This is a genomic window from Agrobacterium sp. NPDC090283, assembly GCF_044769685.1.
Classification (GTDB): domain Bacteria; phylum Pseudomonadota; class Alphaproteobacteria; order Rhizobiales; family Rhizobiaceae; genus Agrobacterium.
The window spans coordinates 1-115,343 of sequence record NZ_JBIVYG010000002.1 but is presented as its reverse complement, the minus strand read 5'-3'; the positions used below and the strand labels follow the sequence as shown (position 1 = coordinate 115,343).

Here is a 115,343-nt window from a genome sequence, read left to right as displayed (position 1 = left end):
CGCCGATATCGATGCCGCGTGTCGGTTCGTCGAGGATCAGCAGCCGGGGGTGGGTGGCGAGCCAGCGCGCCAGAATGGCCTTCTGCTGGTTGCCGCCGGACAGGAATTTGATCGGCCGGTTGGGGTCGGCCGGGCGGATATCCAGCGACTTGATGAAGCTTTCGGCCAGTTCCGCTTTCTGCCGGCGCGACAGTGGCCGCGCCCAACCCTGCCGTGCCTGAAGCGCCAGCGCGATATTGTCGGTGACGGAAAAGTCGCCGATGATGCCATCGGTCTTGCGCTCTTCCGGACAGAAGCCGAAACCGGCGGTGATGGCGGCTTCCGGCGAAGCAATCGCCACCGTCTGGCCGTCGATGACAGCCTTTCCGGTATCCGGCCGGTCGATGCCGAACAGCAGGAAGGCTGTTTCCGTCCGGCCAGAACCGAGCAGCCCGGCGACACCGACGATTTCGCCGGGGCGGATGCCGAGATCGAAGGGGGCGATGCTGCCGCGTTTGCCGTAACCTTCGAAACGGATCGGCGGCTCGCCCTCGGCAACCGTATCTTCGGTTGCCTGATGTTCATGGGTGATGTGCTGAAGCTCGCGGCCGAGCATCATCGAGATCAGTTCGGAACGGGGCAGGCTGCCGATATCGCGGGTGCCGACGAGGCGGCCGTTGCGCAGCACCGTCACCCGGTCGGCTATGTCATAGACCTGATTGAGGAAGTGGGTGATGATGACGATGCCGATGCCGCGTGCGCGCAGGTTTCTCAAGACGCCGAACAGCATCTCGACTTCATGGGCATCAAGGCTGGCGGTCGGTTCGTCCAGCACCAGCACCTTGCCGGAAAGATCGACTGCGCGGGCAATGGCGATGATCTGGCGAATGGCCACGGAATAGCTGGAAAGCAGCGCGTTGACGTCGATGGAAAGCCCGTATTGGGCAAGCAGCGCCTGCGAATTCTTCTGCATCGTGCTGCGGTCGATCAGCCCGAAGCGGCGCGGCTGGCGGCCGAGAAACAGGTTTTCGGCTACCGTCAGGTTTTCGAGAAGGTTCACCTCCTGATAGACAGTGCCGATGCCCAGCGCCTGCGCCTCGCCGACATTGGTGGGCGAAATCTCGCTGCCTTCCAGAAAGATCGAACCGCTGTCGCGGTGATAAACGCCGGTCAAGATCTTGATCAGCGTGGATTTGCCCGCGCCGTTTTCGCCCAGCAGCGCGTGGATTTCACCGCGCCGCAGCGAAAAATCGACGCCATCGAGCGCCGTAATCCCGAGAAAGGATTTGCCGATGGCGCGTGCTTCCAGAAGTGGTGCCGTTTCGGACATTGAGCAGATTCCGCATTGCAATGGGTCTTGATAAAGTGATTGCTTATGGGGCAAGTCGGTGCCGCAGATTTCTTCTCCCCGCCGGGGAGAAGGTGGCCCGAAGGGTCGGATGAGGGGGCTCGCCCTCGGTTTATCTTGACCCTTGCCCCCTCATCCCGCTGCCGCGACCTTCTCCCCGGCGGGGAGAAGAAGCAGGCCGCACCCGCTCGCTCCATAAAATCACTCAGTATCGGGCTTTCGCCTCTCGTTTAACGACCGAAAGAAACGGCGCAAACCAATGCGCCGTTCCTCCGAAGAAATGGCTCAGTACCCCAGGCCTTTCTTCGCCTCGTAGACCTTCATCGGGTCGTCGGATGCCGTGTAAAGCTTGGATTCAGTCTGAATCCACTTCGGCGGCGCCTTCTTGTCCTTCAGATAGGCTTCAAGCGCATCGAAGGCAGGGCCGGCCATGTCCGGCGTCAGTTCGACGGTGGCATTGGCTTCACCGGCCGCCATGGCCTTGAAGATGTCAGGCACGGCATCGATGGAAACGACCTTGATATCGGTTCCGGGCTTCAGGCCGGCTTCCTTGATCGCCTGGATCGCGCCGACGGCCATGTCGTCATTATGGGCATAGACCGCACAGATGTCCTTGCCGCCGCCCTCGGCCTTGATGAAGCTTTCCATCACTTCCTTGCCCTTGGTGCGGGTGAAGTCACCCGTCTGCGAGCGCGCGATCTTGATGTTCTTGTGCGAGGCAATCGCCTCTTCGAAGCCCTTCTTGCGGTTGATGGCGGGCGAAGAACCGGTCGTGCCCTGCAATTCCACCACCTTGCAGTCCTTGGAGCCGACATCCTTGACCAGCCAGTCGCCGGCCACCTTGCCTTCATGAACCTGATCGGAGGTCACGGCGGTCAGGTAAAGATCGTCCGGTGCCTCGATCTGGCGGTCGAGCAGGATGACAGGGATTTTTTCTTCCTTGGCTTCCTTCAGCACTGCGTCCCAGCCGGTGGCGACAACAGGCGCGATCAGGATCGCATCGACACCCTGCGCGATGAAGCCGCGAACGGCCTTGATCTGGTTTTCCTGTTTCTGCTGCGCGTCGGCGAATTTCAGCGTGACGCCGCGCTTTTCGGCCTGCTGTTTGGTGACGGTGGTTTCAGCCGCGCGCCATCCGGATTCCGAACCGATCTGCGAGAAGCCGACGGTAAGCGATTGTGCGGAAACACTGGATGCAAGGCATGCGGAAACGGCGACAGTGAATGCCGCAAGAGCTTTTCTCATCTTATCCTCCCAGAGATGATGTCAGCGTGACGGCGACACTATGAGCATATAGTAATACTCTTGAAAAGTGGTTTTTTAGCCTTTTCGCAATTTGGCTTTCGCGAGTGACGGCGAAATTTCGTCATAAAATACAATAAATCAATGTGTTAAGCTGAAATCAATCTCACTCTCTCCCTGTTTAGGCACATCGAAAATGACCTATGGCGCGGCTTGACAGACAATGATGGCATCAAATAGTAATACAAATAAAGCGATCAAACTGAGGCGGAGTGCTGGGCCATCGGGCCAGCCGCATTCCGGCAAGGCAGGGAGGAAGAGGCCGTTGCGCGACACCGGTATCGTCGTAAATGCCGAAAAATATTCGGCTAAAGCCGAAGAACAGCGCCAAATCACTCGTCTGGGGCTGCTCTGTCGGTTATGCGTGATCTCCGAAAGCTGATTCCATTTTCCTTGCGCACAACATAAGCTTGTCGCATTTCGTAATATTTTACCGTTGGCCACTTCCGGCTGGAGACCCGCATCATGACTACATCCGACAATCTGCCCGCAACCCAAGGCAAGGGAGGCAAGCTTCGCTCGCGCGCGTGGTTCGACAATCCCGCCAATGCGGATATGACGGCACTTTATCTCGAGCGTTACATGAACTTCGGCCTGAGCCAGGCCGAGCTTCAGTCCGACCGCCCGATCATTGGCATTGCGCAGACCGGCTCGGACCTTTCGCCCTGCAACCGCCACCATCTGGAACTGGCGAACCGCCTGCGTGAAGGTATCCGTGAAGCGGGCGGCATCGCCATCGAATTCCCGGTCCATCCGATCCAGGAAACCGGTAAGCGCCCGACCGCCGGTCTCGACCGTAACCTTGCTTACCTCGGCCTCGTGGAAGTGCTTTATGGCTATCCGCTCGACGGCGTCGTTCTCACCATCGGCTGTGACAAGACCACGCCTGCCTGTCTTATGGCGGCGGCCACCGTCAACATTCCGGCCATCGCCCTTTCCGTCGGCCCCATGCTGAACGGCTGGTTCCGTGGTGAACGCACCGGTTCCGGCACCATCGTCTGGAAGGCGCGCGAACTGCTGGCCAAGGGCGAGATCGATTACCAGGGCTTCGTCAAGCTTGTCGCCTCGTCTGCCCCGTCCACCGGCTATTGCAATACCATGGGCACGGCAACGACCATGAACTCGCTGGCCGAAGCGCTCGGCATGCAGCTTCCCGGCTCCGCCGCCATCCCGGCCCCTTACCGTGACCGTCAGGAAGTCTCCTATCTCACCGGCCTGCGCATCGTCGAAATGGTCAAGGAAGACCTGAAACCATCAGATATCATGACCAAGGATGCCTTCATCAACGCCATCCGCGTCAATTCCGCCATCGGTGGCTCCACCAATGCGCCGATCCATCTGAACGGCCTTGCCCGCCATGTTGGCGTCGAGCTGACCGTGGATGACTGGCAGACCTATGGCGAAGACGTGCCGCTGCTCGTCAACCTGCAGCCGGCCGGCGAATATCTCGGCGAGGATTATTATCATGCCGGCGGCGTTCCCGCCGTCGTCAACCAGCTGATGACCCAGGGACTGATCATGGAAGACGCCATGACCGTCAACGGCAAGACCATCGGCGACAACTGCCGTGGCGCGATTATCGAGGACGAAAAGGTCATCCGTCCCTATGAGCAGCCGCTCAAGGAACGCGCCGGCTTCCGCGTGCTGCGCGGCAATCTGTTCTCCTCCGCCATCATGAAGACCAGCGTGATCTCGGAAGAATTCCGCAACCGTTACCTCTCCAACCCGAACGATCCGGAAGCCTTCGAAGGCCGCGCCGTGGTGTTCGACGGTCCGGAGGACTACCATCACCGCATCGACGATCCGTCACTGAAGATTGACGCCAACACCATCCTCTTCATGCGCGGTGCCGGTCCGATCGGTTATCCGGGTGCGGCGGAAGTGGTGAACATGCGCGCACCGGATTATCTCTTGAAGGAAGGTGTCAATTCGCTCCCCTGCATCGGTGACGGCCGCCAGTCGGGCACGTCGGGCAGCCCGTCCATCCTCAATGCCTCGCCGGAAGCGGCGGCCGGCGGCGGCCTCGCCATCCTGCAGACGGGTGACCGCGTCCGTATCGATGTGGGCCGTGGCAAGGCGGATATCCTGATATCAGGTGAAGAACTGGCCAAGCGTTACGAGGCGCTGTCGGCTGAGGGCGGCTACAAGTTCCCGGACCACCAGACGCCATGGCAGGAAATCCAGCGCGGTATCGTCAGCCAGATGGAAACCGGCGCGGTTCTGGAGCCGGCCGTGAAATATCAGCGCATCGCCCAGACCAAGGGCCTGCCGCGCGACAACCACTGAGGCAAGGCGGTTTTTGCCGACCGCTTTTTAATCAGCCCCGGGCTAAAACCCGGGGCTGAAAATTTTTTGGATATTCGATGAAGCGCCGGTCTTCAAAACCGCCGGAATGCTCCTGATGTGTGAGGCATACAGCGCCTCGTCGCCCGCCTGCCTACTCCTTCGAGGGGGAGAGCGGCTTTCCCAGATAAGGCAGGAAGAACATGTACAGCCCGCTGCCGATAAGCAAAGTCAGCGGCAGCAGCGGAGCATAAACGATCACCGGTGGCGTCGGACCGAATGCCATCGAAGCGAAGTTCGCCAGAATGGTGACTGTCAGCAGAATGCCCAACCACCGATGGCTCTGCCTTATCCATTTTTGCAAGATCAAAGTCGCCCCCGAGAAAAAGCATCCATGATGGAATGTGACACATGGGTGCCTCAACGGGCCTGAACGAGTTTCCAGCCATTACCGGAAGGGTCGCGGAAACTCGCATCCACCGAGCCGTAGCGGGAAATCGGTTCCTGGGTGAATTCGACGCCGCGTTTGTGCATGGCGTCAAAGGCTTTCTGGCAATCCTCGACCACCAGAACCAGCGGCGGCATGGCGCCCTTGGCCACGGCTTCATTCAGATCCTGTGCCGTTGCCTCGTCAACGGTCGGCGCCTGCGGCCGGAACAGGCCCAGCTGGAAATCCGGCTGGTCCGGGTGCTGAACGGTCAACCAGCGATAATCGCCGTTGCGCGCATCCGTATGCAGACGAAATCCGAGTTTTTCGACATAAAATTGCAGCGCTTCATCCTGGTCATGAACATAAAGCCCGACAAGTTGAATACCGTTTTTCATGAGCTATCTCCCTTTCACTCACCGTGCCTATCGCTTTCCGTTCGCCGGCGCTTCTCCGAAACTGCGATTGTGAGATGGGGACGATGCGCGGCGCTGACGAAACAATGGGGAACCTGCTCAAGGTCGGCAGGTAAAAGCCGCGTCCTGCGCCGCAATTCACTCGGGTTTTCCCCGGTCACATCCCGGAAAACACGGCCGAAGGTGCCGATGCTGTTCCAGCCGGTTTGCAGCGCGATCTCGATGACCGGAAGGTCCGTGTCACGCAACAGCGCCACGGCGCGCTCCACCCGGCGGGTCAGCAGATAGCGGTGAGGGGGTATGCCGAAAGCATCGCGAAACGATCTCGCGAAGTGCGCCTGCGAGGCGCCGCTGACGCTTGCAAGGCGTGAAACAGGCCACGCCTCATGGGGCGCCGCGTCCATATGATCCTTGGCCCGCAGAAGGCGGCGCAGCAGTTTCAAGTCTCTGTTTGCAGAGTTCTTTTCATTTCCGGACCGGCGCATGCGGCAATCATTGAATGAACCGGCGGTCCTTGGCAAGGCTCATGCGTGTAAGCCGCTATGAGTGGCTCAGATCACCGGGTAAAGCGACCAGAAGAACAGTTCATATTCCTGATCGCGGTCGTCACCCTGCGATTCGTCATCGGGTCTGCGCGGTGTTTTGTCCTGAAACTCGGTCTCCACCCGCTCATTGACGACGGGCATCCTTCGGCCGATGCCAAAGAGGTCAAAGGAGAGCATGTTGAACCCTGCTACCATGGCCATTTCCCTTCTTCACGCGAGTTAACGGTGCGTTAAGTTTCGCGCGTTGCCATGATTTCGTCAAGATTGGCCGAGGAATTTGTCTACCATTTTTAACAACAATGTCGTGACTGACATTTTACCGCCACCGGATTTCGCGCAATGAATGTTTATCTGTGCCGTCAAGCGTCATTCGCAGGGGCGTCAGAATAGGTTTTTTCGGTCGCTTCCAGCGCGGAATCGGTGTCCGTGGCATGGCCGAGGCTTTTCAAGGCGCTGGAGAAGGCCACGATATTGGCCTTCACCGCCTCTGGATGCGCCCTCCGACCGGTGTGATTGAGCCTTATCAGCCGTTCCGCACCGGGGCCGACACCGGCGGAAATATCCGCGCCATGCTTTTGGGACGCAGCCGCGAGAAACGCCTTGGCTTCCACGGTATCCGGCAAGATCGCCGTGGAAACGAGGGCGGAGGCGTGCGCCTCCTCCACCCAGGTTGGAATACCGAGTGCCCTTATGCCGTTCCGGGTGGCGGCCGCCGCTCTTTCGTGGCGTTCATTGGCGGATGCCAGACCTTCCGCCTCTATCCGGTCAAGGGCTGCTTCCAGCGCGTAGAATTCCAGCGGAGCCGGCGTTCCGGGCAGCGCGCCGCGGCCGGCATCGAGCCAGAGTTTCTTCTGGTCCAGAAGCGAGAGCATGGAATTGTCAGGTGCACCCGCATGCGAAAGAAGCGCCCACGCTTTTTCGCTGACGGAAATGGCGGAAACCCCGGCCGGGCCGGCCAGCGCTTTTTGCGGGCCGATGACGGCGATATCGATTCCCAGCCGGTCGACTTCGAAGGCATGTCCGCCGATGGACGCGACGGCATCGACGAGGGTCACGACGCCCCTTTTTGAAGCGAGCGCGGCTATGGCGGGCAGGGGGTTGAGAATACCGCTTGCCGATTCCGCATGGACGATGGCGAGAAGATCGAAATCCTGCCCCTCGTCCAGCGCCCGCTCCACCGCCTCCAGCGTGACCGGTCTTGCCGGGCTGGCGGCCAGGTTGCGCACCGTGGCGCCACCTCTCGCAAGCCAGCCGCCAAACCAGGCGCCATAGGGGCTGGTGACGATGTTGAGCGCCCTCAGACCCGGTCGGGCAAGGCTGGTTGCCGCCGCTTCGAGCGCCAGCACGGCTTCCGCCTGTATGAGCAGGACGTCGTTTTTGGTGCCCATCAAGGCCGCCAGCCGGTCAGCCAGAGTGGCGTAACGCTCCGCGGGAAAAGCGGGTGGGTCGAGCAGCAATGCGTAATCCGGAACGGGCATGTCTTTGTCCTTACGTGGTAATGGTCAGGCGCGGTGCGGCGTCGATCAGCGTTCTGGCGGTCGAGGATTGCGGCGCCGAGACGATATTTCCCGTCCTGCCGATTTCAACGATCCGCCCCGCTTCCATGATGGCGACGCGGTGGCAGAGGGCGCGGATGACCGCGAGATCATGGGAGACGAAAATACAGGAAACCGCCGTTTCCCGCTGTATTTCCACCAGCAGTTCGAGGATTTGCCGGCGAACCGAAACATCGAGCGCGGAGACGGCTTCGTCCAGAATGAGAAGTGACGGTTTGAGCGCAATGGCCCGCGCGATCGCGACACGCTGCCTTTGGCCACCGGAAAGCTCGAGGACCGAGCGGCCGGCATAGCTGGCGGGCAGGCCCACGCGGTCGAGAAGGCGGCCTATTTCCGCCGCGCGCTCGCGTCTTTTGACGATGTGATGGATGCGCAAGGGCTCGCCGATGGCATCCTCGACGCTGGCGCGCGGATTGAATGCGCCATGCGTATCCTGAAACACCATCTGCATATGCCGGCGGGCGGCGCGAAGCCTGCCGCCGTCAAGCGCCAGCCAATCATGGCTTTTGAAATGGATCGTGCCTTCGTCGGCTGGGATCAGTCGCATCAGAATGCGCGCGAGCGTCGATTTTCCGCAGCCGGAGGGGCCGGCAAGCCCCAGCGTCTCGCCGGGCTGAAGCGAAAAGGAGATGTCGGAAAGCGCCGCCACGGTACGTGCACCGGTGCGATAGGTTTTAGACAGGCCGTCGATGCTCAGAAGGGCTTCGTTCATGATGCGGCCTCACCGATGAGCGGCGGGGTGGAGAGATCGAGATAATCGGCAAGCAACGCCCGCGTATAGTCATGGGCAGGGGTGGAAAGCACCCGCCGGGTCGGCCCCTGTTCCACCAGCCGCCCGGCGCGCAGAACCGCGATCTCGTCGGCAAGGCTGGAGGCAAGGCCGATATCATGGGTGATGAAGACCAGCGTTTTGTTTTCCTGGCGCACCAGATCGTCCAGCAGCGTGGCGATGGCGGCCTGACTGACGGTATCGAGTGCGCTGGTGGCCTCGTCGGCAATCAGAATCGCAGGGCGGGCGGCGATGGCGGCTGCAATCGTCACGCGCTGCCTCTGGCCGCCGGAAAGCTGATGCGGATAGGCACTGAGCAGATGGGAAGGATGCGGCAGCCGCACCCGGTCCAGAAGGTCGCGGGCAAGATTGCGCGCCTGCCGCCATGACTGGCCAAGATGCCGCACGGCGCCTTCCGCCACCTGTTCGCCGATGGTGAGAACCGGGTTGAGTGTCGCACCGGTATCCTGAAAGATCGTGCCGATATCGCGCCCGGGCTGCGGCCTGCCGTGAAACAGGCCGCTATCGCGGCTCCAGGAAATATCGCCGGAAATTCGCGCATTTTCGGGCAGAAGTCCGGCAATGGCTTTGCCGAGCGTGGATTTTCCCGAACCGCTTTCGCCGATGATCGCCAGCCTCTGCCCTTGCCGGATCGTCAGCGAAACATTCTGCAATGCCGGAGCATCGCCGGCCGCATAAGAAACGCTGAGATCGTCGATCCGGCACAGCGCATTCCCGCTCATGGCACTTGCCTCCTCGTCGCCATCGCCCTGTTGATGCCTTCGCCGAGAAGATAAACGCCGAGAACCGTGACCAGAAGGCCGATGCCGGGGATGACGGACAAAAACGCGGCCGAGCGCAGGACGTTGCGTCCTTCGGCGATCATCGAGCCCCAGGTGACGATATTTGGATCGCCGAGCCCGAGGAAGGACAGGGCCGCCTCGGTGAGGATGGCGGCGGCGACGATGATGGCGGCGAGCGCCAGAACCGGCGGCAGGGCATTGGGCAATATTTGCCGGAAAGCGATCTCCAGCGGATGCATGCCGATGGCGCGGGCGGATTGCACATAGTCGCGCTCGCGTATGCTCAACACCTGCGCCCGCATCAGCCGCGCCGGATCCGCCCATGCGCCAAGTGCAATGGCGACAATGACTATCGGCATGGAGGGGCCGATGGTGCTGACGAAGGCGAGCGCGAGCAGGAAATTCGGCACGATCTGGAAGGCGTCGGTGACGCGCATCAACGCTTCATCCACCAGACCGCCGGCAAAACCGGCGATCGTGCCGATAACGGTGCCGATAACAAGTGCTGCGGCGGCGGCACCCATGCCGACGAGCAGGGAGGCCTGCGCGCCGTGGGCAAGCTCGGCCAGCACATTGCGGCCCAGCCGGTCGGTGCCGAGCGGCAGGGCCGCATCCGTAAAGGGTGCGATCAGCGGTTCGCCGACGATGGCCAGCGGATCGCCCGGAAAGAGGAGGGGTGCGGCGAGCGCTGTCATGGCAAGCAGTACCAGAATGATGGCGCCCGTGGCGCCTTCGAAACTGCGCAGCAGCCGGAGAGCGAAACTCATGCCTGTCGCTCCCCGCTGCCGATGCGCGGATCGAGAACGGCATAGAGAAGATCGACGGTGAGATTGATGAGGATGACGAAAACGGCGCTTGTCAGAATAATGCCCATCAAAAGCGGCGTGTCGCGGCCGCTGACCGCCTCCTGCGCCAGCCGGCCGAAACCGGGAATGGCGAAGACGCTTTCGATCACCACGCTGCCGCCGAGCATGGTCGCGGCCTGCAGGCCAAGCACGGTGACGAGCGGAAGAGCGGCATTGCGCGCGACATGGCGCAGCACGATCCGTCTCCTGGAAAGCCCCTTGGATCGAGCAAAAAGCACGAAATCCAGCGGCCAGACCGCAGCCATGGCGGTGCGCATGACGCGCAGGAACAGCGCCAGATAAATGAGACCGAGACTGGCGACCGGCAACACGAGATGGCGGGCAATATCGAGCGCCCTTGCAAATCCCTGCTTGCCGGAGGCGATGGTTTCGATGCCTGACGTGGGCAGCCATTTGAGTTGAACGGCGAAAACGATGGCCAGCACGAGGCCGAGCCAGAAGCCGGGCGTGGCGTAAAGCGCCAGCGAAAGCGTTGAAAGCACGCGATCCGTCAACCCGCCGGCGCGCGCGCCGGCCACGATGCCAAGCCCGGTGCCGAGGATGAAGGCGAGTGCGGTGGCGCTGCCCATCAGGAGAAGCGTGTTCGGCAGCCGCTCGAGGATCAGCCCCAGCACCGGCCGGTCGAAGGCAAGCGACCAGCCGAGATCGAGCCGCAGCACCGAGCTGGCATAGAGCCAGAAACGGGCCAGCATCGAACCGTTCAGGCCATATTGCTCACGCAATACATCCCTGAGCCCGGCATCGCCGCCGCCGATGGAGACGAGATAGGCGTCCACCGCGTCTCCGGATGCATTTTCAAGCAGCACGAAGGTGAAGATGAGAACAATCAGCAGCACCGGAATGGCGCTGACTGCCCTTCGCTTCAGCAATGTCGCTGCACGTTTCACGGCGCGTCCTCAGCTGTCGACCGCCGTATCCGCCCAGTTGGAAACGGCCCAGCGGGGGTTGCTGGCGACATGTTTGACCGTATCGCGCGCCACCGTGATGAAGCCCCATTCGGCGACGTTTATCAGCGGCAGATCGGTGGCGACCTGCTTCTGGAAGTCCTTGTAAAGCGCCGTGCGCGCGGTGGTATCGACCGTTACCGCCGCCTTGTCGATCAATTCGTCCAGCGTCTTGTTCTCGTAACCGCCCTGGTTGGAAAAGCCGACGCCCGCCGGAATGCCGGAGCGCACGAGAATGGTGGTGGAGATCGCCGGGTCGCCGCGGAAGACCGGCGGGGCGATGGCGAGATCGAAGGCGTGATCGGTGTAGACGGCTTTCTGGTGAGCGGCTGAATCATTGTTGACCAGTTCGGCATCGATGCCGATTTCCTGTAGCGCCTGACGAAGATAGGAGCCGAACTGCCTGGTTTCATTGAAGTAAGGCGCCGGCAGTAGTTTCAGCGAGAAACGTGTTCCGTTCGGGCCGCGCGCATAACCCGCTTCGTCCAGCAGGGCATTGGCCTTGGCCACATCGAAATCGTAGGTCTCGACATCGTCGGTATAAAATTCAGGGGCGTTCTTCGGCACCGGCCCGGTGGATGCCGTGGCATAACCGAGGAAGACCTTGTCGACGACGAATTTTTTGTCGATGGCGTGAGCGATGGCCTTTCTGACCTTGAGATCGGCCAGTTCCTTGCGGCGGTGGTTGATTTCGACCACCAGCTGATAGGTCAGCGCCTCGTAACCATCGGCGATGACCTTGATGCCCGCTATTTTCGAGATGCGGTCGAGATCGGCCAGGGGCACTGCGGAAAAGGCGGCAAGCTGGATTTCCTCGGCTTCGAGCGCGGAAGCCGCGCCCGCCCGGTCCGGCAGGACACGGTAGATGATCTCTTCGAGCTGCGGTTCACCCTTGCCCCAATAATTGGGATTGCGGGTCAGGCGGTAATATTCGCCGGGCTTGTATTCCGCAAAAACGAAAGGCCCGGTGCCGACCGGTTTGGTATTGGCCGGATTGGTGGCGATATCGGTGCCCTCATAAAGATGTTTCGGCACGACGCTGGTAACGACCGGCAGCGCATTGCGGATGAGCTGGAACGGTGTGGGTTTGGAGAAGCGGAAGATCGCCGTGTGGTCGTCTGGCGTGTCCACCTTCTCGAGATTGGCGAAGACCAGCCGGCCGAGATTCTGCAACGGTTTCCAGACAGAGAGCGCCGAAAAGGCCACGTCCGCCGAGGTGAACGGCTTGCCGTCATGCCAGGTTACGCCCTCGCGCAGCTTGAAGGTGGCGCTGAGGCCGTCATCCGATCCCTGCCATTCGGTCGCAAGCCGCGGCGTGAGCCCGTCCTTGCCATCAAAGGAGGCTTCGGCCAGCGGCTCGATGATCTTGCTGGCAATATAAAACACGCCGTTTGAGGCGACGATCGCCGGATTGAGGTTCTTCGGTTCCGAATCGGCCGCGACGATCAATCTTCCCCCGGGCGCTGCCTGCTGCGCGGCGGCGATGCCCGCCAACCCCGTGGTTGCGGCAAGAAGGAGCGAGGTCTTGAGAAGCGAGCGGCGGGACAGGTGGGCAGGCAACATGGTTCACTCCGGAAATGAGGGCTGGGCGGGCCTTTCCGCTTGGTCCGCGGCGGCCGATCTTAAGACTGCAACCTCGGCAGTGTCCACGTTAATTCGCGGGCTTTACAGCAATGATTTTACGTTGCGCGGGTCTTTGCTGAAACAATATGCTTTCCGGCGGTAATGCGCTTTTCTCCTGTTGTGTTCGTGCCGGCGGCGATGTTCCGGAAATTTGATTTAACGCAATAAAATTAGGTGGTTGGAGTGCTGCGACCTTGGCCGTGTCTGCGCTGTTGCGCCTGTGGGCGAAGTGAAAATCTGCCGCGGCGACCCCGTTTGGAAAGGGGTAATTAACCTTTATTTTTTATTTCAAGGAGACCGAAATATGTACGTTTATGATGAGTGTGCACGCTGCCATGAGCTTCTCCCGATCCAGATTCCAGAATTCGTCCAATAGCGTAGGGGAGGGGAGCGAGAAGGCTCGTCATGCCGGCGGCCAGGGGGGTGCCGGTCAGCAGACGGCGGCGATGAAGGCTGGGGCACCCCGGCCGAATGCCGATGTCAGCGCAGCGGACGCCATTGAAGGCCGCGCCGAGATGCCCGGCTGGCAGAATGCTTTTGTGCTCGGCCCGAATGTGCGCTTCACCCGCACGCCGGAAAGCGCCTTTACCCGGCGCATGCCGGTCGAGACCCCCAATATTCCCGAAGAGGACGTGCCGGCCGCCGCTGCGCCTGAAACGGTGGAGCAGGAAGCGGTGGCAGAGCCACAGGCTGTGCAGCAGGAGGTTGTCGCTGTCTCCCAACCGGTCGTGAAGCAGGCGGAGGAGCGCATGCCGCCGCCGCGCATGCCGTTCCTGCCGCAGCCGCCGGATGCCCGGGGCGCAAGGGCGCTGACCTATAAGTTGAGGCTGGAGCTTGCCCGCAAACAGGCGGAAGAGGCGGCTGCCGCCGCGCAGATGCCCGTTCAGGCGGATATTTCCGCAGCCGTTGAAGCGCCTGCGCGGCAGATATTCTCGCCGGTTCAGCCACAATCCAACGAGCCCGTTATGGCTGCAGTTCAGGACACCGCGCCGCAGGCCGTCATTCCGGCTTTCGCCGCCCATCTGCCGGATGAGCTTTTCTGGGAAGTGATGACGCTCGATCTGCCGGGCGGTGCCGGTGAGGGCGTTTCCGCGTCCACGCGCTCCGTTCTTGCAAATTCGGTCGTCACGGCGCCCGCGATCGCCGCGCCGGTCGCCGTCGTGTCGTCGGCTGCTGCTGCGATCGTGCTTTCGTCCGAGCCTCCGGTCGTCAGCGTGCCCGGTGGTTCCGCAATCCGGCTTTATCGTGAGATCGGCGTGCGCCAGTCCGTCGTTCCTGCCGCCATTTCGGTTGCCGAACAGGAAATCGCGCCGCCGCCCGTTGCGGAAGCGCCGATGGTTGTCGAGACACCGAGACCCGTGGAGCAGGTTCAGCCGGTGGAGAGAGTTGCGGCCGAGCCGCGCTTCACGCCGCGCGCGCCCATCCAGGCCTCGCAGCCGATGTTCCGTGAAGCTCCGGTCTTTGCCGAAGGCGAATATGAATACCCCTCCATCGATCTTCTGCAGGAGGCCCGTGTCCAGCAGACCACGACCATGACCCCGGAAGCGCTGGAACAGAGCGCCGGGCTTCTCGAAAGCGTGCTGGAAGACTTCGGCATCAAGGGGGAGATCATCGATGTCCGCCCCGGCCCGGTCGTCACGCTTTACGAGTTCGAACCCGCCCCCGGCGTCAAGTCCTCGCGCGTCATTGGTCTCTCGGACGATATCGCCCGCTCCATGTCGGCGCTCTCGGCGCGTGTCGCCGTCGTGCCCGGCCGCAATGTCATCGGCATCGAATTGCCGAACCCGGTGCGCGAGACGGTTTACCTTCGCGAACTGATCGAAGCGACGGATTATGCCGAGACCCGCCAGAAGCTTGCGCTCTGCCTCGGCAAGACCATCGGCGGCGAACCGGTCATCGCCGAACTCGCGAAGATGCCGCACCTTCTGGTCGCCGGCACCACCGGTTCGGGCAAATCGGTCGCCATCAATACCATGATCCTGTCGCTGCTCTATCGTTTGAAGCCGGAAGAGTGCCGCCTGATCATGGTCGATCCCAAGATGCTCGAACTTTCCGTTTATGACGGCATTCCGCATCTTTTGACGCCTGTGGTCACCGATCCGAAAAAGGCGGTCATGGCGCTGAAATGGGCCGTGCGCGAGATGGAAGACCGTTATCGCAAGATGTCGCGCCTCGGCGTGCGCAACATCGACGGTTATAATGCAAGGGCCGCTGCCGCCCGCGCCAAGGGCGAGACCGTGTTCTGCAACGTGCAGACCGGCTTTGACCGCGCCACCGGCGAAGCGGTCTACGAGCAGGAGGAAATGGACCTCACGGCCATGCCCTACATCGTCGTCATCGTCGACGAGATGGCGGACCTGATGATGGTCGCAGGCAAGGAAATCGAAGGCGCGATCCAGCGTCTGGCGCAGATGGCGCGTGCCGCCGGCATCCATCTCATCATGGCGACCCAGCGCCCGTCGGTCGATGTCATCACCGGCACGATCAAGGCCAATTTCCCGACCCGTATCTCGTTCCAGGTAACGTCGAAGATCGACAGCCGCACCATCCTTGGCGAACAGGGCGCGGAGCACCTGCTCGGCCAGGGCGATATGCTGCACATGATGGGTGGCGGCCGCATCGCCCGCGTCCACGGTCCCTTCGTTTCGGACGAGGAAGTGGAGAAGGTGGTGGCGCATCTGAAGACGCAGGGACGCCCGGAATATCTCGGCACGGTTACGGAAGACGCCGAGGAGACCGAGGAGGAGGTGGAAGAGGAAGCCGCTGTTTTCGACAAGACCGCCATGGGTGAGGACGATAGCGACGATCTCTATGAAAAGGCCGTCAAGGTGGTGATGCGCGACAAGAAGTGCTCCACATCCTATATCCAGCGCCGCCTGTCCGTCGGTTATAACCGTGCCGCTTCACTCGTCGAACGTATGGAGCAGGAAGGCATTGTCGGGCCTGCCAACCATGTCGGCAAACGGGCGATCATCGCCGGCGAACGCTCTTCTTACGATACCATGGGGGCGGAAGACTGATTGAGCCTTTGGGGGCGTGCGATATTCGATTGCAAAAACGCGTCCCGCGAATAGCTTGTGCGGCATGGATTCTGGAATTGGGAGGATTCCCTCATGGCGCACAGCAATGAAAAAGCCAACGTTCTGGCGAAGCTGGATGAGCTGGAGCGGTTTTGCCGCGCCGTTTTCCTGGCCGCCGGCACCGATGATGAAACCGCCGACGCGGCGACTCGCGCCATGATGCATGGCACGAGGCTCGGTGTGGACAGCCACGGCGTGCGCCTGCTTGCCCATTATATTACCGCACTCGAAGGTGGGCGTCTCAATGGGCGCCCGCAGATCAGCCGCGTTTCCGGCTTCGGCGCGGTGGAGACGATCGACGCCGATCACGCCCATGGCGCCCGCGCCACCTATGCGGCGATGGACAGTGCCATGGCGCTTGCCGAAAAATTCGGCATCGGCGCGGTGGCGATCCGGAATTCCTCGCATTTCGGCCCGGCCGGTGCTTATGCGCTGGAAGCGGCGCGGCAGGGTTATATCGGCCTCACCTTCTGCAATTCCGACAGTTTCGTGCGCCTGCATGATGGCGCAATGCGCTTCCATGGCACCAACCCCATTGCCGTTGGTGTGCCGGCAGCGGATGACATGCCCTGGCTGCTGGACATGGCCACCAGCGCGGTGCCCTATAACCGCGTTCTGCTTTACCGCAGCCTCGGGCAGCAATTGCCGCAAGGTGTCGCCTCGGATGGTGAAGGGATCGATACGCGCGATCCCCATGCCGTCGAAATGCTTGCCCCGGTTGGCGGCGAGTTCGGATTCAAGGGGGCGGCACTTGCGGGAATGGTGGAGATTTTCAGCGCCGTTCTCACGGGCATGAAGCTCAGCTTCGATATCGCTCCCATGGGCGGGCCGGATTTTTCCACGCCGCGCGGGCTCGGGGCCTTTGTTCTGGCGCTGAAGCCGGAAGCCTTCCTGGAGCGCGAGGCGTTCGACGAGGGCATGAAACGTTATCTCGAGGTCCTGCGTGGATCGCCCGCGCGGGAAGACTGCAAGGTCATGGCGCCGGGTGACCGGGAGTGGGCGGTGGCGGCAAGGCGGGAGAGGGAAGGGGCTCCTGTCGATCCCGTCACGCGAGAGGCTTTTTCGGAGCTTGCTGCAAAATTTTCGGTCAATCCGCCTGCCTATCATTAAAGCGGCCTGTGGCTGACGGCGACTTTGCGCCGTCATGCAGGATCAGGCGGGGCGCAGCAGCATGTTCGGGCGCGGATAGGGCGCTGCCGCCGCTCCCAGCCTTTCGGCCCCGACGGGGCGGCCGATAAAATAACCCTGCGCGTAGTCGATCTCCATCTGCCGCACGAGTCTGAGCTGTTCCTCGGTCTCCACGCCTTCGATCAGGATCTTGTGGCCGCGATTGCGGATGAGGCGGATCATGTCCTGCAGCATCGCCCGGCCACGCGGGGTCTTGCTGTCATGCAGGAAGGAGCGGTCGATCTTGACGGTATCGAAATCCGTCATGCGCAGCCACGAAAGGCCCGCAAAACCCGTTCCGAAATCATCCAGCCAGATATTGATGCCGAGCGTCTTCAGGTCGTTCAGGCAACGCAGCACGTCGGAGTGCATTTCCATGTCGACGCCTTCGGTGATTTCGAAAGCGAGCCTGTTGCCGGCAATGCCCGCCTCCACGAGAATGGCGGCCACCGAGGTGGCGAAACCCGGATTTTTCAATTGCATTGGCGACACATTGACACTGACGACCGCCACCTTGTCATCGGCCAGTATCTGTTTGCAGACGGTCTTGATTGTCCAGAGGCCCAGTTCCATGATGGTGCCGGTGCGCTCGGCGATCGGAATGAAGATGCCGGGTGCAACAGGGCTGCCGTCCAGCAGGCGAAGCCGCATAAGCGCTTCAACCCCTGCGGTCTCATTGGCCGAAACATTGAGGATCGGCTGGTAGACGAGCGAAACGAGATCTTCCGCTACGGCGATTTTCAGCAGGGCGGCAATGTTTTCCGTCTCGTCGCTGGTCTGCGGATCATCGGGATCGAAGAGTTTCATGCAGTTGCGGCCGTTGCCCTTGGCGATATAGAGGGCGCGGTCGGCTTCATTGATGATCTTTTCCAGCTTGCCGTCCGGATTGGTGCGGGTAAAGGACGCACCGATGCTGACGGTGACGATGAAGGTGCCGTCCCGGCGCTGGTCATGTGCGAGCGACAGGTTTTCAACGGTGTGGCGGATCGTCTCGGCAAGTTCTCCCACCTGCTGCTTGGACCTGAACGGCGCCAGCACGATGAATTCTTCACCGCCATAACGGCCGATTGAGGCGCCTTGGTCAGTGATTGCATCCTGCAGGGCGCTGCCCACCGTCACCAGGCATTTGTCGCCTTCCTGGTGGCCGTAGCGGTCGTTGTATTTCTTGAAGAAGTCGACGTCGATCAGGAAAACGGCAAAGCCTTCTTCCTTCCTGATCCAATTGTCCCACAACAGGCGCAGATGATGATCGATGGCGCGGCGGTTCTGCAGGCCCGTCAGGGAGTCGGTGTTGGAAAGCCGCAGCAGCGCCTGGCCCCGTTCGTCTGCCGCCTTCTGCTGGGCCTTCGCTTCCAGCCCGTTGACGAAGACGTGGTAGCGCTCCCGGTTCAGGTTCCAGTTCACATAGGAAGTGAAGACGAAGCAGGAAATGTAGAAGGTGCCGAAGGCGAACTTGTAGAACGTATCTTCGGGAAACTGCGTTGCCGCCAGAAAATAGGTAACGAGAATAATGCCCGAAGACACCAGCGACAGATGGAAGCGGAAGGTGAAAAACAGATTGGCGCCCATCATGAAGATCGCCCCGAAAACCATGTAATAGGACATGTTTTCGGTATTGTCGGTCAACAGCGACGGCAACAGCCAGCCGATATAGCCCATGACGAGAGCAGTCGCACAGGTAAGATCGAGCGCCGCGGTGCTGGCGCCCTTGCGCAGCTGGACTTCCAGCGTCAGCAGCGATGAAAGGACGACCACGAAGCGCGCGACAATGGTGTAAAAAGCGACGTCGGGTATCAGAATGATGTCGGTTACGGCAAACAGCAGATAGATGAAAACAGCAGTCCACAGGCCCCGCCGGATTGAACCACGGCGGCTGCGCTCACCTTCCTGCTGGTAAAGGGCAAGAAGTTCATCAGAAAACCGGGAGTCCGGCCGCCGATAGTCTTGCTGTCCACTCACCTCTCCCAATGTGTGCTTCATGCACTTTCCCATAGTGTTGCGTATACTTTATTAAGTAACTGCTTATTCCACTTTTCCGTGTGCCGTCGCACCCAGTGCGGGTTCCCGTCGATCTCTGCCGATGCATGCGGAGAACATGGAAAGGAAGAACGCATCATACGTTCGCAACATTAAGTTTCACTAAATCGCGTATCTGCTTTCTCCCGTACTCACGAGTGTGACCAAAAAAATACGCTAATCTACTAATGTATCCCTACACCGCTCAAAAATCGAAAGCGAGTGGCCTTCCGGCTCCCAGAAACGTATAGTTAACAATGCGTTAATACTGGAGGCTGAAGTGGTGCGGGTAAAGAAGAAAAATCTTGACGGGGCAAGTCTGATTACCCCGGATACTGTCGCAAAAGAGATTTTTGCACGCAGAACGGAAACATTCGATGAGCAGTTCGCAGTTGCGAAAGCAGAGGTGGCGCTCATTCTCGAATTGGCACAACAGCAATTCGACAATCGTGTTTCAGCACGTGAGATAATACATAGAACGGCAGGTGCGCTTCATGCTCTGCGTGAAAAGCTCCACTCCAGCGTGTGGGCTGAACTGATTCCGCTGGTGCAGAATCACCCTGTTTCGGTCCATTTTCTGGAGGACCCGTTCACACGCTGGTCTTTCGAAAAGCCGCGGGGTTATTCGGGCGATGCGCAGCTGCTCGATTTCATTTATGGCCACGACAGTGTTGCCGAACTGGTGAACGGCGCCACGCCGCTCGGTGCGGCGCTTTATGATTATACCAAGGACGCCAGTTCCTCGGTCGCCGTGCGTGAGCGGCGCGATTTGCTGACGCGCTTCGTCGACGAGGCCGCGGCCCGGCATGGCGATGAGGCGGAAATCCTCACCATCGCTTCCGGCCATCTGCGCGAGGCCGATGCCTCCGTGGCGTTGAAACAGGGCAAAATCAAGCGCTGGGTGGCACTCGATCAGGATCCGCTCAGTGTCGGCTCCGTCGCCCGTGATTTCAATGGCAGCTGCATCGAGGCGATCGACGGTTCCGTGCGCGATATCGTCCTGCGCACGCAGGAACTCGGCACTTTCGATCTGATCTATGCGGCCGGTCTCTATGATTATCTGAACGACCGCGTGGCGATCAAACTCACGCGGCGCTGCATGGAGATGCTGAAACCCGGCGGCATGTTCCTTTTCGCCAATTTCTCGGAAGACATCGTCGTTGACGGTTACATGGAAACCTTCATGAACTGGGCGCTGCTGTTGCGCTCCAAGGCGGATATGTGGCGGATCGTCAATGCCAGCGCCGACCCCTCAAGCATCGAGGCGGAGGTGTTTTTCGGTGAGAACCACAATATCGTCTACGCCACGATGCGTAAGAAGGCGTGACGTCCTCGGGTCAGTCTCTGCTTGCCAATAACCATTTGATTAAACGTCGGCGCGGGCCTAAGAATCCGCGCCGAATGCGTTGCAGAATGGAATGGCTGAAATGAAGAGATATTATTCGGATATGGGCGGTCTGCCGGGACAGACGGAACTTCTGTCGAGCAAGGCGGTGTTCAAGACCGCCTACGCGGTCATCCCCAAAACCGTCATGTCCGATATCGTGACGAGCGTGCTGCCGCACTGGACCGGCACCCGGGCCTGGATCATCGCCCGGCCGATGACGGGTTTTTCCGAAACGTTCGCGCAATATATCGTTGAAGTGCAGCCCGGCGGCGGCAGCGAGCGGCCGGAACCGGATGTACGCGCCGAGGCGGCGATCTTCGTCGTTGACGGCGAAATGACCGTGGAATTCGAGGGCGCGCACCATGCCTTGCGAGAGGGCTCCTTTGCCTTCCTGCCGGCCGGCTCCCGCTGGCAGCTTCGCAACTCGGGCAAGGTGCCCGTCAAGTTTCACTGGGTCCGCAAGGCGTTTCAGGCGGTCGACGGGCTGGAGCCGCCACCGGCGATCTTCTCCCATGAGGATGAGCATGATTTGTCGGCCATGCCGGATACGGAAGGCAAATGGGCAACGACGCGCTTCATCGATCCGGACGATGTGCGTTACGACATGCATCTCAACATCGTCACCTTTGAGCCGGGCGCGACCATTCCCTTCATGGAAACCCATGTGATGGAACACGGCCTTTATGTGCTGGAAGGCAAGGCGGTCTACCGGCTGAACGAGGACTGGGTGGAAGTGCAGGCGGGCGACTTCATGTGGCTACGCGCCTATTGCCCGCAGGCCTGTTATGCGGGCGGGCCGGGTCGCTTCCGTTACCTGCTCTATAAGGATGTGAACCGGCACGTGAAGCTCTGGTAACGGGCACCATATCCCGCAAAATCCACGAATTATCGCGCAATCCGGCGGTTTGCGCGATAAATGCTTGCTTTAAATCAAATATCTCTAATAAATCCGGTTATGTGGGCGGCCGTCGCTGTTCCGCACCGTTTCGGCGTTCGCCTGCTATCCTGAGAAGACTTCCCGTATGAATGAGACAATCGATACCAATGTCTTCAATCTTGCGCCGGTGGCGATGTGGATCGAGGATTTCAGCGAGGTGAAAAGCCAGTTCGATATCTGGCGGGCTGAGGGCGTCGAGGATATCAGGACGTTTCTTCTGGGCGATTTATCAAGGGCCGCGGCCTGTTCACAGAAGATCCGCGTGATCGAGGTCAACGCCAGGACGCTGGAGCTGTTCGAGGCCCGCGACCAGGCGCATCTCGTTGATAATCTGCACCGGATTTTTCGGGACGACATGCTGGAAAGCCATGTGAACGAGCTTTCCGAACTCTGGGCGGGCAAGACGGAATTCACCGGCAACGCGGTCAATTATTCCATCGGCGGCAAGCGGCTGGATATTCAGCTGCGCGGCGCGGTCATCCCCGGCCACGAAAAAACGCTCGGACGGTTGCTTTTGACCACCGAGGATGTGACGGAACGGGAGGAGGCCCGCCGCAAGGAGCTTCTCAACCGCCGTTACGCCGAAGGCATGTTCAAACATTCGCCTGTTTCCCTGTGGGTGGAGGATTTCAGCCGGGTGCGGCGGCTGATCGAGGAGGTCAGGGATCGCGGCATCGTCGATTTTCGCGTGTTCATGGATGTACATCCGGAATTCGTGCGGCAATGCATGAGCGAAATCCGCGTCATCGACGTCAACCGCGCGACGCTCGACCTCTTCTGCGCTCCAGATAAACAGGTTCTGTTGCAGCGGCTCGGCGATATTTTCCGCGGCGAGATGGAAAAGCCGTTCCGGGAACAGCTGATGGAACTCTGGAACGGCAATCTCACCCACCATCGCGAGGTGGTGAATTATGCGCTTGACGGTTCGGAACGGCATGTGCTCCTGCATTTTTCCGTTTTCCCCGGACACGAGCACGACTGGTCGCTGGTGCAGGTGGCGTTGACGGACATCACCGCGCGCAAGAAGGCGGAAGCCTATCTCGAATATCTCGGCAAGCACGATGTGCTGACCAAGCTGCATAACCGCGCTTTCTATTCGGACGAGCTGAACCGGCTGGAGCGCAGCGCGCTGAGGCCGGTGTCCGCCATCGTCATCGATCTCAACGGCCTGAAGGATGCCAATGACAAGCTCGGCCACGATGCCGGCGACGCCCTGCTGCGGCGGGTGGGCGAGGTGCTGAACGGCGTGGTGACCGCGCCGAACCACGCCGCGCGCATCGGCGGTGACGAATTCGCCATCCTTCTTCCCGGCGCCGACAAACAGGTGGCCGCCGCCATGGTTGAAACCGTTTATGAACTGCTGAAGATCAACAACCAGTTCTATTCCAGCGCGCCGCTCAGCCTGTCGCTGGGCGTGGCGACCAGTGAGGCCGGCGAGACCATGGAATCGCTGGTGCGCCGGGCCGACATGAACATGTACGAGCAGAAGAACGCCTATTATGCGGCCCTGCGCAACCGCTCCGCCGACAATAGCGATACGACGAAGAACAGCGCGCAGCCGGAAACCACCTCGTTGAAGCGCCTCTTCTGAGCGCGCAGGCGAGGGCGGTCAGGATGGAATGCTGGCGCCCGTCGCCCTGAGAATGAGCGCAATGCTGCTTCGTGCGATACGCTCCAGCTCCGGCCGCGCCGTGCCGGCCCGCGCGCGTTGCGCAAGACTGTGCTGCAGGGCTGCGAGCATGTCGGCGACCGCATCGATATCGGTTTCGGGCGGCAGCTGGCCATCATCGCGCGCCATCGCGATGCGCTCGCGGAACCGTGCATCGGTGCGACCGAGGGCGGCGGACAGTTCCGCCCCCATCAGCGGGTCGGCCGTCGCTTCGCCGGTGATGACGCTCAGCACCGGACAGCCGAGCGGGTAATCAGCCCCTTCGGAATAGATCCCGACAATCGCCATGAAATACCCATCGAGCGCCGCTGCGAGCGAGGGAGTGGCGAAGAGCGCATGGTTGCGGCGTGCGTTACTCCCGGCAATATAATGCTCGATAGCCCTCAGATAGATGGCGCGCTTGTTGCCAAAGGCGGCGTAAAGGCTCGGCCGCGCCATTTTGGTCGCCTCCGAGAGATGGTCGAGCGAGGTTGCGGTATAACCGTGACGACGGAATTCGAGGAGGGCTGCGGCGAGCGCGGCGTCGGTGTCATATTGCCGGGGACGCCCCCGGGCGGACTTCTCTTTCATTTTTGTACCGTTTCGCAATAAATTCGTTGCGCCGTATTTTTGTGCGGTCTAGTATAAAAATAAGCGGCATGGAAAACAATCCCTTCGGGGGAGAGCATCGACGCGTATGCGTGGCGTGCTCTTCCGGCTGCGCGGGCGGGGAATGCCTGCCTTTCCTTCTCGATTAAAAGGACAATCGATGACTGACAAAATCCGTATCGGCATTAACGGGTTCGGCCGCATCGGCCGGACGGTTTTAAGGGCGGCGATGGCGCGGGGCGATGTCGAGATCGTGGCGATCAACGATCTGCTGCCGATCGATCATCTGGCTTATCTGCTTAAATATGACAGCGTGCATGGCGGCTTCCCGGGCACCGTGGGGACAGCGGACAACGCGCTTGTCATCGACGGCGGGGCTGTGAGAGCCTTCAGCGAACGGGAACCGGGCGCAATCGGCTGGGCCGGGGTGGGCGTTGATGTCGTCATCGAATCGACCGGCTTTTTCCTGACGAAGAAGGCGGCGGAAGGACATCTTGTCGCCGGTGCCGGCAAGGTTCTGATCTCGGCGCCGCCGGATGACGATACGCCGGTCTTTGTCATGGGTGTCAATGCGAAGGGCTATGCCGGACAAACCATCGTCTCGAACGCTTCGTGCACGACCAATTGCGTCGCGCCGCTCGCCAAGGTGCTGAACGACGCCTTCGGTATCGAGGAAGCGCTGATGCTGACAGTTCATGCAACGACCTCAAGCCAGAACACGGTGGATGGCGTTGCCCGCAAGGACTGGCGTTTTGGTCGCGGCATTCTGGAAAACATCATTCCCGCGACAACCGGTGCGGCACGCATGGTGGGCCGGGTCGTGCCGGAATTGAACGGGCGGATCAACGGTCTGGCGGTGCGCGTCCCGGTCTCTGACGTCTCGATGATCGACCTGACATGCCGGCTGCGGGAAAAGGTTTCCTATCAGGATATCTGCGCGATAATCCGCATGCAGGCGGCGGGCGAGATGGGCGGCATTCTTGCCTATTGCGACGATCCCGTCGTCTCCACCGACATGCGCGGCAATCCGCATTCCTCTATCTTCGACGCGTTGGCCGGAATGCAGACGGAGGGTGGCCTTACCAAGCTGGTCGCCTGGTACGACAATGAATGGGGTTATGCCTGCCGCTGCCTCGATATGGCGGCGCATATTTTTCGCGCCGGATAGGCTGCGATATTTATACCGCGCGGGATGGCATCGCTTGTCGCGCGGCCGTTCCTCGTCCATAGCGGCATACCCGGGACAGGCCCGGGACACGCCCGGGGAGAGCGCGGGAACTATCATTAGTCCAGCCCCACCCTCCGGCTGTTGCGATATGTCCGTTCCCGGGACGTGTCCGTTTGCCTCCGCTTTTCATCTTTCCTCTTGAACATACTCCGTTTCCGCACGGCCCCGCGTCTTCACAAGCGCGTGAGGGTGCTTTTGCACTGCAACAATCCTATTGCCGAAATTTTACATACGTCTTAGTATGTATGTAAATGTGACCTATTTTGTGGATTCGGAGCGCAGTATGGCGAAGAGATTTGGGCAGATCGTAGCGGTGTTGTTGACAGGCATCGTTCTGGTCGGATGTAGCGACGAGCAGGCCGCAGCGCCCGGCGCCCCGCCGCCCGGTGCGGTCAAGGTCGTGGCCGTGAAGCCGGAAGAACTGCCCATCACCAATGAATTGCCGGGACGTATCGCGCCGACGCGGCTTGCCGAAGTGCGCCCGCGCGTCTCGGGCATCATCGTCGAGCGGGTGTTCGAGCAGGGCTCGCTGGTGAAGGAGGGCGATGTGCTCTACCGGATCGATCCCGCGCCGTTCCAGGTGCGCGTCGACAGCGCCGAAGGCACCTTGCGCCGGGCGCAGGCCGCCCAACTGCAGGCGCGGCAGACCGCCGACCGTCAGCAGCAGCTGCGCCGCTCCAATGTCGGCTCGCAGCAGGAATTCGACAATGCCGTCGCCCTGCTGGCGCAGGCCGATGCCGAAGTGGCGGTGGCCGAAGCCGGCGTTGCGGAAGCAAAGCTCAACCTGCAATATGCCGATGTGAAGGCGCCGATCAGCGGCGTCATCGGCCGGGCACGCATCACCGAAGGCGCGCTGGTCAGCGCCACCGGTTCGGAAAGCCTGGCGACGATCCAGCAGCTTGATCCGATCTATGCCGACTTCACCCAGCCCGCCGCCGATCTCATTCGCCTGCGCAAGGCGCTGCAGGACGGCCAGCTGATGACCGGCCAGAATGAGGCCGAAGTCAATCTGCTGTTTGATGACGGCAGCCGTTATCCGGTTTCCGGCCGCCTGCTGTTCTCCGAAGCGGCGGTGGATGAAACCACCGGCCAGGTGACGCTACGCGGCGAATTCCCCAACCCGAACGGTGATCTGCTACCGGGCATGTATGTCCGTGTCCAGATCCAGCAGGGCATTGAGAAGGCGGCCTTTGCCGTGCCGCAGCAGGCGGTGCAGCGCGATGCGGGCGGGCAGGCGAGCGTTCTTGTCGTCAATGCCGAAGACACCGTCGAACAGCGGCGCGTCAGCGTCGGTCGTTCCATCGGTGACCGCTGGGTGATTTCGGAAGGCCTTGACGATGGCGACCGCGTCGTTGCCGAAGGTTTCCAGAAGACCGCGCCGGGCGCCAAGGTGAAGCCTGAGCCGTGGTCGCAGGAGCCCGATGTCACTGCCGCCGCCGGCAGCGAGGGCGCAGCCCCGGCCGCGAAGCAATAAGGACCGATTTCCATGGCACGTTTTTTCATCGATCGGCCCATTTTTGCCTGGGTCGTCGCCATCTTCATCATGCTGGCGGGTTTGCTCGCCATTCCCATGCTGCCGATTGCGCAATATCCGAATGTGGCCCCGCCGCAGATTTCGATCGGCACCAACTATCCGGGTGCTGCGCCCGAGGACATTTACCAGAGCGTGACGCGTCCCATCGAGGAGGAGCTGAACGGCGTTCCGGGTCTTCTCTATTTCGAATCGACCTCCGAATCCTCAGGCAGCATTTCCATCAACGTCACCTTCGCGCCGGGCACCAATATCGGTGAAGCACAGGTGGAGGTGCAGAACCGCATCGCCCGCGTGCAGCCGCGCCTGCCGCAGGCGGTCACCCAGCAGGGCCTGCGCGTTGAGCAGGCGGGCACCTCGTTCCTGATGATGGTGGCGCTCACCTCCGTCGACGGCAATACGGACGCCATCGGTCTCGGCGACTATCTCAGCCGCAACGTGGTCGGCGAATTGCGCCGTGTGCCGGGCGTCGGCAGCGCGCAGCTGTTTGCCACCCAGCGCTCCATGCGCATCTGGATGGACCCGGACAAGATGCTCGGCCTCAGCCTGACCTCGTCCGACGTGATTGGTGCCATTCAGGCGCAGAACTCGCAGGTTGCGGCGGGCCGCATCGGTGCGTCGCCCAACCCCATCGGCCAGCAGATTTCGGCCACCGTCAACGTGCAGGGTCAGCTGACGACACCGGAAGAATTCGGCTCCATAGTGCTGCGTGCCAATCCGGATGGTTCCTCCGTGCGGCTGCGCGATGTGGCGCGGGTGGAAGTGGGCGGCGAAAGCTACGCCTTTTCCAGCCGCCTGAACGGCAAACCCAGTGCGGCCATCGGCGTGCAGCTGTCGCCCACCGGCAATGCGCTGCAGACCTCCGAGGGCGTGCGCGCCACCATGGAGGAGCTGTCGCGGTATTTCCCGGCGGGTCTGGAATATGAGATTCCCTACGACACCAGCCCCTTCGTGAAAATCTCGATCCAGAAGGTGATCAACACGCTGGTGGAGGCGATCATCCTCGTCTTCGTGGTGATGTTCGTCTTCCTCCAGAACATCCGCTACACCATCATCCCGACACTGGTGGTGCCCGTGGCGCTGCTCGGCACCTGCGCCATCATGTATGTCTCGGGTTTCTCCATCAACGTGCTCACCATGTTCGCCATGGTTCTCGCCATCGGCATTCTCGTCGATGACGCGATCGTCGTGGTGGAAAATGTCGAGCGCATCATGGCGGAAGAGCATCTGTCGCCGAAGGAGGCCACCCGCAAGGCGATGGGCCAGATTTCCGGCGCCATCATCGGCATCACGCTGGTTCTGACGGCGGTGTTCGTGCCCATGGCCTTCTTCCCCGGTGCCGTCGGCATCATCTACCAGCAGTTCAGCCTGACCATGGTGGTCTCCATCCTGTTCTCAGGCTTCCTCGCGCTGTCGCTCACGCCGGCGCTCTGCGCGACGTTCCTGAAGCCGATCAAGGCCGGCCACCATGAGAAGAAGGGTTTCTTCGGCTGGTTCAACCGCGGCTTCGACAAGGCATCGCATAAATACTCGTCTTCGGTCGGCAGCATCATCAAGCGCTCCGGCCGTTTCATGATCATCTATGCGGCGCTGCTTGCCGGTCTCGGCTGGGCCTATATGCAATTACCGAGCTCCTTCCTGCCCAATGAGGACCAGGGTTACCTGATCGTCGACATCCAGGCGCCGGCGGAAGCCAGCAGCGAACGCACGCTGCAATCCATCCAGCAGATCGAAAAGATCTTCCTGGCGGAACCGGCGGTCGATCGTGTGATCGCGGTCTCGGGCTTCTCCTTCTCCGGTTCCGGCCAGAATGCCGGTCTCGCCTTCGCGACGCTGAAGGACTGGAGCGAGCGCGGGCCGGAGGATTCAGCCGACGCCATTGCTCAGCGCATCAACGGCAAGCTGTGGGGCCTGCCGGGTTCCATGTCCTTCACGCTGTCGCCGCCGCCCATTCAGGGTCTCGGCAATTCCAGCGGCTTCACCTTCCGCCTGCAGGACCGCGCGGGTGCGGGACAGGCGGCGCTGAGCGCCGCCGGAGCACAGCTGATGGCGGCGGCGCAACAAAGCCCGGTTCTCGCCGGCCTGCGTGTCGAAGGCATGCCGGATTCGCCACAGGTCAATCTCATCATCGACCGTGAAAAGGCCAATACCTTCGGTGTCACCTTCAGCGACATCAACGCCACCATCTCGGCCAATATGGGGTCGTCCTACGTCAACGACTTCCCCAATGCCGGCCGCATGCAGCGTGTGACCGCGCAGGCGGAACAGGGCCAGCGCATGAAGACCGAGGACCTTTTGAACCTCAACGTCCGCAATGCCAATGGCGGCATGGTGCCGGTGAGCTCATTCGCTTCGGTGGAATGGGTGCGCGGTCCCTCGCAGGTGGTCGGTTATAACGGCTATCCGGCGATCCGTATCGGCGGCCAGTCCGCACCGGGTTACTCCTCCGGTGATGCGATTGCCGAAATGGAGCGTCTGGCGCGCGAATTGCCTGGCGGTTTCGGTTTCGAATGGACCGGCCAGTCGCTGCAGGAAATCCAGTCCGGCTCGCAGGCGCCGGCCCTTATCGGCCTCAGCGTACTGTTCGTCTTCCTGCTATTGGCAGCGCTTTACGAAAGCTGGTCCATTCCGCTCTCCGTCATGCTGGTGGTGCCGCTCGGCGTCATCGGCTCGGTGGCGGCGGTGATGCTGCGCGGCATGCCGAACGACGTCTACTTCCTGGTCGGCCTCGTCGCCATCATCGGCTTGTCCGCGAAGAATGCGATCCTGATCATCGAATTCGCCAAGGATTTGCGGGCGGAAGGAAAATCCACCTATGATGCGACGGTGGAGGCGGCGCATCTGCGTTTCCGGCCGATCCTGATGACCTCGCTCGCCTTCTCGCTCGGCGTGCTGCCGATGGCGATCGCCTCGGGTGCCAGCGCGGCGAGCCAGAACGCCATCGGCACCGGCGTTCTCGGCGGCATGATCTCGGCGACGATCCTCGCGATCTTCTTCGTTCCCGTCTTCTTCGTCTTTGTCATGAAGATTTTCGGGGATCGGAAGAAGGAGAATGAGATTGCTGCTGACGCCGTATCGCCGGCGGAATAAAACGGGTGTGAAGGCCGGGCTAAAAGTCACGGGAATGCGTTCATCTGACTGAAAGCCCGGCACTGCAGAAAAGGCACGGTGCGAAAGCGCCGTGCCGCGATTGGAAGGAGACATCAGCATGCGCCGTACCAAGGCCGAGGCAGAAGAGACCCGTCAGGCGATCCTTGCCGCCGCCGAGCGGGTGTTCTTCAAAAAGGGCGTGGCCAACAGCTCTCTGGATGAGGTGGCGGCGGCGGCCGGCGTCACACGCGGGGCGATATACTGGCATTTTTCCAGCAAGTCCGATCTTTTCATCGGTCTTTATGAATCGGTGGCGCTGCCGGAATCGGATCTGCTGGATTTTGGCGATCCTGATCTCAAGGGGGCGGCACTGCTGGCCAAGATCGAGGAGGCGACGTGCCGGTGGCTTGCGCTTCTGGCGGAAGACGAACAACGCCAGCGCATCATGACCATCAGCCTGCGTACCAATTACTCCGATGAGTTCGCCCCTGTCCTGCATGCGCAGGAAGAGCTTGACCGTTACCACAAGGAACGGCTGGAGGCGGCTTTCGAGCGTGCGCAGGCCGAAGGTCTCTTCAACGACAACTGGACAGCGGAATCGGCGCTCGGCGCGCTCTACTGGCTGATCAAAGGCATCGTCTACGACTGGCTGCTGTTCGGCAAGCGTTTCGACCTGGTGAAGGAAGGCGCCGAGGCCATGCATCGCCTCATGAAGGGCTTCCAGCATCCACCGGCGCCATGACGAAGGACCGCCGAGCCGGTCAAATTTCAGTGTATGCTAAAAGACCAGCGAAAACTGCTTTACGTACCTCAAAACGGACGTTAGCTTCCTCTCGAGCTTTGGGAGGAGTTCGCCGATGGTCATTTCAGGTAAAATCAAGGGGCAAGCGCCGTCCGTTCTCGCGGGATACCGGTGACGGCCCATGGCTCTTGCTGACGAATCTCCAGACCATGCCCTGATCCGGACGGTCGGGCTGTCGAAGTCTTTCGGGCCGGTACAGGTTCTCAAGGATATTGAGATCGCGGTGCGCGCCGGCGAGGTTCACGCCATCATAGGCGAGAACGGGGCCGGCAAGTCGACGCTGATGAAGCTGTTGGCGGGCAATGAAAAACCGTCGGGCGGCGAAATCCGCATCGATGGCGAAGCCGTTGCGCTCAGCGGCCCGGTGGATGCCGAACATCGCGGCATCGTTCTCGTGCATCAGGAAATATTGCTGGCCCCGGATCTGACGGTGGCGCAGAACATTTATCTCGGCCGTGAAGTGCGCAGGGGCGCAATTGTGGACGACCGTGCCATGCGTGCCGGCGCCCGCAAGGCGATTGCCGATCTCGGCGGGACGATCGATCCGGACGCCATTGTCGGCAGCCTGTCGATTGCCCAGCGACAGCTGGTGCAGATCGCCCGCGTTCTGCTCGTGCCACATCGTGTGGTCATTTTCGATGAACCGACGGCGAGCCTGACGCCCATCGAAACGGACGCGCTGCTGAACGTCATTCGCGATATCAGGGCCAAGGGCGTGGCCGTTCTTTACATTTCGCACCGTCTGCCTGAAGTGAAGGAGATTGCCGACCGCGTGACGGTTCTGCGTGACGGCAGGCTGGTTGCCTCCCATCCGGCTTCGGCACTGGAGCCTGCCGATATGGCACGGCTGATGGTCGGGCGCGATGTGGCCAAGCTGTATCCGGACCGAGCAGCCGGCGGAGAGCACGAGCCGGTGCTGCAGGTGGAGCATTTTACCGTTCCGGCTTATGCCGAGGATGCCGGCTTCAGCCTGCGCAGGGGCGAAATCCTCGGTTTCGCCGGTCTGGTCGGCGCGGGCAGAACGGAACTCATGGAAGGCATACTCGGCCTGCGTGCCGGGCGGGGAACGGTGCGGCATCACGGCAGGCCGGTGCATTTCGCAAAGGCGGAAGACAGCCTGAAGGCCGGCATCGTCTATCTGAGCGAGGACCGCAAGGGCAAGGGTTTGCTGCTCGCCAAGGATTTGCGTGTCAATCTCACGCTCGCCTCGCTCAAAAAATTCAGCCGGCTGTTCCAGATCGATACCCGCCGCGAGACGGCGGCGCTCGACGATGCGGTGCGCGACTTCGATATCCGCACCGGCCGCAAGGACCTGCTGGCGGGCCAGCTTTCCGGTGGCAACCAGCAGAAGCTGCTGCTCGCCAAGATGATGCTGCTCGATCCGTCCATCGTCATCATCGACGAGCCGACGCGCGGCATCGACATCGGCACCAAGGAACAGATCTACCGCTTTATCGCCAGGCTCGCGGATGAGGGACGTTCGATCATCGTGGTTTCCTCGGAAATGCCCGAACTGATCGGCATCTGCGACCGCATTCTGGTGATGCGTTCGGGCAGGATCGTCGCTGAGGTGGCGGGCGAGCGCATGACCGAAAACGACATTGTGGCGCTGGCGACGGGTGTGCACACGCAGGAGCCCGCCTGAGCACCCGTGTCCCGGGGAACATGGCCTGACAAAAGAAACCGAGGGGAAACATGACTGAGGCCGCATTTGATAACGGCAAAACGCCAAAGACCTCGAAGGACTGGGATCTGCGCGCCGTCGCGCCTTTCGTGGCGCTGGCCCTGCTGCTGGTTCTCGGCACCATCGCCAATCCCAACTTCATCGGCATCGACAATCTGTTGAATGTCATCACCCGCAGCGCCTTCATCGCCATCATCGCGCTCGGCGCCACCTATGTCATCACGTCAGGCGGGCTCGATCTGTCCGTAGGCGCCATGGTGGCCTTTGTCGCCAGCCTGATGATCCTGTTCATGAACAGCGGCGTCATCGCCAGTCCGCTTCTGATGCTGCTTGCCGCCATGGCGCTGGCGCTCGCCATCGGTGCGGCCTGCGGGCTGACGAACGGTCTCATCACCACCATCGGCCGCATCGAGCCCTTTATCGCCACGCTCGGCACCATGGGTATCTATCGCGGTTTGACCACATGGCTGTCGCAGGGCGGCGCAATCACGCTGCGCAACCCGGACATCCAGACGCTTTATCGCCCGGTCTATTTCGGCAATGTCTTCGGCGTGCCGGTGCCGGTTATCGTGATTTTCGTGACGGCCGGCATCGCCGCCTTCGTGCTCTATCGCACCCGTTATGGCCGGCATCTGACCGCCGTCGGCTCCAGTGAGGATGTCGCACGATATTCCGGTATCTCGGTCGCCCGGGTGCGCACCATCGCTTATGTCGTGCAGGGGCTCTGTGTTGCCGTTGCGGTGCTGCTTTACGTGCCGCGTCTTGCCTCCACCTCGGCCACGACAGGCATGTTGTGGGAGCTGCAGGCCATCACGGCCGTCGTCGTCGGCGGCACGGCGCTGCGGGGCGGGGTAGGGCGCATCTGGGGCACGATCTGCGGCGCCTTCATTCTGGAGATCGTCGGCAACATCATGATCCTGTCGAATTTCGTCAGCGAATATCTGATCGGCGCCATTCAAGGGGCCATCATCATCATCGCCATGCTGGTGCAGCGCTCTTTGAGCCGCCGGTAAGCAGTCACGCCGCGTTATGTGGGGCAGGCGCGGTCGGAGGAGGAACGCCCCTTTCCTGGGAGGAAAGAGACTATGCGTAGAAAATTCATCGGCGTGGCCTTTGCCGCGCTCGCTGCGGTGCTTGCTGGTTCAGTGCATGCGCAGGACAAGAAGGTCACCATCGGCGTATCCATTCCGGCGGCCGACCATGGTTGGACGGCGGGCGTCGTCTACCATGCCGAGCGCGTGGCGAAGCTTCTGATGCAGGAGCATCCGGGGCTCAACGTCATCGTCAAGACATCGCCGGATGCCGCCAATCAGGCCAACGCGCTGCAGGATCTTGCCGTGCAGGGGCTCGATGCGCTCGTCGTGCTGCCGTCCGATCCCGACCCGCTGGTCAACGCCATCAAGGAGATCAAGGACAAGGGCACCTTCGTCGCGCTGGTCGACCGCGCGCCGAGCGTCAACGACAATTCGATCCGCGATCTCTATGTCGCCGGCAACAACCCGGCGCTCGGACAGGTAGCGGGCGAATACATCAAGAAGACGACGCCTGACGCCGAAGTCGTGGTCATTCGCGGCCTGCCGATCCCCATCGACCAGCAGCGTCAGGATGGTTTCGACAAGGGCATCGCCGGTTCCAGCGTCAAGGTTCTCGACCGTCAATACGGCAACTGGAACCGCGACGACGCCTTCCGCGTGATGCAGGACTATCTGACCAAGTACAAGAAGATCGACGTGGTCTGGTGTCAGGATGACGATATGGCGATCGGCGTGCTGGAAGCCATTCAGCAGGCGAAGCGGACCGATATCCAGTATATCGTCGCGGGCGCGGGCTCCAAGGACATGATCAAGAAGGTCATGGATGGCGACAAGCTGGTGCCGGTCGACGTGCTCTATCCGCCGGCAATGGTGGCGACCGCCATGCAGCTGACGGCCGGGCATTTCTACGATCAGGTGCCGGTTGCCGGCGAGTATATTCTCGACGCGACCCTGATCACCAAGGACAATGCCGAGCAGTTCTACTTCCCGGATTCGCCGTTCTGATAGAGGGTTCCGGCCATGCGACGCTCGCTGGAAGGCGGGCGTTGATTTAGGGATAAACTTCTCTCGCAACACGGGAAGAGGGGCGCGGCAAACATTTCGTCGCACGCGGTGTCATCCTCGGGCTTGACCCGAGGATCCATTGCCCGCTGAGACGTGGATCCTCGGGTCAAGCCCGAGGATGACGGAGGTGAGGGCGGTGTGACAACTTAACCGTCCGTAGCATCACCCGTTCTTCCTGAACCACGCCGAAAGATAATCCACGAAGCTGCGCACCTTGGCGGGCAGGTAACGGCGATGCGGATAGACCGCATAAATACCCCTGTCCTTGGAAATATAATCATCGAACAGCGTCACCAGTTCGCCGGACTGGATATAGGGTCGGGCGATGAAGTCAGGTACCATGGCGATGCCGAGGCCGGCGCGGGCGGCGCGCAGCGTGGCCTGCGGGCTGTTGACCTCGATCGGCCCGCTGATGGTCACCGAATTCGAGCCGCCATCCGGCTCCAGATAGCGCACCGTATTGTGGAAACGCGTATTGGTGTCGATGATGAAAGGAACGCGGGAGAAATCCTGCGGCCCTTCGAGCGGCCCGTGCTGCGCCACGAAATCCGCCGTTGCCACCGCATAGACCCGGAAATCGGAAAGCTTGCGGGCAATAAGGCCTGAATCTTCCAGCCGGGTGATTCGAACCGCGAGATCGAAACCTTCCTCGATCAGGTCAACGAATCGGTCTTCCGCGACGATTTCCAGCGACAGTTCCGGATTTTCCTTGGCGAAATCGATGAGGCTCTGGCCGACCTCGGCATCAATGAAGGTGCGGGGAACGGAAATCCTGAGCTTTCCTTTCAGATCGGCGTTCTTTTCGCGTACCAGATCGGCGAGGTTGTCGATCTCCTTCAAAATGTCGGAGGCGGTGCGGTAGTAGGTGTGCCCGGCCTCCGTCAGCGAAAACTGCCGGGTGGTGCGGTTGAGGAGCAGCGCGCCGAGATCGTCCTCCAGTTCCCGGACATATTTGGACAGAAGCGCCTTGGAACGCCCCGTCTTGCGCGCGGCGGCGGAAAAACCCTCCGCTTCGACAACATCGATAAAGGCGCGGATGCGGGTCAGCGTGTCCATGAAAATCCTCCGGTTCGTTCCATATAATTGAACGCTGAAGAAAGACTGTTCAACCCCAAAATAGCTGCCGAAAAAATCCGCTATTTGGTGAAAAAATTCTCTTGATTATGACTGCGAATATTCTTATTTCACGGGCTGCCCAAAGTCGCACGTGCCCATGTGTGTCCGCCGAGTCCTCGATGTGGTGAGGATTTAGGTAAGGTACCTGGAACTAACCCCTCCAGTCGCTATTCCGGCCAACCGGGAAATGCGAGGACATATGAAAGCAACGACGGTGCGGGCCTTTCTGGTTCTCTGCCGGCTCTCCATCAGCCGGGGTACTGAAGAGGCACACCATCATTGCCTGAAGTGCGGTCGGGTCAATCCCTCCAATCGATGGCAGACAAAGCCGAATGATGCTCTGGCAGGGCGTCGTTCACATTCGCGCCTTGAGCGTATGCTATCGATTCTGCGCCTCCACCGGCTGATTCGAATGCATATCTCGAGCGTCCTTTGTCCTCCGGATTTTTCCGGAGCCGGTTTTATAGGGAATATATCGATGACGACTGCACGCATTCTCGACTTCATCAAGACCCGACGTCCCGAAGGCCCTTGCCTCGTGGTTGATCTCGACGTCGTGCGCGACAATTTCAACGCGTTCCGGCATTCCCTGCCGAACAGCGCGATCTACTACGCCGTGAAGGCAAACCCGGCTCCCGAAATCCTGAAGCTGCTCGCTTCGCTCGGCTCCAACTTCGATTGCGCCTCCGTGGCTGAAATCCAGATGGCGCTCGACGCAGGTGCAACGGCTGACCGTATCTCCTTCGGCAACACCATCAAGAAGGAACGCGATGTTGCACGCGCTTATGCGCTTGGCATCGATCTCTTCGCCGTGGACAGCCATGAGGAAGTCGAGAAGGTTGCCCGTGCGGCTCCCGGCGCGCGCGTCTTCTGCCGCGTGCTGACGGATGGCGAAGGTGCGGAATGGCCGCTGTCGCGCAAGTTCGGCTGCGTGCCGCAGATGGCCGTCGATGTTCTGGTCTATGCACATCAGCTTGGCCTTGAGTCCTATGGCGTGTCCTTCCATGTCGGTTCGCAGATGATGAACCTCGACGCATGGGATGCGGCGCTGGCTGACGCCAAGCGCGTCTTCGCATCGCTTGCCAAGCAGGGCATCCACCTGCAGATGGTCAATATGGGCGGCGGTTTCCCGACCAAGTATCTGCGTGACGTTCCGGCTGCCGAAGAATACGGCCAGGCGATCGACACGGCGCTGCGCAAGCACTTCGGCAACCAGATCCCGAAGACGATCATCGAGCCGGGCCGCGGCATGGTCGGCAATGCCGGCGTCATCAAGGCGGAAGTCGTTCTTGTCTCGCGCAAGTCCGACAATGACAACCACCGCTGGGTGTTCCTCGACATCGGCAAGTTCGGCGGTCTCGCCGAAACGATGGACGAGGCGATCCGTTACCCGATCCGCACCGAGCGCGATCAGGACGAGATGGAGCCCTGCGTTCTGGCCGGTCCGACCTGCGACAGCGCCGACGTGCTGTATGAAAAGAACATGTATCCGCTGCCGGTCTCTCTGACCATCGGCGACGAAGTTCTGATCGAAGGCACGGGCGCCTATACGACGACCTATTCGGCGGTTGCTTTCAATGGCTTCGAGCCGCTGAAGGCTTACGTCATCTAAGCATCGGGCCGAAAAGCGTAACGCGGTTTTCGGAAAACCCGATGCGCAGGTCAAAAAATCCGAACGCCGTCCGCTGAACAGGGCGGCGTCTCGACCAAGCTTCCGTTCCGGCCCTGCCGATTGTGCTGTTGCGCAAATCCCTGCTTGCTGCACCTCTTCCAGCCGAGGAAAGCGTGTCGGCGGGCCGGAACGGTTCACCAATTTTCATCAAGGGCCGCGTGTGGGCGGTTGTGTGACGGAGGGCCGAGAGATGGCCGCTCTTCTGAATTCGGTACGGGCATTTTTCACGCCGCAGACATTTCATGTCGATCAGGAAAATCCGGGCGATGTCGTCGCCCGTGAGAACTTGCTTGACCGCGCCATGGGTGCTGGCCGCCGGCGCAAGTCTTCCGAAAAGCTGCGCGCCGGCCGTGTTCCGGCCGAAGGGCTGGCGCTGGTCGCCCGGGACGAGGACGGTCATGTCATCGGCACCGTGCGCCTGTGGAATGTCGAGGCCGGTATCTCGCGCGAAGGCCGTGCCGTCGAAGCGTTGCTGCTCGGCCCGCTGGCCGTCGATGCCGCCCATGAGGGCAAGGGCATCGGCTCGGCGCTGATACGCGCCGCCATTGCCGAAGCCACCAGACGTGGCCACGGCGCCATTCTTCTGGTCGGAGACGCCTCCTATTACGAGCGTTTCGGCTTCTTTGCCAACAAGGCCCAGCATCTCATCATGCCCGGCCCGTTCGAGCGCGGCCGTTTTCTGGCGCTGGAACTGAAAGCCGGCTGGCTGGAAGGCGCTGCCGGCCTGCTGGTCGCAAGCGGCCGCAGGCTCTCTGCCTGAGGTAGGTGTCCGTCGATGTCAGCACCGGCTGAACCTCGGCCGGCTGGCATACCTAGCTGCTCACTGCGCGCCATTCTTGGGTTTGTCCCAAGGATCTGGCCAGATTTCAAAAGCTGAGACGCAGCAGATGCTCGGGACAGGCCCGAGCATAACGGAAGAGGACGACTAGGGCTTTGTCAGCAGTCCGAATCTCAGCCCCAAGCTGGGGCTCAAGTTCCTATCATGCCGTTTGCGTCACGAACTTTCCTGCCAACTATTCCCCGGAGGCCTCTTGCGCGCAGAAATTTACGGGTATATACCCGAGACAAATGCCAAACGATCGTTGCCATTGCATCCTGTTGCGCAAAGCATCCCGCAAGGTTTCGTCCTATTATGACGAGGCCCTGGCGCCGCTTGGCGTGAACATCGGTCAGTTCAGCCTGTTGCGGAATATCAATCGCACTGCGCCGGTCTCGCTCACCGATCTCGCCGCGCGGGTGGAGCTGGATCGCTCCACCGTCGGCCGCAACGCCAAGGTGCTGGCGCGCATGGGTCTGGTGGCGATCGGCCACGGCGAGGATCAGCGGGAAGCCATGCTGACCGTGACGAAGGAAGGCCACGCGATCCTGAAGGCGGGCGCGCCGCTCTGGGATGGGGTACAGGATGAAATCGAGGCCCGGCTCGGGCCCGAAAAAACGGCACAATTGCAGGACCTGCTCGCAGCCCTGTAATTTTGGAACCATAAGCGGGTATCTGCCCGCAATATAGGGTATATACCCGTAAAATATCGGCCGCGGCCGCTGGAAAGGGAATTTGAACATGCTCTCCACACGCCTCGCCAGCTGGATGGCCGGTAGAAATCTGCATTATGGCTGGCTCGTTGCCGCAACCACCTTCCTGACCATGCTCGCCACCGCCGGTGCGATGGGATCTGCGGGGGTGATGATCCAGCCGCTGCATCAGGAATTCGGCTGGAACATCGCCGATATTTCCTCCGCAATGGCCGTCAGGCTGGTGCTCTTTGGCCTGCTTGGACCTTTCGCCGCCGCTTTCATGAATCATTTCGGCGTCCGGCAGGTGGTGTCCACCGCGCTTGCCCTGATCATGGGCGGCATCGTCGCCTCCTTCTTCATGACCGAGGTATGGCAATTGCTGCTGCTCTGGGGTGTGGTGATCGGCGTCGGCACCGGCATGACCGCGCTGGTATTGGGCGCCACCGTGGCGACACGCTGGTTTTCCAAGCGTCGCGGACTGGTGATCGGCCTCATGACCGCGAGCAATGCCACCGGCCAGCTGGTTTTCCTGCCGCTGCTGGCGGCGCTGACGGAAGCCTATGGCTGGCGCACTGCCTTGGCCCTCTCGGTTGCGGTGATTGCTGCCGCCATGATCCTTGTCCTGTTGCTGATGCGTGACCATCCTGCCGATGTCGGCCTGCCGGCCTATGGCGAGACCGTGGTGGCAAAGCCGCCCAGGCAGGATCACAATCTTCTCGCCACGCTCGCATCGCCGCTGGTGACCCTGAAGAGCGTATCGGGCAACCCGGTCTTCTGGGTGCTTTTCGGCACATTTTTCGTCTGCGGGCTTTCGACCAATGGCCTCATCCAGACACACTGGATTTCAATCTGCGGCGATTTCGGCATGGCTGCGGTGACAGCGGCGGGCACGCTCGCGGTCATCGGCATTTTCGATTTCTTCGGTACGATCTTTGCCGGCTGGCTTTCCGACCGTTTCGACAATCGCTTCCTGCTGTTCTGGTTCTACGGTCTGCGCGGCCTGTCCTTGCTCTATCTCTCATTCTCGGGGTTCAGCTTCGTGGAGCTTTCGGTCTTCGCCGTCTTCTACGGGCTGGACTGGGTGGCGACCGTGCCGCCGACGGTGAAGCTTGCCGCCGAGAATTTCGGCCGGGAAAAGGCCGGACTCGTTTTCGGCTGGGTGTTTGCCGGCCATCAGCTGGGGGCTGCCACGGCCGCCTTTGGCGCCGGGTTCTTCAAGAGTGACTTCGACACCTATATGCCCGCGCTCCAGATTGCCGGTTTGATGTGCATGATCGCGGCCGTTTCGGTCCTGCTTCTCCGTAAGCCCGGTTCCGCAACTCTGACGCCCCAGACCGCGTGATAGGGTGATGCACCGGAAGGAGGCCTGCAGATGCAGGCCTTTTTCGTGTTTTTCCGGCACCTGCCGGCCGCCGTGTGCCTCGCCCCTCGATCGCTGACCGGCATTTGTTGCGTAATTGTCACATTGCCTGCCGGTTAATTGCTTCGATAGGCGATAGACGTCCCGGTTTGATCCATCTCAATCGGCCCGCCTCTGCCTTCGTCATAGTCGCTTCCAAGCGGTTGCGGCAGGCGAAGATTCGCAAGGCCCGCCGTCATCAGCCGGTTCCGGGGACTTGCCCGGCTGCGGTGCGCTATAGGAGAGATGGAATGACGAACAGAAACAAAAAAACCGCCTTGCTTGCCAGTGTCGCGGTTGGTGTTGCGGCTATGCTGGTATCCGCCAATGCCATGGCCGCCGATCTGGCCCAGGCAGCGCCGGCGCCGACCGCCGAAGAGGCGATTGCGGCGGCAAGCCCATGGATGCTGCGCGTGCGCGGCCTCGGCGTCATCACCCATGACAGCGGCAGCGTCGACGGTGTTCCGGGTGCGGGCCTCTCCTATTCGGATACGGTGATCCCGGAACTCGACATCACCTATTTCTTCACCGAAAACTTCGCCGCAGAGCTTATCCTCGGCACCACCTATGCCAAGATCAATGGTGAGGGTGTGCTGGCCGGCACGCCGGTCGGCAAGACGTGGCTGCTGCCGCCGACGCTGACGCTGCAATATCACTTCACCGATTTCGGCGCTTTCAAGCCCTATATCGGTGCGGGTGTGAACTATTCGCTGTTCTACAACCAGTCGGAACAGCCCGGCTTCAGCAATCTCGATGTCAAGAACAAGGTCGGTGCAGCCGTGCAGGTCGGTTTCGATTATATGCTGGACGAGCATTGGGGCGTGAACTTCGACGTCAAGAAGATCTTCCTGAAGACCGACTGGACGGCGGAACTCGGCGGCACGCCGATCAGCGGCAAGGCCAAGCTCGATCCGTGGCTGATCGGCGCGGGTATCACCTATCGCTTCTGACCGAGGCGTGATGCTGCGCCGCCTTTGACGGGCGGCGCTTTCTGGGCTATAGGGACGGCCACGGGCAGAGAGCCCCGGCCGTCCGCAGGCATTTATGCCCCTGGTGAAGCTCTTTTCAAAATAACGGTCATCCCCATGTTTTGCATGTCGTCGATGGCAACGCGGACACCCTTCGGAAAATTCGGCATGTCAATGTTGGAGAACCGTTATGAACGTGTCCAAACCGCTTCCCGCGCTTGAGGGGCTGAAAGAACAGGCAAAACGCCTGCGCGCCGCCCTTGAGGAACAGGGGCAGGCAATCACCCACTCAAAGGCGCTGGAACTCATCGCCGCGCAATATGGCTTTCGCGACTGGAATACCCTCCACGCAGCGGCCGGCAACCGGCCCGCCTTCAACCCCTATCTTCTGGGTTCAAGGGTCGAAGGTTTTTATCTCGGCCAGCCTTTCGTGGCCTCCGTGCTCGGCGTTCAGTCGCTGGGTGGCGATCCTGAGCGTTACCGGCTGACCCTGCATCTCGATGATCCCGTCGACGTCGTGACTTTCGAAAGCTTTTCCGCTTTCCGCCAGCGCGTCCACTGCAACATCGATGCATCCGGCCGCACCGTGGAGAAAACCTCCAACGGCCGGCCGCAGGTGGAGCTGGTGTGGTGAAATAGCTTTCAGAAATGAACGGACACCCGCCGGAAGGCGGGTGCCGATCACGGTCTGCGACGTCTCAGATCCGCTTGCCCGCCGAATCGAACAGGTGGAAATCCTTTGCCTGCGCAGCGATCTTCAGTGTCTCGCCGATTCGCAATTGCGAGCGGCCGTGAACGCGGAAGACGATGGTGGTGCCGTCGGCGAAGGAGCCGTGCACGTAACTTTCCGCGCCCACCAGTTCCACGGCGTCGACCTGCACGGTGCCGGTGAAGGCGGCATCCGCCGGGGCTTCGTCGGCGAGCGTGATGTCTTCCGGACGGATGCCGAGTGTGGCGACGCCCTGCGGCGGTGCCGCGGTTCCCTGTACCGACCAGCCGGAAGAGCCGTTTGCGGATGTCGCGCCATGGCTCAGCAGGTTCATGGAAGGCGAGCCGATGAAGGTGGCGACGAAGGTGGTGGCCGGCTTTTCGTAAAGCTCGATCGGCGTGCCCATCTGCTCGATGCGGCCGGAATTCAGCACCACCAGCCGGTCCGCCAGCGTCATGGCCTCCATCTGGTCATGGGTGACATAAACGCTTGTCGTGGCGAGCGAGCGTTGCAGGCGGCGGATTTCCACCCGCATCTGCACGCGCAGCTTGGCATCGAGGTTGGAGAGCGGCTCGTCGAACAGGAAGGCCGCCGGCTTGCGCACGATGGCGCGGCCCATGGCCACACGCTGGCGCTGGCCGCCGGAAAGCTGGCGCGGCTTGCGCTCCAGGAACTGTTCGATTTCCAGCGCCTTGGCCGCCTCGGTGATGCGCCGTTCGATCTCGTCCTTCGGCGTGTTGCGGTTCTTCAGGCCATAGGCAAGGTTTTGCCGCACCGTCATATGCGGATAAAGCGCGTAGTTCTGGAACACCATGGCGATGTCACGGTCGGAGGGTTCGAGATCGTTGACGACGCGGTCGCCGATGACGATCTGGCCACCCGAAATGCTTTCCAGCCCGGCGATCATGCGCAGCAGGGTGGATTTTCCGCAGCCCGAGGGACCGACGAGCACGATCATTTCGCCGTCGGCGATCTCCATCGATACGCCCTTGATGGCCTCGACATTGCCGCCATAGATCTTGCGGACGTCTTTCAGCGCAATTTTTGCCATTACTTTTCGGTCTCCACCAAACCTTTGACGAACCAGCGCTGCATCAGCACCACAACGATAACGGGGGGGATGATGGCGAGGATCGCCGTCACCATCACATAATTCCAGGGCGTCGAAGCGTCGGTGAAATCCACCATGCGCTTGAGGCCGATGATGATCGTGTTCATTTTGGCATCGTTGGTGACGAGCAGCGGCCAGAGATATTGGGTCCAGCCATAGATGAACAGGATCACGAAAAGGGCGGCGATATTTGTTCTCGACAACGGCAGCAGAATATCCCGCATGAAGCGGAACGGCCCGGCATTGTCGATGCGCGCCGCTTCGACCAACTCGCCGGGAATGGTCAGGAAGAACTGCCGGAACAGGAAGGTCGCGGTCGCAGACGCCATCAGCGGCAGCGTCAGCCCCGCATAGGTGTCAATCAACCCAAGATCGACGATGACCTTGTAGGTGGGCAGGATACGCACCTCCACCGGCAGCATGAGCGTGATGAAGATCATCCAGAAAAAGCCCATGCGGAAGGGAAAGCGGAAGAAGACGATGGCGAAGGCCGACAGGAACGAGATGACGATCTTGCCGATGGCGATGGCGAGCGCCACGACGAAGCTGTTGAACAGCAGCCGCTCGAGGCTGACGCCGACCACTCTTTCGACGCCGCCGACCATGGCCTCGGTGTAATTGGCGCTCAGATGGTCGCCAGGCAAAAGCGACATGGGCGGGCGGATGATATCCGTCGACGTCATGGAGGAGGCGACGAAGGTGTAATAGATCGGGAAGGCCACGATGATGATGCCGAGAACCAGCATCAGATGGGCGATCACGCGGGCGACCGGGCGATTTTCAATCATCAGGAAATCCTCAGCCGTAATGCACGCGCTTCTCGATGAAGCGGAACTGGAAGGCGGTGAGCGCGATGACGATCACCATCAGGATCACGGATTGCGCGGCGGAAGAGCCGAGATTGAGGTTCACGAAGCCATCATTATAGACCTTGTAGACCAATGTTTCGGTCGCCTTGGCGGGGCCACCGCCGGTGACGGCATGGATGATGCCGAATGTATCGAAGAAGGCGTAAACCGTGTTGACGACCAGAAGGAAGAAGGTGGTGGGCGCCAGCAGCGGGAAAACGATGGTCCAGAAGCGCCGCGAACCGCGTGCGCCATCAATGGACGCCGCTTCCAGCAATGATTTCGGAATTGCCTGCAAGCCTGCGACAAAGAACAGGAAATTATAGCTGATCTGCTTCCACGCAGCAGCCGCGACGACGAGCAGCATGGCCTGATCGCCGTTGAGCAGCGGGTCCCACATGATGCCGTTGCGGCGCAGGATGTAGGAAAAGGTGCCCATGGCCGGGTTGAACATGAAGAGCCACAACATGCCGGCCACCGCAGGGGCGACGGCATAGGGCATGATCATCATGGTGCGGTAAAAACCCTTGCCGCGCACCACGCGGTCGGCCGCTGTCGCCAGAAGCAGCGCCAGCCCCATGGAGACGAGCGCGGTTAGCATGCTGAAGATGACGGTGACCTGCAGCGAGTTAAGATAGCTCTCGTCCGACAGCACGGCGGAAAAATTGGCCAGTCCGACAAAATTGCTGCTCAGCCCGAAGGCGTCTTCGCGCATGGTCGACTGATAGAGCGCCTGGCTCGCCGGCCAGAAGAAAAAGATCACCGTGAGGATGATCTGCGGGGCGACCAGCAGATAGGGCAGGATCTTGTTGGGGAATACGACGCTTTGCACGGCGATCTCCTGATGACATGGAAATGCCGCCCGCACCTGACAAGGATGCGGGCGGGGGCAGGGGATCGCTTAGTTGCCGGCAGCCTGTTTGATGGCCGCATCGCCGCGTTCCACGATCTTGTCGAGGGCGGCTTTCGCGTCCTGCTTGCCGGCCAGCATCGCCTCGAACTCCTCATTCATGATGTCGCGCACCTGCGGCAGGTTCACGAGACGCACGCCCTTGGAGTTTTCTGTCGGCGGCTTGCCCATCATCTGCAGCAGCGGCGTTTCGCGGGCGGGGTTCTTGTCGTAGAAGCCGGATTTCTTGGTTTCCTCATAGGCCGCGATCGTTACCGGCATGTAGCCGGAGACCTGATGCAGGCGAGACTGGATCTTGGTCTGCGAGAGGAAATGGAAGAATTCGGCAACCCCCTTATATTCGGCGTCGCTCTTGCCGCCGAAGACCCAGAGGCTGGCGCCGCCCGGAATGGTGTTCTGCGGACCGTGGCCCTCATAATAGGGCAATTGGCCGATGCCGTAATTCATGCCGGTCTTGACGATATCGCCGAGACCACCGGAGGATTCGGTCAGGATGCCGCATTCGCCGGACATGAACAGCTGCTTGGCTTCGGAGGTGCGTCCGCCATAACGGAAGGTGCCGTCCTTGGCGAGATCGGCGATCGCCTGGAAATGCTCGACGAACAGCGGCGCATTGACCGCAAGTTTCACATCCGTGCCGCCGAGGCCGTTTTCATTGCTGCCATAGGACACGTTGTTCCAGGCGGCGAAGTTCTCGGTCTGGATCCAGGTGAGCCAGGTGGAGGTGAAGCCGCATTGGGCGGCACCGCTGGTCTTGATCTTTTTCGCGGCTTCGAAAACTTCCGGCCAGGTCTTCGGCGGGTTGTCGGCGTCGAGGCCCGCCTTCTTGAATACGTCCTTGTTGTAATAGAGGATCGGCGAGGACGAGTTGTAAGGGAAAGACAGCATGGTGCCGTCGGGCTTGGAATAATAGGCCACGATGCCGGCCAGATATTCGTCCTTGTTGAAAGTATAGCCGCCTTCCTTCAGCACGTCCGCCACCGGCTTGATGGCGCCGGCAGCACCCATCATCACGCCCGAACCGGCATCGAAGACCTGGATGATCGCCGGCGGCTGCTTGGCGCGGAACGCCGCAATGCCGGCATTCAGGGTTTCCGGATAGGTGCCCTTGAAGACGGGCGTGATCTTGTATTCTTTCTGGCTGTCGTTGAATTCTTTGGCAAGCGTATCCACGACCTCGTTATTGGCGCCGGTCATGGCGTGCCACCACTGAATGTCCGTTACTGCATATGCATTCGATGTGACAAAAAACGAAAGCGCGGATGCCGCGGCGAGGCGGTAGCTGAGTTTTTTCAAGGTCATTCCTCCCGTTATGAAAACAGTAAAAGATACAGCCCCTTATTGCAGCCTATCCTCCTCGATCCGGCTGCGGGCGATCTTTTCTGTATTAGCGATCCGATTAAAAGCGAACTCTAACGAAAATGCAAGAGAACGTGGAACGATTAAAACGAAAGTGAAGGAAACGGATTTATTATTCCATTTCCTTCGTTCCATGGTTTTTTCATGCGCCCTGCCGTTGGTCGTATGCGGTTTGAGAATTCGCTCCTGCTGGAAATCCAATAATTGCCATTGATATGTTATTACATTACATATTATGGTGCGGTGATTTTATGGGTGGCGAAGGTGCGGATGTGTTCGGAATGAAGCGGAAGAAAGCGGTTGAGCGCGGGGAGGATTCGGCCGTCTCGCCACCTGTCCGCACGGTGCCGGTCACCCTGCTGACCGGTTTTCTGGGGGCGGGCAAGACGACATTGCTGAACGCGCTTCTGACTGAGCCGGCCATGCGCGACGCCGCGGTCATCGTCAATGAATTCGGCACGGTGCCCATCGATCACGGTCTGGTGCGGACGGGTTCCGAGCGATATTTCAGAACGACGACGGGCTGCATCTGCTGTACCGCCACCAGCGATATCCGCACCTCGCTTTACGAGCTGCATCAGGCCTTTCTGGAGGGGATGATGCCGGAAGTATCGCGGGTCGTCATCGAAACCACCGGCCTTGCCGATCCGGCGCCGATCATCAACAGCCTGATCGCCGGCGGCACGCCGGCACTTGGCCTGCGCGATCACATCGTCGCCCGGCATTTCCATCTTGCAGGCGTGGTCACGGCTTTCGACGTCACCTCCGGCCCGGCGATGCTCGACAGCTTCATCGAAGGTTGGAAACAACTTGCCTTTGCCGACCATATCGTTCTGACGAAAACCGATCTTGCCGATGCCGCAGCCGTGGACCGCGAAAGCCTCGCCGGTCTCAATCCTGCGGCATCGTTTCATGACCGCAATGCCGCCGACTTCGACCTGATGGCGTTGTTTGCAGTGTCGGATTATTCGCTGCGCGGCAAGCCTGAGGATGCGCCGGGATGGCTTGCGGCCGACAGGCTGAGCCTTCATGCCGCCCACCGGCACGATATCAACCGCCATGGCGTCGGGGTCGAGGCTTTCGATCTCACCTTTGACGGCGCTTTTGATCCGCAGGCGATCGTCACTTTTCTGGAGCTCGTCACCAGCAATGTGCATTCCGGCCTGCTGCGGCTCAAGGCAATTTTCGGCGCGACTGACGATCCGGAGCGGCCGGTTGTCGCCCATGCGGTGCACCACCGGCTTTATCCATTGACCCGTCTGGAGCGCTGGCCGGATGGAAATCGTACAACGCGCATCGTGCTGATCGGCATGGACATGCCGCAGCAGCCGATCCGTTCTCTCTTCGATACGCTGGCCTCGCAGGCGGGGCGAAAGGGCAGGGCATGAACAATCCGCTTGCGCGCAGCGGCTCCGCAATCGTCTCGCAGGCCCGTCTTCTGAAGCAATGGTCCCGCGATCTGCTGCATCTCCACCCCGAAGACATTGTCACCGTCAGCGAGCTTTCCTGCGCCCTGCCGGATTGCCCCCCGCGCGAAACGGTGATCGTCATCCTGTCCGCTTCCGGCACAAGCCGGCAATTCTCCATCCACAAGGCGCTTCTCGCGGTGGATCATGACGATATCGTGCGCGCCATCGCCGCGAATTCGGCTTGAGAACCCGTTTCAGGGCCTAGGATGCGCTTGACCGCCGCCGCCTTCATCCGCCACTTCAGGGGCAGCGACGGGATTCGCGGATGATGAAGGGCGGGCAATGGCCGATCTGGCGGTATATGCGGGTTTGTTCCTGACGGCGTTTATCGCGGCGACCATTCTGCCCATGCAGTCGGAAGCCGCACTGGCCGGCCTCATCCTTCTGAAATCCCAGCCTGTCTGGCTGCTGGTCGTCGTGGCCAGCGCCGGCAATGTCGCGGGCTCCTTCGTTAACTGGCTGCTTGGGCGCGGCATCGAGCGCTTTCGGCACGAACGCTGGTTTCCGGTCGGGGAGGCGGCGCTGGAGCGCGCCCAGAACTGGTACCGTCGTTATGGCAAATGGTCGCTGCTGCTCAGCTGGGCGCCGCTGATCGGTGATCCGCTGACGGTTGCCGCCGGCATCATGAAGGAACCGCTGCCGGTCTTCCTGCTGCTGGTCACCATCGCCAAGGTCGGGCGTTATCTCGTTCTGGCGCTGGTGACGCTGAATTTTCTATGAAGCCTCTCCTTCGTCATGCCGGACTAGATCCGGCATCCAGCCACGGCGCGTCTGCGCCCTGAAAAGAGTCCCTCGCAATCAAGGACTTGATCGCGCTGGACCCCGGACCTAGTCCGGGGTGACGGTTTACGGATGCTCCGCATCGGTAGCTATCGATCAAGCCGCCTGCCGGTCCCAGCTTGCGAAAGGATCGGGCAGGTGCCGCCATGCATCCGGTGTGAATGCCTCGGTATCGATCAGGCAGGCATCGAGCTGCGCGCGGATGCGCGCCTCGTTCATCGGGTCGGAGCCGATGAAGACGATTTCCTGTCGCCGGTCGCCAAAGACCGGATCGAGATAGGGCTTCATCATGTCGAGGAACTGCTTTTCGCGCGGCCATTGCTCCTTCGGCACGGCGGACCACCACAGGCCCATCCTGCCGGTGCGGACCAATGCACCTGCCTGGCTGATCTCGCCGACATAACGCGGGCGCGTCGCCAGCCAGAAGAAACCCTTGGCACGCACCACGCCGGGCCAGGCGCGATCGATGAAGCGCTGGAACAGCACGGGGTCAAACGGCTTTTGGGCGCGATAGACGAAGGAGCGGATGCCATATTCCTCGGTTTCGGGAATGTGATCCTTGAAGCCGTGCAATTCCTTGAACCACAGAGGGTGTTCTTCGGCCTTTGCGAAATCGAAACGGCCGGTGCCGAGAACCTCCTTCAGCGCCACCTTGCCGAAATCGGCCTCGATGAGTTTCGCATCCGGGTTCAGCCCGACGATGATCTTGCGGGCGGCGTCCCGCTCCTCCGGCGTCGCAGTGCCGATCTTGTTGAGAACGACGACATCGGCGAATTCGATCTGCTCCACCAGAAGATCGACGATAGTGCGGTTGTCACCGTCGCCCGCCGTCTCACCCCGGTCGGCCAGAAAATCGGACGAGCCGTAATCATTGAGAAGATTGGCGGCATCCACCACCGTCACCATGGTGTCGAGACGCGCGACATCGGAAAGGCTGCGGCCGTTTTCATCGCGAAAATCGAAGGTTGCGGCGACCGGAAGCGGCTCGGCGATGCCGGTGGATTCGATCAGCAGGTAATCGAAACGGCCCTGTTCGGCCAGCGCCCGCACCTCGGTCAAGAGGTCGTCGCGCAGCGTGCAACAGATGCAGCCATTGGTCATTTCCACCAATTGTTCTTCCGTGCGGGAGAGGTTGGCGCCGCCATCGCGCACCAGCGCGGCATCGATATTGATCTCGCTCATGTCATTGACGATCAACGCCACGCGCAGACCATCGCGATTGGCGAGAATATGTTTGAGAAGCGTCGTCTTGCCGGCGCCGAGAAAGCCGGAAAGCACGGTGACGGGGAGTTTTTTCGACATATGGACCTCGTTCTTTGGCAACGCTCGCGTGGACCTCATGGCGGCCACGCCTGATGATCTGAAAACGACGGGTTCGATGCTGCCCGTCTTCGTTATGTAACGTAATAACATTACATATTGGTCGCGTGTCAACGGGCGACAGAAAAAAAGCGTCCCGCAACGCGGGCTGGGCGGCGGCTGTTCGAAGAGAGCCGCCATCTTTCCAATAGTTAATGTTATTTCATTACATATTCGTTTGACGAATGTAATAACATTACATATCAAGGGCCATCGAATGACATCCTGCCCCGGAGGGATCGATGAGCGATCCGTGCCTCGCTTTCAAAAATCTCACACTTGGATATTCCGGCCGCGCGGCCGTGCATCATCTCAATGGCGATATCGCCAAAGGCTCGCTCACTGCGGTGGTCGGCGCCAATGGCTCGGGAAAATCGACGCTGATGAAGGGCATTGCCGGCATTTTAAAGCCACTCGGCGGGGAGTGCCGCGTAAGCCCCGGTCTGTCCGTCGCTTATCTGCCTCAACAATCGGAACTCGACCGCTCCTTTCCGGCGCAGGTGCGGGATCTGGTGGCGCTCGGTCTCTGGCCGAAACGCGGCCTGCTCGGCCGCCACCGTCCCGCAGACCGGGCGGCGATGGGCCGCGTGATGGAGGCGGTCGGGCTCTCCGGTTTTGAAAGGCGCAATATCGATTCGCTCTCCGGCGGCCAGATGCAGCGCGCCCTGTTTGCCCGCGCCATGTTGCAGGATGCGCAGCTGATCCTGCTCGACGAACCCTTCAACGCCGTCGACGAACGAACCGTTGCCGACCTTATGGCCCTGATCAAATCATGGGTGGCGGAGGGACGCACGGTTCTGGCAGTCCTTCATGACTTCCAGCTCGTACGGCAGCATTTTCCCGAGACGCTGTTCCTTGCCCGAAAGCTTGTCGGGCTGGGTCCTACGGCCGATGTCCTGAAGGCGGAAAACATTCGCCAGGCGCGGCATTTTCACGAGGCGTGGGAGGAAAATGCGCCCTGGTGCGAACCGGCCGAAGCGCCTTCGCCCCAAACCGTCGGGGCAAGTCCGCAGGCGGCCACCGCCCATTCCCATTCCCATTCCCATGACCACTCCCACGCGAATTCGAATGCCCATGGCTGATATCTTCATCCAACCCTTCGTCCAGTATGTCTTCATGCAGCGGGCGCTTGCCGGTGCGCTGATCCTTGCCATCAGCTGCGGTCCGGTCGGCGTGTTTCTGATGTTGCGCCGCATGAGCCTGACGGGTGACGCCATGGCTCATGCCATTTTGCCGGGAGCGGCGGTCGGGTTTCTATTCTATGGGCTGGAAATCCTGCCCATGACCATCGGCGGGCTGGCCGTCGGCCTTCTGGTCGCGCTCGGGGCGGGTGCCGTGTCGCGCTTCACCATCCAGAAGGAAGACGCCTCACTTGCCGCCCTTTATCTGATTTCACTGGCGCTCGGCGTGTTGCTCGTCTCGTGGCGCGGCTCCAGCGTCGATCTGATGCATGTGCTGTTCGGCACGGTGCTGGCGTTGAACAATGAGGCGCTCGGCCTGATCGGCGGCATCTGCATCGTGACGCTTCTGGTGATGATCACCTTCTGGCGGGCGCTGCTGGCGGAATGCCTCGATCCCCTGTTCCTGCGCTCGGTCAGCAACTGGGGCAGCCCGGTGCATTTCCTCTTCCTTGCCATCGTCGTGCTCAATCTGGTCGGCGGTTTTCAGGCGCTCGGAACGCTGCTCTCCGTCGGGCTGATGATGTTGCCCGCCGCCGCCAGCCGTTTCTGGTCCAACCGCGTGGCGCCCATGTGCTTCATCTCCATCGGCATCGGCATGGTTTCCTGCTTTGCCGGTCTGCTCTTGTCCTATCACGCGTCGCTGCCATCAGGCCCGGCGATCATCCTGTCCGCAGGCGTCATCTATGCGCTTTCCATCCTCGTCGGCACGCGCGGCGTGCTGCGTGATCTTCTCGGTTCCGGCCGTCACAGAACGGCCTGAAAACAGCGTTCGAAAAAGGAGAACCTTCATGTTCCAAACCCTCCGCCTAGCCACTGGCGTCAGCCTTCTTTCCCTCTCTCCGGTCCTGATGGCGCAGGCGTCCGCCGCCGAACTCAAAGTTGTCGCCAGCTTCTCGATCATCGCCGATTTCGCCAAAAATGTCGGTGGCGACCGGGTCGATATCACCACGCTGGTGGGGCCGGATGGCGACGCCCATGTCTATGAGCCGCGCCCGGCCGATGCCGTCGCCGTCAGCAAGGCGGATGTGGTGCTGGTCAACGGCCTGGAATTCGAAGGCTTCCTGAAGCGTCTGATCGACACCAGCGGCACCAAGGCGCCGGTGGTGGAACTGACCAAGGGTGTGGAGCCGCTCAGGCTTTCCGACGAGCCGGCAGGTCACGCCCATCCGGAAGCCGAGGAAGAGGAAGGTCACGACCACAAGGCGGAGGAAGCCGGCCACAAACACGAGACGGCCGAGGCCCATGACCACGATCACGGCCATGAGGGGCATCACCATCACGGTGAGTTCGACCCGCATGCCTGGCAGTCGATCAAGAACGCCGAAATCTACGTCAAGAATATTGCCGGCGCCTTTTGCGAGGTCGACAAGGCCGGTTGCGCCACCTACACCGCCAATTCGGATGCCTATATCGCCAAGCTTGCCGCTCTGAACGAAAAGGTGAAGACCGAGATTGCCGCGATCCCCCCGGAAAAGCGCGTCATCATTACTTCGCATGATGCCTTCGGTTATTTCGAGCATGCCTATGGCCTGAACTTCCTCGCGCCGGAGGGCGTATCGACGGAATCCGAAGCCTCGGCCGCCGATGTCGCCAAGCTGGTGGATCAGGTGAAGCACGACAAGGCCTCGGCCATCTTCGTCGAAAACATCACCGACAAGCGGCTGATCGACCAGATCGCCAGCGAAACCGGCCTGAAGGTTGGCGGCACGCTTTATTCCGACGCGCTTTCGACAGCCGACGGCCCGGCTGCGACCTATATCGACATGGTCAACCACAACATGCAGACGATTACGGCTGCCGTTCTCGGCCAGTAAAACGGGCAGTTTCGCATGAGTTGGGAGAGGGTGGCTTGCGCTGCCCTCTCTGCTTTCGTGGTGGCACCCCTGCCGCTTGGCGAGGAACGCGAGGCGGCATCGGAACGCAAGAATCCCTTTGCAATGGCTGTTCCTTTAGTGGCTTCCATTTCGGTGCTACACACCCTCTCATGTCCGATGCGCTTCACATCTTCACCGACGGCTCCTTCGACGATGCCTCCCGATCCGGAGGATGGGCGTTCGTCGTTCATGAAGGCGGCCGCCAAATCCATTCCGCCTCGGGCAAGGCGGTTGGCACATCGAACAATAGTTTCGAGGTCCTCGCTGTCCTCAACGCAATGTCCTGGATCGCCGCCGAGGCGCCAACGCGCGCAGTCACGCTCTGGACGGATGCCGTTCATGTCATTGAAGGTTGCCACCGATATCGGGCGATCTGGCGCAACAATGGCTGGAAGCGGATCACGCCGAACCAGCGCACCCGCCGAAGACCGATCCCCGACAGGGAAATCTGGCAGCAGCTCGACACGCTGCTGGAGCGGCATCCCCACGTGGCCGTGGAATGGTGCAAAGGGCATTCCGGCACTGCCGGCAACGTGCATGCCGATGCATTGGCGCGCGGTGTCGCTCGCGCGACGGCGACTTAACCGGCGGCCGTCAGTCGCCTGATTCGGCGCCTTGAGTTCTTCCTTCCAGCTTTCCCAGGTCTCGACCTTTTCCATATCGAGCGGTTGCGCCGGTACCTTTTTACCGCACCCTCAATCCGCGGAATCAAACACGACCCCCAAATCGCCTTGGGTATTCCGATGCCATTTCGGAGGCACAACAGGATATCGGGGGAAAGTGGCACAACAGGGCATTGATCCGGCACACTGACAATGTCCCCTTTGATTGTGTAAACCATTGAAGTTACTCACATTAGTTTCGTCTATTGCACCAAAAACATGAAGTTCGAGCGTCTATCAATGTCCCGCTTTCCTAGGCTATGGGACGACAAGGCAAAGAAAAACCCGCCGGTGAGGGCGGGTTTCAGGCTCAAAATTTTGAAGTTCGATCAGGCGTCTATGTCGTGCCGGTAGTAAAAAAGAGGGCGCCCGTTCACTCCAAGGATCGCCGGCGAAATCCCTTTTTTGGCGAGCTTTCTAGCCAAATCCGACGGCCGTATCTCTTCCAATTTCGCCAAGGCCGCGAGAGACAGATGACGGTGATCCAGGTCGTCAACCACCTCGAGGGTTGTCACTATAGCGGTTCCGAAACGGTAGTTGATCCATTCTCCTTTGATGATCTGGTTTCGGATCAGGTGCGCTGCGTCGTCACTGCTGATGCCGAGCCGAAGCGCAATCTCGTAAGGATGAACCCATCCCGGATATGCCGACTTGGTCTTTGTTCGAACTTCGGCAGGTGATACCAGGATTCCCTCGAACATGTATTCCGGGTGGTACAAGATCTGCTTTAGATCGCCGCTTCCTAGTAGTTCCAGAACTTCATCAACCGAGCAGAGCGACCGCTGTGCTGCCTCCCTCGGCCGGCAGAAATCGGTGGCCACAGCGTTGCCGGCATTGGTCGTCATCCGCGCCAGCAGATTTTCCGCGTCCGCGATGGAGTAAAGCCGGAATACTCCAGCTTCATCGGGATGAGGTCGCAGTGCGATCGAACCTTCCTTGGCGAAGATGCAAGTGTTGCGGAATCGGTCGAGTCTCATTCTTCGCGTAAGAGTCATTCGGTCCACCAGTTCTTGCCTTCGGAACACGGGCGTTGCCAATTCGGCGTCAACAATGATCTGGCTGAAACTGTCCCGTTCGAAGCCACTCTGAGGCGGGATGAACCCCTCGCGCGTTAGCATCGAGACAACGCGGTTAGGTGAAATTCTTAGCTCTCGGCTGAGCGACAGTGCGCTGTGCCAGCGACGTGTTCTGAGCTGACCCAGGAAATTGTCAGTGGGACCGAGTGGCAAATTATCGACGGCGACTTCCTTGACGATATCGATAAGTGACCTGTGGTCGTCGTCCATATGCAGTGCGAGGTGGCGATAGAGACTGCCAAAGACATGCTGTGCTCCCTGCGCGCGGCGCGGTTTCCAGTATGTTTTCGTCAGTCCGGTCAGGTGAAAGCGGAGACCTCCGGCAGTTTCACCAATCAGATTGAAACCTCGTTCGCACGCAGAAGCAAGCTCTCCGCGGGACTTCGGCAAATGAGCCGCCGGCCCGCCAGCATCGAGGATGCCTAATCGGGCGCAAAGATCCCTCGCAACGTAATAGGGCAACCCATGGAGGTCGGGAACGGGCTTTGCTTTTTTGTCGAGCCTGGCCGCGAAATAGATCTCGGACTGCGAGGGGTGAACGTGCTCCGCTCGCGCAGCCTCGACTTCCACTACAGACATCTTTTCGGAGACGGCAAGCACGAACTCATGTCGCAAAGAGTCAGGCCCTTTGGCACGCACTAGCCGAATGCCGTGGATGTGACAGATGTCGACGTCCTCCACAGTCCAGGAGCACCGTTGGAAAGGTCGTGTGATCGGACGTCCGGACCTCTGTTCAAAATCCTCCAACACACAAAGGGCACAGTATCGTGGAGCCGATCGGGAAATTTGTCGTCGAGCGACAATTGAACCTCCGACGTCTACGTGACGTTTGCCATGCGGACGATAGGTGGCGGCGGCCAGCAGCTCGGCCGAAATGCCGGAATGCACACTGATAGTATCCATCGCCTCCGTGGCGTGGTCGTAATTCATGTAGGGAACTCCAAGATGCCTGCGAAGGGCTCTGGCATTACCAGAGCCGTTTACGGCCGCGAGGCGGGCGATAACACTGTAGATGGTTTCCGCGGGATCGACGCTGACCGCCTTCAAAGTCATTGGCGACCTCGCTTACGGTTGCGGTCGGCCGCCTCGATGCGGGCGTCGACAAGTTCCTGGCGCGACACGAGTTCGGCAAGCGGCACGACCGGCGTGAGGCCTTGCCAATCCGCAGCTTGAAAGATGTTGTGCCGTGGCTGGCAGCCGGTGAGGAACTGGTAGCAGCCAACAAAGTCCTCCAGGCCTACTACGTCGCGGTCGGCCTCGATCGCGAAGTCGCATGCCATCCTGACCACGTCGATGATCGTACCAAAACCGCCTTCGGAAGCGTGGATGAGCCGATGCACAAAGTCTTCCTTCAGCGCCTTGCGTTCCTTGCCAGTCTTGGTGTCCCCCACGTCGACCAAAAGCTCGACGTCGACCTTCAACTTGGCATGACCCACGATGATGCCCTCTGCGACTTTGCGGATGCGTTCCATGTCGGCGGGAAACGTGACCGGCTCCAGTTCCACGACAAGGCTGCGGTTACGAAGCTGAGGTTCGTGCTGGATGAACTTGGCCAGCGCAGGAACGCCGGCCAGGACGAGATGCAGAGGCCAGTCGTCGATCTGGAGCAAGCTTTTGATAATGTCCGCAAGGTTTCGGATCGTTTCCTTGTCGGTCTCCTTCAGAGCGTGCTGCGCCTCGTCGATGAAGAGGATCAGGACCGACCGTTCCTTCAGAACGCGTTTGGCGAGTTCGAAGAGTTCGTACTCCGGCATTCGGTCGCTATGGATGAGCGGGTAGCCAGCCGCTTCGATGATCTTCCTCGCGAAGAGACGCACCTTCAAAGGCTTCGGCATGTCGAAGTGTACGAGAGGGAAAATCCACTCGCCGTCTTCGTTCTGGTACGGCTGAAGTTCGGGGCGGGCAAGCAGGGTGTTTTGAAGAGCGGTCGACTTACCGGAACCGCTCTCTCCGATCACGAAGAGTGCTCGTCGGCGGCCGGAGGTGCCCTCCGCCGAGGCCGCCGCATTCTCGACGATCTTCGACACGGCGCGCTCGATGCGCGTGTGCCGGTCGGATTTGATGTAGGCGGAATAGAGGCCGCCACGCTTCTTAGCGCGTTTGGCGGCCTCCGGTCTCAGCCTCGCAAGCAGACGCGAGGCGGCCTTGTTGAAGAAAGTCTTGGCGTTGAACTGTGTCATGACTGTGCCTTCCTTAGAGCTGAATGTCGTCGGCGGAATTGATGGAGGTCGAGGTCGGCGGGGCCGCGATAGGGGCGGGCATCGCAAAGCTTGTGGCACCCGTTTCTTCGTCGATCTGGATAAGTTCGTCGTTGACGCCTTCGATGCCGTGGGCGAGCGGATCTTCGGCGACCAGCAACGGCACGAGCGTAGGATCGCGCTCCTCCATGTCGTCGATCAGCGTTACGGCGTCGAAGTAGCGCGTCTGGAGGTCGAGCATCTTTTCAGCGGACATCGAGACCGTTGCCAGGTTTGCTCGTGCGCGGGCCGCGTCGCCGGAAAGACGGAGGCGGTTCACGGCATCCAGCATCGTCGAAAGATGACGCTTGCGGTTCTGGGCGTTTTCCAGCGCGACCTCGCGCATCGCACCCGTCCATTCCCAGATCGAGAGATCGGCCGGGATCGCCGCGGTCGCATCTACGCTCAGCCAGCCGATGCCGTTCCAGACGCTGATGGTCTTCAGGTCGTATGGATCGACGCGGATGTCGACGGTTGACTTCGTCTTCATGCGCATCTCCTGAAGCTCGCGCGACTGGTAGTAGATGCCGAAGATTTCGACGCCGTGGTCCGTGATGATACGGGTCACCTTCGCGCCGAAGATGTGACGGCGGATGCGCGCTGGCGGGGGAGGCATGACGCCGTAGAGGCGGCTAAGGCGCATCCACGCGTTATGCGGGGTCTCCCCGCACAGGCCCTCGTGCGGAACGTGATGATAGATGTCGATGACGGCCTGCCCGAGAAGGCGGTTCAGCTCATCCATGGAAAGGGTGACGCGCTTCGACGGGTCGAGATCGCCCTTCTCAAAGATGTCTCCGAAGGTCTGCCCTTCGAACCAGTAGAGGAACTGCTTCGAAAACGTCTTCAACACCGACTCGATGGTACCGCGCATTTGCGGACGGCCCGCCTGCGGGAACATATGCGTCATCCCCATGGAGCGGGTGACTGCACGGACGCGATGGTTGTTGAACGATCCGCCGTTGTCAGTCACCAGAAGCTCGGGGGTGAGGTGGTAGGGCCACAGGGAAGTCGAACCCGAAAGACGAGCAAGATGAGCTTTGTTGGTCACGATCATCTCGATCGCGTCGATCGCATTCTGGGCGTCGGCCGCTCCCTGCACGAAGCGAAGCGCCAGGATGCAGCGGGTCGCGACGTCGATCGCGACAATGACGCGCAAGCGGATCGACTTCAGCTTCTTGCGCTGATCGTCGGAGAGCTTGTCATACATGCCAATCCACAAGATCCACGTCAGAAGGTCGACAGTCCACTCGTCCATCTCGACGCGCTGACCCGGACGCTGGACATCAACGCCGCCGGAGCTGATGAAGAACTTGCGCTTGGCAGCCTCCTCGCCCTCGCGACGCTCGCAGACCCAGAAGCCGTCGAGGTCCTTGATGAGCTTCTCGAACACCTTGCGACTCGGCATCTTGTGCGGAAGCAGGTTGTTGCACGAGCCGGTCTTGTTCAACTCGACAATCTTCGCCTCCAGCTCGCGATAGAGTACTGCCATCGACGGCTTGCGGGGATCGGCATACATCGCCGCGGCTTCCATCCAAACCAGAAGGTCCGCGGCAGCATGCACGCTCGGACGGCCCTTGGAGCCGCTGCAGCGTTTGACGAGAGCCATCACGTCGTAGCCGCCTTCGATAAAGCGATGAAGGATGCGGCGGAACTGACGATTGCCCGGCATCTTGACAAAGACGATGGTGCCAGCGCGCTTCTTGCCATTGACTTCGGCCTCGATCAGCGGAAGGAGGCGGTCAAGAGACGCATCCGTAAGCGACACGCGGAGAAGCGTGCGATCACGGCGGGCCTCCTCCTTCATGCGAAGGAAGATTTCGCAGGCGGCGCCATATGCGGTGACACGCGCCGTCTCGTCGTCGGGAAGATCGATGACGCGTGTCTCCTCGAAACGCACACGAGACTTGGCGCGACCTTCGACGAAGTATTCCTGGTCGAAGTCGAGGCGACCGGTGTTGAGCAGGTCGAACACCTGGACGTGCGAGAAGAACTCGCGACGCTCAGGATACTTGAGCGGCTTGAAGACGTGACCGATGTCGGACGTCTCGAGCGCACGGTATTCTGTCTTGTCGATGACGATGAGGGCGGTCGGCGCGAACACATAGGTGGGAACGCTACCGGGGAACTTGCGGGGGAAAAACGTCATGTCTGATCTCCTTTCGATCAGTTGGCGTGCGTGGCAGAGGCGAGGAACTTGACCGCCATCGTGCGGGCACGCTGGTAGTCGCGCAGAGCGCGGCGAAAACCGTGAGGACCGGGAAGGTCCTGGTCGATCGTCGAGATGCCGGCCGTCGCGAGCATCTTCTTGACCTGCTTCAGGAAGTCTTCGAGGAGCTCGTTGCAGCGGAAGCCCTTGGGACGCGCTAGATCGTCCATCACCGCCCGCTCGACCGAGAGGTAGACGCGGCAGGTCTGTGCGAGAATCTTGATGCCGCGGTCGAAGGACACCTTGGTGATCGCGTTCGCCTGGACGCCGCGCATTTGTTCGATCATGACGTTGACTGTGGCTTTGTGAACGGTATCGGCGGGGGCTGGCCTGTACGTGGGCATGGACATATTCTCCTGTCCTTTGGGGACGCCTCGGCGGCGGGACTCCGCGTATGCGACGTTCGATTTGGTCATGACAGCGCCATTTCCGGCGGTGGGCGGGAATGCGATTGCGGTCATCGGGAGCTCCTCTCAGTTGCTCGTTGCGCGATGAAGGAAGGAAAGATCGTCGATGCGACCGGTCGCGTCGGGGACCAGCAGGCCCTCGTCGAGAAGGTTCCAGATCGCGACGCGGCGTCCGGCCGGGCTGCTCGCGTCCTGCAAAAGGTCGTTGAAGCGTACGGAGCCTTGGACGTCCGAGATAAAATCGAGCGCTTCCAGGTACTGGAACTGGTTGCGCATGCGGCGGGCATGCAGTTTCCAGCCCGCGTTGTACGCGGCGTCGTGATTGGCGTAGACTTCGGTCACCAGCGCCACCCGGTCTGCGAAGCCGCCGACGCCCTGGTCCTGGACGTTCTTCAGCACCTCCAGGATGCCCGAGCTACGCACCTTGCGCGCAGGCTTGACGGCGACGGCCACGCGCGTTCCGTCGACGAGGCGAATCCAGAAGTCGAACGTCGTACTATGTACCTCGCCGGACTTGTCGACATACTCGACGACGGGCCACTGATCGCGAATCTCCGTGATGTCCGGTCGGGTCATCGCGATCATGATAAAGCGGCCTTCGATCGTGCTTTCCATCACGAGTTGACGATTGAAATCCGCGTAGTGAAGAGCGCCGCGGAAGCTTGCGATACTCTTGAAGTCGACGTCACGCGTGCCGGTCGACATGCCCGGCTCGATCCAGACCTCGCCGGTGGAAGAGCCATTCTTCGGCATCTGAATGACGCCAAAGTGGTTGCTGTCGGGTACGAGGTACGTGGTTTCCTCGGGAATGGTGTTGTCGATCGTGACACCGGCACGAGTGTAGAGCACGCGCTTTAGCGCGGCCTTAGCCTTACGCATCAGGTTCTCCGTCAGAGAAAGAGGGGAATTCAGAATGGTCGTCGAGAGCAGACCGTTTTTGATCGGAGGGCACGACGAAGGGCATGCGTGTTCGTTCTGCGACACGGCAGTTCTCCTTGAAGGATTGGGTTCGGAAACAGTTAGAGGGGAAGCGGACTACCGGGCGGTGGCGCGGGAGACCGTGCCGACTATTCGCCCGGCTTTTGCAGCCCGTTCATGAGCGATAATCGCATTGGCAAATTTCGGATTGCGAGAATCCGCGACGAGAGGCGCGCCACCTTCAAGCTGAGCAACGGTGTCCAGTTCCGTGATGTCGAACGTCTTCATCTGCGTACTCCTTACAAACCGCGATGAGCGTCCTGCTCTGCGTCGGGGGATTGGTAGCAGTGCGTTTGGTTATTCGTCTACAGGGGAAAAGCCAGCAAAATCAGGCTGTTCCGACCTGTGGCACTAGGTGACGCCACAGTTTCACCGATCTCGCGAATCCATGCTTGTTTCTGGTTTTGTTCTTTTTCGCGTAGATATTGGAGATCAATGTTTCCGCTTCCGCGAGCTTTTGGTTCAGGGTCTCTCGACCCGACCGCGCGATCAGTTGGCTTGTGAGCCTATGGCCCGAAACGGGCGATGTATTCGCGCTATCTTCATCGGAAGCATCCGTGTGTTCAAGAACTCGCGCATATAAGGACGCCGAGAGCCTCGGGCGTCAATGTCCGTATTTTAGTAAAATTTTAACTATGGTTAACGCTGCGGTGCGGTGGGTTGGGAACCTGGTTGTCGACGGTAAGCAAGGTCGGCGCCGGGGCATGGCGGTGAATGAGCCTCCGCCCGACGCTTTTGTCATTGGTCACATGCAGGAGTCGCGACCAGGATTCTGGAGTGACGAAACCAGACGAGGGCCCTGCTATGTATGCAGAGAATAGATTCCAAGAGATTGAGGATGCACTCCGGCCACTGCTGAAAGTGTTGCGATTGAAGCCGGTGCGAGATGAATACGGGTCGTTCTACCGATTGTCGTTCCATCGTCCTGGTGAGGGGGACTGGCGATCACCCGTGATGCTCATGTTCCCCAACGAGTACGAAACGAAGAAGGCGGAAGCCGAGTGGGAAGACGCCTACGGCGCGATCCAGGACTTTCATATTATCGAGATCGGAACCAACGGCTGGCATGCCTACAGGTCTCATGGGATAGGCAGCGGACCGATCCCTGGCGGCAAAGAAGCGGTCTTGAATTGCATTGCGACGGACCTTCGCGAATATGACCTCCGCCCGTTTGCCGAAAATTTGCCGTTCGTGGTCGATAATTCGTACCTGATCCAAGGTTGGGAGGAACTCAACCGGACCTTCCACGCTCACGATATCGAAGAGGTTATCTGCAGTCGCGATCAGACAGGCGAATCCTTGAGCTTCGAGTTCGGGGATCACCAGTTCGTGCTTACCTATCCGTGGGTTGAGCAGAAGGTGGTGCTTTCGATCGACGGAGAGTTCGCAGGCGACGTACTAAAGTATGAACGACTGGGCGTCGATCTGTTATTGATCTCCAAGTTTTTGGAAATCGAGCGTGCCGCGCTGATCGCCTCTCTGGGGCTTTAATCATCGTCATCGTCTTTGGAACCATATGGGTTGGGGAGGTTGAAATCCCTCGCCCAATTCTCTCTCATCGAAATCGCAGGGTGCGTGGTAGCACGGCGTAGCCTGCGTGGTTTTATTGGGACTAACCGAGGTCGGTCTCCAAAGTATGCGTTTCCGAGTTTATAACCGGCTGGTATCTGGGGAAGCAGTGGTTCATTCAGGGCCGCCGCAAAGTCAACCTGCTGGCCGCTCAACGCTGAGTGGATTGCTAGTCCGAGTATTTTGGCGACCACAGGCGGCATGGACGCGGTACCGTTAAGCTCCTGATCCACTGGCGCGCCTTGAAGTATCCAGCCGCGGGGATGTCCCTGAATCTTTTGAATCATCTTGATGGTCAGAGGAAAGAGCTCGCCCGCTTTGGTTCGAGGGTCGCTTTCGAAGCCCAGCCCCAATTTAGCCCATTCCTCGCTGTTCCTTTCGTCCTTCTTGCCCTTGAAGAATGGTGGCGCGGCCTGTCCGGCGCAAAGTGTCTGCCACTCGGAATAGCGTTCGTCACCAACCGCCGGACCGAAAATGCGGGCGGCCTCGTGTGCGACGAGATCGCCGATCATTTCAGGGAGAAAGCGACGCCGTCCGTCGGCGAGCGCTGGAAGGATGGGCTTCTGGAAACCTTTGCGCACCCCGATTATGACGCCGATCGGACGGGACTGGGCGATCCCGAAGTGAGCGGTATCCAAGCTGTGCCACTTCACGTCGAATCCTTCATCCGAAAAATCGCGCTCGATACTACCGCGGCAGAGCATGGATGTTTCCTCAAACATCGAAGGATGCACCTCGAAGAAAAAGGCCTTAGGGTGTACTGCGGCAATGGCGGCGAGAGCGCGCCGATAGATCGAGAAGTGGTAACCTTTAGGTTCCGAAAATGTCCGTAACGGTGGGCCGCACGTAACCAAATCGACGTCCTGGTTGGCTAATTGCTTTAGTTGCCATGCAGCGGGCTCCGACTGGATCCGCCACGAAGGTCTATTGATGCTCACGGTCTCGAATGCCCTTAGCCAGCTTTCGTACAAGGCCAGGGCTCTATACCCCGCGCTGTGCAATCCGAGTGCCGCGCTGCCAATCCCTGCGCCAAAATCGATGAAGGTCGAACTAGAGTCAGCAGCAAAGACAGGCGTCCTGTCGGTCGCTAGCGGAACAGCGACGGGGCGGACGCCTGCAAGAAATTCGATAGCGGGACGAACGTTTCGGAGGCGATTGCCGGACCGCTCAACATCCTCACGATACAACGATTCAGTCTCCAGTTTCTGCAGCGCGTACCAGGAAAACGCCAATGAGGCCTCGACGTCGTCGCGAAGAGACACGTCGATCAAGCTATCCAAGCCAGGATGCTGGTCTCCGAAGAGAATCTGGAAAAGGATTCGAAGTACCTTTGCGCTGGATTGGACGGAGCTCAAGAGGTGAGATTTCGCACCTGTTTCTTCACACTCGATAGACGGAAGAGATGCTTCGACTTGGTCGAGAGCGATCAGGAGCCTCGACGCTTCTTCCTCCAGCGCGGCTTTCAGGCTCGGGCCGGCCTTTTCTGCGGCTGTTTCAAGAGCTTCTGTACGTCGAACAGCACTGGCTTCCTCGGCAGGAAGTTGTGAAAACACGGCTTCCCGATCGAGTTTTTGGGCAAGGTCGGCGTCAACGAGGCATCCCGATTGCAGGCGTAAGAGGAAGTCAGTCCTGGTCGAGGCATCACTGTCGATCAAGCGATCAATGACATCGGGCTGCAGCCCAGCTTTCACGATCAACTCAGCTCTGTCGCTCAACGACGCCTTCAAAGCGACAGCGGTAGCAGCTTCGCGAGGGGACATGCCAATCTCTGATTTTAACCATTCCTTGGTTCGTTCATCGGTCCAGTGCTGATCTGCCTTAACGAGATCAGCAAGCTCACCCATCTTGACCAAACACTCAGTGATCTTTGAACGTCCCGTGAGCAGCGAGTTTTTGAAGGACGCCAATCGCTTTAGCCTGGCCGCCGCTTCTTTGCTCTCGATGCTGTCTTTAGTTTTCTGATTGAGTGCTGCCGTCATTTCCGTCTCCGTGTTGATGACGTCTTACGACATGCGAATTGCCCTTCCGCAAAAGGAAAAGTTCAAGTTGTAGGTTTCGGTTTGACACGGTGGAAAGTGATGTGACCATCTCAAGGATTCGAATGCATGGTTGCATTTGCCCAACGCGTTGGAGCCGCGGTGGCCGGAATGAACGAATTGCGTGGGCGCCGTTTCTTAAGGTGTGCGACGGAGCTGCTGGGAAGATGACGAGAAAACGAGAAGCGTCGCCGGCTTGAGAGATCGATCCGGCCTATGTAGGATCCACCACCAAGCAGAAATTCGCTGCGACCATCCGTCGACACGGGGAGGGGCAAAAATCTGCTTGCGGGAAGGGAACCTACTCGATATAAGTTAGTTGTACTTCGAGCGCTTGGGCTGAAATGCCGCAGCGCAGCTAGCGACTGGTCGGCTGACGTGATTAACACGGATAGCGCTAGCCCGCTGGAGAAATCCAGTCACACGGTTACGCCGGTGGACCGAAAGGTTTGGTTGGTCGAGTAATACAATAGAGCGGCTTCGGCCGCTCTATTGCTTTCCAAACACAGCTTCTTCCACGATCCGGCCAAACGGTGCCAGCCGTCGGAACCGGACCTGCACGTCCTTGACATAGGCGCTTTCGATGTAAAGGTCCATTGCGAGCGGATCGGTGTTGGGATTCTCTCCCAAGAACTGGACGCGAAAGAACACATAATACCGCTTTCCGCGGGGGATGGCTGGTTTCATCTGTAGGCAGAATGTCGCCCAATTGTTTTCCATCGTCATACTGATGGTCTGTCCAGGTTTCAAAAACAGATCACGTAGTATGGCTGGAACCTGGAAGGAACGCACGTGGCGGTCGGTGCAGAATACACGCGGCTTCTGTTTCCCCGGCACCGTGTAGCACCCGTCCACAACAGGTAGTCTCTCGTCTGTGTAACAATGATCAGCGAACCGCACCGCCATACGGAAGGTGACCTGGCGTCCATCCGACAGCTTCCAGTCGAAAAATTCAACAAACTCCTTCAGGTGCGCCAAGGAGTATTCGGTACCCATATGGATGATCTTGTCAGGGTGTCGCACGCAAATCTCGATCGATGACGACTGAAAGGTTGAATTCGTAGCTGTAGAACTCAATCCTGAATAATCGTTAAAGAATAGATGAGATGGAGGACGCAAGTACTTACGAGGCCCTGTTAACCAGGATGCATGCCAGTGATCGACTCTCTCCTTCCGATCTGCTACGTCTGCCCCATGTTCAGATTGATACGAATAGAGCTGCGGCAACCCAACGCCTGATCGGCGAACGCTCTCGTATTGTCCTCAATGAAGGCTCTGAACATGGAAGATCCCAATAATATCAACGTGCCTGCCGTGTCTGGAATTTCCTTTCCGATGACCTGGAGGTCCTCCGGAGGGTAGAAATATTGGGGCAACCACCACTTCCTCCTTTCGCCACACCTTCACGCTTAAAAGCTACGCTTCCAGACTATCTGTTCATGGAACGAGAGTCTGGTGGTAGATTCTACATAATTGCGCAAATATCCTGCCCCCTGTCGCGCCGAGGGTCGTTATAGCGCTCTATGCGATAAGTTAAGTCGAGAGAACGGCGCCGGGCTATCGTCATTGGCATTCGACGTCATTCCCCATCCTACCGGGGGATCGATTACCCAATGGTCGATCGAAGGATCGAATAAACCCGGTATTGAGAAGTGTCGATCGATATGTACGAAATCTCTGACATTGAGCGAAGCGATCGGTATCTGGTGTGCGATCGCCATTGCCGCGATCATGACATCGCCGCCAAGCCTGATCTTGTCGTTCTTCAACTCGTCGCCCCAGCGATTAGTCCGTGGCTGCGTCTCGAACAAGTTCCTCAGATGCGAGCAGGCAGCCATCTGGCCAAGGAGCCGTGCGCCGGCGACGTTCATGTCCAGCACCATCAGCCTTTGGTCCAAAAACTTCTCGAACCACTCAAGAACGTCCGCGGCCTTTGAAGGGTTTGTCCTCTCGACGTAACGAATCCCGTACTCCGTCTCATACAGGACGATCCAGGGGATCACGATCGATTCAGCCTCAAGCGAAGCAAACCAGTTCAAGAGCCATTTCGGCGGCTCCTTAAGGTGCGCAATGCTTATAATGTTGGTGTCGAGTATGATGGCGTTCATGGAAGTAGCCGCGTCTCACTAGTCGGACCGATTTGGTCCTAGGCTAAGGCGTCGGCATTTGCTAAGTGTTTAAGCCGCGAATCCTTGGAGAGGCTCGATGGAATCTCGAAAAACGTGGACCGTCAAAGACGCGCAAGGGAATTTTGTACGACTTCTCGATGCCGCTCGCGATTCTGGACCTCAAGAGATTCAAGATGATACGGGTGTCTACGAGCTCCGTGTGAAGTTTGATCGCACAAAAGCTGACGCTGTCGATTTCCTCGCGAGACGTTCTTAGGGCGTCAAATTTTGGCGTCCTTCGGTAGATATTCGTTAAGCATGAAACTGGTTTCATTGACCTCCCATTCGGCCAATCGTTCCCTGTTGCACTCGGTGTTCAGCAATCAGCGCAGTGTTTCATCACCGCAGTAGGAGTGCGCTCGTGCCGTTCGTTGCGTTATCGTGATTGCGGCTTCAAGCCAGGTTGGATAGCTCTTTGGTGTGTTGGGGCTAATGCCTTCTCATTATGTCCCCGTGTCTTCATGGCCACAGGCAGCGCCAGATCGACGTGCTGGTGCCATGGAATTCTACGCCGACAAACGGCTAAAGTCTGCAGTTGGCGCTTTGGAGCACGACTGTCGCCGGTCTTTGCGGACTTCTTTCATCACGTTCAATAAACCTGATATGCTCGCCTCAGAAACGAGGACGCGAAACAGCATGAGGCTTTCCCATATCAATTTGGTCGCCAGAAATGTTGAAACCCTCGCCGCATTCTATGTGAACGTTATGGAGTGCGTGGTCCTTCGTGCACCGAAGACGTTGTCCCATCACGCCATCAGCGCCCCGATACGCGGAGTGATCGACCAATCCTTATCAGCGCATCGATACGGCATGGTCCCGTTGGCGCGGCACGGCGCTACCCTTGCGTCTGAAAAGCTTGATAAGCGGTTTCTCGAACAGGAAATGCGCGAAGACCGACACGGCCAGTGCAACGACGATGATGACCGCTCCTGCGAGAATACCGGGCGCCAATATCTTATGAATGATTGAGATCACCAGGCCATGCAGAAGATAGAGGGCGTAGGATGAGTCCCCGATAATCTCGATTGGTTTCAGCAGACGTCTCGGCCATAATCCGGCATTTTCGAGCCACACGCATCCGGCCACAAGGAAAAAGGCAGGTACGCCCCATGTTATCAGGCGCAGCATTCCAGATTGCTCGCTTATCATGGCCGCGGCAACAAAACCCGTCAGTGATATGACAAGCGCGGCGATACCCGCTTGTCCACCCTGGAACATAAAGCGCGACAGCAGAAGCCCGCCAAGGAACTCCAGCAAGAGCGGCGAGGTCCAGGTTTGTATGAACGGGGATTGTGTGGGTAAAACCTGTCCCGCCAGGGCCATGACGGACAGGATGCCGACCGTTACGGCCAGCGGCGCGCGCCAGGCAAGTCCAAGCGCGAAGACAATATAGAAGAACATTTCCATATTAAGGGTCCAGCCCACAACCAAAAGGGGAGCTACTTCGCCGTTGTCGCCTGCATAGGGAATAAAAAGTAACGATTTCCATAAATGCTCGAGGGTAAAGGTAAAGGTGGAAAAAACGCCCGCCATCGCACCGGCGCACATCACCAAGGTCACGGCCCAGTATAAGGGCACAATACGGACCAGCCTGTGATATAAAAACGCCCCCGGTCCCGCCGCCGTCGCGAAAGAACCCATGATGAGGCCGGAGATGACAAAAAAGACATCCACACCCGCCGCGCCAATCGTAAATGGGTCACCGACTATATGAAACAGCAGGACCGAAAACGCCGCGAGCGCCCTCAGAAACTGGATGGAATAAACCTTTTGCATTGCCGCTCCTGAAGTACTCAACCGTTCACGTCCTTCGCCTCAAATGCTGACAGAGGCAGCGAGTCGCGCCAACTCGAAAAAGCTGCCGAACTCTCCTGATTACGATGCTTGCAAGAATTGATGAGGTATACGTTCAAAAAATACCTAAAATCTGAAGAGCCAGATCACCAGAATTATTCCTGCCAGAAGCAGCCATCTCATGTGTAATTTAGTAAATGCCCTGGTTACGGACGTTTATATGCCGCAACGTAGTCGATTTTGACAGTGTTGGGATAATCTGCCGGGTCTGGCGTCCCTGGCCAAACGCCTCCCACTGACTGGTTCAGGATGAAGTAGAACGGAACATCGAATGGTTCTGCTCCGGCGTAAAGTCCTGAGCTATTGGGAAGGGGAAATGTGATCTTCTTGACAAAGTTGTCATCGATGAAGAACGAGATTCCTGTCATATCCCATTCGGCGGCGTATACCGTCCAACGGTCGACGCTGGGGATAACGTTTGCCGAACCGGAGTCCTGTGTATGCCCACCAGTCGATGTACCCCAGTGCAAAGTACTGTGCACTGTTTTGTCTTCAGTGGTATTGGTCGTCGAGTTGAGTTGCCCCACGTATTCAAGAATGTCGATTTCGCCGCCGCAGGGCCAGTACATGCCGCAAGTTCCCCAGTTCTTTTGCAACTGCGGCATCATCCAGAATGCTGGCCAGGATCCCCTTGCGACTGGCATTCTGATCCGTGCCTCCAGACGGCCAAAAGCCTGCGAAAAGCGATCTTTCGAGATGACAAGTCCGCTGAGCCACGATTTGGTGACCCCCAGGCAGCTCACGGACTGCTGTTTTGCGGTCAATTGCAGCGAGCCGTTTTGGATCGCTACTTGCGAGGCATCATAGCACTCCGTTCCCCAGGTCTCGCCAAAACCCTCCGTGCTTGACCCGTATGTCGGGCCGGTGGTGATTGCCACCCACTTTGCGGGATCAAGTGTACCATTCGAGAATTCATCCGAAAAAGTCAGAGCCCAACCATCTCGGACTGGAACAGGTACATTGTCTGGCTGCGTTGGGGGAGAAGCGGCGACGCCTGGATTCAGCATGACATCATCGACCAGCACCGAGACCGCACCGCCATCCTGTCTTTCGGCCGTAATGCCGATCAATGTTGTATTCGGCATGGGAACGTCAATAACGACGCGCGTCCAGGCCGTTGATGAAACGGCAATCGGGCCGGTGTTGGTATCCCATAGTGTTTCGTCGGTTACCTGATCGACCAGTTTCGTGTGAACAAGAGCGCTTCCCGTCTCCGCTCGGACATAATAAGCAACTCGGGTTAATGGCTGAGGGCATTCGCCGGGGCTTATATCTCGCTTGGCGGTGCCATATGGAGAACCGCTCAGCTTGAGCGACCAGTCATCTGTCCGTCCGGGGGAGGTTGTGGCCACCGCATTGCCGCTCCACCAAACCACAAACCCGCCCGTGTCTTGCGTGAAAGACTGGTTTGCGCAGGCATCGTTCGCAACGACGACATCATCAATATAAACTGTTGTGTCGGTTGCCGGCGAAACCGGCTCGGCGGTAATGCCAATGAGCGTCTCATTGGTGATCATGACGGGAATCGAAATCCTTGTCCAAGTCGTCCCCACAACGGTCGGTCCGGCGTTGACCGAATCGTACAGGACGGCGTCGGTCAACTGATCAACGAGCTTTGTATAAATACGAGCGCCACCCGTTTGGGTGCGCACCCAATAATTCACATAAGCTATGCCGAGCGGGCATTCGGTGGGGAATATGTACCTGGTTGCCGTGCCGGGACTGCCCTGCAAACGCAGGGATCGCGAATCCGTACGGCCGACGGACGTATCCACGACCGGAGTCGACCCGCTCCACCATGGTCCCCAGCCTCCGAGCCCAGCCGTAAATGACTGGTTCTCTCCGCAGTCTACACTTACAGCGTGAGCTGGAGAGCCAGCAGCATACAAAATCATGGCAAGTAGCCAGGTCAGTAAAGAACCCCTCACGACACCCCCAAAAAAAGACAGCTTATAGTTGAATGCCAATAAACCTGAACTGGCATCTTCTCGTCAAGTGCGGAGTTGGGGATTCGTCGAAAAGGCACTACTTTATCGAGATGGCGAAAGAATCTAACCCGAACCAGAATCTGCACACTGTTTGATTGCAGAAAAGCATTTGTTTCTCCGCTTAAGCCTCTTTCCTTCATAACGGAATTGCTATTCATCCGTGCATTCGGAATAACTAAAAAATAGGGTTTTCTCGGGATATTGATGTCACCGGAATGAAGCATCGGGTACACATGGGAAAAATGGCAGAGAAGATCCCCTTATGGATGCAGCGCACGAAGAACAGACGCATGGAAATTGGCGGAATACACTGTTTTATGTGACGTTCCTTTATTTTACGGTCGGTTTCTCGCCCTATATTTCGCTCTCGTCGACCTATCAGGGCTCCGCCATGGCGGAGGGGTCCAACCTGCTGAACCAGCTCACCGCGATCATCCTGCTTTTCAGTTTCATGGTGTTCATGGTGAAGGAACGGTCTTTCTCCATCGTCTTCACGCCGCGTCTGCTGATGGCGGCGATTTTCGGCTGGTATATCTTCACCTCTGTCGTGGGGGAGGCGCCGATGTTTTCGCTGCGGCGGCTCGTCATGTGCGCCATCATCTGCGTGCTTGCCGGTTGCTTTTTGCAATTGCCGCGCACGGAACGGCATTTCGCCACGCTGCTTGCCAGCTGCGCGATGATTATCCTTTTCCTGTGCTATTTCGGCGTCATCGTCCTGCCGTCACGGTCGATCCACCAGGCGAGCGATGCGCTTGAGCCCCTTCTTGCGGGTAACTGGCGCGGGGTCTTCCAGCACAAGAACGAGGCTGCCTCGGTCATGGCAGTGTTGATCATCGTTGCGATTTATCTCTGCAAGCGCTGGTCCTTCATCGGCGGCCTGCTGGTGCTGCTGCTATCAATGTTCTTTCTGATAAAATCAGGCGGCAAGACCGTACTCGGGCTGGTGCCGATCATCATCGCAACGGGCTGGTTCATCGTCGGCTGGCCCGGCTGGCGCTATATGGTGGTGACCGTGCTTCTGCTGGTCTTCACTGTTGTGACTGTTGGCACCACAGTGGAGCCTGTGTTTTCACAGATGCTGACGAGAATAGGTATCGACGCCAGCTTTACCGGCAGAACCGATATTTGGACCGTGGCCATCGACTATATTCGCCAAAGCCCAATCCTCGGATATGGTTACCAGGCCTTTTGGCGCAGCGACACCCTGATGTCCAGCTTCACCGAGAACAATAGTTGGGCGACGACCGCGCCGGCTTCCCATAGTGGCTATTTCGACCTGTTGCTTGCGGGGGGCGTACCGGGACTGGTTCTGGTGTTGGTATGGATTTATCTCTTGCCGCTGCATTATCTCGGCAGAATGAACGAGGCCACGCGCAACAGTCCATTGACGCGGCTTTACGTCGGCGTGTGGCTTTACGTGCTGCTCTACGGTTTTCTGGAAACGCTGTTCTTCCTCAGCGCGGGCTTCGTCTGGTTTTTCCTCCTCGTGGCCGTAATGGGCCTGCATTTGCAAGCGAATGCCAGCCTTGTCGAGGATGAGATGGAACCGGATCTGCCCGAACCGGCGATGAAGACAGGGCTACTATCCCGCACTCGCGAGAAAGAAGTTCGCGATTGTTGATTCCCACTGAGAGTTGATGGAGTTGATCGGACGGACATATTGTCACATTGCCAAGTTCTTTGTTGACGGAGATGATGGCGGCGTTTCAGGAGGGCCGGGACGATGCGGAGAGGGCGAGGTCCCTCCTTTTGACCTCAGGTTCCAGCATACGGAGCCACATTCTCACACTGTTCAGCCCGACATCGGGGCTGGCTGACACGTGACCGGGCGATACCCTTGCAGACCAGCCGGCAGCCCTATCGGTTGTCATCCATTATTTCTGCTGCTTTGCAACATCATATGCAGGGTATCCATCCGAGCAGGACCGCGGGATTTTGGGCGCCGCGCGTGGTAACGTCGGTTCATGGAGATCGATGAGGACAAGATCGACGATGCCGTTTTGACGCTGTTATGGCTGACGCTGCATAACGAGCGTTATGCCTGGAAGGGGTTCGACTGGGCAACGACGGATCGGCGACCCAGTCAACAAGTTGAAGTCATTGATCCTGACCGATGAAGGTTTGGAGCGTTCGGAAGCATTGTTCCGGGAGCTGTTTACGCGGGCGCCGCAATAGCCGTCCCTTTGTGTGTCTTCCATCGCCAAGGCAGCAGTTCGTGCAGGCGAGAGGCGGGAAGATCGACGATGCGGGCGGACACATCGGCGAGCCACGCGTTTGGGTCGACGTCGTTGAGACGACAGATCGTGATGACGGAGAGCATTATTGCGGCTCGATTGGCCCCACGCTGGGAACCGGCGAAGGTCCAGTTTCGACGCCCGAGGGCAATTCCTCTCAGCGTGCGCTCGGCCGCATTGTTCGTCAGACAAATCCGTCCATCTTCGAGGAAACGGGTAAAACCATCCCAGCGCTTCAGCATGTGATCGATTGGCTCGATCACCTCGGACGATTTGCTGAGCGTGGGCCGCGCGTTCACGGAAAGGCATTTCGGCGCGAACTTCTCCTTCATCATCCCGGAAGGCTTCGACGTCGCCGGAGGCGACTACGGCAAGCTGCAGTTCCTCGGCGACCGCGATACTCTACCTGAACTACGCGCGCTCCGACGTTTTGGTAAGCCTGACGACATATAGCATCGCGTTGGAGGGCGCGAACCGCACGGAAATCTTCGACTGTGGGAGCGGCGAGATCGACTGGGGCATTGACTGGAACGGCACGACGTTAAAGCCTGGCCGCTGGCGTGGTCGAAGCTGGCCGCGAAGGCAGACCTTTCAAAGTCGAATGGATCGCGTCTCAGGTCGTGGCGGGTCCCGAGCGGAACGCGATGAAGAGGGAAGGGGCCGTCCTCCCTATCCCGGCTGAACTCTGTCCGGCACTTCTCAGCGGTCTACCGCGTCACGGAGTTCTAGGCGAAGAGGCTCATCCCCACGGCGACGAAGACCGCGAGGAACAGGGGGACAAGCTGCGAGCCGACCAGCGCCTCATGGCCGAAGTGAAGATGAGGCTAAAATACCTCAAGCACGAGTCGCAACGTCGCGCTGCTTCAGACGCCCGCGTCGTGGAACTACCGTCCAGCGACGCGGCGAAGACTTCAGCGGTAGAACAGATATTTGATCAGCGCGGCGATCACGAGGACGACCACGACGAGTCCGAGTAGACCCGCGAGACCCATGCCCCACATCATGCCGCCGCCCATCATATCGTTCATCATCGCATCCTCCTTTCATTCAGCAGCCTCGAGACTGAGCTCGTCGTCCTTGGCGAACAACTCTCCGTGGACGCCGCCGGAAGCCGCCATCCCTTGGCCAGTCCATAGACCGCCGGGATGACGATCAAGGTCAACAGCGTCGACGACACCATGCCGCCGATCATCGGCACGGCGATGCGCTGCATGATCTCCGAACCGGTTCCCGTCCGCCAGAGGATCGGCACGAGGCCCGCCATGATGGCGACGACCGTCATCAACTTCGGACGGACGCGCTCGACTGCGCCGACCATGATGGCCCGGTTGAGATCCAGCTTTGAGAAGGAGCGGCCTTCCTTCTCGCAGGCTTCGCGCTGCTCCTTCATGGCGTGGTCGAGGTAGATCAGCATGATCACGCCGGTCTCCGCCGCGACGCCCGCAAGGGCGATGAAGCCGACGGCGACCGCGACGGAGGCGTTGAACCCCATCCACCACATCAGCTAGATGCCGCCGACGAGTGCGAACGGCAGCGACAGCATGACGATCATCGTTTCGGTCAGTCGCTTGAAGTTCAGATAGAGCAGCAGGAAGATCAGCGCCAGCGTCAATGGGACGACGATGGCGAGCCGCGCCTTCGCTCGTTGGAGATATTCGAACTGGCCGCTCCAGGCGACGGAATATCCGGCCGGCATCGTCACGCTCTTCGCCACGGCCTGCTGGGCCTCGGTGACATAGCCGCCGAGATCGCGGTTGGCGATGTCAACGAAGATGTAGACGGCGAGCTGGCCGTTTTCGGTGCGGATCGTCGTCGCGCCGCGAGCCAGTTTGATGTCCGCCACTTCACCGAGCGGGACGGTACCGCCACCAGGCAGCGAGACCTGCACGTCCCTGGCGATGGACTGCGGATCGCTTCGAGACGATCGAGGATATCTTATCGCTACGCCATAGCGTTCTCGGCCTTCCACCGTCTGGGTGACAACCTCCGAACCGAGCGCCATGCCGACGACGTCCTGCACATCGTTGACGGTCAGGCCGTAACGGCCAAGCGCGGTGCGGTCGGGAACGATGTCCAGGTAATAACCGCCGATCACCCGCTCGGCATAGGCGCTCGAGGTTCCGGGAACCGTCTTCAACACGGTCTCGATCTGCCGGGCGATCTTTTCCATCTCCCCGAGATCGGTGCCGTAGACCTTGACGCCGATGGGCGTCCTGATCCCGGTCGACAGCATGTCGATGCGGGCGCGGATGGGCATCGTCCAGGCGTTCGAGACGCCTGGAAACTGCAACGCGGCGTCCATCTCCTGTTTCAGGCTGTCAGTGGTCACGCCCGGCCGCCACTCGGACTTCGGCTTCAGCGTGATGATCGTCTCGAACATTTCGGTCGGCGCCGGGTCGGTGGCCGTCAGCGCACGGCCCGCCTTGCCGAAGACGCTCTCGACTTCGGGGAACGACTTGATGATGCGGTCCTGCGTTTGCATCAGTTCGGCCGCCTTGGTGACGGAAATTCCAGGCAAGGTCGTCGGCATGTACATCAGGGTGCCCTCGTCGAGGCTGGGCATGAACTCGCTGCCGATATGCTGAGCTGGCCATGCGGTCACCGCCAGGATCGCGACAGCCGCCAGGATCGTCAGGGTCTTGATCTTGAGCACGCCCGAGATCACCGGCCGGTAGATCCAGATCAGGAGCCGGTTCAGCGGGTTCCTGTGTTCAGGAACGATGCGACCCCGGACGAAAAGGATCATCAACGCCGGAACAAGCGTCACCGACAGGAAGGCGGCCGCCGCCATCGAGAAGGTCTTTGTAAAGGCGAGGGGCCGAACAGCCGGCCTTCCTGGGATTCCAGCGTGAAGATCGGCAGAAACGACACCGTGATGATCAGCAGGCTGAAGAACAGCGCGGGACCGACCTCGCTCGCCGCCTCGACGAGGATGTCGGTGCGCGGCTTGTCCGGCGGCGCCCGTTCGAGATGCTTGTGGGCGTTCTCGATCATGACGATCGCCGCGTCGATCATCGCGCCGATGGCAATCGCGATCCCGCCGAGACTCATGATGTTCGCGCCGATGCCGAGAAGCTTCATGGCGATGAAGGCGATCAGAATGCCGATGGGCAGCATGACGATGGCGACAAGTGCGCTGCGGACATGCAGCAAGAAGGCGATGGTCACCAGCGCCACGACGATCGATTCCTCGATCAGCGTTCCCTTCAGGGTCTCGATCGCCGACTCGATCAGCGTCGAGCGGTCGTAGACCGGCATGATCTCGGTGCCGGCCGGAAGGCTGCTTTTTACGGCGTCGAGGCTCTTCCTCGCATTTTCGATCACCGTGAGCGCATTCGATCCAAACCGCTGCAGCACGATGCCGCCCGCTACTTCGCCTTCGCCGTTCAATTCGGTGATACCGCGGCGTTCGTCCGGCACTAGCTCGACCTTGGCCACGTCGCCGAGACGGAGCGGCGTGCCGTTCTGGGTCTTCAGGACAATGTTCTCAATGTCGGGAATGCCTTTGAGATAACCCCGGCCGCGCACCATGAACTCGAATTCGGACAATTCGACGGTGCGGCCGCCGACGTCCGTGTTGCTGGCGCGAACGGCGTTGGAGATATCGCTGAGCGACACGCCCTGCGCCTTGAGACGCGAAGGATCTACGACGATGGAATACTGCTTCACGAAGCCGCCGACGCTTGCGACCTCCGACACGCCTTCGGACTTGGAGACGGCAAAGCGGATCACCCAGTCCTGCAGCGACCGCAGCTCGGCGAGCGTCAGGTTCTTGGCGACGACCGCGTATTGATAAACCCAGCCGACGCCCGTCGCGTCGGGACCGAGCGTGGGCGTCACGCCTTGCGGAAGACGACTTGTCGCGGCGTTGAGATATTCCAGCACGCGGCTGCGTGCCCAGTACGGATCAGTGCCGTCTTCAAAAATCACGTAGACGAAGGAGACGCCGAAGAACGAAAAGCCGCGCACGACTTTGGACTTCGGCACCGTCAGCATCGACGTCGTCAGCGGGTAGGTGACCTGATCCTCGACCACCTGCGGGGCCTGGCCGGGGTATTCCGTGTAGACGATGACCTGGATGTCGGAGAGGTCTGGAATGGCGTCGAGCGGCAGGGAGCGCAGTGCATAGACAGTGCATAGACGCCGCCAGCCACGGCAAGTGCTGCGCCGACCAGGATCAGCACAAGATTGTGGGCGGACCAAGAGATGACGCGTGAGATCATGGCTTTGCCTCCTCGATCGCCATGGCGCTGAGCGCCGAGTTCAGATTGCTTTCGGCATCGAGCAGGAAGTTGGCGGACACCACGACCTTGTCGCCGGCGACGACGCCCTGTCGGATTTCCGTGCTGTCGTTACCACGGACGCCGAACTTTACGTCCTTCGGCTCGAAACGTCCGTCGCCCTTGTCGATGAACACCACCTGACGGTCGCCCGTGTCGATGACGGCGCTGTTGGGAACGGCGATTACGGGCTTCGCTGCGCCCGCCTCGATCCCGACGTCGGCATACATGTTGAAAAGCAGGACACCGTCCGGATTGGGAAGTTCGATGCGGACCTTGGTCGTGCGCGTCTGCATGTCTACCTCCGGGTAGATAAGATCGACGACGCCCTTGAACGTCCTTCCGGGAAGGCTCCGGACGGTGATGTCGGCTTGCGCGCCAATCCGGATGGAGGCCAGATCGTATTCCGGAACGTCGGCGATCACCCAAACGTCGGAGATGTCGGCGATGCGGAACAGCACGTCTCCCGGCTTCGCCATCATGCCCGTGGTCGCCATGCGCTCGAGAACGATGCCGTCCCGTGGGGCGCTGTAGGCCATGCTCGCCGGCACCTGGTGGGTCTTGGCAATGCCTTCGATAACCTCCTGTGGGACACCGAGGTTCTTCAGCCGCAACGCTGAGCCGGCATCGTCGTCTTCGCGTCCGCCAGTCCTGCCGGCGGCGTATTCCGAAGCGGCAGTGGCGATGTCTTTGGAATAGAAACGGAAGAGCTTCTCTCCCTTGCCGATGTGGTCGCCCGTCGTCACGTCGGCGACGTCGTCGACGAACGAGTCCGTCCGCATCGAGATGATGCTGACGAGGCGCTCGTCGAGCGTCACCGTGCCCGGCACGCGCATCTTGCGGCTGATGCTGGCCATCTCGGCGGTGGCCGTCTTCACGCCCGTGCGCTGCAGCTTGCCGAGCGGGACCTTCACCGTGGAGACGTCGGACTGCTCGCCTTCGTAGACGGGAATGTAGTCCATGCCCATCGAGTCCTTCTTCGGCACCTTGGACGTGTCGGGCAGGCCCATCGGGTTTCTGTAGTAGAGGACCTTGCGCTCTGTCGGCTTCGCGCCGGTTTCGGCTGCCTCCACCGTTTTGTTCGACGTGGCGGCGGCGTCGCTGAAGCTGACGTCCTCGCTTTCCCTCACGGCAACGAAAGGTCGGCCATCATCGGTATTCCTCGGCGATGCGGAGAACTGGGGCAGTCCGTCGGGATTGCGGTAGTAGATGACGGCGCCGGTCGGCGCGGTCATCGGAACCTCGGGCGTGGCAAGAGCCTGTTCGACGCCGCGAAGGCCGAGCCGTCTGCCAAGATCGTTTATGCCAGCCCAATAGCCTCCCCCGCCGAGCAATACGGCGAGGGAGAGCGTGGCTGCCACACGTGATGGCGTGTTCAAGGAGTTGCCTTCAGGACAAGTTCGCCCTGCACGGTGTCCGGTTCGCCCTGGACCTTGGCGGCAAGCTTGAAGCGCCAGCCGCCCGCCATGGTGAAGTCGGCCTTGAAGGCGTAGACGCCCGGTTCGACTGACGTCGCCGCTTCGACAGGGGTCGTCATCATCTCCATGCCCTCCGGAGCCATGTCCATGCGGGTGGTGAAGATGACAGCGTCTGGGACGGGCTTGCCGGTCCGCTTGTCGACCAAGCGGACGGAGACCAGCGATCCCTGTCCCTGCTTGACGTCGGTCGAAACCGGCTGGAACTCGTAGTCCTGCGCGGCTGCGAAGGAGACGGTGGCGGAGCCGACGACCAGCGCGCCGGCGAGGAGCATCGCTCCTGCTGAAAAGGAAGTCTTGTTCATGATTCCGATCTCATCGGGACGGATCTCCTGGATCGCGTCCTCAGGGGCAAAAATTGATTGCCATCGGATCCGTGCGGACGCTCAGCGTCCGGCGTGAATCGCAGGCGTGTTTCAAAATTGGCTTGAGATCAGGCTTTCGGAGGTCGAGCCGGAGGCTTGACGAGGGCGGACGTCGGTTGCGACGCGGGCATCAGATCGTAGTCGTGGGACTGCCAAGAGACGGCGAGGGACCAGCCATGGAAGTGGGGAGTATGCGCGAAGATCGATGTCGTGCAGACCAGGGCCAGCGGGCAACCCTTGGCGCAGTCCGGCCTGACGGGCTGCTTGTCGGGGCAGCATGGCATGTTTTCAGCCATTTGCATGCCGGGCATATTCTCCATCATCGCCGGACCCGAAGATGCCCTAGCGCTGCTTGCCAGCCCAATACTCATCGGACCGATAAGGACCGCGAGCATGGCGAAGAGCAAAAACAGACGATGTACGGCCTGCAGGAGATTCATAGGCCTGATACTGGCATGGTGCTTCTGGGATTGGAAGCCGGGTTCACGGAGATGTGTTGAGGTCGTGACGCGATTGCCGACGTAGTTCTCAACAACCAAGACGACGTTCGCACTTGCCGTTCGCTTCCCCCGGCGAGAGCGAGTTCTGAAGGGTTTTGCCCATCGCCTCTGCGTCATGGCGGTGCGGATTCTCATCTCAGTCAGAAGAATCCTTGCGAAGCGAGCCTAGACCGGTCGAACGTTTTCCGCCTTCGACTTCCCGGTCTTGCGGTCTTGACCGACTTCGTAGGAAACGTTCTGGCCTTCGTGTAGCAGCGTGGAACCCTGCACGGCGCTCACGTGGACGAACACATCCTGTCCGCCGTTCTCCGGCGTGATGAATCCGAAACCCTTGTCTTGATTGAAAAACTTTACGGTGCCGTTCGCCACTGCATTCCCCCGGTTCGTACATTGATGAGGCGCATTCATAGCGGCCTGGCAGAAGTTCCAAAATGCCGGCTCGTTTCGTGGGACGTCATCGCCTGTGATGACAGCTTGTAAAGACAGTCCCAGAAACACAAAAGCTCCCGAAGGGAGCTAGGTGTGCTTTGATCGCTTTAGATTCCCAAGGGTCCTCAACAAGAGAGTAGGTCGAACCTATGTGCTTGCGGCGAGTCTTGCCAACCCATAATGCAGGTCTTCTTGAGACACTCTTCGAGGAAATTGGTAGGCTATCACAACGTCGCCGCCCATTCAGCCACATGATCTGCAGCGGTCGAGATATGCTCCGCGGCTGTGCGTCCCGACACGGCTTTTCGCGGCCGGAAATCATGGTCTCCGTCGTCCAGCCAGAGAATTTCGATCTTGTCGGATAGCTTGTAGCTGGGAACTTCCTCCCGCGATCCGAAGAGGTCCCGAGTTCCCTGACAGATTAAGGTAGGCGTCTTCATGTCCTCTTCCGCGATCATGCTAGCCACACGGCCGCCCATGGATTTGCCTCCTATGACAACTCTCCCCATCGGGCCGAGCTCGTCGATCACGGCTTCAAATTCTTGCTTGAGGACCTCTGCGCGGGGCGGTGGCGCACGCTTTTCCGAAGACCGTCGAGCCGCCATGTAATCGAACTCGAACCGGACGATTCGCAAGCCTTTGTCGGACAGCGCTGCGGACATGGTTGTCATCCACGTCGTGTCCATCGCACCACCCGCTCCATGGGCGAGAACGACGGTGACGTTGGCATCTTCGGGGCCGGTGACGAGGAAGTCATGAGGCATTCGAGGTTCTCCTGGTTCATGGCATTGTTGTCCGGCTATTGACGCAATGGTCCGGGAAGGCATCAAGGAACGGTGCAAGGTTGGGATCTTCGGAAACGAGATCGCGCATCCGCAGGAGATGATCGGCCTGCGCCCTATAACTCTCCCGGCCATAGGGATTGACGCTGTCGGCACGGACGTTGAAAAGGTCTGTACCCGCAATCGGCTCGACGGCCCGCGGGATCATCAAGGTCAGGAATCCGTGCTTGACACTGGCCTCGTGGCCTTAGGCGGCCTCTCGCAGGATAGCTAGCTGAACACTGTTTTCCAGCCACCCTTTGGGCTCGGTCTGGGCATGTTTCACCAGCCCGAGCTGGACACCGATTTGCTCTCGAACGACACCGAGCTGACCAGTGACCCCCCTGGCTTCTCGATATGCTTTTGTCGCCGCTGTTCGTTCCAAGAACGCTGCGGCATGGAGGCGGACAATACGGGTGATCTCATCATCGGCAGGTGCCGCCGGAGACAGGATCTCCACTGCAGCGGCGGGCGTCTGCTGCTTGACTAGAATGGATGCTAAAGTCGAGCGGATCATCCGGCGTTCCTTATCGAAAGGGACGGCTTTCAAAGCGGCTTCGCTTCTCGCTTTTGCCTCCTCCGATGCTCCGGAACGAAGCTCTATCAGAGCTCGGAGGTTTTCAGCTCGCCAGCCGGCCTGGGTTTCCGGCGAGATGTGCTCGATCGCCTTGAGGGCATCCTCGAAACGGTTTCCAATCGCATACAGCGAGGCTCTGGATATAGCCGCGTGAACATTGTGTGGCGCCGCTTTGACGACAGCATCGTAGGCCTGCAGTGCTTGGTCGTCATATCCAAGCGCTTTAAGGGAATGAGCCTGTTCGAGGGCGGCAGCGATATTTTTGGGCGCCAAAGCGACGATCGCGTTGATTGCCTCCAGAGCGGCCGCTCTCTGGCCCGAACGCCTTAGGTTCACGGCATGAGCGATCGACAATCTTGTGTCGTCGGGGAATCGCTGCATTCCGGCTCTCAATGCGTGCCCGGCTTCGATCGGCTTGTTCGCGTCGCGAAGGGCCTCCGCCAAGCCAAGGTGGGCCAGAGGGAGGTGCGGGAAACGGGTTATCGCACGGCGGTACATTTTTGCGGCTTCTGCGTAGTTGCCCTGCAGGCGACGAAGATCGGCGAGGCCGATAGGAGCGAAACTGTCGTGACCATAGTTTGCGATGATACGCTGGTATTCGCGCTCCGCTCTTTCGAAGTCTCCAGTAAGCTTCGAAATGGAAGCCTGTCCGTTCAAGGCTACCAAGCGGTCGAAACTGCTCTTGCCTGCAGCCCTTTGGTAGTTACTACGCGCCTCCTTAAGCCTGCCGAGCTCGACAAGCGTAGCCGCATATCCCGAGAAAAGAATAGACTCTTCCGACACGTCGCGGATCGCGGCCTCATAGACCAGTAGAGACTCGTCGAGTTTGCCCAACTCACGCAATGTCCCGCCCAAACCGGCGTGAGCGTGGTAGGCGTCGTCGTAGTCTCCGAAGGCCGCTATGGCTTCGCGATAAGCGGCCTCGGCTTCCGTGAGGCGGCCCTGTGCTCGCATTATGCGAGCGCAACCTGTTGCGTAGAAAGACGGTGCACTATTCGCTACTCTTTCGAGGACGATAGAGGCTTCTGCTGGCCTGTGCAGGGTTAGCAACGCGTCAACGAGATGCCCATGCGTCATCGGGTCTTCCGGCCAGACCTCCGTGGCCTGCACGGACCACTCGTACTGGAGGTCTACGATGCCGACACGTTGTGCTTCCTTGCTCAACCTGCAAAGGGATTTGGCGATGTACTCTCCAGAACTTATGCCCCGCTGGCTCGCGACCAGCTCTGCAGCATAGCGGCGTGCCATCGCAATATCGCCTTCGCGGAGCTTCTCTATGATCGCGGGTTGCTGGCCCATGGCATTTTCGAATGCCCGCCTTGCGGCGCGCCCGAAGAGCTCGCCGCCTTCTAGATCATCAGGGTCCTCTACCTTGTACCTGACTTTCGCAAACGGAATCGCCGGATTTTTAAAGGTCTCAGTCCAGCTCCCGACTATCTCTCTCGAGTTGGGGAACGTTCGCAGAGCTTGATAGGTTGACAGGACTGCCATTCCCGAATCGCCGGCATGAACCCCGCGGCTTAAGCACACGAAGGCCCCTTTACTGATAGCAAATTCCCTTGCAGCGTTGCGTGCGTTCCTGCTCTCGAATGTAGGCAAAGGAATGCTGTCAAATGCGGTCCGGACCTTGTCGATCGCCAACTGATGATCAACGACGTCATCAATAAAAGCGGTGAGTTCGAGAAGTCCATCAGTCGCTTTATTCGCACGGTCGATGTCAAACGACGGCAAGAACGGATGGCTGAAGAAGATTTTGGTCATGTGCGCGCGGGTCGCGCCGCTGTTCATCAGATCGTTGAGGTCTTTGGCAAGCTCGCGCCGCTCCTCCTCGTCATCTTCTGAATCCATGAGCAGTATGAAGAGGCGCACGGCGATGTCTGCATCGTGGGCATCCCTGGTGATACGTTGGGCCTCTGCCTGGGATTTGACTTGGACGGAGTAGGTGTCTGTGCCACCTTCAAACGCATATGCTAAGTGAGCACTCTCGATCAGGCGGCCATTTTCGTCTCCTAGATCGTAGAGGAGATGAGCTGTACCCGACGGGGTGGCGTAACGCCCTAGGTGTCCCGATACAATCGCTTGCATCATAGTTCCTGCACCTCCACTCCCAACTTCTGCAATTCGCGCCGGATATTACGCCAGATGTGCTTCTCAGCTCCCTTGGGAGCATTTGTCACCACAACCTTCGAGATCGCAGATCGATGCAATGGACCATATATATGCACTTCGAGGAAGTCAGCATCTGCTGTCGAACCCTCGCTCAGCAGGATTCCGCTGAACTCGGCGCTCATCGTGCCTGAAGTGATGCGACTTTGCAACTTTGCCTGGGCCAATTTTTCGCGCGAGTTCCAGACAGCCCGATACCCCGCCGGCGGAAGCTCTCCGACGATAACTTTATGTTTTTTGAGGAATACTATCGGATTCTCTTCGAAGACCGATGTGCGCGTTGCGATCGCCGATTCCTTGATCGATACGTGGAACGCTCCGTAATACTGCGCTCCAAGGTCGTCCAGCGACAGCGCGGCGAAATGTAGTTCCTCGTGATAATGGGGATTGATCGTACCATCCGCCGCCAGGCGAATGCGATCCCAAAGATTGTCTTCCGGAGCGCGCTCTCCCGACCTGAACTGCTGATAGAAGGTGGTCAGTGCCAGATTGTCGTTCATAACGAACTTGTCGAGTGGGCCAATCTTCCTAGTCATGACCACTGTCGAAGCCGAAACCGCTACGCCGAAATCCTCGAGTTGCTTTAGGGAATTCGTAATTTCTGCCATCTGCTTGGCGGCCGCAAGGCGGGCCTCGAGGGCATCGACTTCTTCCTGCTGACGAGAGGCCCGTACGTTGGGTGCTGGACCAGCGGTACCGCAAGTTCGACAATCTCTGAAAAACGGCGACAACTCATTACCGCACCCCGCACAATGCTCCGCCACGTGACTTCCCAAAATTTTCTCTAGCACCACGAATAGTTGAAGGTTCATGTATAAATCAATAGGAGCCTCGAATATTTCAACGCCTACAGCAATCAACCGCTGACAGGTTGGTGGCTATCGACCTCCTGATTAGGAGCGGTGCCAGCTCTTTCTTGAACTGATGTGGTGGATGGCGATACCGACGTTCTGCGATTGATGCGCGTACACGACCTTCGCCGCCGTGGCCACGAGATTCTCGTACGCTTCGTCGCTAGTGGATCGAACCCTTTCCTTGAGTGCGGAATCCAGTGGGTCGCTGGATCTCGCGTCGGTAGGGAAATCGGCTCCTCTCTGGTAGGAGGCCTCCACAGCCGCGGCGAGATCGTGCGTCAGTTCGGCGTCGAGCTTCGCTGCATGCCGACGCCCAAGGAGAGCCGCTCAACAGGTGTCGCACGAAACGATCTATCGCAGCCTGTACATCCAGGCCCGTGGGGCGCTGAAAAAGGAATTGCTCGAACACCTTGATGTTTTAATCTCACACGGCAATGCGGACGGCTGAAAACCAACACTAGACACCGATATTTTTCGCCTTCGCACATTGAGGGGAAATATCGGCATTTACTAAATTGCGACCTGTTCGCCGATCTCGATAACGCGGTTGGGTGGAAGCTTGAAGTACGCCGATGGGTCAATTCCGAAACCCGCCAAAGCAATGTAGAGATCTTCCTGCCAACGTGGCAGTCCCGTGTTCGGCGTAGCAATGAGGTTGCGGCGGCCAAGATAAAACGAGGTTTGCATGATCTCGAACTTGAACCCCTTTTTCTTGCAAAGTGGCAGGGCCTTGATGACGTTCGGCTCATCCATAAAACCGAAATTAATCTCAAGGCGCATGAAGTGTTTCGATATCCGGGTTATCTCCACGCGATCGATGTCCGCAACATAGGGTTTGTCGTGCGTCCAGATCGTCAGAATGACATTTTGCTCATGAAGCACGTGATTGTGCTTGAGATTGTGAAGCAGAACACCTGGGGCTTTGTCAGGCACGCTGGTTAGAAAGACTGCTGTTCCAGGAACCACCACCGGAGCGCTCCGAGAGCCGCCCGTGATTGAGCGTTCGATTGACGCGATGAACGTGTCAAGAGATATGTCATTTCGCGATATCTTGTCCCTCAGATAGTGGGATCCCTTTGTCCATGTCCACATCACAAGGATGATCACACCCGCGAGAGCCAGGGGTACCCAGCCTCCATCATGAACTTTGAGCAAGTTTGCTGCGAGGAAGACGGCTTCAATCGAAAACAGCGGCGCCAACAAGAGAGCGGCTGTGAGTGCCGATTTACCTCTAACCGACCGAAGGAATTGGAATGCCATCAAGGTCGTAACAACCATCGCGCCTGTGACGGAGATCCCGTATGCGGTGGCAAGTGATTCCGAATCCCCGAACGAGAAAATCAGCACAAGGACACCAATGAACAAAACCATGTTCACGGCAGGCACATAAATCTGTCCGGTATTGGTCTCCGATGTAAAACGGATCATCAACTTCGGCAGGAAACCGAGATGCACAGCCTGACGCGCCAGTGAAAAGGCTCCGGTGATAACAGCCTGACTGGCAATCACGGTTGCCATTGTCGCCAGGATGACCATCGGAAGTAACGCCCACTCCGGATAGAGCAGGTAAAAGGGATTCTCGATCGCTGCCGGGTTGCTTAGGACAAGAGCGCCTTGGCCGAGGTAGTTGAGCGCGAGCGCTGGGAACACCAGGATAAACCATGCGGCGCTGATTGGCTTTCGACCGAAGTGCCCCAGGTCAGCGTAAAGCGCTTCAGCCCCAGTCACAGTCAGGAAGACCGCTCCGAGCACGATCAGGCCAGCCCAACCTGCATGGGTTATAAACCACAAGGCGTTTATCGGATTGAGCGCTTCCAGAATTGTCCAGTCATCACCGATATGGATCAGGCCACCCCAGGCCATAGCAAGGAACCAGACGACCGTGATGGGGCCAAAGAAGACGGCTACGGCCCCAGTGCCCTTGGACTGAACAGCGAAGAGCCCGACCATGATCGCCGCCGAGAGCGGCAACACGTAGTCGGAAAAAGCAGGCGTGACCAGTTTCATACCTTCCAGAGCCGACATCACCGAAAGTGCAGGGGTGATCATCGCATCGCCGATGAAAAGTGCCGAGCCTATGAGGCCTGCAAAAAACAGGACGGGCATATAGCTGCCGGTCTTCTTCATGAGGAGTGCGAGCAGTGAGAGTGTACCACCTTCACCATCATTGTCTGCTCGGAGTAGGAAAAGTACGTACTTGAACGTCACGATAATTGTCAGCGTCCAGATCATCAGCGAGATCAGGCCGACAACATGCTCGTGCTGAACGCCATTTGCCGTAAAAGGGCGCAACGATTCCCGGAAGGCGTATAAGGGGCTGGTGCCGATGTCTCCGTAGACGACCCCTATCGAACCAAGGAGAAGAACAAGAAACTTTTTGGTTTCAGACCGGCTGTCGGAAACAGTTGAGCTCGAAGATGTCATCATGTCTCCAGTCGATTTGTCGCAGAGATATCACGACTGCGCTGCAGTACGTCAATATCCCAGGGAAGCGAAGACAAAGAGTAAAACAAAATCGCGTGAAATTTTTCCGTCAATCCCGGCTGTTGCGGTCGAGGACGGCTGAGACGTTGAGGGCGTTTTGGAAATGCGCGTCCTTGACCTTGAATGCCAGTCGGTGACCGCCCAAATGATGGGTCTACCCGCTGGTCCGGGCCCCTCTGGTGAAAGTCGCGGTGCTTTTACGATGTCGGACCTTAAACCGACATTTTTGCCGTACCAGAAGGACCAACCATGATCGCAGACGTCGCTGCGTGGATTTTCACCCTGTTTGTTGTAGACCCGCTTCAGACCGAGATGCAGAAAACGCTGGAGCGCGCAAATCTTCCCATCGAGGCTGTGCAACAATCTCAGCAGTGTCTGACGATGCAAGTGCCGTGCCTCATCCACCTTCCGGTTGATAAGTAAAATTTTAACCAACGCGGCGCGGCGACGAGGACCCCTGCAGATGACGGCACACGTGAAGTTCTTCCCGACCGGGAAGGCTGACACGACCTTTGTTCAGCTTGCGAACAATCAGGTCGTTCTGATGGACTACGCTCACATGCGCAATGAGAAAGACCCGTTCGACAAGCGGATCGATCTCCCGACCGCGGTCCGCGATGCGATGGACGAGGTCGACCGGGAATCCTTCCGCGTCGTCGCCTTCACCCACCTCGACAAGGATCACATCTACCGCGCCAGCGAATTCTTCTGGTTCGAACATGCTTCCGCCTATCAAGGCGACGACCGTATGAAGATCGACGAGCTTTGGGTGCCCGCCGGTGTCCTGACCGAGATCGCTCTCGACGACGACGCCCGCGTGATCCGGCAGGAGGCCAGGTACCGCCTGAAGGAAGGGAAGGGCATAAAGGTTTTCTCGCGTCCAGAGGCCCTGGAGTCCTATCTTGAGGAAAATGGTCTCACGCTAGCGTCGTGGTCACACTGCATAGTCAACGCAGGTGAGTTGGTTCCGGGATTCAACAAGTGGGGTTCGGAGGCTGTGGAGTTCTTCGTTCACAGCCCGTTTTGTTGATTGGCGCATTCTTGCCGTTAATGTCGTAACGGCATTTTTTGGAATGGCCAATCGAGCTTGGTCTGTGCGAGGAAAACACCGCTTACGATGGGTTTTCCGCAATCACAAGAATATTTGCGACCGGCCGGTAGACCATCACGCGTTTGCGCGACGTTCATAGTACGGATGGGTTGCCACTGACGCGATGATAAGACCGAGTTTGGGGTTCGCAACTTCGCTCACTGCGACTGTCAGCGGAACCCACTTTATCCGCCTCTCGTCTTTTTCTGGATAGGACGATGCGATCCTGTGAACATGCAGGAGATGGACGGAGACGCTATAAAGTAGCGAACGGCCTTCCTTGCGATAGGAGAACCGCCCGATAACAGGCTCCAGCGCGGAGCCTTCCACTCCGGCCTCTTCAAAAGCTTCTCGTACGGCCGCTTGCTGACTTGTTTCACCGGGTTCGACATGTCCCTTCGGAATGCCCCAGGAGCCGTTAGTGCGACTGGCGACCAAGGCAATCTCACCTTCGTCAGCTTTTGCCCGTAGGCGCAAACAAACGGCAGCCGCCTGCAAAATCGCGAAGGGCGGCTTTTGCCCGATAGCTTCACTGCCAACACAATATGCAACTGTCATCGTTGCTTCCTACACTGAGTGAGATGGCGCCTGGAGATGCCATTCACCTTCCCGGATGATCTGCAGTCTTGTTTGTGACAGTTTAGTGACTATTCTGCGACAAGAAAAGGAGGATTCTGATGAGCGAGAAACGCAAGAAAATCTACCACGCTCTCGTGGATGGAGCCACCGAGGGCCTATCTGACAAGGCCTTGTATGAATTCGTCATCCATCGCTGTCCGAAGGCATCAAGCAAGAAGATTGTCCGTGCGGCCTTGCTGGCGCTGACCGATCCGGACGTCACCGATCGGCATGTGCTGACCACGATCTACGCCCTTGCGATTAAGCATCGCATGGACGAGATCGGTGAAGGCGATTTGGAACAGGACGAAGCAGAAGGCGAGGATCGCGAGCCTGTTCCGCTGCGCAAGCGCGCGAAGAGGGAGGAAGACGCGTCGCCCGCACCGCCTGCCGCACCTTGAGGCGTCGGAACAAGGCGTGATTGCCAGCGCTCGTTATTCGAACTCCTAGCCAGGTGGCGATTAGACTGGACGAGACGCATCACTTCCCAGTCAGGGAGGCCCAAAGGAGTGATCCTGCGGAGATACCGAGCGCCAAGTCGATGCCAGCTTTGCGACACACGGCCATCGACGTCCCGAGCGCAAAAGCGCTGAAGGCCAAGCCGATTTCTGGCAAATATTCCACGTAGATTACCACCACGCCGTCGTTGTGAAACTCCCAATCCGAACGACGGTTGTTTTCCTGACATCGCAACATCGCAGAATAGACGGTTTCACTGTCTCGCGCTTGGCGGCACGGACCTGACCAGTTCGGCCGGCACGATGACTATGAACGTGCTCAATGCCGTTGCCCAGTTCGAGCGAGATTTGCTGATCGAGCGGACGCAATCCGGCCTCAATCGTGCCAAGTCGGAAGGAAAGGCCCTCGGTCGCCCTTCGTCGCTCAGCAAAAAACAGAAGCAGGATGTGCGTGATGATCTCGCAAGAGGGGTGATATCGCCAGGAAATTTGCGACGAGTCGACAGATGATCATGCGTGTTAGAGACGCACATTCGTGAAGTTATTTTGCAGAGTCTCCAGCCGACGTGACTGGAATAATGTCCTTGCGCACCAGTCGGCAGCCCTATCTGTTGTCATCCACTATTTTTGCTGCTTTGCAACATCATATGCAGGTGACTAAGTTGACCCGTCTCTTGGGAGGGTGGCAGTTCGTGTCAACATCTACGAGGATCCTGGATGTCATCCACTCCCGATCTGGAAACCGTCGCCCGCCGTGGCGGCAAATTTCAGCGCATGGCGGCTCGCATACCAACCTACCTGACCGACCTGCGGGAAAATCCGGCCTGGCTGCCAATGTTCATGCTCGCCCGCACGATGCCCTTTCGCAAAGCACACTGGCTGACCGCCCGCCGCGTGCCTCGTTCCGTGGAAACAGCGCCCTCGATGTTCGGGAACCTCAAGCCCGAAGTCGTCGCGGACGAGTTGCGGCGTACCGGAATTTTTACCGGTCTGCCGCTGCCAAAGGATATCCAGCAGGAGCTTTTCAGGTTCGGCTGTGAAACGCCCTGTTTCGGCAATTTCGAACGGAAGCTCGAATTGCTTGCCGGAGAGCATGCGGAGGCCGAGCAGCGTTTCGGGCGGACGATCCTGAGCGGGCATCATTTCGAGAGGGTGATGCAATGTGATGCCGCGCTGGCGGTTCAAAGAGATCCGCTGCTTCTCGATATTGCCAGACACTATCTCGGTGGTGAAGCCAAGCTGATCACGACACGAACCTGGTGGAGCTTTCCAACAAAATCAGCATCGGAAGAGGATTTGAGCCGCGCCTCCTTTAAATATCATTTCGATCTCGATGACTGGCGCATGCTGAAATTCTTCTTCTACCTCTCGGATGTCGATAGCGATGCCGGCCCTCACATCTATGTCCGCGGCAGCCACAATCGCCGGCGGCTGAAGCATCAGCTCACACTTCTCGTGGGCCATCCCGCAGAGGAAGTGCTGGAATATTACGGGTCCGAGAACGTTGTCGAATTGACCGGCAAGGCGGGAACCGGCTTCGTTGAAGACCCCTTCGGCTTTCATATGGGGACACCTGCCAAAACCACGCCACGCCTGATGATGGAGGTGGGTTTTGGTGTCTCCAGACCGTCAAAGCGGCGTTATCATGGCGAGCCGGTCGTCCGCTAGGTCGTCGCCCTCACGATGAGAGGGAAGCGGGCGCCGGAACGCGACCTCGGCCGCAGGCGAGAAACATTCAGCCTGCGTTCATTGCCTGCAGACGAGAATAGTCCTTGCTGCGCCCACCAGCGCAGCATGGCTCTGGGTATGAAACACGAGGTTTCATACCCAGAGCCTCCGCGGAGGTTCGAATGTCTGCAAACAGGAAAGATGCTGCCTTGAATATCTGGATTGTTCATGCCGCAATAGTTGGCTGTACATCCTTCGCGATTCTTTTCGCGGCGTTGCAGGTGCCTCCGCTGCCACCGACGCCGGCTTGGTTATACAGCGGGATGACAATCGCGGCCGTATTGTCTTCGTCGTTTCCCGGCGACAGGGACGACAGCCTTGGGGCGCAGCGACTGTAGCCTTGGCCGTCGCCCTGTTGGTCATGCTGTCGTCTTTTGGATTGGTGCTGAACATCGTAGGATCTTAACAAGAGCCACAAGATTCGTGAGGCTTAATCGTGCCGGCCTGTTCCGTTCGTGAGGTCAGGGTGGGTTCCTCTCCCATGCGGAACCAACATCAGGGTGGCTACACGCTATTTCCCCACCTGTTTGCAAATTCCCACGCTCGCAATGGCGTCAGGCCCGAATCTGTCCACGGAGAGCGGAGGTTTCACTATAGCCTTGCCGTATTCCAGCTTCTGCCAATATCCGGCAGGTGGGCGCGCGATCTCGTAGTCATCACAGGCTTTGGCCAGCCGAATGGCATTGAAACCAAAGTCTTCGGCAATCTGTTTCAATGGCCTCGACCAGACAAGCTCATAGAGTTTTCTCCGGGTTAAATTTGACAAAGCGCACACCGCCTTTCCGCCGTCTCCCCAACAGAATGAACAATGAAGACCGGGGTCGATACCCCGCCGTCCCCAAACTTCGATAAATGCAGGTCGGCGTACCGACGTCAACGGTCAGAAAGGACCAATGTGCAACCGGGGAAACATTAGAGGAAGTTAAATCATATTATGCTTTAATAACATGATCAGAAATACTTTCTGGCAGTTGTCAGGTTTGAATGGGGAGGCGTAAATTGGGGGCCGCCGCAAGACTATTCCTTTATTTCATCATCTGTATCCTCGTGAACTATCTTTCCCTCCGCCTGTCGAATTCCGCTGGCATCGTCTTTTTCTGGCCCGGAAACGTGCTTGCTGCCGTTCTTGCCATACGCTGGCGCAGCCGGTCGCGCTACGGTCGCCATATTCGACACGGCTGCTATGTTCTCCTGCTCATCCTGGGGCAATTCCTGGTATCGACGGTCGAAAACAAGCCGCAAGACTTTCTCAACAATATCTATTTCAGCATCGCGGACGCGGCATACATCTTGCTTTATTCGGGCTTCATGCGTCTGACGATCAGGCGTCGCCACTGGTTCTCACCCTACAAGCGAAGCCTGTTGCTGATTGCACCTGTCGTGCTGTCCGTCGTGACGCACGGTGTCCTGGTCGGTACAGTCCTCAACAATCTCATGTCCCTGGGCGAACCGGGCTTTGTCGTGACGAACTGGACAAGCGAACAATTATTCACTGGCCTGGTTTTCACCATGGTCCTCGCGGGCAGCGTCGCCAAGGTTTGGGCTGTTCAACTGAAGCAATTGGATCGGCAGGCGATTGTTCTGCTCGTCGTGCTCGCTGTCGTGCAGATATCCATGGCGTTCTCGCAGTGGCTCACGATCACCTCGATCGCCATAATACCCTGCATCTACGCCATTGTCCGGCTCGGCTTTGCCTGGTCCGTCTTCGTGACGGGATGCTTCATGCTTTTTTCCATTCTGATCCAGACCTATTTTTACGTCACCATGAATGTCGACGTAAAAAATGGCGTTTTCTACCAGCAGATTTTCGCGCACAGGTTCGACATTTCCATGCTTGCGATCCTTGTCGTCTCCATGGGAGATCTGGTCAGCCAAAGGAATCGCCTGCTCAAAAGGGCGCAGCAACATGCCGAAACGGATCGGCTCACGCGGTTGTACAATCGCCATTTTGTCTTCAGGATTCTCGGGGATATGGTTCGGCGACGGCAGATCGGAATCGCCGCCCTCGATATCGATGACTTCAAGAAGATCAATGATGTTTACGGGCACCATGTTGGCGATGCTGTGATCATTGCCGTTTCCAACGTCTTGAGGCGCTGTCTGCGCAAAACCGACATCGCAGCCAGATGGGGCGGCGAGGAATTTCTCGTCATTCTGCCCGAGATATCCGAGGACAATCTTCAACTGGTCTGCAATCGCATTATCGAAGAGGTGAGAAGCCAGGAGCTGTTGATCGAGACGAATATCCTGCGGTTCACGGTCAGTGTTGGGGCAGCCCACATTCCGGCATTCGCAGCAAACGACTTCGACGATGCCTTCCTGGTTGCCGACACCCTGCTGTACCAGGCCAAGAAGGCAGGCAAGGACAGGGTGGTGTTCCGCGGCTGATGATATTCCGCAGTCCGCGGAAATCACTGCTGGAGGAGGAATTGCCGAACTTGCCCGAATTCGTGCAAATGACTGGTCTTGTCACCAGCGCCTGCTATTCTGACGGACTGACATTGACATGGGAGGGTGAGATGTTCATCAAGACAATCGAACCGGGAGAGGCAACGGGAGAGATTGCTGAGCTCTATGATGCCGAAAAACAATCGATGGGTCGAGTGATGCAGGCGACTCAATGCTGGTCCGCCCGCCCAGATATCATCGTTCCCGTAGAGAACCTGCTGCACCAGATCCGGGATAATTTCTCGCTTGGTCTGTTGAACTTTCGGCTGATCACCTTCGTTGCCGCCCAGCATATTCCGTCAAGCTATTGCTCACATGTCTATTTCCGCAGTCTGTCAGGGATGCTCGGGCGTGGTCAGGCGCTGGCGGTTCGAAGGGATTTCCGAAATGCTGGCCTTACGATCCAGCAGATCGAGATGCTTGCCTATGCCGAACAGATCAGTCGCGATGCGTCACGCATAACCGAAGGCGACATTCAGCGGTTGCGGGATACCGGTTTGTCGGATCTGAACATCGCAGACATTGCTTTGGCAGCATCGTTTCGCAGCTTCATGAGCCGATACTTTGACGCCGTTGGCGCTACCGTCGAACCGGAGTTTCTCGATGGCGATCAAGCCGTCAGGGACGAAATGGCCGTCGGCCGAACATGACGACCGAACTCCTCGGAAAATATTGGAAACTTAAAATCGCGGTAGCCTGTAAAGCCGGTTTGCTGGCCAACGACCACCAAGGTTACCGCGATATAGGCGACGATCAGCGCAATAATCGTACAGATCAACATTTTAGACGTTGCCAATATGACTCACACTTGCTCTACGATTAGACTGAAAAAACAAGCCCGTCCCATCGGAAGCGGGCTTGTTTTGAGTATTCATGGTCACACGAACGCGATACAAGGCGTGCTCAATACATTCGCATTCTCTTATCAAAAAGTCCATTATCGTCTGAGTGACTGTCGCCAGAATTCTTGCGGCAGGCCGTTGCGACCGGAGAGGCAAATTCCTCGGATCGCACACCTGTCCGCAAGCGATAGGATATTCGTCATGGCTTCACGGAGCAGCGGAAAAAGCATGAAAGAACCAGCAGCACCTTTTTCCGAACAGCCGCTAGACCGCAAGGCAAGCCTGATGTCACAGGTCGCGCATCTCCAGCACAGGGCCGGACCTTTCAGCGAGCCTTTTGATATGAAGGCTTTTCTGGATGAAGAATGGGACGCTCCCAAAGGCGATTTTTCCAAGACCGACCTGGCCTCGGTGGAAAACATCGCGGGAGATCGGAAATCACTGGAGACGCCTGAAGGATAGGTGATGATTTTTCTCCCAGGTCGTCGTAAAATATAGGGGAAAATGGAGGGCACGATTATGGGTCGTCCAACCCCGAATAGACACCATCCCTATTGGGAGGGAGTGGGTCTTGATATACTTCTCGCGCTGTGCGTTGCGCTACCTGTCGCTGGTCTGGTTTTCATCATCCTGCATGTATGAAGACCATCCGTTCCGCAAATGGACAAGGCTGCCGGCTCTTGGCACCCGTATTGTGAACCGTGGCTCACAATACGGGTGATCATTTCATCGGAAGAACAGATATTTGACGAGTGCCGCGATCACCAGGGCGATCACGACGAGCCCGACAAGACCCGCCAGCCCCTACCCATCACATCGTTCATATTGGCCGTTCCTTCATTCGGTTGCTTGCCTGAGGGTTATCAACAGGCTGAAGAACAGCGCTGGTCCGACCTCGCCTGCCGCATCGATGAGGATCTGCGGCCGCGGTTTATCGGGCGGAGCCCGCTCCAGATGCTTGTGGGCATTTTCGGTCATCACGATCGCTGCGTCGATCATGGCGCCGACCGCAATGGCGATGCCGCCGAGGCTCATGATGTTGGAACCAAGCCCGATGAGCTTCATCGTGCCGAAGGCCATCAGGATGCCGACGGGCAACATCAGGCGGTATTCACCAGTGTCATGAGTTTCGGTTCTGGAATTCATGGTCGCACAACCGCAACTGATACTCGAAGAGGCCGTTGGCAAGGCCTCGTGTGGTATGGCCAACTCCGATGTGGCGACGATGATCTATTCCTGTGTTGACAAAATCACCTGTCGCTGCAAAATCCGTCGTGATGGGGTAGCGATCACCCCACGAGGCCACGGCTAGAGAATCGCGTCCTATAAACCCGAGCCAACGGAGGGACGCGCTATGCCGTCATTTCTGGAAATCACACCCGACAAGCTAAATCGGATCATCGGCACGCCTAACCTGCCGACCATCATCGATGCCCGTGACGAGGATGACTACGCCGCCGATCAACGATTGGTCCCGACAACCATCCGACGCGACTACCGAACAGTTGCCGATTGGGGGCCGAGTGTCGGTGGCCCCTCTATCATCGTTTGTCAGAAAGGCCGCAAGCTCAGTCACGGCGTTGCTGCGTATCTAAGGTTCCTTGGCCAAGACGCCGAAGTCCTGGAAGGTGGCTTCGAGGCGTGGCGAGATGGTCAGGGAACGTTGGTGCCCGCAGATAAGCTTCCACCACGCGATGCAACTGGTCGAACTGTCTGGGTGACGAGGTCGCGTCCGAAAATAGACCGGATTGCCTGCCCTTGGCTGATACGGCGGTTCATCGATCCGTCGGCGATCTTCCTGTTCGTTCCGGCGAATGAGGTCTCAGCAGTTGCTGACCGATTCAATGCCACGCCCTTCGACATCGAGGATGTCTTCTGGAGCCATCGGGGTGCGCTATGCACCTTCGATGTCATGATCGAGGAGTTGGGCCTCCATTCGGAACCTCTTGATCATCTTGCGATAATCGTACGAGGTGCCGATACGGCACGCCCCGAACTCGCTCCCGAGGTGCCAGGACTGCTCGCAGCCTCGCTCGGCCTGTCCCGCATGTTCAATGACGATCTCGAACAACTCGAAGCAGGTATGACGCTCTACGATGCCTTCTATCGCTGGTGCCGAGATGCGACCGACGAGACGCATAACTGGCCTAACCCGAGGAAGGGATGATGACCATGACCGACCTCACAAAAACCACTGTTGCTGCTCCCGGCGAAACCTCCAGTGACATCGTACCGTTCTCTGAAGCGGTAAAGGTCTGGGCGCGTGTGGCTGCCCTCAGCTTCGGTGGTCCGGCCGGACAGATCGCAGTGATGCACCGAATCGTCGTCGACGAGAAGAAATGGGTGGGCGAACATCGGTTTCTGCACGCGCTCAACTATTGCATGCTCTTACCCGGTCCAGAGGCCCATCAGCTCGCGATCTACATCGGATGGCTATTGAACAAGACTAAGGGAGGAATGATCGCTGGTCTCCTGTTCGTTTTGCCAGGCTTCCTGTCCATTCTTGTCCTCAGCTACATCTATGTAATCTTCGGTGAGGTTACCGCCATCGAGGGTATGTTCTTCGGGCTGAAATGCGCGGTCCTCGCCGTCGTCATCCAGGCCGTCTTCCGCATCGGAAGTCGTGCCATCAAGAACAACGTGATGCTAGCGATTGCTGCTGCCGCCTTCATCGCCATTTTCTTCTTTCATGTGCCATTCCCTCTGATCATTATTGGAGCCGGTGTCATCGGCTATTTTGGTGGTCGAGCAGGTGTGCAAGCATTCAAGGTCGGTGGCGGTCATAAATCCGACTCAGGAAAAATCCTGGAAGATCGAGACTCCGCGCTCGGCGGGGACATCCCACGCCACGCAAGGCCGAACCTCGCTTGGTCACTGAAGACGTCTGGTGCCCTGGCCGCGCTGTGGCTCGTTCCCGTGGCAACGCTTGTGATCGCGTTCGGATGGGAGAACGTCTTTTCGAAAATTGGACTGTTCTTCAGTCAGATGGCCGTCGTTACCTTTGGCGGAGCCTATGCGGTTCTCGCCTACGTCGCACAGGCTGCCGTTGAAAACTATGGCTGGCTCCGTCCGGGTGAAATGCTTGACGGCCTTGGTATGGCGGAGACGACGCCCGGCCCGTTGATTATGGTCACGCAGTTCGTCGGCTTTCTGGCTGGCTATAGAGACCCTGGTTCTCTGTCTCCCCTAATGGCCGCGACGCTGGGGGCAATTTTGACGACGTGGGTGACGTTTCTTCCGAGCTTCCTTTGGATATTCGCCGGAGCGCCTTTCATAGAGAAAATGCGTGGCAATGTAGCCCTGAGCGGGGCCATGTCCGCTATCACAGCGGCTGTCGTCGGCGTCATCCTGAACCTTGCAATCTGGTTCGGGCTTCATGTGCTTTTCGCGGAGGTCAGGGCTGTTTCGCTAGGCGGATGGTCAATCGATCTACCTGTCATCACCTCGATAGTGTGGCCGTCTCTCGTACTTACAGTTCTTGCCGCCGTAGCGATTTTCCGGCTTAAACTTTCGGTGATCACCACGCTGCTTGTATGTGCAGGGCTCGGCATTTTTTGGAGTCTAATCGGCCTCTAACTCATCCTGGTAAGCGGCTTCATCCTTGAAGCCGCTTAGTATTGGTTTCCTGCAGGATAGTCTTCAAGCCGTTGGTCGAACGGTCCATCTGATAGGCGGTGATGAAGACACCGTCGGCCAACTCACGAGCTACGAGCCTTGCTGGCGTGTTCGCCACGGTCGATGGAAAGTATGGCCAGAATTGCTCGCCAGACGGGGAAAGCGAACGACAGTGATTTGTACTGCGACCGCCCGCAACAAGATAGAAGCAGCTCCGAACGCACAATCGGGAAGGCGGTAACCAACTCGCGCATCAGAGCTTGATCACCGACATCCTTGAGTTCCACCTCCACCCATACGCGATCATCGTAAGAGACCCGTTCGCGAGAGCGGCAGCTTCTTCTCGCCCAAGGCATTGACAATGGACATTAGAGTTATGCGGCGTTCACACCATCGCAAACTGCCTCGTCGCTGAAGCGCCGAGGCAAGTCACTTATCAATTCAGTTCGAGGCCTTCCTGAAGAATGGACTGACGGACTGCCGCGCGTCCCTTCACTCCCTCGTACCACGCTCGAAGGTTCTTGAGGTCATCCAATTGGATTGGTGCATTATAATAGGATTTGAGCCATGGTGCCTGACCCCAGCCTGCCAATGCGAACAGGTACGCATCAGCGACCGAGAACTGGTCACCCATAAGGAACTGTTTGTCGGCGAGATGCCCGTTGATCCACGCAAAGCGCTTTTCGAGCTTTGGTCTTGCGACATCGATATAAGCGCCCGCCAGATGCGCATAGAGGAGCGGGATGAATCCCTTGTGGATTTCCGTTGACAGGAAGCTGAGCATCTCTTGCAGCTTGTAGCGCTCAAAGGTTCCATTTGCCGGGGCAAGGCCTCGCTCGGGCCTCTGGTCTGCCAGATACTGGACAATTGCCGAGCCCTCCCACAACACATTACCATCATCAAGCTGTAGCGCCGGGATGTAGCCATGTGGGCTGATGCTGTGAAAATTCCTCCCTTGTTCCGTCGCATGATCGTTGTGATCGACCTTAATGAACTCGACCTCGAGACCAAGTTCGTTTGCTACGATGTGGGGCGAAAGGGAGCAGGCTGCAGGCATGTAGTAGAGTTTCATTCTCGGTGGCTCCATAGATTTTGACGTCGTTCTTCAGCTTGAAGGGGACGTGACTTCCATGTAATTCAGGCGGTATAAAAAAGTAAGAACGCAAAAGTTTGTCATCTAGGTACATATTTTATACCTAGCGGGGCCGAGAGGATTAAGGGATGAAGGAGACAGTGTCTGGCTGTTCTGTCGAAGAAGCGATGCACCTGCTTGGCGGACGCTGGCGTCTACTGATCGTATCGTATCTCGTGGATGGACCAAAGCGGTTCAACGAGCTCAGGAGACTGGTACCAGGCATTTCCCAGCGAATGCTCACCCTCGATCTCCGTGCACTTGAAGTGTCGGCGCTTGTCCAGCGCACCGTCTTTCCGACCGTACCAATCAAGGTGGAGTATGCTCTTACGGAAGATGGAAAACGGCTGGAAAAGGTAGTGAGCGTTATTCAGGAATTTGGCTTGTGGTTAAAGGCGCGGGATGCTGCTTAAACGCCTTAGGATCGACTGGAACCGCAGTGCAGGTTTGATAAATCCATGGCAGCTCATCGACCCGGCCCTGTCTATGGCCGTTGACGATGGCGGTGAGCGTACTCCTCACATGGGCCTGCGGGGCGACGGCGAATTTACAGGATTCTTCCGGTACAGGCAAAACCAGCTTGCCCTGCCGCGCCAGAGTTCGCAGTGACGACAGGTGGTCGGGCTCCAGTTGATACCGCTCTGCCTCCTCGTTTACCGCAGCACGTTGTAAAACTCGGCCGCAAAGAGCAATAATTCCTTTTTTGTTCTCAAATATCGGACAGATCATTCACTTTCGTGTCGTGACGCTTGGATGCACCGGGAACCGAAATTGCTACTGATCATTTCATCGGCGCGGCGCGTCGAGACTTCCCCTTTCTGGCCTTTGCCGCCACCGTCGCAGTGCTCGGCGTCTCGCGGCGGCCCGGCACCTTGACGATCAGGACGGCCCGCTCGGTTCCATCGTCGAGAAGATCGCCGGTCCGCGTCTCGTACCAGGTGTCCATGTGCGCCAGTCGGCTGTTCTTCTTAGAGAGATCGAGGACCAGCATCACGCCGAGCTTGACGTTGGTCGCCTGATAGATCGCGGTCTGCTCTCCGTAGGATGCTAGTAGGTTGTCGAACGAAGCGTCGGCCAGCTCCCGCTTAACCTCGATGATGATGACGACCCCGTTGGAGGTGTAGGCCACGTCCGCCCGCCCTCCGGCGACGCCTCTCAGTTCATCGGTGACGGGAAGTCCGGCGGAGCGCGCGTGTCGCAGGAAATCCTGCTGGATTTCCTTTTCGAGGGGCGGCGGCCTGCCGCGCTCGAAGAGGTATTCGGAGAAGCGATCCAGCTCCACGGAGCTGTCGAGCTTCTGTGCCAGGAAGTTCGCGACCCCCAGGACAAGTGCGAGGAAGTGACTTCGGACCGAAGGCTTCACGTAGTCTTCGATGGAGGCGAAGGCCCGGTCCACGGTCTCCAGCATCCGGCGAATGGCGATACCGACGTTCTGCGATTGATGCGCGTACACGACCTTCGCCGCCGTGGCCACGAGATCCTCGTACGCTTCGTCGCTAGTGGATCGAACCCTTTCCTTGAGCGCGGAATCCAGTGGGTCGCTGGATCCCGCGTCGGTAGGGAAATCGGCTCCTCCCTGGTAGGAGGCCTCCATGGCCGCGGCAAGGTCGTGCGTAAGTTCGGCATCAAACTTCGCTGCATGCCGACGCAGCCACGCCGACAGTTGCAGCAGATGGTTCCGATTGCCGAAAAGGCGGGGCTCAAGGACAGGTCTGATCACGCAGTCGATGCCGCGACCTGGTCGACCGGCGAAGACAGACCGATTGGCTTCGTAGGCGAACAGAAGATGCTTTTCGATGATCTCTACCGCCTCGAGCCAGACGTCCTCGTCGAGCCTGGTTGTCAGAGCTGCCAGATTGCCGGCGAGCGATGCAAGCCCCGCGACCTGGCTGGCGATCGACCCGAGAACCGGGTCGCTTCTGCCCATCAAGGAGTACTCGGAATATGCGAAGGCGCTTGCGCGCATCTCCCGTAAGGACGCGTCCAGTCCCGAAGGAATCCTCCGCGCGTGAAACTCCATCAGCAGCTCGATCGCCAGTCGATACGAGCGCGCGTCGTGCCGACTGTCTCTCAACGCCACGGCCCGGTCAAACGCCTCCCGTGCATCGCCAAGGTGGCGCACTACGCTTGCTGTGTCTTCGGCTTCGATCGCCTGCTGCAGGGACACCAGTCCTAGTTCGAAATGTACCTGGTCGGCCGCCCCGACGACGTCACCCAGTAGGTGAAGGAAATCTGCCAGCGCAGGATTGCGCGTCTTCCCGTGAAGGACACCGGCGATCCTTGCGGCGTGTGCAAGATATGCGGGTTCATCCTCCGGAGAGGTCTCCGACAGTTCCGCGACCAGCCTGGCAAGCCGTATCGCATCGTCGCGCGCGAACGCGAGCGCCCCCTTCAGGGCTGCGGTACGCAGCGGTGTCGGTTTCCCGCGCTCGACAGCGAGCGCCAGAAGACGCCTGAACACTCTCGTCTCGACGGCTGTATCGGCGAAATGAAGCGCGAGGAGGCGATTAGAGATCGAATTCAGCTCCGGTCCGCGATCGATCACGACCAGAACTTCGGCCAGAAACGCGTCGATGTCGGCAGGGCGGGCATCCCGGAATGGGAGCACCATGTCGACGATTATGTCCGAGAACACGGACGCGCCGACGCGAGCGCCGTCCGACAGGAGGCTCTCAAGCCCTCCGAACCGGTCGACGGTCGGTGTCTCCTGGTGGGAGAGCAGACCCTCCATGATCTCGTCGTATTGCATGGCCGCCTACCACAGATATCCGTCCGCTCGATTCTTCACCACGTTATCGCCAGGAACATGGCTGAGGATGGCCTGGTTTTCGATACCTGCGAGGAAGACCTGGACGGTCGGCAAGGCGCCCGACAGCTTTGCCAGGCCTTCGATGATCTGGGAGACGTCCTCGTTGACGACTTCGGCGCTTCCCACGGAATCAAGAAGCAGAACGCCGGGATGCCTGCCGATGCCGCTATCTTCGGCCACATGGATCATGGCAAGGGTCGCGGCGAGCTTCAGGCGTGTTTTTTCGCCCGACGTGCACTTGCTGAAGGTCTTCGGGCCGCCCACGAAGACGACGTCCATGGTCGTGTTTCCCTTCAGCTTCACTTCCCTGAGGTCCGTGATGCCGAATGTCTGCGCGAATTTCGCCGTCAGGTCCGATACGCGGCCAAGCACGTTGGTCTGTTCTTCCTTATACATCTTTTCGGTCGCCGTGATGGCGGCGTCGAGAAGCCCAACGTCCGAGGTCGCCATGACTGGCGCCTCGCCCGCCATCTTTTGCAATTCCTCGATCTGGGCATCCAGCTTCAGGAGCTCCATCTGTCCGTCCGGACGGGCCTGAATGTCCTTCATCTCCTGCTCGAGTCGCCTCGATTCGAGATCGTACCGATCCCGCTCGGCCTCAGCATCCGCCTTTTTTCGCGTGAAGTCGGCGAGCCGTGTCCGAAGCTTCTTGGCTTCGTCCTTGGCTACCTTCACGGCTTCCCGTAGTTCTGCCTCGACTCCGGCGGAGTCATCGGGGCCACGCGGCTCCGCCCGGCCGCAGACGATGCAGTCGTGGTGACCCTGTCTGACGGTACGGACTTCTTCATCGTAGACCTCCTCGCAACTTGGGCACGAAACAGGGTTGAGACGACGGAAGATGTGGCCGGCCGCCTGGCTCTCCAGAAACGCGCTCAGCTCGCGCGATGTCGCGGTGACGGCGTCTTCGGCTGCCCGACGCTGACCGTCGATCTCGGCGATCAGGATGACGTTCTTGCGTACCTTCTCTGCCGCAGCCATGAACTTCGTCAGCGCCTCGGAAACCGCCCTCTGCACTTCAGCAACCGGTCTCTCCTTGGACTGGGTAGCCACGATCTTCGCTCGGCTCTTCAGAAGCTCGTCGAGACGTGTCCGGGCTGCGTCAGAGACCTGCCGCTGGGCCTTCGCCTTCTGGTCGCCTTCGATCTGCTCGCGCTTTCTCGCCTCCATTAACGACGCCCGCGTCATGATCCAGGGAAGGCCCAGATACATCTGCATCATGCGGGTAGGCTTCCCGTGGCTGATGTCGGAGCCGCCGAACACCGTCGAAGGATCCGGTTCGAACCACATGGCTCCGAAAAGCCAGTTCCAACCGTGCCTCTGCTCGACACCCGACCCGTCTTCGCGTTCCGCGATGACCTCGAGGGAGTCGAGACCGAGCTCCTTCAGGAAGAAGCTGTCCATCGCCTCGGCGAAGGCCCTCGAATCCTCGAACTGCGCGACCACGAACTCTCTGCCACGGACGAACTTCAGGAGCTTTCCGATGCTCCGCTCGGCGTTGTCGAGGCGGACTTCGAACTCGTCGTTATCGATGTTGAACCTCAGTGAGAGGGTACGAAACCAGCCGTTCATGTCCGAGGGCAGGGTACGGGTTCCTGTCAGCGCCCACCGGATGATCTTCAGGAGCGACGTCTTGCCCTTGAAGTTTTTCGAGGAGACGAATGCGTGCAGACCGACGTCCATGTCCTCTCGGGAAAAGTCGATGGCCGACGTTTCATAGTCGCCCGTCTTGGTTCCGTAGAACTTGAGGCTGACCAGCCTCAGGCGTCGCGGGACGGCGTGCGTGAGCCGCGGCTCGATACCGTGCCGTTTGAGCAGCGCCTCCACCTCGTCGACGCCTCGACCGGTCTTATTGGCAATTTGTGAGACCCATTGGTCGCGTGTGATCGCGCTCATGCTTCGATTTCCTCCAGTCTGGCACGGACGCGGTCGGCAATCGTCGGAATGAGATCGTGGAGCTGCGCTTCGTGGTATTCTTTCTGTTGATGCTGCCGATCCTTTAGTGCGCTCCCGCCGCGCCCCTTGGCGATTTTTAGGACGAGCTTTGCACGGGCGGCGTACCACTCGAAGATCGAGTGCTCCCTGACGATCCTGCCGACGAGTTCTATCCCAACTTCGCTCAGGAGAAAATGACGGGGATTGGCGGTGGGATGGAGCACGGTCACAGGCCGAACGAGTCCTGCGACGGCAAGGATCGAAAGCACGGTGTCGAGCGGCTCGTAAGCGCCGAAGTAGCGACGCAGCATCGGGATCGCCTTCTCGGAAGGCTCGTTGTCGTCGAAGATCGTTCGCGCGGCATCCAGGAGCGCCTGATCCCCGGATTCGAGATACTGCGCCAACAGTTCGTCCGCGAGATAGTCGGGGTACCGAACCCAGAAGTCTAGGGCCTGGAGCCGCGTCTCGCCTTCGAAGCGGCGCGGATAGTCGTGGGACGTGTCGGGGTCGGGATTTTCGACCGAGCCTTCTGCCAGAAGGAAAAGGATTCGAACCGCGTCACGATATTCTGTGTTTGCCATGCATTGCCTCGAAATGGACAGCCACATCGAAGCAGTGTGTCCTCCAGGTTGCATTTAAATCGATCTCGGGCTCCAGGTAAAGATCGGTGGAGGTAGTTAGCGAAAGCTGCCTGGGGAGGAAAGGGACCGCGCCGGATGCATGCATCGACCGACTGAAGGCGGGTCAGTTACCGAACCTTCTCATGATCTCCGCTCGCTCCCGAGCATCGCCGATACCGTACCGGACGCGCAGCTCGAAATCGAGATCGTCGAAGACTCCTCGCGTCGGTTCTGGAAACCGCCTGGCGTGGTCGATCCTCGTCCGGAAGCAGGCCTTCAAACTCTCGAAGGCTTCCAGGACCCGCGACGCGTCCAGATATCGTCCGTTCCCGCGCGACAGTCTCTCCGCCTCGTCCATGTCGATCTCGTGCTGCCGATGGTCAGCCTCTCCTTCAGCGCCGACCTTATCTCAGCGACCGTAAGGTAGACCTCGCCGACATCGCGGCGCTCCTACTGCAGGCGAGGGGCGATGTCCGCGCAGTCGGAGCAGACGTCGATCTCCCACCGCCGGGTGATGCGGAACACGAACGTTGCGGCTGGCCGCAAACCTCCGTACATGTACCGGTCCAGGAGAACGAGGCCCGATTATGGACGACAAGACGACGAGCGCGCCGGCAGGGCTGGCAGGGTACGATTATCAGGTCGATGTCTCGATCTACCTTGCACTTGACCTCATGCTCGTGCGCAAGCGCCTTGACGAGATCACACTAGAACCCGCCAACCACGAGGACCTTGCCGCCGACCTTAGGGACGAAACGCAAGTCTCGTCCGCAACACGCATCATAATCGGGGGCTATCCACTTATCGTACAGGCCAAGCTTCGCCACGGCGAGCCGTGGTCGGACACCGACCTCGAAACCCTTCTGACCAAGGGCAAGAAGCGCAAATCACCCAACACCCTTTTGACCGAGGACACGACGCTCCGGTATCTGCTTGTCACTAGCGCCGCCACCAAGGGTGTCGCTCGTGATTTGCGGATGGGTTCGGTCGGCGGAACCTGGCCCGCGCATCTGCCACCTAACATTGGATCGCGGCTTCCCGGCCTGGATGGGCGCATTGCTGTTCTTGACGGTCTCGATGAAGCGAAGCTCGATGGTCAGATCCGCGACCTTCTCCAGACGACCTGCAAGGTGCCACTCACCCACATCCCCAACTGCATTAAGGAACTGCGGTCCGTCGCGCTTAAACACATGCGCAACGGCCCCAGCGTCTGGACGCGCGACGCGCTGGAGAAGACCATCACCGCCTTCGGCGGCTATCTGACAACGGCGCCCGAGGTGGGAATGTTCGTAAAACCGACAAACTGGGGCGAACTGCAGAAAAAGCTGGCGACTCAGTACGGCGTGATCATCAGCGGCAGCTCTGGAACGGGAAAGACGACGGCCGCCGAAGTTCTGCTCGATGAACTACGCAGCTCTCCGTACGGCGCATTCAAGGTGATCCGCGTGACAGGCGGACCCGAGCAGGTCTGGAAATCGAAGGAAACCGGCCGCGTTGTCTTCATGATCGAGGATCCTTGGGGCAAGTACCGGTACCACCCCGAGCAAGGTGTCTGGAATCGCGACCTCGACCGCATGCTAAACGAGGCGCATGCCGACCGACAATTCATCGTTACCACCCGGTCAGATGTCCTTAAGGAAAGCGGTGAACGGCTTTCAGGACGATGGTTTGTCCCATTGGAGACGCAGCACTACGGACAACGCGAACGCTTCCGTCTCTTCGACAACCAGGTCCGGCTTCTGCCTGAGGTCCTGAAGCCTCCGGTATACGCGTACCGCGACTTGATCCTCAAACGCCTCGAAAGCCCGTACGAAATCCAAAAATTCTTTGACGGGCTCGCGGACGACCAGTTGCCCGACGAGACCGTGCCGACCTTCATTGATCGCTGCCTTGGTTGCGCGCACATCGACGCGATCGAGAATACTATTGTTGATCAGGTCGAAGACCGCCACGACACGCTTCCCGCGATCGCTATCTGGGGCCTTCTGAAGGCGCTACCGCGCCTTTCATGGGAAGTGGTACCGCAACTCGCGGACGCGATCGGCGCGAGCGACCTAGAACTCGAGGACAAGATCGTCCCTCTGATTCGCTTTATGGCCGCAGGGCGTAATCTGCGTCAGCCGAACGATGTGTTGAGCTACTACCACCCACGTGTTGAGGCGGGGCTAGAGCGGATCATTAAGGATCACGGCGCCCGTGCTGCCCGTCTCTTGGGCGTCATAGTCGATGTGCTGATCGCCATCGATAGCTACGATGGCGCCGACTGGGGCCACGAAGCGGCGGCACGCCTTGTCCAGGGCGCTAAGAACGATTGCGTCCGGGTAACGGTCAGTCGGGGTGCTCAGGTCGCGATCGATGCTCATGTTCGGACCCGGTTGCTGACGGATTCTGATACGCTCGAATTCGACCTCAAGCTGGCGGCCGACGTCGGTTCCCCTACGGACACGATTACGCTGTTTGCGCGCTGGTTCAGCGCACGTGGAAAGACGTTCGGATTGCTTCAGAACTGGCGCGAAACGCCCGTCAGCTCAGCCGATGCTTCGCGTATGGTGGCTGATCTCGATGTCAGCATCGTAGCAGGGCGCGTCATTCGTGAAATGCTGGCACGGACGAACGATAATTTCCCAGACGACTTCGCCGACCGCATTGCGGTCGTGGCCGGCGTCCAGACCGACGCTTTTCGGGACGCGGCGCTGCGGATGGTCGGATTCGGCTATGAAGTCAACGCCAAGGTGGTTGGCAAGGGGGCCTTAACCGATTTTACCGGGTTCGAAGCCGTGGTCGACGCGGCGATCGACGTAAGCGTTCGCCTGCGCGGCGACTACGATGGATCGGTCTGGCTCGAAATTCGCAACGGCGAACACAGCGAAGACTACGCCGAGCATCTCACCGACATGCACCACGATGACGGCGACACGGCCGACAGCTTCATCCGGCTCTACGTCGCCGAGTTACGCCGACGGTCGGGCTGGAACACCATCGTCGCGCGCCCCCGCTCGGCGGAACTAGTCTGGGGCTGGATCCAAGTACTCGGTGGCGATGGCGTCATCCCGCAGCCGGGCGAAATGGTGGGCCTAGCCGACGCCGTGCGCGGGCACCGCCACGACGCACACTTCTGGGACATGGCGCGCAACAAATGGTCGGCCGATCTCGACTCACGACTGGACGATTATTTGAAGACGCCGGGGCTCGCCGAGGATAAGCGCTATGCTGTCCTGAAGACCATGATCGTGAACGAACCGGCGCAGGGACACGCGTGGATCCAAGCAATGGCGACAGTCGAGGATCTGCAGGGCGTCCTGCGGGCGATGACCGATCTGCGCGTACTGGTGAACGGTTACGAACTGAAAGCCGAGATTATGGCCTTCGCGGCGGACGCACCGGATCAAGCCGGACCCTACGCACAGTTGGCCCGAGCGGTGCTCGACGAGACTCCATATGCGCTGTCGCCGATCGAGATCGATCGGCTCGAAGCCTTCGACGCCGCCAGTCCCGACCTGCAGGTCGTGCTAGTCCGGCTCCTTGCAGGGGCGGGACGACCGGTCCGAAAATATATCGAAAGCCTGCTGGCGGGAAATGAAATCGAGGATATCGGTCGTGCTACGACCGCGCTCGCGTTCGCGGCCAAAGAGGGACTATTGGACATCGTTGAAGGTGCGCTGAAGCACCGGTTCGCCGATGTCCGGCGTGACGCACTGCTTGCGATCGCGAACGGCCTCGTCGCTCCACTTCCCGCTCACATCCTAGCGATGGCGCACGACAAGGGAAGCGGAGTGCGCAGGGCGGTCGTTGAAATTCTGGGCGCCAAACCTGATGCCGCACATCAGGCAACCCTCATTGGCCTGACTGCGGACACCTGGACACGCGCCGAGATCTACTATGGCGAGGAGGCGAGCTATCCCATCGCTACCGCTGCAGCCAAGTTGCTAGGCGACCAAGCTCCGCTCTTCGCCGACGCGATCGACACTCTGATGACGCAAGCCGCCGTGACAAGTGATCCGGATCTACGCAATGCGTTGCTGCTGGCGGTCGCCAAGCAAGGTGATGTCGCTGGCCGTGATCGACTGGCGGATATAGCCCTCGAGATCGGGCGACCACGATTGCATGGGGCCGCCGCTGAAGCCCTCTTCCTCTCCGGTGATCGGTCGCCAATCCGCGCCGCTCGATTCGAGAAACATCTTCTATCCGATGGCGCGCCGAACGTGGCGGTAAGCATGGCGCTAGTGGTGGGCTCGACGGGTGACAAGACCGCCGTCCTGACCCTCGCCCGCACGCTCTACATGAACCCGGATCGGTCCGCCCTTGTCGTCCCACTGCTGCTTGGGGCTGCCTTCGGGGAGGAGGGCCTCATGGACGCAATCGCTGCGCTACTTCCCGATGAGATACGCACTGGCCTGGCCCTCGCCTTCAACGAAGACGTCTTGGCGCCGAGGACACTTCTCGATCCGCTAGGTGATTTCAGGCTCCGCAGTGCGGTTATCGACCGTTTGCACAAACTCTTCGAGCCCAAACCCAAAGACGCCCAGCCCGTTTTCAAGAAGAGGTTCTAGCGTGCTTGGCGGCGTCGGGGCAGATGTCTCGTTTGAGAATATAGCGACTTGATGACTTGTGTTGGTTGCCTGCCGCAAGTTCGAAATGGAAGCCGACTTACCCGCCTGCCAGCGGACGCCTTCATGAGCCGACAAGGTGCCAAAAGCCATTATCATCGTCATGGCGAGAAAAGGCGGTAATGGCCTCGGGTGCGAACCTTCCACGGACGCTATGAAGAATGTCCATGATCGGCCCTTTGTCGTCATTCTAGACCGATCCTCGAAAGGCTGAGATGGGTGAGAGGCAGGCGGGTTGGTATCGCTTGCCAGCGGCGACAGCTACACGCTAAGAGCGGACCTTCGCCAACTTCTAGTGACGAGGCGGGCAAAGAGCAACAGCAGGAACCAGCGACGACCTCGTTCATGGCTGCAGGCCACCGCTAGTAATATCATTCCTCCGAAGACGGATCGTCGGCTATCCCTGTGGTGTGCCACTGGATGTGACAATGGGCGCACTGAAAACATTCGGCTTTTTTCTTGTTCGTGCCATCCAAAATGACATTGCTCCAGTGACCTTTGACACAGAAGTAAGGTATCTGTTGAGCCTTGCTGCGGTGGGAAGGTGAGAGCGGGCTGACAAGCCGTAAGACCGTATGTCCGTCTTACCGAGGTCGCGTCGACGACAGCGGTTGTTGCCGCTGTCGAGATCATCGCATCGGATCATACAATTCCCGATGCAAAGCTAAAGCGTCGGAACTTCGCAACGCAGGCTCCTCGCCATTCTCCACCGCGAGTACCATGCGAATTCGCTCTTCTTCCGCAAGTCGGCGAGCTTTGTCGTACCCATATTTCCCTACGTTGAACGTCCGTGTGAGAGCCCTGCGACGCCGTTTTGCGGTGGAGTCTCGGCCGCCGTCTTCGACCTGTAATTCGATCCTTGCGATCCAGGCACCGTCTTTCGAATGTTCACCCGGCTTGTTGTAGTAGACGCCTGGCAGGCTGCTTCCCTCGGAGCGGTTCCTGCGCACCTGCATCCTCATATCTCTATTGGTCAAGGGAGGCACGACCTTCATAACCGCATCACGGTAAGCCTTGGCAACGGTCAGCGCCTGCTCACGGCCGCCATAGGTGCCGTCACTGAAGGTCATCTGAAACGTCTTCCCACCACGGGAAAAGTTGACCAGCCATGCATTCTGGCCATGACGGTCGGCATCAACCCGACTGATCGCGTACATGGCGTTGTCGTTGGACTTGACCGGACGTTCAGCTTGAGCGGTCGATTTTTGATTTTCGGGGTGTGGATTACCCATTCTGCGCACCATCGTTCAGTTCGTTCCCGATAGATCAAAGTCAGATCACCATCACCAAGACAAGTAATCGTTGAGCAATGGGTGCCGAATGGTCCCGTCATCCTGTTCATGTATGAAGACTATCAGTCATAAATTGGAGCAAATGACGTGGACGTTAGCAAAAGTTTGACTATGTCAATATGCAGTGTTGTCCCCATGTTGATAGAACGTAAAGGACTCGCCATCATAGCGGAAAGCGTGGCGATCGGTTGAAATCCAGAGATAGTTATCAGATACATTACCGAGGCTGATGATCTGAGCTTTGCCATCTAGTTTTTCGCTGGTCAGCAATCGTATTCTTGAGCCTTCCAACACATAGAGACCTTGTAAGGTGCCGAGATATATTTTTTCTTTGAATTTGCGAACCGACCAGATGTAACTGCCCGGAAAAAACTCTCCTAAGTTACGGAACCCAGATCGCACGTTGCCAGACAGAACAACGCCGTCTTTTCCTGCAACCAGTATTTCATCCGAGGAAACGCAGTGCAAAGATGTAAGGATGGAGCTGGTACCAGTTTCAATCTTTGTCCACGTTAAACCGTCAAAATGAAAGAGATTTCCTCCATTTCCACACACGTAGACATCCGTTTCAGTAAGGCCTCCAATGTCATTGAAATTGGGTGCCTTTTGCAATGATTGAGTCAATTGACGCAGCATGCTGTCGGAAATAGAAGCGGAATCGGAAAATGACGAGCTGAGAGCGCTCTCGCCTCGTTTGACTAAATCACTATCGATAGGCGTCCAACCAGTTTCGTCGCGCCTGTATACTTGGCCAAAACTACCGCAGACGAAAAGAGTTGAGCCGATTTCTTGAATTCGCGTGACTGCGCCCAAGGCGCGCTCCCCGCTGAGGCCTGCACCTATAATTTTTTCATAAGTTTGTCCGGAAGAATTGGCTATCTCGATATCTCCTTCTCCGGTCAAAGCGCACGCGGCGCGCTTCACGCCATCTCGAGCACGACGCAAACACACTGATACGACCTGCTCATTTGGCCAGTCCCGATAATGCCATACTGATTCTGTGTCAGGGCATAAGTAGTAAATTCGAGTGAACTCTGCATCCACAGGGAGTTCATCTGGTATCGTTGCGATTACGAATATGTCGTCCGCCGCAGCACAGGCAACGACGAATTTGACAGGTACAACCATAGAACTCTCCTTACAATGAGCCTGCACTACCGGACTGACCGGTACCAGTGCCAACGCTATTGGGATCAACGTTAATTTTACCCGTCGGATCAGCCCTAAATAAGGTGTTCCCAGGCAATTTGCGTTCGTTTCGGTGATAGTCCCGTAGTTGCTTGAGGAGATCGACCGGATCGCAACCGGTGACCGCCGCGGCCGCCGCAACCCCGATCATCTCAAGTTGATCGAGCCTCGCAGTACCTTTTGTGCCACCGAGGGATTTTTCCAAAGGATTATATATCCCGTGTATCAGACCATGCTCATTCGCAGACGGACCGTTGAATTTTGGAGTTCCCCCGTCTACGCATATCGAATAGCCGTCACCGTGCGGTACGCCTCCCTTATACAAAGCACCATCTGCGCCGGGGGCACGAAATGCCCTGTCTGCAACCACATGATGTGGCGTTGAATACGGTGCTGCATCTAGGCAGCCTTTCTTGTATTGCCTCAAAGTGCAATTACGCCGCCTGCGCGGTTGGCCGTCTATCGAAACATTTCCAGGAGTTCTGCCTGTCGGCTCAGGTCGCGTCAGCGTATCGATTTGCTGCTGATTTTCTTTTTTCTTTTCGTCTGTCAAGTATTGTAAGCGAAGACGATCCTCCGCATTAGGATCTGCACTAACCTCGTTAGCGTAATCTTTGATGGTCCCAGGATACCACTTACCAAACGGAGTATTTTTAAACTGGGTCTCCATTTGATTTTCAATGGCCTGAGGCGTTCGTCCCTGAATTGCTAGGTCCTGCTGATGTGCTTCTTCGAGGCGCTGAGGCATTGTCCCCAAACGTTCAAATGCCTCCTTTATCAGCCAAACCTCCGTCAGGAGCCACCATCGTGCCCAGGGTGGCGGAGCCTTAGGTTGAGAAGTAGGAGGGTTTGCAGGTGGTTTGGGTTGCTCAGCCGGGGGACTCACAGGTTGGGGTGCAGGTCTAGTCGGTGTAGTAGATGGGGCGAATCTACCGTGCGTGTCCAGGTACGCGTATTGTTGCCCTGGAACATACTGAAATGGTGCGGCGTCACTCATTATTGGACTGGTCGAACGTGACACGATGCTATCTTCGGCGGTATCTGATACTGATGCCGTTTCGTCTTCAGGCTCCCTAATTGGCGGCGTCGGATCGAACGATTTTTGATGTTTGGGCCAGACCAACTTGCCGATGGTGTTTTTATTATTCATCCACCATTCGTCGGAATGCCGAGTCGCCCATTGCCCTTCGATGCGAACGTTGTTCGAATGCTCCTTTCGGTGGCAGATCGACGAGACTGTATTGGAGCATACACCTAATCCCTTGCCCGGTTCGTCGCCTTTGCATGTCGTGACGATGGAGTTTTGCTTGTGGGCCCGTTGGCCCGTCATAAACACGCTGGAAGCCGTATTTGCATCGTCGTCCTGGTACGCGATGATGGTATAGGGCACGGGCGCAGTGGGAGAGCGGCATACGTCGGGGTATTTCGAGATGATGATACCTTCGCGGGTCGCGCGACTTCCTTCCCGAGGAGGGGGGATGCTCATGTTGTCTCCTCCGAAAGACCATCAATCGTTGCCCGTGGGAGACCAGACATCCGCATCTCATGAAGTTCGTCAACGGTTAGCTCGATGCGCAGGAAATTGGGGCAAATCGGCAACCACGAGCGCCATGTGATGTCCACCTGGTACGGCGCTTGGCGTAGGTCGATGTGCAAGCCATCGAGATTGAGAAGAACCCGGACCTCTCGTCCGTCACGCCACCGATAAAGCGCTGTCGGCTGTACATTTGGCAACGAAAATCGAAGGGTTCCGCCTCCCGGTGTCAGACGGGCAAGCTCGACCGATTCATCGCCTGCCAGATAGCCTGGGTAGATCATGTCAGGATGTGCAGACTGGTAGAAGCGGTAGTCGAAATCTTCCGGCAATTGCGGATGGCGCTCAGCTACCCACGCGTCGTCGTATGTTCCTGCATATTGCTGCCTCAGGCGCCAGAACGGCGGTACAGGTGAAAATCCCTTTGGCGTTCTGCTGGCGAAAACATCGGAATAGTCATCATCGAGAGAACCGATCAGCGCAACAGGTAACGCATCCTCATTTTCTTTCCCGTCTTTTGGTGGCCTTTTGATCCCTATAGGATTTTTCGGCACCTCTGGATCGTCATGCTGATCCCAGCTCAAATCGCCCGCAGCATTCCGATAATCCATTGCGACTTCGTCGATCGGTTCCGGTGCCGAGAGGTGCCAGCTTTTGGCGCGCCAAAGCCAGTGGCGACGTCCATTAATGCGAACAGCATTTGCCCACTTGCCGATGCGCACCCCGGCGATCCACTCGGCGCTGGGTTGACCGGTGGGTGCGTATGATTTTCCAAGAATGCTGATGTCAGTCGACGGCTTGAACGGTATGAGATCGGCTGCTTTCAGCAAGGGCGTCGTGTGAGGATCTCCCTCGTACTCGTCGACCAGAACGAGGTCCTGCTCAGGGGCAAGAGCCAGCGAACCATCGTCGTCAATCGTGTACCGGCCACGAACAGCAATCACGCCCATGTCATGGCCGTCACGATGAGCCTGCTCGAAGCCGATTGCTGCAAAAGGGGTGTCGTTACGTCCCAGCATAGCCCGCCTCAGTTCAGGTCGATAACGTCACCGTTGATCTGAACATGACCGGAGGCCGCGAAATTGAATTTCGTCCCCGTGATCGTCACATTCCCATCTTTGTCCATCATCAATTTCGACTGACCGCACTTGATAATGAACTCCTCTCCGGCATTGATTGTCATCGTGTGACCAACCGTGGTGTTTTTGAAAACGCCGATCTGCTCGGTACGCGCTATGCCAATGGTGTCGGTGCGAAATTTCTCGATCACAGTGCTGACGATCCCGCTCAGTGGAAGCAACTTGCTGAGAAGCCCACCCAGTGCAGACCCTGTCGACGTCTGCTCGCCACCGGCGCGCTTTGCAAAATTACCTGCGCTGTTGACATCAGCATTCGCCATGAGCGAGGCAGCCTCGGTTGCCACCCCTGAAGACGCAATTGCGCCAGCAAACTGCTGAAGTAGGGGATTATCAATCGCTGCCGCTCCATTCTTGCTATCGAGACCGCCCGCCGCAGCGATCCCGCTCAAAACTCCTAACAACGGAACGCCGCTAGCTCCACCACCAACCGTTAGGTTCATCGACCCTCCGATTTTCTCCTGATGATTCTGCCCGACATCGATTGATTTGTTTTGCCCTACGCTTTCGACTTGGTGAGCTTCGACGCGTTTGACGCGGTTGTTGAGAACTTTGAGGGTCTGGTCCTTCTGCGCGTGAAGAAACATGTTCTCCTGTCCAGCTTCATCTTCAAAAGAGAGTTCGTTATACCCTTTGCCCTTGTGGGTATTCGAGCGGAGCACCATGCGCGTCTTGTTAGCAGGAAGATCGTAAGGAACTCCATTGGCGGGGTTCGGCACCACGCCCGTCACAAGTGGTCGATCTGGATCACCATCCACAAAGGCAACCATCACCTCCATTCCGATACGTGGAATGATTTGTCCGCCCCACGTAGAGCCTGCCCAGTTCTGTGCTACCCGCACCCAGCATGTATCGGTGCCATCCTTCTTCGCCTTGCGATCCCATGGGAACCACAGCTTGATGCGCCCATACTGATCTGGGTGGATTTCTTCACCCGCTGGTCCTGCGACAATCGCAACCTGCGTGCCCTCAATGCGCGGACGCTTGGTAGAGCGATGTGGCGTCAGCGGCACGCGTGATGGGATCGCCTCGAACGCATTACCATATTCTGGTTCGTTACTGTTGGTCTCGTAGGAGCGATCCACGACGGTGTGGCTGGCCCGTATGATCACATGTTCTTCGTATTCATGTTCGGGATGAGCAACTTCGTATGGCGTGAAGCGCCGACCGGCTTCGAGGATGCGGGAAGTCGATCCACCGAAGACCCGGTCGTGATCGGCTTCGGTGGCTTGTGTTCTGAGCTTTTGCGCACGTTCAGCCTCGGCCACCGTCTTGATGCGGGAGGGATATTCGTAAAGCTCGCGCTTGGTCGCATCCGGCATCTGCACCAAAGACGGTGTCATCGTGCCAGGCACCATCGAGGGGGTTTCGAAATTCCAGTCCGCACCGGCGCGCTGGCCGGGGACGTAGGAAAAGCTGCGGGCCCAGTCGTTGATGTGATTGCGATCCGAAGAGCCTTGGGCAAGCCTCACCTTGCCTTCCCCTTGGGAAGAGGGCGACGGTCCAAGCCACCCGTTGGCGCTGTCGGCCACATGCAGCTTGTGGGAACCGTCCTCATGGCTAAAAAAGTAGAAGAGACCGTCCTCTTCAAAACGGCGTAGGAGATAGTCCAGGTCCGTTTCGTTCCATTGCACGCTGTACCCCTGTGCGGGCGGAGTGGTGATGATGCCCGACGTGTCCGGGGCTGAAATGCCATGCTCGGAAAAGAGGGTTTCGGCGATCTCGACCGTCGTCTTGTCCAACCAGATGCGGCAGTCGGAGCGGCGGGACAGCAGCCACATCTGCGGACGGATGGTCATGGCGTAGGAGCGAAGACCACGGGTAATGGGCGGGCCTTCATGGAGGTTCGTCACCAGACCGTTGAACGGGCGGCGGATACTGCCACCTTCGCCATCGCCCTGTTGCACCTCGACCGAGACATCGACCAGTCGACCAATCAGTTCTTCCGGCTTGACCGCTTCCTTCTTGGCGCGAACGCTGAGCTGTATTTCGAAGAGCTGCGACACGCCCTCGCTGACCACCATGCGCTCCGGCAGAAGCTGGTCTTCACCCAGCGGCGACTTGACCTTAAGAACGCGGCTCGCCTGGATCAAATCAGACGATGAAGGCTGGTCTGTCATGGGAAACCTCGATGATAGAGCGAAGAAAAACTCAATCTTTTGGCAAAATATGAAGAGAATGCAATCGACAATTGTGTCAAAAGCATGGGTTTCCTCGAAAATAAGACGCAGACAGCTTTTCCAATGTGAACATCATCTTTGTACGTCGCAAAATCAGCCTGAGTTCAACGATAAGTTCTCCGAAGAAACATCGCTGAAAATCGGGCACTCGTACCCTAGCCCGATGGCGATTCCTTTAATCCAAAACCGACACCGTCTCCCAAAAACAGGCAGGGAGACGCATATGTCCATTCAAGACAACTCGAACTGAATAGCCCCAAGATTTGTAGACACCTTCTTTCCTAATTTTGAGGCAAGAAGAGCATCATGGGCAAATCGAATTTCAGCGAAGAGTTTAAGCGT

90 protein-coding genes and 6 pseudogenes (1 of these 96 running past the window's edge) are annotated in these 115,343 nt (G+C 58.8%); 41 read left to right on the top strand and 55 right to left on the bottom strand.

Annotated features, from left to right (window positions below):
• Both ACIQUH_RS03545 and ytfQ read right to left on the bottom strand, forming a co-directional pair.
• Positions 1 to 1,309: the 5' portion of a sugar ABC transporter ATP-binding protein gene (locus ACIQUH_RS03545; protein WP_400812652.1), read on the bottom strand. The gene continues 215 nt to the left of window position 1, outside the view; the window shows 1,309 of its 1,524 coding nt (coding positions 1-1,309); the start codon lies at positions 1,307 to 1,309; its stop codon lies off the left edge, out of view.
• Positions 1,310 to 1,612: 303 nt separating this feature from the next.
• Positions 1,613 to 2,572 (bottom strand): galactofuranose ABC transporter, galactofuranose-binding protein YtfQ, encoded by a 960-nt coding sequence (gene ytfQ, locus ACIQUH_RS03540; RefSeq protein ID WP_400812651.1) that lies wholly within the window; start codon positions 2,570 to 2,572, stop codon positions 1,613 to 1,615.
• Between the two features lie 522 nt (positions 2,573 to 3,094).
• On the opposite strand from ytfQ, the gene ACIQUH_RS03535 reads away from it, so the two are divergent.
• Entirely contained in the window at positions 3,095 to 4,915 is a 1,821-nt protein-coding gene (locus ACIQUH_RS03535; protein WP_080820669.1) for an IlvD/Edd family dehydratase, read from the top strand.
• A gap of 151 nt (positions 4,916 to 5,066) precedes the next feature.
• Here the strand turns inward: ACIQUH_RS03535 and ACIQUH_RS03530 are convergent, their stop codons facing one another.
• From ACIQUH_RS03530 to ACIQUH_RS03485, 10 genes are all read right to left on the bottom strand, one after another.
• Positions 5,067 to 5,276: a hypothetical protein gene (locus ACIQUH_RS03530; RefSeq protein WP_400813011.1), complete on the bottom strand. Its 210-nt coding sequence runs from the start codon at positions 5,274 to 5,276 to the stop codon at positions 5,067 to 5,069.
• Between the two features lie 56 nt (positions 5,277 to 5,332).
• Positions 5,333 to 5,737 (bottom strand): VOC family protein, encoded by a 405-nt coding sequence (locus tag ACIQUH_RS03525; RefSeq protein ID WP_400812650.1) that lies wholly within the window; start codon positions 5,735 to 5,737, stop codon positions 5,333 to 5,335.
• A 14-nt stretch (positions 5,738 to 5,751) separates the two neighbouring features.
• The gene (locus tag ACIQUH_RS03520) at positions 5,752 to 6,240 is read right to left on the bottom strand and encodes a helix-turn-helix domain-containing protein (protein WP_400812649.1); all 489 of its coding nucleotides are present in this window, start codon (positions 6,238 to 6,240) and stop codon (positions 5,752 to 5,754) included.
• 66 nt (positions 6,241 to 6,306) lie between these two features.
• Positions 6,307 to 6,501 (bottom strand): hypothetical protein, encoded by a 195-nt coding sequence (locus ACIQUH_RS03515; protein ID WP_400812648.1) that lies wholly within the window; start codon positions 6,499 to 6,501, stop codon positions 6,307 to 6,309.
• Between the two features lie 158 nt (positions 6,502 to 6,659).
• The gene (locus ACIQUH_RS03510) at positions 6,660 to 7,778 is read right to left on the bottom strand and encodes a pyridoxal-phosphate-dependent aminotransferase family protein (protein ID WP_400812647.1); all 1,119 of its coding nucleotides are present in this window, start codon (positions 7,776 to 7,778) and stop codon (positions 6,660 to 6,662) included.
• Positions 7,779 to 7,788: 10 nt separating this feature from the next.
• Positions 7,789 to 8,568 (bottom strand): ABC transporter ATP-binding protein, encoded by a 780-nt coding sequence (locus ACIQUH_RS03505; RefSeq protein WP_400812646.1) that lies wholly within the window; start codon positions 8,566 to 8,568, stop codon positions 7,789 to 7,791.
• The gene (locus ACIQUH_RS03500) at positions 8,565 to 9,368 is read right to left on the bottom strand and encodes an ABC transporter ATP-binding protein (protein WP_400812645.1); all 804 of its coding nucleotides are present in this window, start codon (positions 9,366 to 9,368) and stop codon (positions 8,565 to 8,567) included. The genes ACIQUH_RS03505 and ACIQUH_RS03500 overlap by 4 nt, the downstream gene beginning before the upstream one ends.
• The gene (locus tag ACIQUH_RS03495) at positions 9,365 to 10,195 is read right to left on the bottom strand and encodes an ABC transporter permease (RefSeq protein ID WP_400812644.1); all 831 of its coding nucleotides are present in this window, start codon (positions 10,193 to 10,195) and stop codon (positions 9,365 to 9,367) included. Before ACIQUH_RS03495 ends, ACIQUH_RS03500 begins: the two co-directional genes overlap by 4 nt.
• Complete coding sequence (locus ACIQUH_RS03490) at positions 10,192 to 11,181, bottom strand: ABC transporter permease (RefSeq protein WP_400812643.1); 990 nt, start codon at positions 11,179 to 11,181, stop codon at positions 10,192 to 10,194. Before ACIQUH_RS03490 ends, ACIQUH_RS03495 begins: the two co-directional genes overlap by 4 nt.
• A 9-nt stretch (positions 11,182 to 11,190) precedes the next feature.
• Complete coding sequence (locus tag ACIQUH_RS03485; protein WP_400812642.1) at positions 11,191 to 12,801, bottom strand: ABC transporter substrate-binding protein; 1,611 nt, start codon at positions 12,799 to 12,801, stop codon at positions 11,191 to 11,193.
• A 506-nt stretch (positions 12,802 to 13,307) separates the two neighbouring features.
• Between ACIQUH_RS03485 and ACIQUH_RS03480 the strand changes: the two genes are divergently transcribed.
• Together ACIQUH_RS03480 and ACIQUH_RS03475 are read left to right on the top strand one after the other, a co-directional pair.
• Positions 13,308 to 15,881, top strand: coding sequence for a DNA translocase FtsK (locus ACIQUH_RS03480; protein ID WP_400812641.1), 2,574 nt, complete (start codon positions 13,308 to 13,310; stop codon positions 15,879 to 15,881).
• Between the two features lie 93 nt (positions 15,882 to 15,974).
• A complete protein-coding gene (locus ACIQUH_RS03475) occupies positions 15,975 to 17,051 on the top strand; it encodes an Ldh family oxidoreductase (RefSeq protein ID WP_400812640.1) in 1,077 nt (358 codons plus the stop codon).
• A 42-nt stretch (positions 17,052 to 17,093) separates the two neighbouring features.
• On the opposite strand, the gene ACIQUH_RS03470 is transcribed toward ACIQUH_RS03475, so the two are convergent.
• Positions 17,094 to 19,088: a putative bifunctional diguanylate cyclase/phosphodiesterase gene (locus tag ACIQUH_RS03470; protein ID WP_400812639.1), complete on the bottom strand. Its 1,995-nt coding sequence runs from the start codon at positions 19,086 to 19,088 to the stop codon at positions 17,094 to 17,096.
• A 316-nt stretch (positions 19,089 to 19,404) separates the two neighbouring features.
• Between ACIQUH_RS03470 and ACIQUH_RS03465 the strand changes: the two genes are divergently transcribed.
• From ACIQUH_RS03465 to ACIQUH_RS03455, 3 genes are all read left to right on the top strand, one after another.
• On the top strand, positions 19,405 to 20,451 hold the full coding sequence (locus ACIQUH_RS03465) for a class I SAM-dependent methyltransferase (RefSeq protein ID WP_400812638.1): 1,047 nt from the start codon (positions 19,405 to 19,407) through the stop codon (positions 20,449 to 20,451).
• 91 nt (positions 20,452 to 20,542) lie between these two features.
• On the top strand, positions 20,543 to 21,367 hold the full coding sequence (locus ACIQUH_RS03460) for a bifunctional allantoicase/(S)-ureidoglycine aminohydrolase (protein WP_400812637.1): 825 nt from the start codon (positions 20,543 to 20,545) through the stop codon (positions 21,365 to 21,367).
• Between the two features lie 166 nt (positions 21,368 to 21,533).
• The gene (locus ACIQUH_RS03455; protein ID WP_400812636.1) at positions 21,534 to 23,039 is read left to right on the top strand and encodes a diguanylate cyclase domain-containing protein; all 1,506 of its coding nucleotides are present in this window, start codon (positions 21,534 to 21,536) and stop codon (positions 23,037 to 23,039) included.
• An 18-nt stretch (positions 23,040 to 23,057) separates the two neighbouring features.
• Here ACIQUH_RS03455 and ACIQUH_RS03450 read toward each other — a convergent pair whose 3' ends face one another.
• Positions 23,058 to 23,687, bottom strand: coding sequence for a TetR/AcrR family transcriptional regulator (locus ACIQUH_RS03450; RefSeq protein WP_400812635.1), 630 nt, complete (start codon positions 23,685 to 23,687; stop codon positions 23,058 to 23,060).
• A 178-nt stretch (positions 23,688 to 23,865) separates the two neighbouring features.
• Here ACIQUH_RS03450 and gap point away from each other — a divergent pair, with 178 nt between their 5' ends.
• From gap to ACIQUH_RS03415, 7 genes are all read left to right on the top strand, one after another.
• A complete protein-coding gene (gap, locus tag ACIQUH_RS03445) occupies positions 23,866 to 24,873 on the top strand; it encodes a type I glyceraldehyde-3-phosphate dehydrogenase (RefSeq protein ID WP_400812634.1) in 1,008 nt (335 codons plus the stop codon).
• A 343-nt stretch (positions 24,874 to 25,216) separates the two neighbouring features.
• On the top strand, positions 25,217 to 26,407 hold the full coding sequence (locus ACIQUH_RS03440; RefSeq protein ID WP_400812633.1) for an efflux RND transporter periplasmic adaptor subunit: 1,191 nt from the start codon (positions 25,217 to 25,219) through the stop codon (positions 26,405 to 26,407).
• A gap of 12 nt (positions 26,408 to 26,419) precedes the next feature.
• The gene (locus ACIQUH_RS03435) at positions 26,420 to 29,554 is read left to right on the top strand and encodes a multidrug efflux RND transporter permease subunit (RefSeq protein WP_400812632.1); all 3,135 of its coding nucleotides are present in this window, start codon (positions 26,420 to 26,422) and stop codon (positions 29,552 to 29,554) included.
• A gap of 118 nt (positions 29,555 to 29,672) precedes the next feature.
• Positions 29,673 to 30,296, top strand: a complete 624-nt coding sequence (locus ACIQUH_RS03430) for a TetR family transcriptional regulator (RefSeq protein ID WP_400812631.1) — start codon at positions 29,673 to 29,675, stop codon at positions 30,294 to 30,296.
• Between the two features lie 181 nt (positions 30,297 to 30,477).
• The gene (locus ACIQUH_RS03425) at positions 30,478 to 32,001 is read left to right on the top strand and encodes a sugar ABC transporter ATP-binding protein (protein ID WP_400812630.1); all 1,524 of its coding nucleotides are present in this window, start codon (positions 30,478 to 30,480) and stop codon (positions 31,999 to 32,001) included.
• 50 nt (positions 32,002 to 32,051) lie between these two features.
• The gene (locus ACIQUH_RS03420; protein WP_400812629.1) at positions 32,052 to 33,053 is read left to right on the top strand and encodes an ABC transporter permease; all 1,002 of its coding nucleotides are present in this window, start codon (positions 32,052 to 32,054) and stop codon (positions 33,051 to 33,053) included.
• Positions 33,054 to 33,125: 72 nt separating this feature from the next.
• Complete coding sequence (locus tag ACIQUH_RS03415; protein ID WP_400812628.1) at positions 33,126 to 34,079, top strand: substrate-binding domain-containing protein; 954 nt, start codon at positions 33,126 to 33,128, stop codon at positions 34,077 to 34,079.
• A gap of 222 nt (positions 34,080 to 34,301) precedes the next feature.
• Here ACIQUH_RS03415 and ACIQUH_RS03410 read toward each other — a convergent pair whose 3' ends face one another.
• On the bottom strand, positions 34,302 to 35,195 hold the full coding sequence (locus ACIQUH_RS03410) for a LysR family transcriptional regulator (protein WP_400812627.1): 894 nt from the start codon (positions 35,193 to 35,195) through the stop codon (positions 34,302 to 34,304).
• A gap of 538 nt (positions 35,196 to 35,733) precedes the next feature.
• On the opposite strand from ACIQUH_RS03410, the gene odc2 reads away from it, so the two are divergent.
• The 6 genes from odc2 to ACIQUH_RS03380 all read left to right on the top strand — a co-directional run bounded on the left by odc2 (position 35,734) and on the right by ACIQUH_RS03380 (position 41,440).
• Entirely contained in the window at positions 35,734 to 36,867 is a 1,134-nt protein-coding gene (gene odc2 / locus ACIQUH_RS03405; protein WP_400812626.1) for an ornithine/lysine decarboxylase, read from the top strand.
• 250 nt (positions 36,868 to 37,117) lie between these two features.
• Positions 37,118 to 37,687 (top strand): GNAT family N-acetyltransferase, encoded by a 570-nt coding sequence (locus ACIQUH_RS03400; RefSeq protein ID WP_400812625.1) that lies wholly within the window; start codon positions 37,118 to 37,120, stop codon positions 37,685 to 37,687.
• Positions 37,688 to 37,995: 308 nt separating this feature from the next.
• Positions 37,996 to 38,397: a MarR family winged helix-turn-helix transcriptional regulator gene (locus ACIQUH_RS03395; RefSeq protein ID WP_400812624.1), complete on the top strand. Its 402-nt coding sequence runs from the start codon at positions 37,996 to 37,998 to the stop codon at positions 38,395 to 38,397.
• 88 nt (positions 38,398 to 38,485) lie between these two features.
• Positions 38,486 to 39,781 carry an MFS transporter gene (locus ACIQUH_RS03390; RefSeq protein WP_400812623.1) on the top strand — a complete coding sequence of 432 codons (1,296 nt, stop codon included), beginning with the start codon at positions 38,486 to 38,488 and terminating at the stop codon, positions 39,779 to 39,781.
• Between the two features lie 308 nt (positions 39,782 to 40,089).
• Complete coding sequence (locus ACIQUH_RS03385; protein ID WP_400812622.1) at positions 40,090 to 40,788, top strand: OmpW family protein; 699 nt, start codon at positions 40,090 to 40,092, stop codon at positions 40,786 to 40,788.
• 208 nt (positions 40,789 to 40,996) lie between these two features.
• Positions 40,997 to 41,440: a glyoxalase superfamily protein gene (locus tag ACIQUH_RS03380; protein ID WP_400812621.1), complete on the top strand. Its 444-nt coding sequence runs from the start codon at positions 40,997 to 40,999 to the stop codon at positions 41,438 to 41,440.
• Between the two features lie 64 nt (positions 41,441 to 41,504).
• Here ACIQUH_RS03380 and ACIQUH_RS03375 read toward each other — a convergent pair whose 3' ends face one another.
• From ACIQUH_RS03375 to ugpB, 4 genes are all read right to left on the bottom strand, one after another.
• Positions 41,505 to 42,566, bottom strand: a complete 1,062-nt coding sequence (locus tag ACIQUH_RS03375; protein WP_400812620.1) for a sn-glycerol-3-phosphate import ATP-binding protein UgpC — start codon at positions 42,564 to 42,566, stop codon at positions 41,505 to 41,507.
• The gene (gene ugpE / locus ACIQUH_RS03370) at positions 42,566 to 43,414 is read right to left on the bottom strand and encodes a sn-glycerol-3-phosphate ABC transporter permease UgpE (protein WP_279658700.1); all 849 of its coding nucleotides are present in this window, start codon (positions 43,412 to 43,414) and stop codon (positions 42,566 to 42,568) included. The genes ACIQUH_RS03375 and ugpE overlap by 1 nt, the downstream gene beginning before the upstream one ends.
• Before the next feature lie 10 nt (positions 43,415 to 43,424).
• A complete protein-coding gene (gene ugpA / locus ACIQUH_RS03365; protein ID WP_400812619.1) occupies positions 43,425 to 44,306 on the bottom strand; it encodes a sn-glycerol-3-phosphate ABC transporter permease UgpA in 882 nt (293 codons plus the stop codon).
• A 69-nt stretch (positions 44,307 to 44,375) separates the two neighbouring features.
• Positions 44,376 to 45,686 (bottom strand): sn-glycerol-3-phosphate ABC transporter substrate-binding protein UgpB, encoded by a 1,311-nt coding sequence (gene ugpB / locus ACIQUH_RS03360; protein WP_400812618.1) that lies wholly within the window; start codon positions 45,684 to 45,686, stop codon positions 44,376 to 44,378.
• 338 nt (positions 45,687 to 46,024) lie between these two features.
• Here ugpB and ACIQUH_RS03355 point away from each other — a divergent pair, with 338 nt between their 5' ends.
• The 3 genes from ACIQUH_RS03355 to ACIQUH_RS03345 all read left to right on the top strand — a co-directional run bounded on the left by ACIQUH_RS03355 (position 46,025) and on the right by ACIQUH_RS03345 (position 47,932).
• Positions 46,025 to 47,131 carry a CobW family GTP-binding protein gene (locus ACIQUH_RS03355; protein ID WP_400812617.1) on the top strand — a complete coding sequence of 369 codons (1,107 nt, stop codon included), beginning with the start codon at positions 46,025 to 46,027 and terminating at the stop codon, positions 47,129 to 47,131.
• Positions 47,128 to 47,397, top strand: coding sequence for a hypothetical protein (locus ACIQUH_RS03350; protein ID WP_400812616.1), 270 nt, complete (start codon positions 47,128 to 47,130; stop codon positions 47,395 to 47,397). Before ACIQUH_RS03355 ends, ACIQUH_RS03350 begins: the two co-directional genes overlap by 4 nt.
• 97 nt (positions 47,398 to 47,494) lie before the next feature.
• Entirely contained in the window at positions 47,495 to 47,932 is a 438-nt protein-coding gene (locus ACIQUH_RS03345) for a YqaA family protein (RefSeq protein ID WP_400812615.1), read from the top strand.
• 156 nt (positions 47,933 to 48,088) lie between these two features.
• Here ACIQUH_RS03345 and zigA read toward each other — a convergent pair whose 3' ends face one another.
• Complete coding sequence (gene zigA, locus ACIQUH_RS03340; RefSeq protein WP_400812614.1) at positions 48,089 to 49,294, bottom strand: zinc metallochaperone GTPase ZigA; 1,206 nt, start codon at positions 49,292 to 49,294, stop codon at positions 48,089 to 48,091.
• A 299-nt stretch (positions 49,295 to 49,593) separates the two neighbouring features.
• Between zigA and aztA the strand changes: the two genes are divergently transcribed.
• From aztA to ACIQUH_RS03320, 4 genes are all read left to right on the top strand, one after another.
• The gene (gene aztA / locus ACIQUH_RS03335; protein WP_400812613.1) at positions 49,594 to 50,433 is read left to right on the top strand and encodes a zinc ABC transporter ATP-binding protein AztA; all 840 of its coding nucleotides are present in this window, start codon (positions 49,594 to 49,596) and stop codon (positions 50,431 to 50,433) included.
• Positions 50,426 to 51,292 carry a zinc ABC transporter permease AztB gene (gene aztB / locus ACIQUH_RS03330; protein WP_400812612.1) on the top strand — a complete coding sequence of 289 codons (867 nt, stop codon included), beginning with the start codon at positions 50,426 to 50,428 and terminating at the stop codon, positions 51,290 to 51,292. The genes aztA and aztB overlap by 8 nt, the downstream gene beginning before the upstream one ends.
• Positions 51,293 to 51,320: 28 nt before the next feature.
• A complete protein-coding gene (gene aztC, locus ACIQUH_RS03325; protein ID WP_400812611.1) occupies positions 51,321 to 52,346 on the top strand; it encodes a zinc ABC transporter substrate-binding protein AztC in 1,026 nt (341 codons plus the stop codon).
• Between the two features lie 170 nt (positions 52,347 to 52,516).
• Complete coding sequence (locus tag ACIQUH_RS03320) at positions 52,517 to 52,990, top strand: ribonuclease H (protein WP_400812609.1); 474 nt, start codon at positions 52,517 to 52,519, stop codon at positions 52,988 to 52,990.
• Positions 52,991 to 53,397: 407 nt separating this feature from the next.
• Here the strand turns inward: ACIQUH_RS03320 and ACIQUH_RS03315 are convergent, their stop codons facing one another.
• From ACIQUH_RS03315 to ACIQUH_RS03290, 6 genes are read right to left on the bottom strand one after another with little or no spacing between them, the layout of a single operon-like run.
• Positions 53,398 to 55,197 carry a TniQ family protein gene (locus tag ACIQUH_RS03315; protein WP_400812607.1) on the bottom strand — a complete coding sequence of 600 codons (1,800 nt, stop codon included), beginning with the start codon at positions 55,195 to 55,197 and terminating at the stop codon, positions 53,398 to 53,400.
• Positions 55,194 to 56,324 (bottom strand): TniB family NTP-binding protein, encoded by a 1,131-nt coding sequence (locus ACIQUH_RS03310; RefSeq protein ID WP_400812605.1) that lies wholly within the window; start codon positions 56,322 to 56,324, stop codon positions 55,194 to 55,196. The genes ACIQUH_RS03315 and ACIQUH_RS03310 overlap by 4 nt, the downstream gene beginning before the upstream one ends.
• Positions 56,325 to 56,337: 13 nt before the next feature.
• Positions 56,338 to 58,527 (bottom strand): Mu transposase C-terminal domain-containing protein, encoded by a 2,190-nt coding sequence (locus tag ACIQUH_RS03305; protein ID WP_400812603.1) that lies wholly within the window; start codon positions 58,525 to 58,527, stop codon positions 56,338 to 56,340.
• A 17-nt stretch (positions 58,528 to 58,544) separates the two neighbouring features.
• On the bottom strand, positions 58,545 to 59,048 hold the full coding sequence (locus ACIQUH_RS03300) for a hypothetical protein (protein ID WP_400812602.1): 504 nt from the start codon (positions 59,046 to 59,048) through the stop codon (positions 58,545 to 58,547).
• 12 nt (positions 59,049 to 59,060) lie between these two features.
• Entirely contained in the window at positions 59,061 to 59,978 is a 918-nt protein-coding gene (locus ACIQUH_RS03295; protein ID WP_400812600.1) for a hypothetical protein, read from the bottom strand.
• Positions 59,979 to 60,029: 51 nt separating this feature from the next.
• Positions 60,030 to 60,200, bottom strand: a complete 171-nt coding sequence (locus ACIQUH_RS03290; protein ID WP_400812598.1) for a hypothetical protein — start codon at positions 60,198 to 60,200, stop codon at positions 60,030 to 60,032.
• Between the two features lie 549 nt (positions 60,201 to 60,749).
• Here ACIQUH_RS03290 and ACIQUH_RS03285 point away from each other — a divergent pair.
• Entirely contained in the window at positions 60,750 to 61,463 is a 714-nt protein-coding gene (locus tag ACIQUH_RS03285) for a hypothetical protein (RefSeq protein WP_400812596.1), read from the top strand.
• Here ACIQUH_RS03285 and ACIQUH_RS03280 read toward each other — a convergent pair.
• The 5 genes from ACIQUH_RS03280 to ACIQUH_RS03260 all read right to left on the bottom strand — a co-directional run bounded on the left by ACIQUH_RS03280 (position 61,460) and on the right by ACIQUH_RS03260 (position 69,374).
• On the bottom strand, positions 61,460 to 63,520 hold the full coding sequence (locus ACIQUH_RS03280; protein ID WP_400812594.1) for a DNA cytosine methyltransferase: 2,061 nt from the start codon (positions 63,518 to 63,520) through the stop codon (positions 61,460 to 61,462). The two genes, ACIQUH_RS03285 and ACIQUH_RS03280, sit on opposite strands and share 4 nt — an antisense overlap.
• A 546-nt stretch (positions 63,521 to 64,066) precedes the next feature.
• The gene (locus ACIQUH_RS03275) at positions 64,067 to 64,573 is read right to left on the bottom strand and encodes a hypothetical protein (RefSeq protein WP_400812593.1); all 507 of its coding nucleotides are present in this window, start codon (positions 64,571 to 64,573) and stop codon (positions 64,067 to 64,069) included.
• A gap of 515 nt (positions 64,574 to 65,088) precedes the next feature.
• Positions 65,089 to 65,685: a type II toxin-antitoxin system VapC family toxin gene (locus ACIQUH_RS03270; RefSeq protein ID WP_400812591.1), complete on the bottom strand. Its 597-nt coding sequence runs from the start codon at positions 65,683 to 65,685 to the stop codon at positions 65,089 to 65,091.
• 852 nt (positions 65,686 to 66,537) lie between these two features.
• Positions 66,538 to 67,521 carry a polysaccharide biosynthesis acyltransferase UppZ gene (uppZ, locus tag ACIQUH_RS03265; protein WP_400812589.1) on the bottom strand — a complete coding sequence of 328 codons (984 nt, stop codon included), beginning with the start codon at positions 67,519 to 67,521 and terminating at the stop codon, positions 66,538 to 66,540.
• A 224-nt stretch (positions 67,522 to 67,745) separates the two neighbouring features.
• Positions 67,746 to 69,374, bottom strand: coding sequence for a family 16 glycosylhydrolase (locus ACIQUH_RS03260; RefSeq protein WP_400812587.1), 1,629 nt, complete (start codon positions 69,372 to 69,374; stop codon positions 67,746 to 67,748).
• 475 nt (positions 69,375 to 69,849) lie between these two features.
• Between ACIQUH_RS03260 and uppW the strand changes: the two genes are divergently transcribed.
• Entirely contained in the window at positions 69,850 to 71,208 is a 1,359-nt protein-coding gene (gene uppW, locus ACIQUH_RS03255; RefSeq protein ID WP_400812585.1) for a Wzy-type polysaccharide biosynthesis protein UppW, read from the top strand.
• 343 nt (positions 71,209 to 71,551) lie between these two features.
• Positions 71,552 to 71,762: pseudogene (locus ACIQUH_RS03250) on the top strand (DUF6429 family protein).
• On the opposite strand, the pseudogene ACIQUH_RS03245 reads toward ACIQUH_RS03250, so the two are convergent.
• The 10 genes and pseudogenes from ACIQUH_RS03245 to ACIQUH_RS03200 form a co-directional block, all read right to left on the bottom strand.
• Positions 71,743 to 72,111 (bottom strand): annotated as a pseudogene (locus ACIQUH_RS03245) (transposase); the annotation flags it as partial. The pseudogenes ACIQUH_RS03250 and ACIQUH_RS03245 overlap by 20 nt on opposite strands.
• Positions 72,112 to 72,864: 753 nt before the next feature.
• Positions 72,865 to 76,044: pseudogene (locus tag ACIQUH_RS03240) on the bottom strand (efflux RND transporter permease subunit).
• Positions 76,041 to 77,480: an efflux RND transporter periplasmic adaptor subunit gene (locus ACIQUH_RS03235; RefSeq protein WP_400812584.1), complete on the bottom strand. Its 1,440-nt coding sequence runs from the start codon at positions 77,478 to 77,480 to the stop codon at positions 76,041 to 76,043. Before ACIQUH_RS03235 ends, ACIQUH_RS03240 begins: the two are co-directional and overlap by 4 nt.
• Complete coding sequence (locus tag ACIQUH_RS03230; RefSeq protein WP_400813010.1) at positions 77,477 to 77,851, bottom strand: FixH family protein; 375 nt, start codon at positions 77,849 to 77,851, stop codon at positions 77,477 to 77,479. Before ACIQUH_RS03230 ends, ACIQUH_RS03235 begins: the two co-directional genes overlap by 4 nt.
• A 755-nt stretch (positions 77,852 to 78,606) precedes the next feature.
• Positions 78,607 to 78,810 carry a cold-shock protein gene (locus ACIQUH_RS03225; RefSeq protein ID WP_400812582.1) on the bottom strand — a complete coding sequence of 68 codons (204 nt, stop codon included), beginning with the start codon at positions 78,808 to 78,810 and terminating at the stop codon, positions 78,607 to 78,609.
• A gap of 284 nt (positions 78,811 to 79,094) precedes the next feature.
• On the bottom strand, positions 79,095 to 79,634 hold the full coding sequence (locus ACIQUH_RS03220; protein ID WP_400812580.1) for an alpha/beta family hydrolase: 540 nt from the start codon (positions 79,632 to 79,634) through the stop codon (positions 79,095 to 79,097).
• Positions 79,635 to 79,650: 16 nt separating this feature from the next.
• Positions 79,651 to 79,863, bottom strand: a complete 213-nt coding sequence (locus ACIQUH_RS03215) for a hypothetical protein (protein ID WP_400812579.1) — start codon at positions 79,861 to 79,863, stop codon at positions 79,651 to 79,653.
• 36 nt (positions 79,864 to 79,899) lie between these two features.
• The gene (locus ACIQUH_RS03210) at positions 79,900 to 82,356 is read right to left on the bottom strand and encodes a tetratricopeptide repeat protein (protein ID WP_400812577.1); all 2,457 of its coding nucleotides are present in this window, start codon (positions 82,354 to 82,356) and stop codon (positions 79,900 to 79,902) included.
• Positions 82,353 to 83,246, bottom strand: coding sequence for a hypothetical protein (locus ACIQUH_RS03205; protein WP_400812575.1), 894 nt, complete (start codon positions 83,244 to 83,246; stop codon positions 82,353 to 82,355). The genes ACIQUH_RS03210 and ACIQUH_RS03205 overlap by 4 nt, the downstream gene beginning before the upstream one ends.
• A gap of 552 nt (positions 83,247 to 83,798) precedes the next feature.
• The gene (locus ACIQUH_RS03200; protein WP_400812573.1) at positions 83,799 to 85,712 is read right to left on the bottom strand and encodes a potassium transporter Kup; all 1,914 of its coding nucleotides are present in this window, start codon (positions 85,710 to 85,712) and stop codon (positions 83,799 to 83,801) included.
• Positions 85,713 to 86,021: 309 nt separating this feature from the next.
• On the opposite strand from ACIQUH_RS03200, the gene ACIQUH_RS03195 reads away from it, so the two are divergent.
• Together ACIQUH_RS03195 and ACIQUH_RS03190 are read left to right on the top strand one after the other, a co-directional pair.
• Positions 86,022 to 86,195, top strand: coding sequence for a hypothetical protein (locus tag ACIQUH_RS03195; RefSeq protein WP_400812571.1), 174 nt, complete (start codon positions 86,022 to 86,024; stop codon positions 86,193 to 86,195).
• Between the two features lie 40 nt (positions 86,196 to 86,235).
• On the top strand, positions 86,236 to 86,802 hold the full coding sequence (locus tag ACIQUH_RS03190; protein WP_400812569.1) for a hypothetical protein: 567 nt from the start codon (positions 86,236 to 86,238) through the stop codon (positions 86,800 to 86,802).
• A gap of 135 nt (positions 86,803 to 86,937) precedes the next feature.
• Here the strand turns inward: ACIQUH_RS03190 and ACIQUH_RS03185 are convergent, their stop codons facing one another.
• Positions 86,938 to 87,420, bottom strand: coding sequence for an NUDIX hydrolase (locus ACIQUH_RS03185; protein WP_400812567.1), 483 nt, complete (start codon positions 87,418 to 87,420; stop codon positions 86,938 to 86,940).
• 119 nt (positions 87,421 to 87,539) lie between these two features.
• Here ACIQUH_RS03185 and ACIQUH_RS03180 point away from each other — a divergent pair, with 119 nt between their 5' ends.
• From ACIQUH_RS03180 to ACIQUH_RS03170, 3 genes and pseudogenes are all read left to right on the top strand, one after another.
• Positions 87,540 to 87,881, top strand: a complete 342-nt coding sequence (locus ACIQUH_RS03180; protein ID WP_400812565.1) for a hypothetical protein — start codon at positions 87,540 to 87,542, stop codon at positions 87,879 to 87,881.
• Between the two features lie 306 nt (positions 87,882 to 88,187).
• Positions 88,188 to 88,477: pseudogene (locus ACIQUH_RS03175) on the top strand (recombinase family protein); the annotation flags it as partial.
• Positions 88,478 to 88,655: 178 nt separating this feature from the next.
• On the top strand, positions 88,656 to 89,606 hold the full coding sequence (locus ACIQUH_RS03170; protein WP_400812563.1) for a phytanoyl-CoA dioxygenase family protein: 951 nt from the start codon (positions 88,656 to 88,658) through the stop codon (positions 89,604 to 89,606).
• A 571-nt stretch (positions 89,607 to 90,177) separates the two neighbouring features.
• Here ACIQUH_RS03170 and ACIQUH_RS03165 read toward each other — a convergent pair.
• The gene (locus ACIQUH_RS03165; RefSeq protein ID WP_400812561.1) at positions 90,178 to 90,381 is read right to left on the bottom strand and encodes a hypothetical protein; all 204 of its coding nucleotides are present in this window, start codon (positions 90,379 to 90,381) and stop codon (positions 90,178 to 90,180) included.
• A 284-nt stretch (positions 90,382 to 90,665) separates the two neighbouring features.
• Between ACIQUH_RS03165 and ACIQUH_RS03160 the strand changes: the two genes are divergently transcribed.
• The 3 genes from ACIQUH_RS03160 (at position 90,666) to ACIQUH_RS03150 (ending at position 93,418) form a co-directional block, all read left to right on the top strand.
• Positions 90,666 to 92,054, top strand: coding sequence for a GGDEF domain-containing protein (locus ACIQUH_RS03160; protein ID WP_400812559.1), 1,389 nt, complete (start codon positions 90,666 to 90,668; stop codon positions 92,052 to 92,054).
• Between the two features lie 131 nt (positions 92,055 to 92,185).
• Positions 92,186 to 92,764: a carboxymuconolactone decarboxylase family protein gene (locus tag ACIQUH_RS03155; RefSeq protein WP_400812557.1), complete on the top strand. Its 579-nt coding sequence runs from the start codon at positions 92,186 to 92,188 to the stop codon at positions 92,762 to 92,764.
• A 393-nt stretch (positions 92,765 to 93,157) separates the two neighbouring features.
• Positions 93,158 to 93,418 carry a hypothetical protein gene (locus ACIQUH_RS03150; RefSeq protein WP_400812555.1) on the top strand — a complete coding sequence of 87 codons (261 nt, stop codon included), beginning with the start codon at positions 93,158 to 93,160 and terminating at the stop codon, positions 93,416 to 93,418.
• Positions 93,419 to 93,817: 399 nt separating this feature from the next.
• Here the strand turns inward: ACIQUH_RS03150 and ACIQUH_RS03145 are convergent.
• A pseudogene (locus tag ACIQUH_RS03145) lies at positions 93,818 to 94,060 on the bottom strand (efflux RND transporter permease subunit); the annotation flags it as partial.
• A 250-nt stretch (positions 94,061 to 94,310) separates the two neighbouring features.
• Here ACIQUH_RS03145 and ACIQUH_RS03140 point away from each other — a divergent pair.
• Positions 94,311 to 95,123 carry a chromate resistance protein ChrB domain-containing protein gene (locus tag ACIQUH_RS03140; RefSeq protein WP_400812553.1) on the top strand — a complete coding sequence of 271 codons (813 nt, stop codon included), beginning with the start codon at positions 94,311 to 94,313 and terminating at the stop codon, positions 95,121 to 95,123.
• Complete coding sequence (gene chrA / locus ACIQUH_RS03135) at positions 95,120 to 96,532, top strand: chromate efflux transporter (protein WP_400812551.1); 1,413 nt, start codon at positions 95,120 to 95,122, stop codon at positions 96,530 to 96,532. The genes ACIQUH_RS03140 and chrA overlap by 4 nt, the downstream gene beginning before the upstream one ends.
• A gap of 475 nt (positions 96,533 to 97,007) precedes the next feature.
• On the opposite strand, the gene gstA is transcribed toward chrA, so the two are convergent.
• Positions 97,008 to 97,643 carry a glutathione transferase GstA gene (gstA, locus tag ACIQUH_RS03130; protein WP_400812549.1) on the bottom strand — a complete coding sequence of 212 codons (636 nt, stop codon included), beginning with the start codon at positions 97,641 to 97,643 and terminating at the stop codon, positions 97,008 to 97,010.
• Positions 97,644 to 97,792: 149 nt separating this feature from the next.
• On the opposite strand from gstA, the gene ACIQUH_RS03125 reads away from it, so the two are divergent.
• Positions 97,793 to 98,116 carry a winged helix-turn-helix transcriptional regulator gene (locus tag ACIQUH_RS03125; protein ID WP_400812547.1) on the top strand — a complete coding sequence of 108 codons (324 nt, stop codon included), beginning with the start codon at positions 97,793 to 97,795 and terminating at the stop codon, positions 98,114 to 98,116.
• Here the strand turns inward: ACIQUH_RS03125 and ACIQUH_RS03120 are convergent.
• From ACIQUH_RS03120 to ACIQUH_RS03100, 5 genes and pseudogenes are all read right to left on the bottom strand, one after another.
• Positions 98,070 to 98,261: pseudogene (locus tag ACIQUH_RS03120) on the bottom strand (hypothetical protein); the annotation flags it as partial. The gene ACIQUH_RS03125 and the pseudogene ACIQUH_RS03120 sit on opposite strands and share 47 nt — an antisense overlap.
• A gap of 223 nt (positions 98,262 to 98,484) precedes the next feature.
• Positions 98,485 to 100,452 (bottom strand): hypothetical protein, encoded by a 1,968-nt coding sequence (locus ACIQUH_RS03115; protein ID WP_400812545.1) that lies wholly within the window; start codon positions 100,450 to 100,452, stop codon positions 98,485 to 98,487.
• 6 nt (positions 100,453 to 100,458) lie between these two features.
• A complete protein-coding gene (locus ACIQUH_RS03110) occupies positions 100,459 to 102,405 on the bottom strand; it encodes a hypothetical protein (RefSeq protein WP_400812543.1) in 1,947 nt (648 codons plus the stop codon).
• Positions 102,402 to 103,025, bottom strand: a complete 624-nt coding sequence (locus ACIQUH_RS03105) for a hypothetical protein (protein ID WP_400812541.1) — start codon at positions 103,023 to 103,025, stop codon at positions 102,402 to 102,404. The genes ACIQUH_RS03110 and ACIQUH_RS03105 overlap by 4 nt, the downstream gene beginning before the upstream one ends.
• A gap of 163 nt (positions 103,026 to 103,188) precedes the next feature.
• On the bottom strand, positions 103,189 to 103,422 hold the full coding sequence (locus tag ACIQUH_RS03100) for a hypothetical protein (RefSeq protein ID WP_400812539.1): 234 nt from the start codon (positions 103,420 to 103,422) through the stop codon (positions 103,189 to 103,191).
• A 229-nt stretch (positions 103,423 to 103,651) separates the two neighbouring features.
• On the opposite strand from ACIQUH_RS03100, the gene ACIQUH_RS03095 reads away from it, so the two are divergent.
• On the top strand, positions 103,652 to 107,614 hold the full coding sequence (locus ACIQUH_RS03095) for a hypothetical protein (RefSeq protein ID WP_400812538.1): 3,963 nt from the start codon (positions 103,652 to 103,654) through the stop codon (positions 107,612 to 107,614).
• A 686-nt stretch (positions 107,615 to 108,300) separates the two neighbouring features.
• Here ACIQUH_RS03095 and ACIQUH_RS03090 read toward each other — a convergent pair.
• The 5 genes from ACIQUH_RS03090 to tssI all read right to left on the bottom strand — a co-directional run bounded on the left by ACIQUH_RS03090 (position 108,301) and on the right by tssI (position 114,941).
• Positions 108,301 to 108,903 carry an AP2/ERF family transcription factor gene (locus ACIQUH_RS03090; protein ID WP_400812536.1) on the bottom strand — a complete coding sequence of 201 codons (603 nt, stop codon included), beginning with the start codon at positions 108,901 to 108,903 and terminating at the stop codon, positions 108,301 to 108,303.
• A 174-nt stretch (positions 108,904 to 109,077) separates the two neighbouring features.
• Positions 109,078 to 110,091, bottom strand: coding sequence for a hypothetical protein (locus tag ACIQUH_RS03085; protein ID WP_400812534.1), 1,014 nt, complete (start codon positions 110,089 to 110,091; stop codon positions 109,078 to 109,080).
• A gap of 10 nt (positions 110,092 to 110,101) precedes the next feature.
• Positions 110,102 to 111,637, bottom strand: coding sequence for a PAAR-like domain-containing protein (locus ACIQUH_RS03080; protein WP_400812532.1), 1,536 nt, complete (start codon positions 111,635 to 111,637; stop codon positions 110,102 to 110,104).
• Positions 111,634 to 112,704, bottom strand: a complete 1,071-nt coding sequence (locus tag ACIQUH_RS03075) for a DUF2169 domain-containing protein (RefSeq protein ID WP_400812530.1) — start codon at positions 112,702 to 112,704, stop codon at positions 111,634 to 111,636. Before ACIQUH_RS03075 ends, ACIQUH_RS03080 begins: the two co-directional genes overlap by 4 nt.
• Positions 112,705 to 112,712: 8 nt before the next feature.
• The gene (gene tssI, locus ACIQUH_RS03070) at positions 112,713 to 114,941 is read right to left on the bottom strand and encodes a type VI secretion system tip protein TssI/VgrG (RefSeq protein WP_400812528.1); all 2,229 of its coding nucleotides are present in this window, start codon (positions 114,939 to 114,941) and stop codon (positions 112,713 to 112,715) included.
• Between the last annotated feature and the right edge of the window lie 402 nt (positions 114,942 to 115,343).

What these genes read in the sequence shown, in the direction of transcription:
- ACIQUH_RS03380 (WP_400812621.1), top strand. Translation starts at nt 40,997, where the DNA reads ATGAACGTGTCCAAACCGCTTCCCGCGCTTGAGGGGCTGAAAGAACAG.
- ACIQUH_RS03220 (WP_400812580.1), bottom strand. Translation starts at nt 79,634, where the DNA reads ATGCCTCATGACTTCCTCGTCACCGGCCCCGAAGATGCCAACGTCACC.
- ACIQUH_RS03420 (WP_400812629.1), top strand. Translation starts at nt 32,052, where the DNA reads ATGACTGAGGCCGCATTTGATAACGGCAAAACGCCAAAGACCTCGAAG.
- chrA (WP_400812551.1), top strand. Translation starts at nt 95,120, where the DNA reads ATGATGACCATGACCGACCTCACAAAAACCACTGTTGCTGCTCCCGGC.
- ACIQUH_RS03470 (WP_400812639.1), bottom strand. Translation starts at nt 19,088, where the DNA reads ATGAAGCACACATTGGGAGAGGTGAGTGGACAGCAAGACTATCGGCGG.
- ACIQUH_RS03520 (WP_400812649.1), bottom strand. Translation starts at nt 6,240, where the DNA reads ATGCGCCGGTCCGGAAATGAAAAGAACTCTGCAAACAGAGACTTGAAA.
- ACIQUH_RS03390 (WP_400812623.1), top strand. Translation starts at nt 38,486, where the DNA reads ATGCTCTCCACACGCCTCGCCAGCTGGATGGCCGGTAGAAATCTGCAT.
- ACIQUH_RS03345 (WP_400812615.1), top strand. Translation starts at nt 47,495, where the DNA reads ATGGCCGATCTGGCGGTATATGCGGGTTTGTTCCTGACGGCGTTTATC.
- ACIQUH_RS03310 (WP_400812605.1), bottom strand. Translation starts at nt 56,324, where the DNA reads ATGACACAGTTCAACGCCAAGACTTTCTTCAACAAGGCCGCCTCGCGT.
- ACIQUH_RS03415 (WP_400812628.1), top strand. Translation starts at nt 33,126, where the DNA reads ATGCGTAGAAAATTCATCGGCGTGGCCTTTGCCGCGCTCGCTGCGGTG.
- ACIQUH_RS03075 (WP_400812530.1), bottom strand. Translation starts at nt 112,704, where the DNA reads ATGCTGGGACGTAACGACACCCCTTTTGCAGCAATCGGCTTCGAGCAG.
- ACIQUH_RS03200 (WP_400812573.1), bottom strand. Translation starts at nt 85,712, where the DNA reads ATGACATCTTCGAGCTCAACTGTTTCCGACAGCCGGTCTGAAACCAAA.
- ACIQUH_RS03500 (WP_400812645.1), bottom strand. Translation starts at nt 9,368, where the DNA reads ATGAGCGGGAATGCGCTGTGCCGGATCGACGATCTCAGCGTTTCTTAT.
- ACIQUH_RS03480 (WP_400812641.1), top strand. Translation starts at nt 13,308, where the DNA reads ATGAAGGCTGGGGCACCCCGGCCGAATGCCGATGTCAGCGCAGCGGAC.
- aztB (WP_400812612.1), top strand. Translation starts at nt 50,426, where the DNA reads ATGGCTGATATCTTCATCCAACCCTTCGTCCAGTATGTCTTCATGCAG.
- ACIQUH_RS03230 (WP_400813010.1), bottom strand. Translation starts at nt 77,851, where the DNA reads ATGCTCCTCGCCGGCGCGCTGGTCGTCGGCTCCGCCACCGTCTCCTTC.
- ACIQUH_RS03095 (WP_400812538.1), top strand. Translation starts at nt 103,652, where the DNA reads ATGGACGACAAGACGACGAGCGCGCCGGCAGGGCTGGCAGGGTACGAT.
- ytfQ (WP_400812651.1), bottom strand. Translation starts at nt 2,572, where the DNA reads ATGAGAAAAGCTCTTGCGGCATTCACTGTCGCCGTTTCCGCATGCCTT.
- ACIQUH_RS03280 (WP_400812594.1), bottom strand. Translation starts at nt 63,520, where the DNA reads ATGACGGCAGCACTCAATCAGAAAACTAAAGACAGCATCGAGAGCAAA.
- aztC (WP_400812611.1), top strand. Translation starts at nt 51,321, where the DNA reads ATGTTCCAAACCCTCCGCCTAGCCACTGGCGTCAGCCTTCTTTCCCTC.
- gap (WP_400812634.1), top strand. Translation starts at nt 23,866, where the DNA reads ATGACTGACAAAATCCGTATCGGCATTAACGGGTTCGGCCGCATCGGC.
- ACIQUH_RS03410 (WP_400812627.1), bottom strand. Translation starts at nt 35,195, where the DNA reads ATGGACACGCTGACCCGCATCCGCGCCTTTATCGATGTTGTCGAAGCG.
- ACIQUH_RS03400 (WP_400812625.1), top strand. Translation starts at nt 37,118, where the DNA reads ATGGCCGCTCTTCTGAATTCGGTACGGGCATTTTTCACGCCGCAGACA.
- ACIQUH_RS03450 (WP_400812635.1), bottom strand. Translation starts at nt 23,687, where the DNA reads ATGAAAGAGAAGTCCGCCCGGGGGCGTCCCCGGCAATATGACACCGAC.
- ACIQUH_RS03350 (WP_400812616.1), top strand. Translation starts at nt 47,128, where the DNA reads ATGAACAATCCGCTTGCGCGCAGCGGCTCCGCAATCGTCTCGCAGGCC.
- ACIQUH_RS03290 (WP_400812598.1), bottom strand. Translation starts at nt 60,200, where the DNA reads ATGAAGACGTTCGACATCACGGAACTGGACACCGTTGCTCAGCTTGAA.
- ACIQUH_RS03155 (WP_400812557.1), top strand. Translation starts at nt 92,186, where the DNA reads ATGTTCATCAAGACAATCGAACCGGGAGAGGCAACGGGAGAGATTGCT.
- zigA (WP_400812614.1), bottom strand. Translation starts at nt 49,294, where the DNA reads ATGTCGAAAAAACTCCCCGTCACCGTGCTTTCCGGCTTTCTCGGCGCC.
- ACIQUH_RS03140 (WP_400812553.1), top strand. Translation starts at nt 94,311, where the DNA reads ATGCCGTCATTTCTGGAAATCACACCCGACAAGCTAAATCGGATCATC.
- ACIQUH_RS03440 (WP_400812633.1), top strand. Translation starts at nt 25,217, where the DNA reads ATGGCGAAGAGATTTGGGCAGATCGTAGCGGTGTTGTTGACAGGCATC.
- ACIQUH_RS03080 (WP_400812532.1), bottom strand. Translation starts at nt 111,637, where the DNA reads ATGAGCATCCCCCCTCCTCGGGAAGGAAGTCGCGCGACCCGCGAAGGT.
- ACIQUH_RS03505 (WP_400812646.1), bottom strand. Translation starts at nt 8,568, where the DNA reads ATGAACGAAGCCCTTCTGAGCATCGACGGCCTGTCTAAAACCTATCGC.
- ACIQUH_RS03170 (WP_400812563.1), top strand. Translation starts at nt 88,656, where the DNA reads ATGTCATCCACTCCCGATCTGGAAACCGTCGCCCGCCGTGGCGGCAAA.
- ACIQUH_RS03395 (WP_400812624.1), top strand. Translation starts at nt 37,996, where the DNA reads ATGCCAAACGATCGTTGCCATTGCATCCTGTTGCGCAAAGCATCCCGC.
- ACIQUH_RS03300 (WP_400812602.1), bottom strand. Translation starts at nt 59,048, where the DNA reads ATGACCGCAATCGCATTCCCGCCCACCGCCGGAAATGGCGCTGTCATG.
- ACIQUH_RS03105 (WP_400812541.1), bottom strand. Translation starts at nt 103,025, where the DNA reads ATGGCAAACACAGAATATCGTGACGCGGTTCGAATCCTTTTCCTTCTG.
- ACIQUH_RS03515 (WP_400812648.1), bottom strand. Translation starts at nt 6,501, where the DNA reads ATGGCCATGGTAGCAGGGTTCAACATGCTCTCCTTTGACCTCTTTGGC.
- ACIQUH_RS03475 (WP_400812640.1), top strand. Translation starts at nt 15,975, where the DNA reads ATGGCGCACAGCAATGAAAAAGCCAACGTTCTGGCGAAGCTGGATGAG.
- ACIQUH_RS03090 (WP_400812536.1), bottom strand. Translation starts at nt 108,903, where the DNA reads ATGGGTAATCCACACCCCGAAAATCAAAAATCGACCGCTCAAGCTGAA.
- tssI (WP_400812528.1), bottom strand. Translation starts at nt 114,941, where the DNA reads ATGACAGACCAGCCTTCATCGTCTGATTTGATCCAGGCGAGCCGCGTT.
- ACIQUH_RS03510 (WP_400812647.1), bottom strand. Translation starts at nt 7,778, where the DNA reads ATGCCCGTTCCGGATTACGCATTGCTGCTCGACCCACCCGCTTTTCCC.
- ACIQUH_RS03185 (WP_400812567.1), bottom strand. Translation starts at nt 87,420, where the DNA reads ATGACAGTTGCATATTGTGTTGGCAGTGAAGCTATCGGGCAAAAGCCG.
- ACIQUH_RS03100 (WP_400812539.1), bottom strand. Translation starts at nt 103,422, where the DNA reads ATGGACGAGGCGGAGAGACTGTCGCGCGGGAACGGACGATATCTGGAC.
- ACIQUH_RS03275 (WP_400812593.1), bottom strand. Translation starts at nt 64,573, where the DNA reads ATGGGTACCGAATACTCCTTGGCGCACCTGAAGGAGTTTGTTGAATTT.
- ACIQUH_RS03205 (WP_400812575.1), bottom strand. Translation starts at nt 83,246, where the DNA reads ATGAACCTTCAACTATTCGTGGTGCTAGAGAAAATTTTGGGAAGTCAC.
- ACIQUH_RS03435 (WP_400812632.1), top strand. Translation starts at nt 26,420, where the DNA reads ATGGCACGTTTTTTCATCGATCGGCCCATTTTTGCCTGGGTCGTCGCC.
- ACIQUH_RS03320 (WP_400812609.1), top strand. Translation starts at nt 52,517, where the DNA reads ATGTCCGATGCGCTTCACATCTTCACCGACGGCTCCTTCGACGATGCC.
- ACIQUH_RS03115 (WP_400812545.1), bottom strand. Translation starts at nt 100,452, where the DNA reads ATGCAATACGACGAGATCATGGAGGGTCTGCTCTCCCACCAGGAGACA.
- ACIQUH_RS03110 (WP_400812543.1), bottom strand. Translation starts at nt 102,405, where the DNA reads ATGAGCGCGATCACACGCGACCAATGGGTCTCACAAATTGCCAATAAG.
- ACIQUH_RS03430 (WP_400812631.1), top strand. Translation starts at nt 29,673, where the DNA reads ATGCGCCGTACCAAGGCCGAGGCAGAAGAGACCCGTCAGGCGATCCTT.
- odc2 (WP_400812626.1), top strand. Translation starts at nt 35,734, where the DNA reads ATGACGACTGCACGCATTCTCGACTTCATCAAGACCCGACGTCCCGAA.
- ugpE (WP_279658700.1), bottom strand. Translation starts at nt 43,414, where the DNA reads ATGATTGAAAATCGCCCGGTCGCCCGCGTGATCGCCCATCTGATGCTG.
- ACIQUH_RS03535 (WP_080820669.1), top strand. Translation starts at nt 3,095, where the DNA reads ATGACTACATCCGACAATCTGCCCGCAACCCAAGGCAAGGGAGGCAAG.
- ACIQUH_RS03150 (WP_400812555.1), top strand. Translation starts at nt 93,158, where the DNA reads ATGGCTTCACGGAGCAGCGGAAAAAGCATGAAAGAACCAGCAGCACCT.
- gstA (WP_400812549.1), bottom strand. Translation starts at nt 97,643, where the DNA reads ATGAAACTCTACTACATGCCTGCAGCCTGCTCCCTTTCGCCCCACATC.
- ACIQUH_RS03085 (WP_400812534.1), bottom strand. Translation starts at nt 110,091, where the DNA reads ATGGTTGTACCTGTCAAATTCGTCGTTGCCTGTGCTGCGGCGGACGAC.
- uppW (WP_400812585.1), top strand. Translation starts at nt 69,850, where the DNA reads ATGGATGCAGCGCACGAAGAACAGACGCATGGAAATTGGCGGAATACA.
- ACIQUH_RS03210 (WP_400812577.1), bottom strand. Translation starts at nt 82,356, where the DNA reads ATGATGCAAGCGATTGTATCGGGACACCTAGGGCGTTACGCCACCCCG.
- ACIQUH_RS03375 (WP_400812620.1), bottom strand. Translation starts at nt 42,566, where the DNA reads ATGGCAAAAATTGCGCTGAAAGACGTCCGCAAGATCTATGGCGGCAAT.
- ugpB (WP_400812618.1), bottom strand. Translation starts at nt 45,686, where the DNA reads ATGACCTTGAAAAAACTCAGCTACCGCCTCGCCGCGGCATCCGCGCTT.
- ACIQUH_RS03455 (WP_400812636.1), top strand. Translation starts at nt 21,534, where the DNA reads ATGAATGAGACAATCGATACCAATGTCTTCAATCTTGCGCCGGTGGCG.
- aztA (WP_400812613.1), top strand. Translation starts at nt 49,594, where the DNA reads ATGAGCGATCCGTGCCTCGCTTTCAAAAATCTCACACTTGGATATTCC.
- ACIQUH_RS03385 (WP_400812622.1), top strand. Translation starts at nt 40,090, where the DNA reads ATGACGAACAGAAACAAAAAAACCGCCTTGCTTGCCAGTGTCGCGGTT.
- ACIQUH_RS03525 (WP_400812650.1), bottom strand. Translation starts at nt 5,737, where the DNA reads ATGAAAAACGGTATTCAACTTGTCGGGCTTTATGTTCATGACCAGGAT.
- ACIQUH_RS03125 (WP_400812547.1), top strand. Translation starts at nt 97,793, where the DNA reads ATGAAGGAGACAGTGTCTGGCTGTTCTGTCGAAGAAGCGATGCACCTG.
- ACIQUH_RS03355 (WP_400812617.1), top strand. Translation starts at nt 46,025, where the DNA reads ATGAAGCGGAAGAAAGCGGTTGAGCGCGGGGAGGATTCGGCCGTCTCG.
- ACIQUH_RS03270 (WP_400812591.1), bottom strand. Translation starts at nt 65,685, where the DNA reads ATGAACGCCATCATACTCGACACCAACATTATAAGCATTGCGCACCTT.
- ACIQUH_RS03495 (WP_400812644.1), bottom strand. Translation starts at nt 10,195, where the DNA reads ATGAGTTTCGCTCTCCGGCTGCTGCGCAGTTTCGAAGGCGCCACGGGC.
- ACIQUH_RS03460 (WP_400812637.1), top strand. Translation starts at nt 20,543, where the DNA reads ATGGCTGAAATGAAGAGATATTATTCGGATATGGGCGGTCTGCCGGGA.
- uppZ (WP_400812589.1), bottom strand. Translation starts at nt 67,521, where the DNA reads ATGCAAAAGGTTTATTCCATCCAGTTTCTGAGGGCGCTCGCGGCGTTT.
- ACIQUH_RS03180 (WP_400812565.1), top strand. Translation starts at nt 87,540, where the DNA reads ATGAGCGAGAAACGCAAGAAAATCTACCACGCTCTCGTGGATGGAGCC.
- ACIQUH_RS03190 (WP_400812569.1), top strand. Translation starts at nt 86,236, where the DNA reads ATGACGGCACACGTGAAGTTCTTCCCGACCGGGAAGGCTGACACGACC.
- ACIQUH_RS03305 (WP_400812603.1), bottom strand. Translation starts at nt 58,527, where the DNA reads ATGACGTTTTTCCCCCGCAAGTTCCCCGGTAGCGTTCCCACCTATGTG.
- ACIQUH_RS03485 (WP_400812642.1), bottom strand. Translation starts at nt 12,801, where the DNA reads ATGTTGCCTGCCCACCTGTCCCGCCGCTCGCTTCTCAAGACCTCGCTC.
- ACIQUH_RS03315 (WP_400812607.1), bottom strand. Translation starts at nt 55,197, where the DNA reads ATGACTTTGAAGGCGGTCAGCGTCGATCCCGCGGAAACCATCTACAGT.
- ACIQUH_RS03425 (WP_400812630.1), top strand. Translation starts at nt 30,478, where the DNA reads ATGGCTCTTGCTGACGAATCTCCAGACCATGCCCTGATCCGGACGGTC.
- ACIQUH_RS03195 (WP_400812571.1), top strand. Translation starts at nt 86,022, where the DNA reads ATGATCGCAGACGTCGCTGCGTGGATTTTCACCCTGTTTGTTGTAGAC.